Below are 115,343 nucleotides of genomic sequence, written 5' to 3' on the forward strand. Positions count from 1 at the left end.
ACCGGCTGGAACGACATTTGCCGGAAGGGACTTTCACCCTCTCAAGAACCGCGCCTTTCCACGGCGCACCTTATACGCAGTCTCCCTGGTGCGCCGGGCTTGTTGGCCACCATGGCGACAATGCGCTTGCGCGCATTGCGCTGGACACCAGCATCGGGGTGTCAGGACGCTGCGATTTCACGTCCGCGCCGTGCCGTTCGTCCGCGTGCAAGCACGCTGCGGCAAAACGCGGCCATCGCCTCCCCACCTCGCGTGTCGAGACGATCGCGCGCAACGCCCCTCTCGTTGAGGTGGGATGGCGGCAGTCAATCATAGTTTCCGGAAAAACGAAAGGTGAATATTTTTAGCGCAAGGACTGGACAGGGGTCTTCGCGTTGAAATGACTGCAGGACTTTGCGTTTTGCGTCCTGCTGGACATTCCATGTCAGGTTCCGGCTGCGGCCTCATCTCGGAATCCGCAGTATCCCAATGGAGACCCTGACCGCCGTCTTGTATAAGCCCCGCGATTATGCTCTCCGGAGACATCCACAGCAGCGAAATCATCGTACTATGCTACACTCACGCTACCACGAACGCCGTCGAGATCACGTTCTCATAGCGGCCGTCGATGCGGACGGCGTTGCGTTGCAGCCCTTCGGCTCGGAAGCCGACGTCCTTAAGGCGATCGCATTCATGTTCTACTCGCGCACGGTCAGCTCGATGCGCGTGAGGCCGAAGGCAAGCGCGGCGTCCATCGTCCGTCGAATGAGAGCACGACCAATTCCGCGGCCGCGATGAGCTGGCAGCAGACCTATGCCGAGGGTGCCGCAATGGGCGTAATCACTCGGCAAGCACGTGTCCTGCGCCAGACGAGGGGAGGCAATGGCGCTGTCGGCGCAACGCAGGTCGCGCAGCTCCCCCAAGGCAGCATATTGGAAGACGGCTGTTCTCGCGTGCCACCGCGAGCGCGCGATCCGCAAGTCCCGTCGACGTGTCCAAGCGAGCCTGGCGGCAGGGCGATGACCTAACCTCCGTCTCGAAGCTTCGGCTCAAGCCGCCTCTGCCACCGGTTCCGATCCATCGCCAGAGGCGCCGCGCGCCGCTGTGCTGCCGGATGACAGGCCACGTCCTTTCACCAGACCGAAGATGGCGGGGATCACGATCAGAGTGAGCAGAGTCGATGAGATCATGCCGCCGATCATGGGGACGGCGATGCGCTGCATGATCTCGGAGCCCGTACCATTGCTCCACATGATCGGAAGCAGACCCGCCATGATGGCGACCACGGTCATCATCTTCGGCCGGACGCGCTCGACGGCGCCCTCCATGATCGCGTCCTGGAGATCGCGCCGGGTCAAGGGCGCGCCCTCAGCGGCCCGCCTGGCTTTCATCTCGGCGAGCGCGTGGTCGAGATAGATCAGCATCACGACGCCGGTCTCAGCGGCCACGCCGGCGAGTGCAATGAAGCCGACCGCGACGGCGACCGATAGATTGAAGCCGAGCCACCACATCATCCAGATGCCGCCCACCAGCGCGAACGGCAGCGACAGCATCACGATCAGGGTCTCCGTCATGGCCCTGAAGTTCAGATAGAGCAGCAGGAAGATGATGGAGAGCGTCACGGGGACGACGATCTTGAGGCGGGCAGCGGCCCGCTGGAGATATTCGTACTGGCCGCTCCAGACCACGTAGGTGCCGGCTGGAAACTGGATGTTCTCGGTGACGGCGTGCTGCGCGTCGGCGACGTAGCTGCCGATGTCGCGATCGCGGATGTCGACATAGATGTAAGTTGCAAGCTGTCCGTTCTCGGTCCGGATCGAGGTGGGTCCCCGGACCGGCTCGATCCTGGCGACCTCGCCGAGCGGCACGGCGCCGCCGGCCGGCATCGGCACCAGGACATCGTCGGCGATGGCCTTCGGATTGTCGCGGAGATCGCGCGGATACCTCATGTTGACCGTGAAGCGCTGGCGGCCCTCCACCGTGGTGGTGACCGTCTGGCCGCCGAGCGCAGCCGCGATCGTATCCTGGACGTCCTGGACCAGCAGGCCGTAACGGGCGAGCGCCTCGCGGTCGGGTGTGATCTCGAGGTAGTAGCCGCCGATGCCGCGCTCGGCATAGGCCGAGGACGTTCCGGGGACGGTCTTGATGACCCGTTCGATCTGCTTTGCCAGACGATCGATCTCGGTCAAATCAGTGCCCATCACCTTCACGCCGATCGGCGTGCGGATGCCGGTCGAGAGCATGTCGATGCGGGCCTTGATCGGCATCGTCCAGGCGTTGGAAACGCCGGGGAATTGCAGCGCCTTGTCCATCTCGGCGATCAGGCTGTCGATCGTGACGCCAGGGCGCCATTGATCCCTCGGCGTGAGGTTGACGACCGTCTCGAACATCTCGATCGGCGCGGGATCGGTTGCGGTCGCCGCCCGCCCGGCCTTGCCGTAGACCGAAGCGACCTCCGGGAACGATTTGATGATGCGGTCCTGCATCTGCATCAGCTCCGCGGCCTTGGTCACGGAGATGCCGGGCAGGGTCGTGGGCATATAGAGCAGCGTGCCCTCGTTCAAGCTGGGCATGAACTCGGTGCCGAGCTGGCGCGCCGGCCAGATGGAGATCGCGAGCACCGCGACCGCGGCGAGGATCACGATCGTCTTGGCCCGCAGCACGCCCTTGATGACGGGCCGGTAGATCCAGATCAGCAAGCGGTTGATGACGTTGCGGCGCTCGGGAATGATTCTGCCGCGCACGAAGATCACCATCAGCGCCGGCACCAGCGTGACCGACAGCAGCGCGGCCGCCGCCATCGAGAACGTCTTGGTGAAGGCGAGCGGGCTGAACAGCCGGCCTTCCTGCGACTCCAGCGTGAAGATCGGCATGAACGACACGGTGATGATCAGGAGGCTGAAGAACAGGGCAGGGCCGACCTCCGCGGCCGCGTCGATCAGGATTTGAACACGCGATTGGTCGGGCTTGGCCCGCTCGAGGTGCTTGTGGGCGTTCTCGATCATGACGATCGCGGCATCGACCATGGCGCCGATCGCAATCGCGATGCCGCCCAGGCTCATGATGTTCGAGCCGAGCCCGAGCAGTTTCATCGCGCCGAACGCCATGAGCACGCCGACCGGGAGCATCAGGATCGCGACCAGGGCGCTGCGGACGTGCAGCAGGAAGACGACGCAAACGAGGGCGACGACGATGCTCTCCTCGAGCAGGGTGTGCTTGAGCGTGGCTATGGCGGCATAGATCAGGTTCGAGCGGTCGTAGACCGGAACGATCTCGACCGATTTTGGCAGACTGCTCGCGATCTCATGCAAGCGCTTCTTGACGTTCTCGATGACATCGAGCGCGTTGACGCCGAAGCGCTGCAGCACGATACCGCTGGCGACTTCGCCCTCGCCGTTGAGCTCGGCAATGCCGCGCCGCTCGTCCGGACCGAGCTCGACGGTTGCGACGTCGCGCAGCAGCACCGGCGTGCCGCCGGACGTCTTCAGCACGATGTTGCCGAGGTCGTTTATATTCTTGATGTAGCCCTTGCCGCGGATGACGTATTCGAACTCCGAGAGCTCGACGGTGCGGCCGCCGACATCGGCATTGCTGGCACGGATCGCGTCGCGAATCTTCTGCATGCTGACGCCGCGATCGCGCATCCGCTGCGGATCGAGAACGACGTTGTACTGCTTGACGAAGCCGCCGATGCTCGCGACCTCGGCGACACCTTCGGCCTTGGCCAATGCGAATTTGAGGGTCCAGTCCTGGATCGTGCGGGCGTCGGCGAGGTTCAGCTCCTTCGACATGACGGCGTATTGATAGACCCAGCCGACGCCGGTGGCGTCGGGGCCGATCGTGGGTGCAATTCCCGCCGGTAGCCGCGACGCTGCGCTGTTCAGGAATTCCATCACGCGCGAGCGTGCCCAATAGATGTCGGTGCCGTCCTCGAAGATGACGTAGACGAACGACACACCGAAGAACGAGAAGCCGCGCACGACCTTCGACTTCGGCACCGTGAGCATGGCCGTGGTCAGCGGATAGGTGACCTGATCCTCGATCACCTGCGGCGCCTGACCGGGATATTCGGTGTAGACGATGACCTGTGTGTCCGACAGATCGGGGATCGCGTCGAGCGGCAGATGAATGAGCGCGTAGAATCCGGCGGCTGCGGCGAAGCCGGTGCCGAACAGGACCAGCAGGAGATTGCGCGCGGACCAGGCGATGATGCGGGCGATCATTTGTGCGCTCCCATCCCGGCGTGATCGGCGTTGGCGGGCTGCTGTTCAGCTGCTTCGGCAAAGCTCTTCAACGCGGCCTTGAGGTTGCTCTCGGCATCGATCAGGAAGTTGGCTGACGTGACGACCGCCTCGCCTTCCGACAGACCGTCCCGCACCTCGACATAGCCAGCGCCGTGGCGACCGAGCTTGACGGCGCGCGGCTCGTAGCGGCCGTCGCCCTTGTCGATCAGGACCGCCTGGCGGCTGCCGGTGTCGAGCACGGCCTCCGCCGGCACAGCCAGCACCGGCGCCGGGGCTGCGGTCTCGATCTCGGCATCGACATACATGTCAGGCAGCAGCGCGAGGTCCGGATTCGCGAGCTCGATCCGCACCCGCGCCGTCCGCGTGTCCTTGTTCACCTGGGGATAGATCACCGCGATCGCGCCAGCGAAGGTCCGCCCCGGGAAGCTGCGCGCGCGGATCATCACGGGCTGACCCACCGCGATGCTGCCGAGGTCGCGTTCGGCGACGTCGACGAGGGCCCAGACCAGCGAGATATCGGCGATGCGGAACAGTACGTCGCCCGGATTGGCACGCATGCCTTCGATCGCATTGCGCTCGAGCACGATGCCGTCGCGCGGTGCCGACCATTGCACCGTCACGGGGGCGACGTGCGACTTCTCCATGGCCGCGATGACCGGCTCCGGCACGTCCAGATTGGTCAGCCGCTGGCGCGAGCCGCGGCCATAGGCGGCATTGCCGCCGACGATGTTGGAATTGATGGTGGAGAGATATTCGGCGGCGGCCGCCGCGATCGCCGAGCTATAGATCTCCATCAGCGGCTGGCCCGCTCTGACGCGCGTGCCGGTCGTCACGTCGGCGATCTTCTGCACGAAGCTTTCGGCGCGCATCGCGATCACGGAGATGCGCCGCTCGTCGAGCTGGATGGTGCCCGGCGCCTTCACCGCGACGTGGAGCGTGCGCCGCTCGACCGGCGTTGACTTCACGCCGCTGCGCTGGATCTTGCCGGGCGACAGCTTCACCACGCCGTCGTCGGCCTCGTCGCCGTCGTAGACGGGAACGTAGTCCATTCCCATCGGGTCCTTCTTCGGAGTGGGAGACGTGTCCGGCAGGCCCATCGGATTGCGGTAGTAGAGAATCTTGCGTGAGGGGTCCGCCTGCTGCTTCGGCTTGGCCGGCTCCGGCGCCGCTTGATCGTCGTCATAGACGGGCAGATAGTCGCGCCCGCGATCGTCCTTCCTGGGGGTCGCCGACCAAGCGGGGGCACCGCCTGGGTCGCGATAGTACAGCGGCATCCGATCCGCCGCGGCGGCGGCAAGAGGGGCGCGAAACGACGGAGGCGTGGTCTGGATGGATACGAGCCCACCCAAGCCGAGGCCAGCACCGACCGCAATGGTCGCGAGCAGACGCAACGTGTTCATGGCATCACCGTGAGGCGCGCTGGGCGCGCACTATCCGTTGGGAGACTGGGGCGCTCGTCGGGAGCGCCCCGCGAGCTCACTTCGTCGCCTTGACGATGACCTTGCCGGTGACCGTCTCAGGCTCGCCCTGCACCTTGGCGGACAGCGTGACCTGGTAGCGCCCGGCCATCGGCAGGTCGGTCTTGAAGGCGTAGACGCCCGGTTCCTTCGACGGCAGCGGCGCCACGTCCGACACCATGTCGGCCATCCCGTCGGGGGCCATGTCGACGCGCGTCTTGAAGATGACCGCGTCGGCGACCGGCTTGCCGGTCTGCTTGTTGGTCAGACGAATGGCGACCGTGACATCGTCGCCCTTCTTCATCTCCGGAGTGACCGGCTCGAACGTGTAGTCAGTCACGCCTGCCAAGGCGGCTGATGTGGCAAGCGAAAGGGTGGCGGCGAACGCCGCGATGCTAAGTCTGGAAAGCATGGTCCTGTCCTCATCAATGAATCTCGGCCGTGGCGCCGATGGCGCGCACGTCAGCGGTCGGCGCGCAGGCACGCGCGCGTCGGTAACGAGATCAGACTCGAGGAGGTCGGAAAGGAGGACTGCCGCTATCGAGGGAGGCCACCTGGTCGGCGGGAAGTGCCAGCGTGGTCGCCGCGATGGCGAGTGGAGCGACGACGATGGTCCTGATATCGCCGAGGGCAACCGTTCCGCCGGCGCAGCAGAAACCCATCCCGCATTTGTCGCCGTGTGACGGGGAAATCGTTCCCTTCATGTCGTCAGGACAGCACTCGTCCATCGACATGTCGGCGCCATCGCCCATGGCCATGCTTGCCTGCATGTCGTTCGACGACATTGCGACCGCCACCGTCGATGCGCCAATCGGCAGCATCGCCAGCGAGAGGGCGATCGCGAACGCCAGGATGGTCCGAACAAGCCGCATCAGGATCCGAGTTTGCCTTGGCCGCAGCATACCCTACTGCGCTTCTGGGGGCAGTCCTTGAGACGGGTCAAACTGCGCCATCGCGGACGCGATGGCTGCCAGGGTCGACGTCATCGACCACGATATACCCCCATGGGGTAGATTCCGCAAGCCGGGGTGAATGCCCGGGCGAGCCGGGCATGACGAGCGAAAGTCCGGTGAATTCCTGCCACGCTGGCGCGCGCCCGGTCTGAAGCGATGGTTCCGACAGGAGTCCCCCGGGGGCAAATGCCAACGTCAATCAAACCAGTTCTTGTAGATCGCCTGGTAGCTGCCGTTCTCCGTGGAGATATGCAGCCACTGATCCATGAACGCCTTCAGCGCGACATCGCGCTGCAGCCAGTAGGCCTTCTCGGAGAAGTCGAACGGCTTGTCGGGGTGGACGGCGCAGAGCACGCCGGGATGCAGCTTCTGCTGATAGCGCGTCTCGGAGGCATCGGTCATCATCAGGTCGGCGTCGCCCTTGGCGATCTCCTCGAAGATCGTGACGTTGTCGGTGTGGACGCGGATGTCGGCGGCCTTGACGTTGGCGCGGGCGAAGCGCTCGTTGGTGCCGCCGGGGTTGACGACGACGCGGGTGCCCGGTCTGTCGATGTCGGCCAGCGTCTGGTATTTCGACGTGTCCGAGCAGCGAGCGATCGGCGTCTTGCCCTCGCGCATGATCGCGGTCGAGAAGTAGCCCTTCTTCTGGCGGTCGAGCGTGATCGACACGCCGCCCATGGCGACGTCGAACTTGTCGGCCTCGAAATCCTTCATCAGTTGCGGCCAGCTGGTCGGCACGAACTCGACCTTGACGCCGAGCGCCTTGCCGAGCGACTCGGCCATGTCGACGTCGAAGCCGGAGAATTTGCCGGTCGCCTTGTCGAGATAGGTGAAGGGCTTGTAGTCGCCGGTCATGCCGACCCGCAAGCTACCGCGCTGCATGATCTCGTCGAGGCGCGAGGCCTGCTCGGCGGCCGCCGGGACGGCAAGGCTGCAGACGAGGACGAGCCCAGTCAGAACGGACAGCGGACGATCGAAGAACCCCATGATGCGACACCTCGGCTTGAGTGGGACGAGGTTCTTCTTATACGAAGCGGTGTCGCGGGACGAGGGGCAGAGGCGGCTGTCGTACCGTTCGGAGCGGCTCACGGCCGCCGCCGGCGGTCGATGCTGGTCCACCAGGCGATGCCGCGCATCGTTCAACGATGCGGGGCGACGGAGCGCTAGGTCCGGCCGGGTCCTACCGGAGCAAACGCACCCTTGCCGGTCATCTCGTTCTTCAGCGCCTCGAAGCGCTCTGCCGCCTCGTGCGCACGGGTGTCGACCATGTCGACGGCGGCTTCGGCCGTCATCGGGCCGCTGCTGACGGCGATCGAGGTCGGCCCGACGGTCTCGTCGACGTAGTAGCCGTCTTCGCCGCGCCGCGCGGTCCAGCGGAAGCGGATTGCAGAGATCGGGCCGGGCCCGATCTTGGTGTAGCCGTCGGCCTGATCGAACGACACCACCGTGCCTGCGGCTTTCTTGGCGGGAGAGTTGGGAGCAGGCGCGGCCGCCCGGTCGTCACGCTTCGCAGACTCCGGCTTGTCGAGGATGCTCGCTATCGTTGCGAGCGCGTGCTCCGTCGCAACACTCATGATCGCCTCTGTTCCTACTGACGCGCGCAAACGCCGACGCCAATAGTTATAGTTGTAGCGAAATCTGGGCGAGATGCAATAATGCGTTCAAATTTGGGCAACAAAGCGGTGGATGAGGATCTCGAGGAGTGCAGGAGGACGCTCGACTCAGCCGGCCCGTTCTCCAAAAATGGATGGCCGGGACGGAGCCCGGCCATGATTATTCGTGAGAATTGAGCATGGGTCAGTCCGAGGACGGTACCAGCTCGCGACTCAGAGCACGTCCTGATTGATCACGTTCTGCCGGATCGGATCGCCGTCGAGCACACTCAGGATGTTGCGCGCGGTCTGCTCGCTCATGCGGTCGACGGCCTCGCGGGTGACGCCGGCGACGTGCGGCGCCATGATCACGTTGGGCAGCGCATGCAGCGCGTGGCCGACCGGCGGCGGCTCCTGCTCGAACACGTCGAGGCCGGCGCCGGCGAGGCGGCCGGACACCAGCGCGTCGTACAGCGCGGCCTCGTCGATCAGGCCACCGCGCGCGGTGTTGATCAGATAGGCGGACGGCTTCATCAGCCGCAGACGCGCTGCATTGAACAGGCCGATGGTCTCCGGCGTCTTCGGGCAGTGGATGCTGACGAAATCGGCGCGCGGCAGCGCGGCGTCGAGGTCGGTCACCGGCTCGCAGCCGGCGGCGGTGATATCGGCGGCGGGCTTGTACGGGTCGTAGACCAGGACGTGCATCTCCATCGCCAGGCAGCGCTTGGCGGTGCGGGTGCCGATGCGGCCGAAGCCGATGATCAGCACGGTCTTGCCGTAGAGATCGAACGGCAGCACGCCGAGCCGCGCGCCCCAGGTGCCGTCCCTGACCATCGCATGCATCTCGTTGGCGCGCTTGGCCAGCGTCAGCATCATGAACAGCGCTTGCTCGGCGACCGACGGCGAATTCGCGGTGCCCGCGACCATCAAGGGCACCTTGTGGCGGCTCAGCGCCGGCACGTCGACCGCGTCGAAGCCGACGCCGATCCGGGTCACGACCTTCATGTCGCCGGCAGCGACGAGCTCCGGCTCGCCGAACCGGGTCGCACCGAGGGCGACGCCATGCACCGGGGCATGGGAGGTGAGCAGCGCAGAAAAGTCCGCCGCCGAGATCATGTTGGGGAACTCGATCATCTCGACGTCGTCGCGCGCCGCGAGCAGCGCGCGTCCCTTGGCCGAGAAGGATTCCGTGACGAGGATCTTGTTCTTGTTGGTTGCCGTCCTGGTGGTCATATCCTGCCCTTGAAGCTTCTTGTGCTCGTCAGATCACGAGCCCGGTCGCCTCGTTTAGCAGGTGCATGTTGTTGAGGTCCATTGCCATGCGCAGAGGGCTGCCATCCCGCGCGCCGGCGTTGGGGTTCACCCGCCCGCAGACCGGCGTCTCGTTGAGGGTGAAGTAGACCAGCGTCTCCATGCCCATCGGCTCGGTGACGTCGAGCAGCGCCTCGAACGGCTCAATCCCAGGCTCCGCATGCGGCTTGGTCTCGGTGATGTGCTCCGGCCTGATGCCGAGCAGCAGCGGCTCATTTCGTGACACGGACTGATAGCGCGCGGCGCGCGCCGGCGGCAGCGGAAAGGTGATGCGGTCGGTGAGGCGGATGTGGAGCCGGCCATTGGCCTCCTCGAGCCGGCACGGCACGAAGTTCATCGCGGGCGAGCCGATGAAGCCGGCGACGAAGCGTGTCGCTGGATTGTGGTACAGCTCGTTCGGCGTGCCGATCTGCTCGATGCGGCCCTTGTTCATGACCACGACACGGTCGGCCAGGGTCATCGCCTCGACCTGGTCGTGGGTGACGTAGACCGTCGTGGTGCGGACCTTCTGGTGCACCTTCTTGATCTCGATGCGCATCTGCACGCGCAGCTTGGCGTCGAGGTTTGACAGCGGCTCGTCGAACAGGAAGACCTTGGGATTGCGCACGATCGCACGGCCCATCGCCACGCGCTGGCGCTGGCCGCCGGAGAGCTGCTTGGGCTTGCGGTCGACGAGGTCGGCGATATCCAGCATGCGCGCGGCCTCCGCCACGCGGCTCTTGATCTCGGCCTTCGGATAGTGCTTCAGGCGCAGCCCGAACGACATGTTCTCGGCCACCGTCATGTGCGGGTAGAGCGCGTAGTTCTGGAACACCATCGCGATGTCGCGGTCCTTCGGGGGGACGTCGTTGACGACGTCGCCGCCGATGGTGATGTCTCCGTCGGAGATGTCCTCTAGCCCTGCGATCATCCGCAATGTCGTCGACTTGCCGCAGCCGGACGGGCCGACCAGCACGACGAACTCGTGGTCGGCGATATCGAGATCGATGCCCCTGACCGCCTCGACGTCGTCATAACGCTTCACGACCTTGCGCAAGCTCACTTCAGCCATGTGTGGTCAACCCCCGTCATCAGCCCTTGGTCGCGCCGGCCGTGAGTCCGGCAATGTAATAGTCCATCAGGAACGCGTAGATGATCAGCGGCGGCGCCGCGCCAAGCAGCGCGCCGGTCATGATCTGTCCCCAGTTGAAGACGTCGCCCTTGATCAGGCTCGTGACGATGCCGACCGGCAGCACCAGTTGGTCGGTCGAGGTCGTGAACACCAGCGGATACAGGAACTGCGCCCAGGAGACGGTGAAGGCAAAGATCGTCGCGGCGATCAGGCCGGGCAGGGCGACGGGAATGAAGATCCGCGTCAGCGTCTGCAGCCAGGAGGCGCCGTCGATGATGGCGGCTTCGTCGAGCTCCTTCGGGATCGACGCGAAATAGCCGATCATGATCCAGGTGCAGAACGGCACCGTCAGCGTCGGATAGATGAACAGCAGCACGTACCAGCGGTTGATCAATTGGATGCCCGTGACGTCGCCGATCAGTGCGAACATCTTGAACAGCGGGATGAACAGCAGGCTGTCCGGAATCAGGTAAGTCAGGAACACGCCGGTCGCGAGCGTGGCCGAGCCCCAGAATTTCATCCGCGACAGCGCGAACGCCGCGGGGATGCTGATCAGCATGGTGATGATCACGACGACGATCGAGACCATGGCCGAGTTGAAGAAGAAGCGCATGAACTGGTTCGAGGTCAGCAGCTCGAGATAGTTCTCCAGCGTCGGGTGGAATACCCACCACGGATTGGTCGCCGCGGAGATCTCCGCGCTGCCCTTCAGCGAGGTGATCAGCATGTAGAGCGGCGGCACCAGCGAGAAGATCGCGAACAGCGTCAGGAAGAAATACGACCAGCGCAGCGCCCAGGCGCGGTCGCGGCTCATCGAGCCATATTTGACGTTGCGGGTCGGGCCGGCCTTGTCGATCGTGACGGTGCTCATCAGGATTCGTTCCCCCGCTTGTTGACGTCGCGCAGGATGAAGATGGCGGCCACCGCCAGGATCGGCACCATGAACAGCGAGACGCTGGCGCCGAGCGGAATGTCGCTGCCCTCGATGCCGACGCGGAACGCCCAGGTCGCGAAGATGTGCGTCTTGTCGAGCGGGCCGCCGGCGGTGAGGATGCGGACGATGTCGAAATTGGCGAACGTCACGATCAGCGAGAACAGCGTCGTGATGGCGATGATGTTGCGCATCATCGGCAGCGTCACGTACCAGATGCGCTGCCACCAATTGGCGCCGTCGATCGCTGCGGCTTCGTAGAGCTGCTCCGGGACGGATTTCAGCGATGCCAGGTACATGATCATGAAGAACGGCGCGCCGTACCAGATGTTGACCAGGATCACCGAGAACCGCGCCCAGGCGGCGTCGCCGGTCCACGGGATCGGGCCGATGCCGAAGAAGGCGAGCGTGTAGTTGAAGGCGCTGTAGGACGGGTCGAACAGCCACAGCCACGCCAGCGTGCTCATCGCCGGCGGGATCACCCAGGGTACCAGCAGCATGCCGCGCCATTTGCGCTGCCCCTTGGCGGGGATGTTGTGCACGAAATGCGCGACGATGAAGCCGATCAGCGCCTTGAACACGACGGCGGTGATCGCGAAGATGCAGGACTGCTTGACGACCAGCCAGAACGTGTCGCGCTTGAACAGGAACTCGAAATTGCCGAAACCGACGAAGCGCTGCATCGACTTGTTCAGCGTCGCCAGATGCACCGAATACAGGGCGGGATAAACGACGAGGAGCACGATCAGCAGGATCAGCGGCAGCGTCATCAGGAAAGCGGCGGTCGATTTCCGCTTCAACGCCCTGTGCAGACCATTGCGGCGGGCCGCGCGAGGGCGGGCGACGGCGTTTTCACCGATGGCGGCATCAACCATGAAAAAAGGCTCCTCGTGATGTCCCCCGCGACGGCGGGGTCCTCACTGGATGGGGAACACTGACAAGGTGAAAGGAGGCGGCCCGCCTGCTGAAGCGGACCGCCGGCGTTGCTTCAACATGCCTCAGCTGCGCATGAAGCCTTCGCACTCGCCTTCGGCCCAGGCGAGGGTCGATTCCATCTTCTCGCCCTGGGCGTAGCGCAGGCACATCTTGGTCATCGTTGCCTGCGCATAGATCTGCTGCGCGATCTTGGGCGGAGCAGGGGAGGCTGCGATCGACAGCGTCTGGTGATTATAGGGGTTGGGATAGTGATAGAGCGTCCCCTTCGGCGGGCCCTCCTCCTGCCACACCTTGAGCGTCGTCAGCTTCTGATAGGCCGGCAGATCGTAGCCGCCGCTCGCCACCACCATCTTCTCGATCGATGACGGCTTCGACAAGTGCACGATCAGGCTCTTGGCCGCCTCCTTGTTCTTGGAGAACGACCAGATGCTCCAGAAGTAGGGCAGGAACGGCGCGAAGCGGCCCTTGGGGCCGACCGGGAAGCCGTGGGTCCAGCACTGCTCGGCAATCTGCGGCGCGTCGCGCTTGGCCACCGCCCAGGCGCTCGGCGGATTCATGATCATCGCGCCCTTGCCCGAGACCAGCCATTTGTTGTTCGATGCGTCGTCCCATGAGGCGACATCCGGCGGCAGTGCCGCGATCAGCCGCTTGTAGAACTCGAGCGCCTGGCGCACGGCATCCGTCTTCACCGTGACATCGCCCTTGGCATTCACCAGCTCGGCGCCATACGCCTGGAAGAACGCGCCGGCGGAGTCCACGCTATCGGTGGTTTCGCCGAGCCCGATGCCGAACGGCACGCCAGCCTTCTGGCAGGCCTCCGCCGCTTTCAGGAAGGTCTCTGTGGTCCAGCTGTCGGCCTTCGGTGGAGAGCCGGCCGGATACAGCTCCTGCACGTCGATGCCCGCATGCTTCTTCATGAGATCGATGCGGGTGCAGGGGCCCTTGATCTGACTGCCGACGCAGGCCGGCACGGCGAGCCATTTGCCGCCGGACTGTCCGAGATATTTGACGGTGCCGTTGACCTCGCCATTCTCCTGGATGATCGGCCCCATGATGTCGTTGACCGGCTCCAGCAGTTCGGCATGCGCATGCGGCCACCAGGTCGGCATAGCGATCAGATCGTGGCCGGACTTCGCGGCGCCCTCGGCGGCGATCGTCAGCTCGATCTTCTTGCCCTGGCTGGTGATGTAGTCGATCTGGACCTCGACCTTCTCCTTGGCGGCCCACTCGTTGACGAGATCGGTCGAGGCCTGGTTGGCGCCCGGAACCCAATGGTCCCAGAAGCCTATCGAGAGCTTGCCGGCGGCGTAGGCACCGCGCACATAGGGCGCGGCAATCATGACCGCCGAGGTGGCAGCGGTCGCAGCAACGAATTGTCGACGGTTCAGCTTCCTCCGTGACATGGCGTTCCCTCCCTGGTGAGCCAAGCATTCTGTCAATGCGAATCCGATTTGTTAGTTGTTGCGTCGCGTCATGCGCGCATGGATTTCGCTTGGGTGCAATCAGAGCAGAATTGCGAGCGGCTGTCGAGAAAGCAGGTGAGGCGAATCCTTGAACTAATGGCGGGCACAATTCGTCGCAGGTCCGTAACTGATTGCATCGCAGCGCTGAGCGCTGCAGTGCAAGGCGCGTCCCCGGCAGAGCAGGAAGCAGAGCAGGAATCAGTCTAGCCGAACGCGTTCGATGCATCGCACTGCATGCGGCCGATGGACTTGCGCGTTGCGGCAACGATAGAATTCGTTGGAATCATGGCCGTCACGACCAGCGACTGCGCGCGACGGTCGGACGTGTTGCACGGAGCCTGAACTGATGATGACGAGCCCCGCCGGCATTTGGCGCCGGTCTCTCCGGTGCATCGCAATAGGAGTGTCAATAGGCCTCATCGGCCTCGCGGGCCTGCCGCGTCAGCTTGGCGCGCAGGGCCTGTTCAAGGGCGTCGAGCAGGGCGCGCGCGAAGGCAACAAGGCGGCGGGGCCGGTCGGCGGTGTGCTCGGCGGCGCGATCGGCGGTGTCGTCGGCGTGGTCACCGGCGTGACCGGGGCGTTCACCGGCAACAGCGGCCAGCAGAGTACGCAGCCCGAGGCACCGCCGGCCGAGGGCAGGAAGGCGAAGCCTTCCAAGGCGACGAAGACGAGCAAGGTCGCCAAGGCGACGCCGATGTTGACGCAGCCGGGCGTCCCGCAACTCACGGCCGAACAGATCGTCGCCAACAGCGACAGCAATATCGAGCGCCTGAAGACCGGGCTGAGCCTGACGGAAGAGCAGGCGAAGAACTGGGGTCCGTTCGCCGACGCGATGCACGCGCTCGGCCGCAACGGCGCGGATCGACTCGAGCTGCGCATCGCGCGGTCGAAGCGCGATCCGCCGGATGACATCGTCGAGCAGATGCGCAACGAGGCTCAGTTCCTGGTCGATCGTGCCGCCGACCAGCGCGCGGTGGCCGACACGTCCGAACCGCTGTTCACCAGCCTCGACGACAAGCAGAAGCAGATCTTCATCGACGAGATGGTGCGCCTGAGTCGCGAGCGCGGACTGGACTAGCTCAACGGAGCTGGCGTCGTCGGGGCTGCGCCGTTGGCAGCAGCGGCGCCTGCGGCATGCCGTGACGCATAACCCATCGCGGTCGCGCTGCGTCACGGTACATTAATACCCTAAGAATGGCAATTGGTCGCGTTGACGGCATGGTCGGGAGAAAGCAGGCTCCGCGGCATGCACATTTATCGGGCACGAGCGGGCGCGGCTCGCGCAACGTGCCGGCCACCATCGCTGCCTCTGCAACCGAATTGCGATGCAGGTTTGATGTACATTGCAATTGTATTACATGGAGAGTCGGAGCCGGCAGGGCGGCCTTCGCAGGCGTGCTGAATCGCAGCAGCGATCGGGCGGCAGACGATCAGCAGGCCGTTCGGCTCGATGTCTTGGAGGATTATTGTTGTCGAGAGTGCGACTGCGCCGGTGGATCGAGAACCGATTGGGGATTGGCACCGCCAGCACCGAAAGCCGCCTCGATGCGGACGTGAAACGCTTCGTCGATGCGCTGCAAGCGGAGTTGGTCGCTGCGAAGGATGAGTCCGAGCGGTACAGGCGCATCACCGAAGAGAGGGGCGTGATCATGGGCCGCCTGCGCGACGAGCGCGACGGCTACAGGCTGGAGTGGGAGGCGGCGTCCGCGGAGCTTCGCCGGCTGGCGCGTAAGCGCCTGGCCGTGGTCTCGGACAATGGAGCGACGCGCCCCTCCGGCAATGGCCGCGACGCGGCCCTGAGGAATTCTCCACCTTCCACGCTGCGGGTGCTGTGCGTCGGCACCGGCCGGGACGGCACGACGTCGCTGACGCGGATGATGCAGGAGGTGTTCGACAACCAGGGCAACGGCGACAGGGCCGTGCACGAATGGGCGTCGAGCGAGCTCAATGAGCTGTTCTGCCAGCTCAAGGAAACCAACGATCCCAGCTTCGCGGATCAGATTCGTCAGACGATCCTCGATTGCCCCCATGCTTGCGTCGTCGGCAACGGCTACGCGGCCGTGCTGCCGATCATCGCCGAGCTCCTCGGCGATCAGGTCACGCTGGTGCATCTGCGCCGGCGCGACCGGGCGGCGTGCATCGCAAGCCTGGTGGAGAATGCCGAGCTGTCGCCGCAGAACCACCTCTACTACGCCGATTCGCCGGCCGCGCGTCGCAAGCGTCCGACCGCTTTCCACTTCGGAGAGATGTCGAGGCAGCAATGGATGGATCTGTCGCTGGCCGACAAGTTCGGCTGGTACTACGACAGGACCCACGCCTTGATCGAACGCTACAAGAGCCTGTTCCCGAACACGCTCTCCGTCGATACCGAGGATCTCAACGCGGACAACGTGCGCCTCGCGCTGGCCCAAGCGGCCGGCAGTGCCGAGGCGCCGCGAGCCTTCCACGTCAACCGGTTCGTCGATCTGCGCCATGTGCCGCCCGATCGGCGCAGCTTCGTGCAGCGGTTGCTCGGCCAGCTCGATGTCCAGAAGCTCGCCCATGACGACCTGTACGGGCTGCGGCAGGTCCTCAACGAGATGGTCTATCATCTCTCGCATTTTCCCGACGCGGCGCCGGGCGCGCTGGATGAGCTGCGTTGGACGCTCAGCGAGATGCACGGCCTTCTCGACAACCGCATCCGCGACGTTCGCGAACTGATGGAGCGGGTCGGCGTGCCCTCCGAGACCGCCGGCGCCGTGAACGGCCACCGCGCGCCGCAGGCAAGCCATGGCGCGCACCCTGGTCGTTGACCGGACGCGCAGCTCTGAGCAGGGGGGCTGCGGGCGCGCTCGCCAGCGTTGTGCGCGGCCAGCCGATCCATCGGATCGGGGATCAGCGGCAAGTTCGGGGACGTGGAAGGAGACTTGGCGGAAGGGGTGGGATTCGAACCCACGGTACCCTTGCGGGCACGCCGGTTTTCAAGACCGGTGCCTTAAACCACTCGGCCACCCTTCCATCCGGCATCGTCTCCGGAACGGCGATACCCGCGCCCTGACGGCGCGGTAGCGACGCGATCCTTGTTTAGGGTGCTGGCTTGCGGCTCGTCAACGGCGCATTCACGCCTGCCCGAACGGCATCAGCTCAAAGCCCGCGGCTTAGCGGAGTGCGAAAACCATCAGACCCGAGCACAACACTGCCGTGCTCAGCGCTGCCAGGGCGAGAAAGCTACTCGAAAGCAAGTCCGGACGTCCAACGTCTTGACGTCGTAGGTATGGGTATCGCATGGGCCACCTTCTACAGCTGGGCTGCCGGTCCGACCTCACGTCGATCGGAAGAAGCGGAGGACCGGACGAAGAGCGGTCTGAAAGATCTGTTGGTCGAAACTGCCGGCTTCAGGGATGTTCCTGAAGTGTCGTTCTTGAAGCGGACGAAATCTTTGAAGCGGACGAGAGCCGACCATGACGTCGGCTGTCCGATCCGTCCGGAATCAGGCCCGCGAGCGGACCCCTTCAAACGCATGAGCAAGGAAGATCCCGGCGCCAACCAAGCCCATCACTGCCGTCATTGCTTCGATCATAGCGAACACACCCTGTTGCGCCCCACGTGAAGCAAACGACGTGCAGCCCTGCACAGTCAAAATGATTCAGGTCCCGGGAAATGAGAACACTCTCAAGTGAGGATTTCACGCAACATATGTGTCCAAAAAGGTGCACTCGCAACGAGGAGGCGGGGCGGAGCGCACGCTTAGGCGTCTATCGTCCTCCGGAAAGCTCCGGTTAACCACGGCGGGGCCTACCCCATTTCCGCCGTGTTCGGGTTGCGTTATCCTTGTGCGTTGAGTTGCGGGGGACGCGACTCGCGGGGACAAGCGCGCGGCGCGCGGGGCTGATGGGATGGCCCGGCTGCGACCGGCACATTGGTAATTGGGGTCGATGGGGATTGGTCAAACAGATCCGGTCGAGAGAGCGGTGCGCAGTGCCGTCGCCGTCCTCGCCTGCCTGATGGTCGCGAACTGCGCCTCGTCCAACAAGTTCGCCAGCAAGGTCGATCCGAAATACGGCGTGTCGTCGAGCCCGCGCGTCGTCGGATTCGGCGAGCCGGTGCCGAAGGGCGGCGGCGTCTACCGCATCGGCAAGCCCTACACCGTGGCCGGCAAGACCTACGTCCCGGAGGAGGACGCCAACTACCGCGCCGAGGGCATGGCGTCCTGGTATGGCGATGATTTTCACGGCCGCCTGACTGCCAATGGCGAGGTCTTCGACATGACGTCGCTGACGGCCGCCCATCCGACATTGCCGCTGCCGAGCTACGCCCGCGTCACCAATCTCGCCAACGGCAAATCGCTCATTGTCCGCATCAATGATCGCGGGCCATACCACGGCAACCGGCTGATCGACGTCTCCAACAAGGCGGCCGATCTGCTCGAGTTCAAGGGCAACGGTATCGCCAAGGTGCGGGTGGAGTATGTCGGCCGCGCCCCGCTGGAGGGCTCCGACGACGTCCAGTTGACGGCGACCTTGCGCACGGGCATCCCGGCGCCGGCACCGTCCCTGGTGCGCGTCGCCTCGGCCAGGCCGTTCGTGCCCGAGATGGGCACAGGCCGTCCGATTCGCGGCGAGATCCCGCTTCCCGAAGGGCGCCCCTATACGCTCGGCAACGGCTCGGCTGATCTCGCCTCGATCGGCGCGACCTCGGAAATGTCGGCGTCCAGCAGGACGCGGGGCCGCAACCTCGAGAACCCGCGCGCTGTGTCCTACGACCAGGACGGCCGCTACGTCTCGCAGGGCAGGGCAGAGCCGAACGACGGCGCCAACGAGGCGCGCGACATCATGAGCGGCCGCGGGCTGTACTGAACTCCGCCAAGCACGGCTTGTTCACGTGAACCGCCCCATGCCGGGGCGGTTTTGATTCCGGCGATCAGCAAAGCTTTATTGGGCCGAGAACGGCACGCGCGCTCTCGCCGAGTAGGTCCAGACGCGGGTGGTGCTGCCGATGCCGCCCAACTCGGCGCCGAGCCCGACGCTGGCGCCGCCCTGAGTCCTGATGCCGAGACCGCCCGTGGCGCGCGCCGACCAGCCCTGCAGCAGCGGGGTCGAGGCCAGACCGGTGCCGCCGTTGGCGAGCGTGTTGGCATCCTCCTTGTTGAAGTAATAGTCGCCATACATACCGACGAACGGCGTCAGCACGATGCCGCTGTCGAACCAGGCCACCGGGTAGGCGGCTCTCAGGCCACCGGAGGCGCGGCCGCTGGCGAAGTCATTGGTGACCTGCCGGGTGCCGAGCGAATCGGTATAGGCATTCTGGTGCTCCCACAGCGCGTAGACCTTGGCCGAGGGCTCGAGCAGGAAGCCATAGGCCTTGTACATGCCCGTCAGTCCCGTCGACGCCATCCAGCGCTCGCCGTTGAAATTGCCCTGCGCCGTCCCGGCCGTGCCGTTATAGCCAATGCCGGAATAGGCGACCGTCGCATCGTAGCGGAGTGTCGGCAAGATCTTCCAGCCGAGATAGGCGCCAACCGTCCAGCCGTCTCCCTTGAGCTTCCCGTTGATATCCTGCTCGGTATAGCTGAAGGTCTCATACCCGCCGAGCACGCCGATCAGGACATTCGGCGTCGCCTTGTAGGTCAACCCCATCAGCGCGTTGATCTGCTGGCCGTAGAGCGAGGTTTGGCTTGCCTGAGTGACACCGAACGCGCTGGTCGTGCTCCAACGGTCGATGTTGGTGCCACGCACATCGGCCCAGAGCAGCCACTGCTTGTCCTCGTGCCATTTTGGCAACGCCTTCTCCGGCGTCTGCTGGTCGATCGCTGCGAAGGCATTGTCGATGCGCGACCGGCCACGGGCGGATCTGCCGCCCGGGCCGGGGTTTCCGCCACGGTCTGTAAAGGCGCTGCTGCCCGAATTGGCCGAGCTCGGGACCGCCGCGGCGTCGTCCTGGTCCCGCGGGTCAGCCGAGAAATTGAAGCGCATGCGGCCGTTGCTGGGCGTCACGAACGCGCCGCCATCGTTGAAGCCATCAGCGATGGCATCGTCGATCGCCCCGGAAATGGCCTGGCCTGAGTTCTGCGCCACCATCTTGGTGACGTTGAGCTGCAACGCGCGAAGCCTGACGCTGTCGAGCGGAACGTTCACGGTCTGCGCAAGGCCGGGTGAGGTGCTCGCCGCAAAGGTTGGGCTGCCGGTATAGCTTGCGATGATGGTGTGGCTGCCGACCGCCAGCGCGGATGTGGTGAAGGCCGCAACGCCGCCGCTCAGCGTCGCTGTTCCGATCGGTGTGCCGTTGTCGCTGAACGTCACCGTGCCCGTCGGCGTTCCACCCGACCCTGTGACCGTTGCCGTGAACGTCACGGGTTGACCGCCCTGGCTCGGGTTCTGCGACGAGCTCAGGGTTGTCTGCGTCGTCGCCGACAAATAGGTGAACCGGTCCGCGACTGAGGTCGCGGACGTCTGCCCGTTGTTGGTCACGGTCACATCGACCGCCCCGGTGCCGGGGGGCGAGGTGGCCGTAATCGAGGTCGCGGAATTGACGGTGTAGCTCGCCGCATTGACGGCGCCGAACTTCACGCCTCCCGCACCGGTGGTGCCGGCGAAGCCGGTGCCGGTGATGGTCACCGTGGTGCCGCCGGCCGCGGGGCCTGACGTCGGCGAGATCGATGTCACGGTGGGCGCGCCGATATAGGTGAACTGGTCAGCCGCCGAGGTCGGCGAGGTGCCGCCGGCGGTGGTGACCCTGACGTCGACCGTACCGGTCCCCGCTGGCGATGTCGCGGTGATCGAGGTGGCCGAGTTGACCGTGAAGCCGGTCGCGGCGGTGGCGCCGAAATTCACCGCGGTCGCCCCCGTGAAGCCGGTGCCGGTGATGGTGACCGAGGTGCCGCCGATCCCAGGTCCGGAGGTCGGGGAGATCGAGGTGACTGTCGGAGCTGTCGTATAGGTGAATTGATCCGACGCAGAGGTGGCCGAAGTGCCGCCAGCGGTGGTCACCCTGACGTCGACGGTGCCGGTGCCGGCCGGCGCGGTCGCGGTGATCGAGGTGGCGGAGTTGACCGTAAAGCCGGTTGCCGGCGTCGCACCGAAATTCACCGCCGTGGCGCCGGTGAAGCCGGTGCCGGTGATGGTCACGGACGTGCCCCCCGCCAACGGCCCGGCGGTCGGCGCGATCGACGTCACGGTCGGTACCGGCGAGTAGGTAAACTGGTCGGCGGCCGACGTCGCCGAGGTGCCGCTCGGGGTGGTCACGCGGACGTCGACGGTGCCGGTCCCCGCCGGTGAGGTCGCCGTGATCGAGGTGGCCGAATTGACCGTGAAGCCGGTCGCCGGTGTGGCGCCGAAATTGACCGCGGTCGCCCCTGTGAAACTGGTGCCGGTGATGGTCACCGAGGTGCCGCCGGCGACAGGCCCGGATGTCGGCGAAAGCGAGGTCACGGTCGGCGGGCCGATATAGGTGAACTGGTCGGCCGCCGAAGTCGCCGAGGTCCCGCCTGCAGTGGTGACCCTGATGTCGGCGGTGCCGGTGCCGGCCGGCGAGGTCGCGGTGATCGAGGTGGCCGAGTTGACCGTGAAGCCGGTTGCAGGCGCGGCGCCGAAATTGACAGCGGTGGCGCCGCTGAAGTTCGTGCCTGTGATGGTCACCGTGGTGCCGCCGGCCGCCGGGCCTGACGTCGGCGAGATCGAGGTGACGGTCGGTGCGGGGATGTAGGTGAACTGGTCGGCCGCCGAGGTCGCCGAGGTGCCGCCGGCAGTGGTGACGCGCACGTCGACGGTGCCGGTGCCGGCCGGCGAGGTCGCGGTGATCGAGGTCGCCGAGTTGACTGTGAAGCCGGTCGCCGGCGTGGCGCCGAAATTCACTGCCGTTGCGCCGCTGAGGCCAGTGCCGGTGATCGTCACCGAGGTGCCGCCTGCACCAGGGCCCGATGTCGGCGAGATCGAGGTCACGGTCGGTGCGGCAACGTAGGTGAATTGATCAGCGGCACTGGTGGCCGACGTTCCGCCAGCGGTCGTGACGGTCACGTCGACAGTGCCGGTGCCGCCCGGCGATGTTGCGCTCATCGAGGTGGCGGAATTGACCGTGAAGCCGGTGGCAGGCGTCGCTCCGAAATTGACTGCAGTCACGCCGGTGAAGCCGGTGCCGGTGATCGTCACCGTGGTGGCGCCGGCCGTCGGGCCTGCCGTCGGCGAGATCGAGGTCACGGTCGGCACGGCAACATAGGTGAATTGATCCGACGCCGAAGTGGCCGAGGTGCCGCCTATCGGAATGGTCACTATGACGTCCACCGTGCCGGTGCCGGCCGGCGATGTCGCGGTGATCGAGGTTGCCGAATTGACCGTGAAGCCGGTGGCAGCCGTGGCACCGAAATTGACCGCGGTGGCCCCGGTGAAGTTCGTGCCTGTGACGGTCACCGTCGTACCGCCGGCGACTGGACCCGCTGTCGGCGAGATCGAGGTGACGGTCGGCGCGGCGACATAGGTGAATTGATCCGAAGCCGAAGTGGCCGAGGCGCCGCCGGCGGTCGTGACGCGAACGTCGACGGTACCGCTCCCCGCTGGCGAGGTCGCGGTGATCGAGGTGGCGGAGTTGACCGTGAAGCCGGTGGCAGGCGTCGCGCCGAAATTGACCGCGGTCACCCCGCTGAAGCCGGTGCCGGTGATCGTCACCGAGGTGCCGCCAGCACCAGGACCCGAGGTCGGCGAGATCGAGGTCACGGTCGGTGCGGGAATGTAGGTGAACTGATCGGCGGCAGACGTGGCCGATGTTCCGCCCACAGTGGTGACGGTCACATCGACGGTGCCGGTGCCGGCCGGCGACGTCGCGGTGATCTGGGTGGCCGAGTTGACCGTGAATCCGGTCGCAGACGTGGCGCCGAAATTGACCGCGGTCGCGCCGGTGAAGCCGGTGCCGGTGATGACGACAGATGTACCGCCGGAGCCGGGGCCCGATGTCGGCGCGATCGACGATACCGTGGGCGCGGCCACATAGGTGTATTGATTCGCCGCCGCCGCCTGGGATGGCGCGCCATTGGTGACCGTCACATTGACGGTGCCCGCCGACCCGGCCGGCGCGACCGCCGTGATCTGGGTGTTGGAGTTGACCACGTAGCTCGTCGCATTGTTCGAACCGAACTTCACGCCGCCGGCGCCGGTGGTCCCCGTGAATCCAGTGCCGGTGATGACGACCGAGTTGCCGCCCGCGGTCGGGCCGGAACTCGGTGACAATGCGGTGACGGAGAGGCTGGGCGTGACGTTCGAGAGCGAGATGGTCAGGCCACTATCGGTGGTGCCGAACGTGCCAGTGCCAACATCAGTCGTCGACGAATAGTTCAGAATGATCGTGTCGGAGGTCGTCGGCGGCGCCGTCGTCATCGTCAGATTATAAGTTACGTAGTAGGCATTGCCGTTATTGGGATCAATCGTCTCTATCGGCGTGATCGTGTAGACGCCCCCATTCGAACCAGCGATCGATGCGGACGTGTCGGATCCGGCCCCTGTAATCGGGAAACCAGTATTTGTGTCAGTTCCGCACGCATTGTACAGGCCGCTGTTGGCGATTCGATTGTATTGTGTGCCCGTTTTCGGCACGAGCGTCGCGCCGGGACCGGTGGCGCCATTGACGCTGAATGTGATCTGCGAGTTCAGCTGAATGCTCGTCGACACCGTCAATGCGGACACTGCCGTGCAATTGGCAGCCCAGGCGTCACTTGCAGCAAAGGATACGAGGCCCACGACTGCCGAGACCACTGCCGAGACGACGGCGTAGCGCCGCGCGCCGGCTTTGCCGGGCCGGGAGGCAGAGGCTGTCGCATGGGGGAGGACGGGCGTGCCGGCGGTCTGTCGAGCGAGAAGCCGAAAGCGTGGGCGAATGCGTACCCCATGGCACGGACCACCATCCAGATCCCGGCAGTGAGATTCACAACGCCCCCTCGCGGCCCGTCCTCGAGCTGGACGATGCCGCTGCAAATTCTTTGATAAAAAATTCGACTGTTATCGTGTGTATTAGGTCGTTTGCGTGCATTAGGCCGTGACGGTGCGCGGCGAGCAAGCAGGCAGACGATTGTTCCCGGCAAAACCCAGCCATCGCGAGCACTTTGCGACCGTCAGTTGCAGCTCAGCAACAGGGCAGTGTGTGGTGGAACCGCCTGGGCCCGCCGCGCCCTCCCGCAGCAGCGCCGGTTGCGTGGCAGCCAACTCAGCGGCGCTCGCTGCGCGAGCGACACCGCCAGAAGTTGTTGCTCGTGATGATTGCGCGTGCGGGCTTGACTGTGCCGGTTCCGCCCACTAACAATCTTTGCGAGCATATGCGTCGTGACGCACTGCGTTTTTGACCCATCGCGCGTCGATATTCCGCGCTTCAATGAAATGGCGATCCATCGCCTGATGGAAGAGGGGGGAGCATGCCGTTACAGCCCATCCTGGGTCAGATCATGCCCTTTGCCGGCACGACGGTGCCGAGAGGGTGGGCGCTGTGCAACGGCGCGCTCCTGGCAATCCAGACCAATCAGGCGCTGTTTTCATTGCTCGGGACCTACTACGGTGGTGATGGCGTCAGGACGTTCGCGCTGCCCGACTTGCGCGGCCGTGCGATTCTCGGATCCACCGGCGGCAGCGGCAACTTTCCTGCCGGCATGACCAGCGGCACGGTTTCGGTGACCCTGAACGCACAGCAGCTTCCAAGCCACAACCACATCGTTTTGGCATCGACAGCGCAGGGAGCCGGACGAGGCGCTTCGGCGACCAACAATCTGTTCGGCACCAACACCATTCCGCCAGCCGGCCCAAAGTCTATTTTCGTGACCGCAGGCAGCGGCGAGGTGCCGCTGGCGCCGGGCACGAATGTCCTCAGCGAAGGCGGCAATCAAGCTCATAACAACATGCAGCCGTACCTGGTCATCAACTACATGATTGCGCTCAACGGCGTCTTTCCGTCTCGCGACTGAGACTTCGACCGCGAAGCGTTCAGCTCCAGCAAACCGCTTCCATGATTGAGCTTTCCCGAACTGCGCTTCGTGAGAGGCGACACGTTCCCGACATTGATTTGCAATCGATACTTGAAAGGGACTTCGGCGATGTCAGACCCCTTTATCGGCGAAATCCGGCTGTTCGGGTTTCCACGGGTGCCGGATGGCTGGCTGGCCTGCAATGGACAAAGCCTGGCGATCGCACAATACGATACGCTCTATGCCATCATCGGCACCACCTATGGCGGCGATGGCGTGCAGACCTTCAATGCGCCCGATCTGCGCGGCCGGGTGCCGATTGGCCAGGGGCAGGGACCGGCTCTGCCGCTCTATGTGCTCGGCGAGGTCGCCGGAGAGGACGGACACGTCCTGATCGAGAACGAGATGCCCGCGCATAGCCACGCGCTGATGTCGTCGACCGTCACGGCGGAAACGCAGACGCCGGGTGCGACCGTTCACCTGGCGACGGCGTCGGCCGGAAATCTGTACGCGCCGGCAGCAGACGCCGCGCCGTATGAGACGATGGCGGCCGGCGTCGCGCTTGCAGGCAACAGTTTGCCGCACAACAACATCATGCCGACGGTCGTGGGCAACTACTGCATCTGCTTCGCCGGCATCTTTCCGTCATCGGGCTGATCGCGCCTCGTCCTACGCGCGTCGGCAGATTTCACGCTTCACTGGATTTGAGGAGAGACCACGTGTCGGACCCGTATATCGGCGAAATCCAGGCCTTCCCGTTTACCTTTGCCGCTCAGGGCTTCAACCAGGCTTGGCTGCCATGCTTCGGCCAGTTGGTGCCGATCCAGCGATTCACACCCCTGTTCGCGTTGATCGGCACCGCCTTCGGCGGCAATGGGACCAGCAATTTTCAACTGCCCAACCTCAGCGGCTGCATCACCAACAGTCAAGGCGACGGTCCGGGCCTTCAGCCACGCGTGATCGGCGAATCGATCGGGAGCAGCACGGTCGGCCTGATCACCAGTGAGATGGCGGCGCACACCCACGGTCTGCAGTTGGGGAGCAAGACGGCCGCAAATGCGGCGCCTGGTCCGGGAACGGCCGGGACCATGGCCGCCGTCGATCCCATCTTCAATGGTTTCGTGCCGCTGCCGAGCACCACCACGCTCGCACCGAACGCCATGACGTTGACCGGGCAGGGCATTCCCCATGACAACACGCAGCCGACCCAGGCGCTGATCTGGTGCATCGCCTATGCCGGCATCTACCCGTCGTTCAACAACTCCTGACCGGTGAGCTCGGTCGGCGTGACGACGATCGAATCCGAGATAGTCTCACGCGACGCCCGATTGCGGCTGCGGCTTGCCGAGGCCGCCGACGAGCCGTTCCTGCACAATCTGTTCAAATCCGTCAAAGGCGCGCAACTTGCCGCAGCCGGCTTGCCGCCTGCGATGCTCGACCTCGTGCTGGCGCAGCAATATCGCGCACAGGTCGAGGGCCATGCGGCGCAGTGTCCCGCGGCGCAATCGCTGATTATCCTCCGTGACGGCGCGACGGTCGGGCGGCTGCTGCTCGACCGCGCGGCGCAGAGATGGCACGTGGTCGATCTCGCGCTGCTGCCGGGCGCGCGCAACGCGGGTGTCGGACGCGAGATCATGCAGGCGGTCGCCACGGCGGCACGGGAGCAGGGTGCCGAGGTGCTCTCGCTCGCGGTCGCGACGACGAATGAGGACGCGATAAGGTTCTACGTCCGGCTTGGCTTCCGCGACGTCGCGGACGAGGCGACGGCGTCGCATCGCACGATGGAGCGGTCGCTCGCGTGCTAGCGAGCAGGAGCCACCTCGCGCAGGAACGCAATCAGCGCCGCATTCACCTCGGCAGCGCATTCCTGCTGGATCCAGTGCCCGGCGCCGTCGATGATCAGCTTGCGCCGGAGATCCGGCAGCACGCGCGTCATCTCCTGAACGCGCTTGGCACCGATGATCCCGGTCACGACCGCGTCCTCGCTGCCGGCGATGAACAGCGACGGCTGGCGGATCTGCGCGTCCTGCCACGGCGCGGTGAGCTCCCAGTTGCGATCGATGTTGCGGTACCAGTTCAGGCCGCCGCGAAAGCCGGAGGCGCGATAGGCCGCGATAAACTCCGCGAGATCGGCCTCGCTGAGCCACGCCGGCAGAGCGAGATCCGGCGTCACGTCGCCGAGAAAGCCTTTGTCCAGTGCGACGAACAGCGACTGCGGATCGGAGAAGCCGCGCGCCAGCATCGCGCGCATCGTCAGCGCCACGTCGCGCTCGAGCTCGGCCTCGGCCGCGCCGGGCGTTTGAAAATGCTGCCAGTAGAAATTCTCGATGCCGCCGGCGCGGAGCGTCTCGAGCGGCCGGCTGCGGCCGCGGAACGGCGGCGGCACGCTCAGTCCGGCAACGGCCCTGAACAGGTCCGGTCGGAACAGCGCCGCATGCCAGGCGACCGGCGCGCCCCAGTCGTGGCCGATGATGACGGCCTGGCGCTCGCCGAGCGCCCCGACCAGTCCGACCACGTCTCCGACCGCGTCGAAGATGGTGTAGGCGCCGATGTGGTCAGGCGCCTGCGAGCGGCCGAACCCGCGCATGTCGGGCGCCACGACCCGATAGCCCGCAGCGGCAAGGGCAGGGATCTGGTGCCGCCACGAATATGACAGTTCGGGCCAGCCGTGGCACAGCACGACAAGCGGGCCTTCGCCCTGTTCGCGTACGAACAGCTCGATTCCGTTGGCCTTGATGATCCGCGTCGATGACACCGTTTCCCCCTTGATTGCTCGACTTTGATTGCCGGCCCAGGACGTATCGCACCGCGCGAAAGGCCGTGCAAATCCACGGGAGAGCGGTCTGATCCGCGGGATTGCCGAGTTGTTTGCGCCCCCCGCAGCTGCTAGATTCCCAGTGCGCTCCAGAGCTTAGCCGATGGATTTCATGACCTTACCGCTGCGTCGCGCCGGTTTCACGTCCGGACGGACGACGCGTGCGCTCATCGCCTTGGCCGTGGCGGTTGCCGTCGGCTGGAGCGGTGCGCTTTTCGCTGCCAACCAGAGCGTCCAGGGCGCGCGCAAGGAGGATGGCGGCTTCGACGGCGATGCGCCGACCGCGATCCTGATCGAGGCCAACAGCGGCAGTGTTCTGTTCGAGAAGAACGCGGACGAGCTGCGCGCACCCTCCAGCATGATGAAGCTGATGACCGCCGAGGTGGTGTTCAACGCCGTCAAGGAGGGCACGATCAAGCTCAATGACGAATACCGCATCAGCGAGAATGCCTGGCGCCGGGGCGGAGCGCCCTCCGGCACCTCGACGATGTTCGCCGCGCTCAACAGCAAGGTGTCGGTGAGCGACCTCCTGCACGGCGCCATCATCCAGAGCGGCAACGACGCCTGCATCGCGCTCGCCGAGGGCATGGCCGGCAACGAGAAGATCTTCGCCGCCGACTACATGACCAAGCGGGCGCGCGAGCTAGGCCTCACCAAATCGACCTTCGCCAATTCCAACGGGCTGCCGGACCCCGGCAACAAGATGACGGTTCGTGAGCTTGCCATGCTCGCCCGGCACATCATCCTGGATTTCCCGGAGTTCTATAAGATCTTCGGCGAGAAGGAGTTCACCTGGAACAAGATCCGGCAGCAGAACCGCAACCCGCTGCTGAACGCGATGGAGGGCGCCGACGGCCTCAAGACCGGCTACACCAAGGAAGGCGGCTATGGCATGGTCGGCTCGGCCGTGCAGAACAGCACGCGGCTGATCGTGGTCGTCAATGGCCTGGAGGATTCCGAGGACCGCGCCACCGAGGCCAAGAAGATGCTGGAATGGGGCTTCCGCAATTTCGAGACCCGCACCCTGTTCGCCGCGGAGCAGCCGATCGGCTACGCCAAGGTGTTCGGCGGCGAGAGCCGCTCGGTCAAGCTGTCGAGCCCGGTGCCGGTCAAGGTCATGGTGCAGAGGAACGGCGGCGACAAGCTGATCGCCCGCATCGTCTACAGTGGCCCGGTCAGGGCTCCCGTCGAGCCCCGGCAGAAGGTCGGGGTTGTCAGGGTTTGGCGCGGCCCCAATATCGCCATGGAGGCCCCTGTCTATGCTGCGGAAGCGGTGGGCAAGGGGTCCACGATGCGGCGTGCGATCGATGGGGTCAGCGAGCTCGTGATCGGGATGTTCCGCGCCGGGGCCGAGAAGCTCTAGAGACATGGCGGAAGCAGCTTTGAAACGTGGTCCTGGCCGCGGCCGATTCGTCACCTTCGAGGGCGGCGAGGGCGCCGGAAAATCGACGCAGATCAAGATGCTGGCGGACCATCTGCAGAAAGAGGGTGTGCGCCTGGTCCTGACCCGCGAGCCCGGGGGCTCACCGGGCGCGGAGATCATGCGCCACCTCGTGCTGTCGGGCATGGGCAGGCTGCTGGGCCCGGAGGCCGAGACGCTGCTGTTTGCCGCCGCTCGCGACGACCATGTGCGCAACGTGATTCTGCCGGCCCTGAACCAGGGCAGCTGGGTGCTGTGCGATCGCTTCTTCGATTCGACCCGGGCCTACCAGGGCAGCCAAGGCAAGGTTGCGCCGGACGTGCTCAATGCGATGCAGCGGGTCACGATCGGCGACCTCAAGCCGGATCTGACCCTCATCCTCGATGTTCCCGTCGAGATCGGTCTCAAGCGTGCCGGGGCGCGGCGCGGCGCCGGAACCCCGGACCGGTTCGAAGGCGAGGACATCAAGTTCCACAAGGGGCTGCGCGACGCCTTTCACAAGATCGCCGCCGAGGATCCCCGGCGCTGCGTGCTGATCGACGCGACGGCGAGCGCGGAAACGGTCTCGCAGCTCGTTTGGGACGCCGTGCGCGAGCGCCTGTTCACGGAAGTGGCGGCGGCGTCATGAGCGCACGCAAGGTCGAGCCGGAGATCGCGGTCCGCCATCCACGCGAAACCACCGCCTTGTTCGGGCATCGCGACGCCGAGGCGGCGCTGCTTTCCGCCTACCGCAGCGGACGGATGGCGCATGCCTGGCTGATCGGCGGCCCACAAGGCATCGGCAAGGCCACCTTGGCCTACCGCATGGCGCGCTTCGTGCTGGCCCACCGCGATCCCACCACCGCCGAGGTGCGTGCTGCCGATTCGTTGTACGTCGATGCGGAGGACCACGTCGCGCGCCTGATCGCCTCCGAGGCTCATGGCGGGCTGCTCACCTTGGAGCGCTCGGCCAACGACAAGGGCGTGCTGCGCACCGTCATCACCGTGGACGAGACCCGCGAGACGATCTCGTTCTTCGGCTCGACGGCGGCGGTCGAGGGCTGGCGGGTGTGCATCGTCGACACCGTCGACGAGCTCAATCCCAACGCCGCCAACGCGCTGCTCAAGATCCTCGAGGAGCCGCCGCAGCAGTCGCTGTTCCTGCTGGTCAGCCACGCGCCGGCACGGGTGCTCGCCACCATCAAATCGCGCTGCCGCCGGCTGGCGCTGCGGGCGTTGTCGACCGACGACGTCGTCAGCGCCGCGGCCGAGGCCAGCGGAATGGACGGAGCCGATCCGGCGCTGCGCGAGGCCGCCAGGGCTTCCGAGGGCAGCGTCGCGCGGACCCTGATGCTGTTGGGCGGCGACGGGCTGCAGCTGCAGACCCGGACCGCCGCGCTGCTCGCGAGCCTGCCCCGGATCGACCCGGGCGAGCTGCATGCCCTGGGCGATGCGCTCGGCACCAGCGACCGCGTCGCGCTGGCGAGCTTCCTCGACAGCATCGAGCGCTGGGTGGCGGAGCGGCTGCGTGCCGCAGATCCCAACGCGGAACTGCCGCGCCTTGCACGGCTGGCGGAGGTATGGGAAAAGATCGTCCGCGCCGCGCGCGACACCGAATCCTATAATCTGGAGCGAAAACCGCTGGTTTTCTCGGTGTTCGGGATGCTCGCCGAAGCCACGCGGTAACCGCGCCGACCATCATCCCGGGATCATCAGGATCAATCCGTCGACCGACGTCGTCAAAGAGGAATTTGCCGTGGCGAAGGCCAACAAGACCACCGTGAAGAAGGGCAAGCCCGCGGGCAAGAGCGCCGCGAAGAAGGCTGCCGCCAAGGCGCCCGCGAAGGGCAAGGCCAGCGCGGCCAAGGCGAAGGCGGCGAAAGCGAAGAAGGACAAGGACGCCAAGAAAAAGACCGCCACGTCCAAGACGGCGCCTGCGAAAGCCAAGAGCAAGGCGCCGAAAGCGAAAGCAACCAAGAGCGCCGCCAAGAAGGCCGTGAAGGTGCCGGCGAAGAAGGCTGCGGCCAGGCCTGCACCACCGCCGGTCAAGAAGACGGCCGCCAAGCCCGCGGCAGCAACGAACAAGCCTTCGGCAGCGAAGAAGCCCGCCGCTCCGAAACAGCCGGCTGCACCGAAGAAGGTCGCGCCGGCCATCGTTGAAGCGCCGAAGCCGCCACGCGCCGCGAAGCCGAAGGCACCGCGCAAGCCGAAGGTCGAGGCCGTGGTCGTCGAGATCGACGAGGTCGTAGCGCAGATCGCCGCAGCTCCCGTCGACAAGAACACCTTCTACGTCACGACAGCGATCGCCTATCCCAACGGCAACCCGCATATCGGCCACGCCTATGAGGCGATCGCGACCGACGCCATCGCGCGCTTTGCGCGGCTCGACGGCAAGGACGTGTACTTCCTGACCGGCACCGACGAGCACGGGCTGAAGATGGTGCAGACCGCGCAGAACGAGGGGCTGACGCCATCGGAGCTGGCGACCCGCAACGCCTGCCGCTTCCGCGACATGGACGAGCGACTGAACGTCTCGTTCGACCGCTTCATCCGCACCACCGAGCCCGCGCATCATCGCTCCGTCCAGGCGATCTGGAACCGCATGCGCGAGAATGGCGACATCTATGCCGACAGCTATGCCGGTTGGTACTCGGTACGCGACGAGGCCTATTACGCCGAGGACGAGACCGTCGTCGGCGAGGACAACGTCCGCCGCGGACCGCAGGGGACGCCGGTCGAATGGGTCGAGGAGAAGAGCTATTTCTTCCGCCTGTCGGCCTATCAGGAGAAGCTGCTGGCGCTGTATGAGAGCCAGCCCGATTTCATCGGGCCGGACGCGCGGCGCAACGAGATCATCAGCTTCGTCAAGGGCGGGCTGAAGGACCTGTCGATCTCGCGCACGACGTTCGATTGGGGCGTCCGGGTGCCGCATGACGACGAGCACGTGATGTATGTGTGGGTCGACGCGCTGACCAACTACATCACCGGCGTCGGCTTTCCCGACGAGAGCGATGCGAACTGGAAATACTGGCCGGCCGACGTGCACGTCATCGGCAAGGACATCATCCGCTTCCATGCGGTGTACTGGCCGGCGTTCCTGATGTCGGCCGGCGTGCCGGTGCCGAAGCGGGTCTATGCGCACGGCTTCCTGTTCAACAGGGGCGAGAAGATGTCGAAATCGGTCGGCAACGTCGTCGACCCGTTCAACCTCGCCGACCAGTATGGCGTCGACCAGCTCCGCTACTTCTTCCTGCGCGAGGTGCCGTTCGGCCAGGACGGCAACTACAATCACGAGGCGATCGTCGCGCGCATCAACGCCGATCTCGCCAACGACCTCGGCAACCTCGCGCAGCGCTCGCTGTCGATGATCGCAAAGCAGCTCGGAGGCCAGCTGCCGGAGCCCGGCGAGTTCTCGGCCAACGACAAGGCGATCCTGGCGGAGGCCGACGCGATGATCGGCGCCGCACGGAAAGCCATGGCGACGCAGCAGATCCACCAATGGCTCAATGCGGTCTGGTCGGTCGTGGCCGAGGCCAACCGCTATTTCGCGGGTGAGGCGCCCTGGGCACTGGCGAAGACCGATCCGCCGCGCCAGCACACGGTGCTCTATGTCACCGCCGAGGTGATCCGTCAGGTCGCGATCCTGACCCAGCCGGTGATGCCGGCAGCGTCGGCAAAGCTGCTCGACAGCCTCGGCATCCCTGAGGACGAACGGAATTTCGCGCAGCTCGGCGGCGAGGTCAGGATTGCGGCCGGGACGCAGCTGCCGGCGCCCCAGGCGGTGTTCCCGCGCTACATCGAGCCGACGGCGGCGTGATGCTGGTCGACAGCCATTGCCATCTGGACTTTCCGGATTTCGCCGAGGATCTGGATGGCATCGTCACGCGTGCCGCCGCCGCCGGCGTTGGCCGCATGGTGACGATCTCGACGCGGGTGCGGCGGCTTCCTGAGCTGCTCGCCATCGCCGAGCGGTTCGACAACGTCTTCTGCTCGGTTGGCACCCATCCGCACAACGCGGACGAGGAGGACGGCATTCCGGCCGAGGAGCTGATCGCGCTGACGCGCCATCCCAAGGTGGTCGCGCTCGGCGAGGCCGGACTCGACAATTTCTACGACCACGGCTCTAAGGACGCCCAGGAGCGTGGTTTTCGCGCGCACATCGCGGCGGCGCGCGCCACCGGCCTGCCGCTGGTGATCCACACCCGGGAGGCCGACGAGCAGTGCGGCCGCATCCTCGACGAGGAAATGGCGCGCGGACCTTTCAAGGCCGTGCTGCATTGCTACACCGGCGGGCGTGAGCTGGCGATGAAGGCGATCGATCTCGGACTGCACATCTCGTTCACGGGCATCGTGACGTTCAAGAAGTCCGAGGCATTGCGCGCGCTCGCCGCCGAGGTGCCCGCCGACCGCATCATGGTCGAGACCGATGCGCCATATCTGGCGCCCGGCAAGTTTCGCGGCAAGCGCAACGAGCCCGCCTACGTCGTCGAGACCGCGAAGGTGCTGGCAGAAGCGCGCGGCGTCTCGCTTGAGGAGTTCTCGCGCCAGACCACCGAGACCTTCTTCAAGCTGTTCTCCAAGGTGCCGCGGCCAAAGGAGGCTGCATGACTCTGACGCTCACCATCCTCGGCTGCGGCTCCTCCGCGGGCGTGCCGCGCCCGGCGCTCGGGTGGGGCGCCTGCGATCCGAACAATCCCAGGAACCGCAGGCGGCGCTGCTCGCTACTGGCCGAGCGCCGCGGCGCGCATGGCGTCACCCGCGTCGTGATCGACACCTCGCCCGATCTGCGCGAGCAGCTGATCGACACCGAGGTCGATCACATCGACGCGGTGTTCCTGACGCATGAGCATGCCGACCAGACCCATGGCATCGACGATCTGCGCTCGGTGGTGATGCATCAGCGGCGGCGCATTCCGGTCTATCTGAACCAGTCGACCGCCAAGGACATCATGCACCGGTTCTCCTATTGCTTCATCTCGCCACCGGGCAGCGACTATCCGCCGATCCTGACGCAGCATGCGATCGAAGCCGGCGAGACCCAGGCGGTGGAAGGCAAGGGCGGCGAGCTGAAGCTGACGGCGTTCCTGGTCCAGCACGGCAACATCCCCGCGCTCGGCTATCGCATCGGCGATGCCGCCTACACGCCGGACCTCAACGACATCCCCGAGGAGAGCTGGGGCGCGCTGGAGGATCTCGACCTCTGGATCGTCGACGGCCTGCGCCCTGCCTCGCATCCGAGCCATTTCTCGGTCAACGACGCGCTCGCCTGGATCGAGCGCTTCAAGCCGAAGCGCGCCGTCATCACCAACATGACCGCCGATCTCGACTACGAGGTGCTGCGCCAGAGCCTGCCGGCGGGCGTGGTGCCGGCGTATGACGGGATGCGGCTGGAGCTGGATTCGTAGGGTGGGCAAAGGCGCGGCCGCGCTCTCTCCCCATGCGGGATTGCGATGGCGCCGTGCCCACCATCTTGCTTCTTGAGTCCGCCGCCCGACGGTGGGCACGCGGCGCCTGACGGCGCCGCTTTGCCCACCCTACGCAGCGACTATCATGTTCGCGAACTAACAAGGAGCAGCCTTGCCATGCTGTCGCTGTTCTTCGAGGTCGAGGTCAAGCCAGGTCGGCTCGACCAATATCTGCAACTCGCCGCGGCGCTGCGGCCCGAGCTCGATGCGCTCGGCGGCTGCCTGTTCCTTGACCGCTTCAGGAGCCTGTCGCGTGACAATCTTATCCTCTCCTATCAGATCTGGCAGGACGAGGGCGCCATGACCGCCTGGCGCGTCCACGCCCATCATCACGACATCCAGACCCTCGGCCGCGACAAGGTGTTCTCGGACTATCGCCTGCGTATCGCCGAGTTGGTCCACGAGGTGAAGCCAGGGCAGGCGGCCTGGCAGCCGGAGCGGCGAGGCACCTACAATGATCCGAAGCGGCGTGCGCCGACGTATGTGCTGGCCGTCGAGACGGCGAGGCCGCAGTTGGGCAGCGTGACCGACCTGCCGGTCGCGAGCTTCTCGAGCGTCTATCGCGAGGGCCGCTTCGCGCATCTCGTCGAGCTGCCGGACGAGGCCACCGGCCTTGCGCTGAGCAAACAATTACTCACCGAGCCGGGTGCCGACAACATCCGTATCGTCGAGGTCACCCGCGACTACGGCATGTACGACCGCCGCGAGGCGCCGCAATATTACGCGGAGAAGACACGAGACGCGTAGCGAGCTCAGGTGGGGCAGCGCGGAATGCCATCGACCACGGCCTGATCAGGAGCAATCGAGCGCAGATCGACGTCACGTGCCAGCGTAACATAGTCGATGGTCTCCGATGTCCTCAGATAGGTCGTGAAGTTGATGGGGCCAGCCGGCAGCGCTACGGTGGTGCAGGCCTTCGGGGCGACCGAGATCGTGATCGATCCGCCACCGGCAGAGTTCTTTTCCGCCATCAGCTCGGCGCGAAAAGACTGTAGACGCGCCGTGTCGGCCTCCTCGAGGCGGTAGGCGTAGATGCGCGTGCCGGCTCCGGCCTCCTGCGCCAGAGCCGGGGGATCCGGAATTTCCCGCAGCACGAAGTCCCGCTGCTGTTCCGCGCCGCGCCCGCGTTTCACGGCAATCCTCAGCACCACGCCACCTGGCAGCGGCCGCAGACTCGTGGGCAGTCTCACGGCCGCGCGCAGCTGTGCGGGGTCGCTGGTCTGGAAATCGACCCGGGCCAGCTTGACCATTGAGGTCACCGGCATATGGCCACAACCAACAGCGCTCAACGTTAGTCCGATGGCCAGAACGAGCCGCTTGAAGGGATGCATGGGCATGAGGAGGAGCCTTCGTTTGACAGTCATTAATTATCGTAATACGATAAATTATTCACTGGTCAATAGGAGGCTCGTCATGGTGGACCGTGCGGATCAATCCCGTCGCCTGCGCCACTTCTCCCGGGTAATGGCCTGGATCACGGGGCTCGGCATCGTCTTGATCGCCGCCGCGACGTGTCTCGTCTTTATGATTCCGGAGTGGACGAGAGGTCTGCTCCTGGCGCGCCTCGGCACGGCTGGCGCGGAGCTGCAAACCACGCCGGATCGCGTGCTTTTGGGCGCGGCGGTGACTGCGATTCCGGTCGGCGTGATGCTGTACGGGTTGTGGCGGGTGAGAGCCCTGTTCCTGGATTTTGCGGAAGGGATGGTTTTCACGCTGGCGACAGCGCGCCGCTTGCGCGATTTCGCCGTCACGGTCCTGGCGCAGGCCTTGCTTGGTCCGCTGTCGTCGACGGCCCTGCTGATCGCCTTCACCATCAGCAATCCGCCTGGCAGCCGGCAACTCGGTATCGCGCTCTCGGTCAACGACTACATCGCGCTGATCGTTGGCAGCGTGCTGCTCGCCGTCGCCTGGGTCATGGCTGAGGCGACCCGGATCGCCGAAGAGAACGCCAGCATCGTGTGAGGCGTGATGCCGATCATCGTCAATCTCGACGTCATGCTGGCGCGCCGCAAGATGCGATCCAAGGAGCTCGCCGAACGCATCGGTATCACCGAGCAGAACGTCTCGCTCTTGAAATCGGGCCGGGTGAAGGGCGTGCGTTTCGACACCCTTGCGCGGATCTGTGAGGTGCTGCGCTGCCAGCCCGGTGACATTCTCGAGTATCGCAGAGGCAACGAAGACACCACCCTGCCGGAGACCGCATGAGCATGGCGCACGCGTGCGCCTCGCTCATGCGCATGTCCTTGGCTTACGCCGAGATCGCCTTGGCCGAGTCGATCTGATTGCGCAGCAGGAATTTCTGGATCTTGCCCGTCGATGTCTTCGGGATCGGGCCGAACACCACGACCTTGGGCGTCTTGAAGCCGGACATGTGGCTGCGGCAATAGGCGATGATCTCGGCTTCGGTCGCCTCGGCGCCATCCTTCAGCTCGACGAAGGCGCAGGGCACTTCGCCCCATTTTGGATCGGGCTTGGCGACGACGGCGGCGAACAGCACGGCGGGGTGCTTGTAGAGGATGTCCTCGACCTCGACGGAGGAGATGTTCTCGCCGCCGGAGATGATGATGTCCTTGGAGCGGTCCTTGATGATGACGTAGCCGTGCTCGTCGAGCACGCCGAGATCGCCGGTGTGAAACCAGCCGCCGGCGAAAGCTTCCTGCGTCGCCTTCTCGTTCTTGAGATAGCCCTTCATGACGATGTTGCCGCGGAACATGACCTCGCCGATGGTCTCGCCATCGCGCGGCACCTCCTGCATCGTCTCCGGATTGAGCACGGTGACGGCTTCCTGCAAGGGATAGGGCACGCCCTGGCGCCGCTTCAGCCGCGCGCGCTCGGACGCGGGCAGGTCGTCCCAGCCGGGCTGCTCGGCGCAGACGGAGGCGGGGCCGTAGACCTCGGTCAGGCCGTAGACATGCGTCAGCTTGATGCCGATGCTCTCGGCGCCTTCGAGCACCGCGACCGGCGGCGCGGCACCGGCGATCAGGCCGACGACGGGCTTCTCCCGCTTGCCCTTGGGCGCGTCGGGCGCATTGATCAGCACGTTGTAGACGATCGGCGCGCCGCACATGTGAGTGACGCCGTGGGTTTTGATCAGCTCGAAGATCCTGGTCGGCTCGACCTTGCGCAGGCAGACATTGACGCCGGCCGCGGCGGCCATGGTCCAGGGGAAGCACCAGCCGTTGCAGTGGAACATCGGCAGGGTCCAGAGATAGACCGGATGCTGGCCGAGCCCGCCCGCGAGAATGTTGCTGACAGCGTTCAGATAGGCACCGCGGTGATGGGTGACGACGCCCTTGGGATTGCCTGTGGTGCCCGAGGTGTAGCTCATCGCGATCGCGTCCCATTCGTCCGCCGGACGGCGCGGCTCGAACAGCGGATCGCCCGAGGCGACGGCGGCTTCGTACTCGATCTCGCCGATGCGGCTGCCGCCGGCATAGGAGGCGTCGTCGACGTCGATCACGAACGGCTTTGCGCCGCTCATCAGCTTCAGCGCTTCGCTGATCACACCTGAGAATTCCGGATCGACCAGGATGATCTTCGCCTGCCCGTGATCGAGCTGGAACGCGATCGCCGCCGCATCGAGGCGGATGTTGAGCGTGTTGAGCACGGCGCCGGCCATCGGCACGGCGAAATGGACGTCGTTCATCGCCGGGATGTTCGGCAGCATCGCCGCCACCGTGTCGCCAACGCCGATGCCGCGGCCCGCGAGGTACGACGCGAAGCGCCGGCAGCGGTCATAGGTCTGGCGCCAGGTGAAGCTGCGGCCTTCATAGACCGTGCTGACGTGGTCGGGATAGACGGCCGCGCTGCGGGCCAGGAAGCTGAGCGGGGTCAGCGGCACGTAGTTGGCCGGCGTCTTGTCCAGACCGAGCTGATACTGGTTCGTGCTCATCACCACCCTCCCTCGTCATCTGAAGAGTTTACAGGAACCCGATCGAAATCCACGGAAAAATCGCAACGATGATGAGGCCGATGAGAAGCGCCAGCAGGTAGCCCCAGATCGGACGGATGCCCTCGGCGGGATCGACCCGGCCGATCGCGCAGGCGGCGTAATATCCGACTCCGAACGGCGGTGCGAACAGGCCAATTCCCATCGCCAGGATGATCACCATGGCATAATGCACCTCGTGCACGCCGACGGCACGCGCGATCGGAAACAGCAGCGGGCCGAACAGCACGATCGCCGGAATGCCCTCGAGCACGCTGCCCAGGATCGTGAAGGCGACGATCGAGACCGCGATGAACGTCGCCGGGCCGCCCGGTAGCCCGGTCATGGCGGAGGCCAGCGCGCGCGAGAAGCCGGACTGCGTCAGGCCCCAGGCCACGCCGGTCGCAGTCCCGATGATCAGCAGGATGGCGCCGGAGAGAGCGGCCGTCTCAATCAGCATCGGCATCAGGCGGCGCCAGTCGAAGCGGCGATAGACCAGCAGGCCCGCCAGCACGCCATAGACGATGCCGATGGTAGAGACCTCCGTCGCCGTCGCGACGCCCTCGACGACGGCAGCGCGGATCACGAAGGGCAGGGCCAGGGCAGGGAGCGAGACGATGAAGGCCTTGCTGATCTCGGCTCCCGTCGCGCGGCGGACGCCGCTCATGTCCTCGTTGCGGTAGCGCCACCACACCAGCGCGCACAGCGTGATTGCGAGCACGACGCCCGGCAGCAGGCCGCCGGTGAACAGCGCCGCGATCGACACGCCGGTGACGGAGCCGATCGTGATCAGAACCAGGCTCGGCGGAATGGTCTCGGTCTGCGCGCCGGTGGCGGCGAGCAGGGCGACGAGATCGCCGGGACGGGCGCCGCGCGCCTTCATCTCCGGAAACAGCACGGGCGCGACCGCGGCCATGTCGGCCGCCTTGGCGCCGGAAATGCCCGAGACGAGATACATCGCGCCGACCAGCACGTAATGCAGCCCGCCGCGGACGTGACCCAAGAGGCTCGCCAGGAACGCGACCATGGCGCGGGCCATGCCGGTCATCTCGATCAGCAATCCGAGAAAGACGAACAGCGGCACCGACAGCAGGATCAAGTGGCTCATGCCCTCGTCCATGCGCCCGACCAGCACCATCAGCGGCGTGCGCGTCGTCAGCGCCAAATAGCCGAAGATGGCGAGCCCGAACGCGAAAGCAATCGGCACGCCGGCGAACACGCACAGGCCGACCACGCCGACGAAGAAGATCACGAGGTTGATGTTGCCGAGCGGCTTCAGCGCCGGCTGCGCCACCCAGAACAGCGCGATGATGGCTGCGATAGAGACGACAGCCAGCAGCATCATCTTGAGGCTGGCCGCGCGGGCGAGACGGATGAGGGCGAACAGCGCCATCAGTCCGATGCCGACCGGCAGCGCGGCGGCGCGCCAGATGTTTTCGATCTGCAGCGCCGGCGTCGTGATGAAGCTTTCCTCGTAGGCGTACTCCCAGGACGGCCAGGCGATCATGACCAGGAACGCCAGCGCCGCGGCAGTGGCGACCAGATCGAGATAGGCGCGCAAGCTGGGGCTGGCGCGCGCCACCATTGCCGTCATCCGCATGTGCTCGCCGCGGCGGAACGCCACCGCGGCGCCGAGCATCGCGAGCCACAGGAACAGGATCGAAGCCAGCTCGTCCGACCAGATCAGCGGCCGGTGCAGGCCGTAGCGCGCCACGACGCCCGCGAACAGGATGACGATCTCGGCCACGACCAGCAGCGCGGCTGGGATCTCGACCAGGAGACCCAGCAAGGCATCCAAGCCATCGAGCCAGGACCGGCGGCGAGGGGTCTCGATGACCACCTCGCTGATCGCGATTTCCGTGAACTCGGCATGCGCCATGACGTCACCCGAACGCGCCTTCGGCCATCAACCCGTCAGGACAGCTTGCCGACGGCCTTTTCCAAGAGCGCCCAGGCTTCATCGCCGTATTTGCCCTTCCACTCGGCATAGAAGCCGGCGGAGCGCAGCTTGTCGCGGAACGGCGCGACGTTGGGCTGATTGAAGGTCAGGCCCTTCGAGGCGAGCTCCGCTTGCAGGCCGGCATTGAGCTTGGCGACGTCCTCACGCTCCTTCACGGCGGCCGCATTGATGTGCTTGGCGACGATGGCGCGCATGTCGGCCGGCACGGCCTCCCAGGCGCGGCGGTTCGCCAGGAACCAGAAGCCGTCCCACATGTGGTTGGTCAGCGAGCAGTATTTCTGCACCTCGTAGAGCTTGGCGGTCGAGATGATCGCCAGCGGGTTTTCCTGACCCTCGACCACCTTGGTCTGCAGCGCCGAATAGACCTCGCTGAAATTGATCGAGGCGGGCGCCGCCTCGAATGCCTTGAACATCGAGGTCCACAGCGGCGATACCGGCACGCGGATCTTGAAGCCCTTGAGGTCGTCGGGCCCATTGATCGGCTTGGTCGACGAGGTCGTCTGGCGGAAGCCGTTGTCCCAGATCTTGTCCATCACCACCAGGCCGGCCTTGTTGATCTGGCCGCGCACGTAAGCGCCGAGATCGCCGTCCATGGCCTTCCAGACCGTGTCGTAGTCCGGGAACGCGAAGCCGATGCCGTTGATCGAGGCCGCCGGCACCAGGGTCGCCAGGATCAGCCCGGACAGCGTGAAGAACTCGACGCCGCCGGAGCGGATCTGGCTCAGCATGTCCGTGTCGGATCCGAGCTGGTTGTTCGGGAAGATCTGCAGGTCGAACTTGCCGTTGGTCTCGGCCTTGATCGCCGCCGCCATCTCCTTGGCACGAACGTTGAGCGGATGGGTGTCGGGCAGGTTGTTGGCGTACTTGTAGGTGAATTCGGCGCTCTGGGCGCGCGCCACATGCGGCGCCGCGATCCCACCCAGTACGGCTGACGCTGCGGAGGCCTTCAGCAGCGCGCGTCGTGACAGGCTCATGCTCGTTTCTCCCTGAGAAGCTTCTTCTTGTTGCATCCAGTCGCCGCATGATGGCGCGGTCCGAATCCCGCGACGTCAGCAGCGTCATCAGCGCTTATTGCAGCGATGAGCCGCAGCAGCAATATGCGGCGTTCGCTGCGGGCGCCTTGGCGCGGGTTTCAGGCGCCAATGGCGAGCGGCGATGGTCGTGCTCGCGACGCGGGCTGCAGGCTCGGTGCTACGGCAGAGTTTGAGGTGTTGGCCGCAAGTCTCTGAATTCCCTAATCATATAAATATTCCATAATATACCTTATGCGAATTGGCTATGGGCGGCTCCTGACGTGAGAAGCCGCACAACGGCCCGCCCAGCGCACGTCGGCGCCTGTGCGAAATCGCCCCCGCCTTGTCACCCCGCAGTCTTCGTTTGGTCAAAGCCCAGAGGTCAAAAGCGCATCCTTCAGGATTGGGCACGGGCGTATCGCGAATGGGACCCGAAGACATGCCAGTTCAGTCGACGCCGAAGGAAGTTGATCCGGGTGATGTCGCGCTGCCGCCCGACGACGATATCTGCGAGGAGATCTATCAGCGGGTGCTGGCCGAGGTGCGCGCACGTATCGACCAGCGGATCGCCGCCATCGAGGCCCAGGCCGCCGCTGATGCAGTCGAGGCTGCTGACCCCGCTGCAGGCAGCGAGCCCGTTGAAACGCCTCCTCCGGCCCGGCGCCGGCCCGTATTGCGGGCGATGATCACGCTGATAGCGTCAGCCGGGCTCGTCGGCGCTGCCGTCACCCTGGCGCGGGACCATACTGAGACCATCACCTCCGTCACCGACCGGATCGAGGCGGCGGTTCAATCCATCCGGCGTGAGAACGCTCAGACGGCGAATCCGGCCGGGTCACCGGAGACGGCGGCGAGCGGATCGAGCGCGGCCGAGACGGCAGAGACGGCCCCTTCCTCGCCATCACCATCCGTTTCGCCGACACCCGAGACATCATCAGCATCAGTATCAACATCAGTATCAACGCGCTCCAGCGATCCATCCTCCGCGATGGCGGAGGCAACGCCGGAGCATGACATGCCGCCCGCTCCCGACCGGGACGTCGCGCCGCTGATCGAGAAGATCGCGCATGATGTCGCCGAACTGCAGAGCGGGTTTCAGGAGCTCAAGGCCAGCCAGGAGCAGGCCAACCGCGATCACGCCAGGGCGATCGAACAGCTGCAGGCGAGCCAGGACCAGCTCGCGCGTGCGTTCCGCGCTGCGAAGACCGAACCGACGACCGTCGGCGCAGCGGCGCGCCTCGCGCCCCGGCCGCCCCAGGCGCGCCCGCCCCGTTTCCCGTAGCTCCGAACGAATGAGATCCGGGCAGGGAGCTGGGACCCCTGCTCCTGTCCCTCAGAGATAGTCCGCCGCAGCCTCCGCCTCGAAGCGTTCAGGCGGGCCTTCCCAGACGATCTTGGCATGATCCAGCACGATGCCGGATCGCGCGATCTGCACCGCCGGGCCGCCGGCAAGGCTGCGACCAGCGCGCCGCCGAGATAGACGCGGCGCACGGTCTCGTCCTGCATCACCCTCGGTCGCCCTGCCCTCGGCGATCCTCTTGCCGAGATACATCGCGAGCACGCGATCGACCAGCGCCGACACGCTCTTGACGTTGTGATCGACCAGCAGCACGTCGCGGATGAGGTCGGAGAAGTCGGCGACCTCGGACGCTGAGGAAGGCCCATGTCCTCACGACGAGGCGGCGCCTTGACCTACATGAAGCTTCTCAACTGAAGCGGCGACCTCAACAGCACTCAGCCAAGCTGACGCAAGTGCCCAAGCATCTCGTGCACGTCGTAGGTCATGACGGCGAGGAGCGCCGCCAGCGCGAGATAAGTCCCGGCATATTCGAGCTTGGTCTGCAGCGTCGTACCGTAATAGGCGACGTTCTCGGGCGCGCCGGGATCGTAGCGCCAGGCCTTCATCAGTTGCGGGGCTGCGAGGATGGCGATGATGATCAGCATCGGGCTCGGCCGATAGAGCATCAAGGTCAGCAGCATGGGAACGCCAAGCAGCCAGATGCGCGGACTCAGCACGCTGGTGACGCGGCCGCCGTCCAGCGGCGAGATCGGCAGCAGGTTGAACAGGTTGAGGAACAGACCGGAATAGGCGATCGCAAGCAGCAGATTGCTGTCGTCCGATCGCGCCCACAGATAGACCGCAAGCGCGGCGGCGGTCCCGACCAGCGGACCGGCGAGTGCCACATAGGCTTCCGTCTCGACGTCGACCGGCTGCTCCTTGAGCGCGATCCAGGCGCCAACGAACGGGATGAAGGCGGGAGCCCCGACGTCGAGGCCGCGCTGGCGTGCGGCGATGTAGTGTCCCATCTCATGGGCAAACAGGAGCGCAATGAAGCCGGCCGCATAGCGCCAGCCCCAGATGCCGGCATAGACGACCAGCGACAGCAGCATCGTGCCGCCGCTCATGGCGAGCTTCCCCCATTTCAGGCCGGAGAACAGGATCAGCAGGAGAGCCTTCACGCCGGCCCGCCCGCGTTGTCGCCGCGCCGCTTGCGGCGCAAGAAGTTCATGACCGCAGCCGCGGCGCCGACGACGGCGAAGATGATGATCTTGGCGAACTTCAGGACGAACGCACCGGCCAGCGCCAGCAGCCCGAGCTTCTTCGCGGCAACGCCGCCGACCAGCGCAAGCAATCCATATTCGGCGATCCGATCCGTGCTCGCGCTGAAATCCTCATAGCGCTTGCCGGCATTGTAGGAGAGATCGGACAGCAGTTCGTGCGCCACCGCCTTGTCCCCCGCGATCCGCTCCGAGCCGGACAGGAGGTTCAGGCTGAAATAGCCGTCACGCCCGAGCGCGTAGGTGTTGTAGTTGACGTTCTTCGGCGCATCGTCGGGCTGGCCCTTCTCCTTCGCGAGCAGCGACCAGACGAGACGATGCGTCGTGGCATCGTAGGCCGGCGGCTCGACCCAGCCGACGACGGCCATTTCCGGAAATCCGCGCGCCGCACGGTCCTTGTTCGCCTCCTCGGCGCCGGCGCGAAGGTTGCTCAGGAGATCGTCCGCGTTCCAGTTCTTGGCGTCGTCGTCTTTGATGTAGCCGTCCTTGATGTGCTTGATGACCACCATCCAATCGTCGTTCTGGCGTCTGCCGACGACCAGCCCGACGAAGGTCGCGTCGTTGACGACGTTGCCGAGCGCGCGTAGGACCCGCAGGCCTTCGCTCTTCGGCACGTAGAAGTAGTCGGCCGGCAGCTTCAGCGTGCCCTGATCGATCAGCACGATGTCGCTTGGTCCGTCGCTGCCCGCCTGGCTCGCCGCCTGCCAGGCCGCCATCAATTCAGCCTTGCGCGTGGCCTCATCCGCTGGCGCGGCCTGCACGTGAGCGGCAAGGACTACGAACGCTGCGCACACCACTGCGCGCGCAATGACAATCAAGCTTTGCACCGGCCCCAATCCCCAAAAACATCGGTCGGATAGTACCTCGAAGGCTCGGCGGTGCGCAACCAAAGGCGGATTCAGGCCTCTCGAAGCGATCTGCTGGCGCTGCAGCGAGGGAGAGATGGTCCGAAAAGGCCCCCTCCTCGTCACGACGCTGTCTTGCTTTCGGCCAAAGCGGCGGGTCGAGTCACGTTTGAAAATTCAAAGAGAACAGCGGCGTCGGCGGCGGGCTAAGGGGTTTGGGGATCAGCAATGCAGTCCACACAGAACGTGCAACAGATTGATCAGAGCGAGATCGGCCTCGCCCCGGAGAAGCCCGAGAAGGCAAGCTACGATCAACTGTACCGACGGGTGCTGCGCGAGGTGCTGACCCGGATCGATACGCGGCTCGCGGCGATCGAGAAGCCGGGTGTGGCGGCGGATGCTGCTGCGGCGGCGAGCACGAGCGAGGCGACGGGCAGCGGGGCCGGCCGCTGGGCGCGGATGAAGGCGCCGCTCGGCAAGCTGCGCGGGCGCAACGCCGTTGGTCTCGCTCTGTTGGTCGTGCTGGTCGGTGGCTCCGTCGCCTGGTCGCAGCGCGACGCCGGCACCTCGCTGATGGACCGCTGGATGCCGGGCGCCAGCGAAGCGTCGCAGGATGAGGCGTCGGTCCAGCAGGGCAGCGAGGATGCCATGATGTCGAATGCCTCACTGAGGGGAGCGGAAGACACCACCGGCGCCCGTGAGCCGGGAACGTTGATGCAGAGGATGGCGCGCGACATCGCCGAGCTGCAGCAGGGCATCGAGCAGATCAAGTCGACGCAGGATCAGGCCAGCCGCGATCACACCCGCGCCATCGAGCAACTGCAGGCCGGCCAGGATCAGCTGATGCGACTGGTGTCGCGGATGACGAACCAGGCGGTGCAGGCACGCGGCACTGCGGTCCCCCCGGGCCCGCCCCAGCAGATCATCGTGACGCCGCAGCAGCGGACCACGACGGGAATGGCCCGTCCGCAGCCGGCGCAGCCGCAGGGCTCGACGTTCGGGACACTCTTTACCCGCAACACCTCGGGCATTCAGCCGCCGATGCCGCGTTGATGGTGTGATCGGCAGCGGCGATCGGTGGCGGTCTTGGCCGCCGCCGATGAGCGCACTCGCCGATCGGTCCTTACGAGCAGGTGTGAACGCGCCCGTCGTAGCCCCGATAGGTGCCCTTCTCCGCGTCATAGGTGCGGAAGCTCCTGCAGTTCACACCCCGCCTCTTCGCCTCCCGCTTCATGTCGCTCTTCGGTTCGCTCTTGGGCTTGCGGGCGCGGTGCTCGCGCTTGGCGTCGTCCTCGGCATGTTGATGCGCTTGGCCGTGCCGTTCGGGCTTGGCTGACGTGGTTGCGGTGTTCTGCTTCGCAGCCGCCTTCTCCGGCGTGGCCGCGGGCTTGCTCTCGGCGGCCTTCTCCTCGACCTTCTCCGATGCGGGCGCGTCCTTGGCGACGGCAGCGGGCTGAACGGCCGGAGTGGGCTCTGCCGGTTTCGACTCGGTCACGGCCGGCTTCTGGCCGACGTCGGTGCCGGAGTTCGGTTCGACCTTGGTCTCGGATTTGGCCTCGGCCGGCTTGCTCTCGGCCGCAGCATCCGTCGCGGCTTTTTCAGTCGATGCCTTGTCCGCCGGCGGCTGGCTCGCGCTGTCTGTGGCCTGAACGGGCTTGGCGTCCGCAGCGGCTGGCTCGCCGGGCTTCTCGGCCGTCTTCTCAGGCTCGGCCGCAGGCTTGCCGGCGGCATCCGAGGGCTGCTCGGCGGGCCTGGTTTCAGCGACCGCGGGTTTCGGCTCGGACTCTGCGGGCTTGTCGGCCGTCGGCGCGGCAGACTGCTCCGTGGCGGGCTTGGCCGCATCGTTCGCGGCTCCCTGAGCCCAGGCGCTGGAGCCAGCGATCACTCCGAGGACGCAGAACAGAACGCCGGCGCGGACGGCTGGCGGACAAACAACGGAAACTTGCATGCTGGAAAACTCGCTTGAGGGGCCGGCAGATTGCCGGTTTACGTCATCTGCAGCCAGCTTTCGCCACGAAAACGGCATGCGCGCAAAAGAGTCGCACAAGGTGTGCTTTCCGCATCATGAATTTGCAATCGCGGCGTGAAGGCCGGCGTGCCGACACTCAATGCGCCGGATGCCGACGGCACATTGGCCGCCTGAATGGCGCGGACTGCGTCCGGCTGGACCCCGGGTGGCGTCGCGGCGCTTCACGCGCTCACGGCGTTGCGGCTGATCACGTGATGGTAGTACGACGCGCTGAGCTTGGGCGTGCGCACCTGCGTGTCGAAGTCGACGTGATAGATGCCGAAGCGCTGCTTGTAGCCGAACACCCACTCGAAATTGTCCAGCAGGCTCCACAGGAAGTAGCCTTTCACGGGCACGCCCTCGGACGTTGCGCGCTGCAGCTGGGCGAGATAGTTGCGCAGATACATCACGCGGTCGAGGTCGTGGACCTTGCCATCGGCGGTCAGCTTGTCGTCCGAGGAGGTGCCGTTCTCGGTGATGTAGATGGTCTGGAGATTCCAGATCTTGGCGGCGAGCTTCGGCACCCAATAGGCCGTCTCCGGACCGACCAGCAGCCAGGGTGAGCTCATGTGCGGGAACGAGGACGGCATCGGCAGCACGTCGAATCCGGCCGCGCGGTCCGACGCGACGACATAGGCTTGCGGCGCGTAGATATTGAGGCCGACGAAATCGACCGGCGCCGAAATGATCTTCAGTTCGTCGGCGGTGAACTTCGGCGCGTCCTTGCCGGACCACGCCAGGAACCCTTCGGTATAGCGCCCCTCGAGGATGACGTTGAGAAAGCCGGCATTCAATTCGCGCGTCGCGATCTCGGCGGCGCGGATGTTCTCCGGCGTGTCGATCGCCGGCAGGCAGGCCGTGATGTTCTCGGCCATGCCGACGCGCATGCCGGCGCGTCCGCCGGCCCGGATGGCCTGGACGGCGAGACCGTGCGCCAGCGCCACGTGATGGCGCGCCTGGTTGACCTGCTGCTGCGGCAGCTTCAGCCCGGGCGCGTCGACGCCGAGGCCATAGCCGAACGGGACGAAGCGGCCGCATTCGTTGATGGTGAAGATGGTCTTGACACGGTCGCCGAGATGCTGCGCGACGTAGCCCGCATAATGCGCAAAGGCCTTGGCCGTGTCGGCCGAGAGCCAGCCGCCGACACGGTCCTGCAGCGCCTGCGGCAGATCCCAATGATACAGCGTTGCGTACGGCGTGATGCCGTTCGCCAGGAGCTCGTCGACGAGCCGGTTGTAGAAGTCGAGGCCCTTCGGATTGGGCGTCAGCCCGCCGTCGGGAAACAGCCGGGGCCAGGCGATCGAGAACCGATAGGCCCGGCAGCCGAGCTCCTTGATCAGCCGCACGTCGTCCTTGTAGCGGTTGTAGTGATCACAGGCGACGTCGCCAGTGCTGCCGTCCTCGATGTTGCCCTGCAAATGCGTGAACACGTCCCAGATCGACGGCCCGCGGCCATCGGCCGTAGCCCCGCCCTCGATCTGGTACGACGACGTCGCCGTCCCCCACACGAAATCTGCGGGAAACCGCCGCCCGATGTCCTCCTTCACCGCGCCCTCCTCCGCTTGCGCCGGGCCATTGGCCGCCCCGAGGGCGGCCAGCCCGGCCAGCTTCGCAAGATCACGGCGGGAAACGTCGTTCGGCATTGATGAACCTCAAACCTCTGTTGCTATCGTGCCCGATCGGAACGGCGAAAGCACTACGAACCATATCTGGGCTCCGATTTGAACCGCCCGAGGTGGCGGCAATGGAGCGGCCCCGATCACATCTGCGTCCGGAATCGGCGCGTCAATGACCGAGGACGCCGCGCTCGGCATTGTGACCGCCGCACGGCTGCGGCGGCAGTGAAACGCGACTGCTCGCACCGTGGGTTCGTAGTGGCCCCGGCTCGACAGCGGTGCCCGATTACGCCTATGGTTGAGTCATGACGGATCACGATCACCATCACGACCATCAGCACGATCACTCGGACCTGTCCGAGACCGATCTGCGCGTCCGCGCGCTCGAAAGCATCCTGACCGAGAAGGGGTATATCGATCCCGCCGCGCTCGACGTGCTCATCGAGACCTATGAGAGCAAGGTCGGTCCCCGCAACGGCGCGCAGGTCGTGGCGCGGGCCTGGACCGATCCGGCCTATCGAGCGCGCCTTCTTGCCGACGCCACGCCTGCGATCGGCGAGCTCGGCTATGCCGGCCGCCAGGGCGAGCACATCGTGGCGGTCGAGAACACGCCGGATCTGCACAACATGGTCGTGTGCACGCTGTGCTCCTGCTATCCGTGGCCCGTGCTCGGCCTGCCGCCGGTCTGGTACAAATCGGCGCCCTATCGCGCCAAGGCGGTGAAGGATCCGCGCGGCGTCCTGAAGGATTTCGGCTTCGAGCTGCCGCCGACGACGAAGATCCGGGTGTGGGATTCGACGGCCGAGGTCCGCTACTTCGTGCTGCCGATCCGTCCCGCCGGGACCGATGGCTGGAGCGAGGATCAGCTCGCCGCGCTCGTCACGCGCGACAGCATGATCGGCACCGGCCTGCCGAAGCAACCGCACGAGGTTGGCCGCTGATGGATGGTGCGCATGACATGGGCGGCGTGGCCGGCTTTGGTCCGGTCCGCCCCGAGCCGAACGAGCCGGTGTTCCACGCCGAATGGGAGCGTCGCGCCTTTGCCATGACGCTGGCGATGGCGACGCCCGGCGGCTGGAACATCGACATGTCGCGCTTCGCGCGCGAGAACCGTCCGCCGGACGACTACCTCGGCATGAGCTACTACCAGATCTGGCTCGCGGGCATCGAACGGCTGATGCAGGAGCGGCATCTGGTCGACGCCGATGAGATCGTCGCCGGCAAGGTGCTGCATCCGGCCAAGCCCGTCGCCAAGATCCTCACCGCCGATGCCGTCGCGCCGACCTTGCGTCGCGGCGGCCCGACCGAGCGCGCGGCGACGAAGCCGGCGCTGTTCGCGGTCGGCGACCGCGTCCGCGCCAAGGACATCCATCCGACGACGCATACGCGGCTGCCGCGCTACGTGCGCGGCCATCTCGGCCGCGTCGAGGCGGTCAGAGGCGTGCACGTGTTTCCGGACAGCAACGCCCACGGCGGCGGCGAAGACCCGCAATGGCTCTACACGGTGTCGTTCAGCGGCGCCGAGCTGTGGGCCGATGCGCCCGATCCGCTGCTGGAGGTCACGGTCGACGCCTTCGAGCCCTATCTGGAGCCGGCCCGATGACACCCGACCGCGAGGCGGCGGCCGCGGCGACGCGCGCCCTGCCCGGCATTCCCGTCGACGACAGCGGGCCCGTGTTTCGCGAGCCGTGGGAAGCCCACGCCTTCGCGATGGCCGTCACGCTGCACGCCCGCGGCCTCTTTACCTGGCCCGAATGGGCGGCTGCGCTCGCCGACGAGATTTCGCGCGCGCAAGCGTCTGGCGATCCCGATTGCGGCGATACCTATTACCGGCACTGGCTCGCGACGCTCGAGCGGCTCGTCGCCGAGAAGGGCGTCACCTCCGCCGACGCACTGACGCGTTACCGCAATGCCTGGGATCACGCTGCCGATCGCACCCCGCATGGCAAGCCGATCGAGCTAAGGCCCGAGGATTTTGTCGGCTGAGCCCTTCGCGCGCGCGTCTGGCGGATGCTTAATGCCCGGTGTGCGGACGATCCTGCTTTTGATGGTCCGGTCTTAACGGCCGGCTATTCATGCCGCGAATAGCGGTATTCGTTCGAAATTGAACGTTCATCAGTGCGTCCGTAGCGTCCCGCGCATCTTCTTTGCTGAAGTTGAGGGGACGTCGAAATGCCCGCGCCAGAGTTCGCCACCATCGTCGACACGCTCGCCGGCGTGCGTCAGGACTATCACGAGAAGCTCAAATCGATTCCGCAATACGAGGCCTTCCTGCTGATCGAGAGCTCGACCGAGAAGGCAGCCGGAGCCCTGCACGGCACCGAGGCGTCGGGCTCCTCCATCGCCACCGACGTGATCGATTCGCTGCAATATGCGCGCAACCGGTTCGAGCAGCACATGGCCTCGATCCCGGAGTATCGCGTGCTGGTGGCGATCGACAGGCTGATCAAGGAAATCTCGCAGCATCTCGGCCTCGCGCCGCATGATGATGCGCCGGCCAAGGAGGGCCTTGCCGCGGCCGCCGAACAGCCCGCCGAAGCCGCCGAGGCTGTGGTCCGCGCTGAGAGCGCCGACACCGATGCCCCCGCCGAGGAGGCCGCGCACCCCGAGCCGGAGCAGGCAGAAATGGCCGAGGACGAACCGGCCGCAGCCGCAGCGGAGCCGGTCGAAGCCGAGGCCCCCACCCTGCGTATCGTCGACACCCCAGTGAAGTCGCCGTCGATCGTGCCCGCCGATCACGACGGTGCCGCCCACGACGACGACATCGTCGTGCTCAACGCGCCTGCCTGGGAGAAGAGCGGCAAGGACGCCAAGGACGACATCACCGCGCGCCTCGTCGCACAGGCGGCATCCGCGGCAGCCAATGAGGCCGATGACGGCCACCACCTCGCCGATGCGGATCTCGTCATCGTCAGCCAGCGTGAGCCGTCCGACAACGAAGCCGCCTGAGCGCTCGTCTGTCGCGCAGCTCTCCGCGGGGCCCGAGGGCCCCGCTTCCGATTCAGGATGGCCCGCCCGCCGCGACGTACGCGCGCCATCCTTTGGCGCGCAGCTCGCAGGCGGGACAGTGACCGCAGCCGTGACCCCAGTCATGCCGCGCGCCGCGCTCGCCGAGATAGCAGGTGTGCGACTGGTCGCGGATCAGGTCGACGAGACCGGCGCCGCCGAGGTCATGCGCCAGCTGCCAGGTCGCGGCCTTCGACAGCCACATCAGCGGCGTGTGCAACTCGAACGCGCGCGCCATGCCCAGGCTCAGCGCATTCTGCAGCGCCTTGATGGTCTCGTCGCGGCAGTCCGGATAGCCCGAATAGTCCGTCTCGCACATGCCGCCGACGATGTGGCGGATGCCGCGGCGATAGGCGAGCGCCGCCGCAAAGGTCAGGAACACCAGGTTGCGGCCCGGCACGAAGGTGTTGGGCAGGCCGTCGGCGCCCATCTCGATCGCGACGTCGCGCGTCAGCGCGGTCTCGGAGATCGCAGCCAGCGTTGGAATGTCCAGCGTGTGGCTGTCACCGAGCTTGGCTGCCCAGTCGGGGCGCAGGCGCGCGATGCCCTCGACCAGCCGGTCGCGGCAGGCGAGCTCGATCGCATGGCGCTGCCCGTAGGCGAAACCGATCGTCTCGACGCGCGCGAAGCGGTCGAGCGCCCAGGCCAGGCACGTCGTGGAATCCTGCCCGCCCGAGAACAGCACCAGGGCCGTCGTGTCCTGCTCACTCATGGCCCCCGCTTAGCATCATCGACGGGTCGGGCCAACCCGCCGGGCGCATCCCGAGCAGTCGCCCTTTTCGCTGGGAGCCGCGCGCGGCTTGGGGCATACAGGACCCGATCGAACGATGCTGTCAGGACCTGCCCATGATCCCCTCCCGCGACATCTCACGCCTGATCGAGATCATGGCGGCGCTGCGCATGCCGGTCACCGGCTGCCCGTGGGATATCGAGCAGACGTTCCGGACCATCGCGCCCTACACCATCGAGGAAGCCTATGAGGTGGCGGACGCGATCACGCGCGACGATCTCGACGATCTGCGCGAGGAGCTCGGCGATCTCCTGCTGCAGGTGGCCTATCACGCCCGCATTGCAGAAGAACAAGGCGCGTTTGCATTCGGCGACGTCGTCGAGGGCATCACGAAGAAGATGATCCGCCGCCATCCGCATGTGTTCCCGGACAAGGACGGCAACGTCACCCAGCCCACCAAAGGCACCTGGGACCGCATCAAGGCCGAGGAGAAGGCCGAGCGCGCCGCGCGGCGGCCGCCCGAGGCGCAGACGAGCAAGTCCTCGCTGCTATCAGGCATCAAGGCCGGACAGCCGGCGCTGGTCCGCGCCATGGAGCTGCAGCGCAAGGCCGCGACCGTCGGCTTCGATTGGAACGATCCGCGCGCGGTGTTGCAGAAGATCCGCGAGGAGGCCGACGAGATCGAGGCCGCGCTCGACAACAAGGATGCGACCGAGCTGACCGAAGAGACCGGCGATCTCCTGTTCGCGCTGGTCAATCTTGCCCGCCACGCCGAGGTTGATCCGGAGACCGCATTGCGCGGCACCAACGCCAAGTTCGAGCGCCGTTTCGCGCACATCGAACAGGCGTTGACGGCGAAGGGCCGCACACTCGAAGAAGCGTCGCTCGACGAGATGGACGAATTGTGGAACGAGGCGAAGCGACTGGAGAAGTAGCGTTCCCGGCTCCGAGGTCGTGATCAGCCGCCCTTGCGCGACAGCGCGGCCCTTGCGATCTCGACGAAGCGCTGGGCGGCTGGCGACAATCCAAAGTCGGCGCGGCTCAGCAGCGAGACGTGCCGATGAATCGTCGGCTGCGACAGCGGGATCGCGGCCAAGGTCGGAAATTGTGCCTTGGGCAGCATGTGCGCGGGCAGGATGCTGATGCCGGCGCCCTCCGCCGTGAGCGCCAGCGCGGTCGTGATCAGCGACACTTCCCAGGCAGGCTTCAGCGACCGCCCGGTCTCCGCCAGCGCCTCGTCGATCTGGCGGCGGATGCGCGTGCCGTGACGCATCGTGATCAGGTCGGAGCTCATGATGCCGTCCCACGTCAGACGGCGGTGCTTCTCGAACCGGCCGTCCTTGATGCCGATCGCCGAGAGCGGGCTTTGCATCAGCGTCTCAATCCTGACCTCCGGTACGCCCTCGTCCTCCACGCTGCCGAGGCCGAACTCCGCATGCCCGGCCATCACGATCGCGAGCAGCTCGTCGGGCGCGACATCACGCAGATCGATGCGCACCTCGGGATGGCGCGATCGAAACGTCGCAAACACGCGTGGAAGCAGCGCCGACGCGACGCCCGCTGAGACCGCGATGGAAATTCGGCCGGCCTTGATCTCGGCCAGGTCGCGCATCCGCTGCGACAGCCCCTGCGTCCCCGCCAGGATGCGTTCCGCCGCGGTGATCGCCTCGCGGCAGGCCGCCGTCGGGTGCAGCGCCCGCGTCGTGCGATCGAACAGCTTGAGCTGAAAGTTCTCCTCGATCTGCCGGATCAGCAGGCTGATCGCCGACTGCGTGACGCGCAGTTCGGCGGCCGCCTTGGTGATGCTGCCGAGCCGATACACCAGGACCAGGGCCTCCAATTGCCGCAAGGTCGGGGGCATTAGCTTTCCTCATGAATGAATGAGAATTTTGTGGCTAATCGAAAGAGTTTGATCATGCAACATATTTGCAAACAGCCGGCGGCTGCGGTGAAGCGGCCAGGCAACAACAAGCACATGGGGAGGGACATTTGACGCAAGCGATCAATCTCACGCGCTACGTCGACGAGCGGCCGCTGTCGGGATTCCAGATCAGGGTGATCTGCCTGTGCGCGCTGGTCGTCGGGCTCGACGGCTTCGATGCCCAGGCGCTCGGCTTCGTCGCCCCTGCCCTCAGCAAGGACCTGCATCTGGCGCCGGGCGCCCTGGGACCGGTGTTTGGCGCGTCCCTGTTCGGCGTGATGATCGGCTCGCTGGTGTTCGGCGCGCTGGCCGACTATCTCGGGCGCAAATGGCTCGTCGTCGCCGGGGTTCTCGTGTTCGCGCTTGGATCGCTGGCGACCACCCAGGCCACGAGCGTATCCGACCTCGTCATCATTCGGTTCCTCACCGGCCTCGGGCTCGGCGGCGTCCTGCCCAACACGATCGCTCTGACCGGCGAATATTCGCCGCAGCGTCGCAGGACCCTGTTGATCATGCTGATGTTCATGACGGTGTCGCTGGGATCGGCGATCGGCGGAGCGGTCGCGGCCAAGCTCATCACCGCCTATGGCTGGCAGATCATCTTTCTCATCGGCGGCATTCTGCCGCTCATCCTCTGTCCGGTCCTCATTATCTGGCTGCCGGAATCGCTCTCGCTGCTGGCCCTCGACGACAGCAAGAATGATCGCGTGCGCGCGCTGCTGACGCGGATCGATCCGTCGGACCGCCTCCCCGCCGACGCGCGCTTTACGATCATCGAGGAGAGCGGCAAGGGCTTTCTGCTGCCACAGCTGTTCACCAAGCGGCGTCTGCTGCCGACCTTGCTGCTGTGGGTCATGTTCTTCATGAACATGATGGACATCTATTTCCTCAACAGCTGGCTGCCGACGCTCACACATGGTGTCGGGCTCGACGTCCAGGCGGCGATCGCCGTCGGCATCGCCTTCCAGCTCGGCGGCATGCTCGGCACCGTCGGGCTCGGCCTGCTGATCGAAAAGTTCGGCTTCGATCGCGTCCTGTTCGCGACCTACGTTGCCGGCTTCCTCTCGATCATCACCATCGGTATCGCGGGAGCCTCGTTGCCGATTCTCGTGCCGGCCGTCTTCATTGCCGGCGTCGCGGTGATCGGCGGACAGATCGGCTGCAACGCCTATGCGGCGCGCATCTATCCGACCTACATCCGCGGCACCGGCATCGGCTGGGCACTGGGCATCGGCCGCTTCGGCTCGATCCTCGGCGTCACGATCGGCGGGTTGATGCTCGCGGCGAAATGGGACGTCTCCTCGCTGTTTCAGGCCAGCGCGGTACCGCAACTGTTCTCGGCGCTGGTGATCCTCGGCCTCGCTGTCCTCGGCATGCGCGGCAGTCTTCCGAGCGCCGACGATGCGCAACGCAGTGCGCTCTCCACGCCCGAGCGCGCGTAGATCAAAGCAAGAGAACCGACATGAAGACGATACGAACCCAGGTGCTCATCGTGGGCGCCGGCCCGGTCGGACTGACCGCCGCCATGGATCTCGCCTCGCGCGGCATCGACGTCGTGGTCGCGGAGATCAGGCGCGCCGGAGAGCCGCCCAACGTGAAATGCAACCACGTCTCCGCGCGCTCGATGGAGGTGTTCCGCCGCCTCGGCATCGTCCGCGAGGTGCGCGAAGGCGGCCTGCCGGCTGATTTTCCAAACGACTGCGCCTATCGCACCGCCGTCGTCGGCCGCGAGCTGACGCGCATCCCGATCCCATGCCGCCAGGACCGCTACACGGCAACCGGTGGGCCGGACACCGATTGGCCGACGCCCGAGCCGCCCCATCGCATCAATCAGATCTATCTCGAGCCGATCCTGTTCGCTTGCGCAGAGGCGCAACGCGGCATCACGATTCTCAACCGCGTCCAGGTCGATCGGTTCGACCAGGATGAAAACGGCGTGATCGCGCGGGCGCGCGATCTCGACGCCGGCCGGGACATCACCATCTCAGCCGACTATCTGATTGGCTGCGACGGCGGCCGCTCCACGGTGCGCAAGCTCATCGGCTCACGGCTCAGCGGCACCGATGTCGTGCAGCGGGTGCAGTCGACCTACATCCACGCTCCCGCGCTGAAGGAGCTGATCACCCAGAAGCCGGCCTGGATGACGATGTCGCTCAACCCGCGGCGCTGCGGCACCACCGTCTCCATCGACGGCTGCGACAACTGGCTGATCCACAACCACCTCGCGGCCGAGGAGCTCGAGTTCGACAGTGTCGATCGCGATTGGGCACTGCGCACCATTCTCGGTGTCGACGACCGTTTCCATTATGAGATCATCAGCAAGGAGGACTGGATCGGACGTCGCCTGGTGGCGGATCGCTTCCGCGATCGCCGCGCCTTCATCTGCGGTGATGCGGCGCATCTGTGGATCCCCTATGCCGGCTACGGCATGAATGCAGGGATCGCCGATGCGGTCGACCTGTGCTGGATGCTTGGCGGCGTCCTCCACGGCTGGGCCACCCCTGCCCTGCTCGACGCCTACGAAGCGGAGCGGCAGCCGATCACCGAGCAGGTGTCGCACTTCGCGATGAACCACGCGCTCGCGGTGATGAGCCAGAGACGCGCCGTGCCTGCGGAGGTGGAGATCGATGGCCCCGTCGGCGACGCGGCGCGCAGCAAGGTCGGCAAGGCCGCCTATGATCTCAACGTGCAGCAATATTGCTGCGCCGGCTTGAATTTCGGCTATTACTACGACCGGTCTCCGGCGATCTCATACGATGGCGAGACGCCGCCGCCCTACGGCATGGGCCATTTCAGCGCGTCCACAGTGCCCGGCGCACGCGCGCCGCACGTCTGGCTGGCCGATGGCCGATCGCTGCTGGATGCGCTTGGCCCGGCCTACACGCTGGTGCGGTTCGATCCGGCCGTCGATGTCATGCCACTGGTCGACGCCGCGGCCCGCCAGGGCGTTCCCTTGACGCTCGTCGACGTCGAGCGCGCAAAGGCCGGCTATGGCTTCCCGGACAGCCTGCTCGTGCTGCGGCCGGACTCGCACATTGCCTGGCGCGGCTTGGCCGCACCGCTCGAGCCCAACGACCTGTTCGATAGCCTGCGTGGACAGGCAAGTCAGAGCATGCGCCGTGACGATGCCGTCGTCGCCCTGACTCGTGTCATCGCGCCATGACCCGCCACACCACCGCGCATTACTTCCTCGAGGCGCTCGTCGAGATCGGCATCGATTACATCTTCGCCAATCTCGGCACCGATCATGTCTCGCTGATCGAGGAGATTGCACGCTGGGACAGCGAAGGTCGACGGCACCCCGAGGTGATCCTGTGTCCCCACGAGGTGGTCGCGGTGCACATGGCAATGGGCTATGCGAGCGCGACCGGCCGCGGCCAGGCCGTGTTCGTCCATGTCGATGCCGGCACGGCGAATGCGTGCATGGCGATTCAGAACGCCTTTCGCTACCGGCTGCCGGTGCTGCTGTTTGCAGGGCGGGCTCCGTTCGCGATGCATGGCGAGCTGACGGGAGGACGTGACACCTACGTCCACTTCGTGCAGGAGAGTTTCGATCAGGGCAGCATCGTGCGTCCTTATGTCAAATGGGAATACACGCTGCCGTCGGGTGTCGTCGTCAAGGAGGCGGTCGCCCGCGCTGCCGCGTTCATGCACAGCGATCCGCCCGGCCCGGTCTACATGATGCTGCCGCGCGAGACCCTCGCCGAGACCTGGGACGAGGCGGCGATGCCGGCCTGCCCGCCCGCGCGCCATGGCAGCGTCAAGGCGGGAGGGATCGAGCCGGAGCGCGCGCGTGCCATCGCGGACGCGCTGATGAAGGCGGAGAATCCGATCGCGCTGACCGCTTATCTCGGACGCAGCGCCGAGGCCGTCTCTGTGCTGGAGCGGCTGGCGCTGGTCTGCGGAATCCGTGTCGCGGAGTTCAACCCCGTCACGATGAACATCTGCCAGGACTCCCCTTGCTTTGCCGGCTCCGACCCGGCCGCGCTGGTCGCCGGCGCCGATCTCGGGCTGCTCATCGACATCGACGTGCCATTCATTCCGCAGAAGCTGAAGGCCGCCGATCGGCTGCACTGGATCCAGATCGATATCGACGCCCTGAAGGCGGACATCCCGATGTGGGGATTTGCCACCGACCTCCGTATTCAGGGCGATTCGGCCGTCATTCTTCGTCAGGTGCTGGAGATCATCGTTGCCCGTGGCGACGACGCCTATCTCACGAGAGTGCGCGACCGGATCGCGAGCTGGCAGCCGGCACGCGAGGCCGCGCAGGCGAAACGGATATCCGCGGCTGCACAGAAGGGCCGGATCGGAGCGATCAACCCGGCCTATTTGTTTGCGCGGTTGCAGGCGCTGCTGTCGGAGGACGACATCGTCCTCAACGAGGCGGTCCGCAACGCGCCAATCCTGCAACAGCAGCTTCGCCGCACCAAGCCGATGACCTATGTGGGCCTGGCCGGCGGCGGCCTCGGCTTCAGCGGCGGCATGGCGCTCGGACTCAAGCTCGCCAATCCCTCAGCGCGCGTGGTGCAGATCGTCGGCGACGGCGCCTATCATTTCGCCGCGCCGGATTCCGTCTACGCCTTATCGCAGCAGTGCCAGCTCCCGATCCTGACCGTGATCCTCGACAACAACGGATGGCAGGCGGTGAAGGCATCGGTGCAGCGCGTCTATCCGGACGGCGCCGCACGGCGCACGGATTCCTTCCTCTCTAGGCTCAGCACCGGGCGCCAGGGCGAGCAGCGTCGTCTCGCCGACATCGCCTGCGCATTCGGCGCCCATGGCGAGCGGGTCGACGATCCCGACAAGCTCGATGCAGCGATCGAGCGCTGCCTCGCCGCCCTCGACGGCGGGCGCGCCGCGGTGCTGCACGTCGACATCACGCCCTTGTAGCCCGATGGATAGGCGCAGCGATGCATGTCATCCTGCACGAGAGGCAAACGACGTCGCGCGCGGCTCACGCCACGCGGGGCACGCCGTGATAGCGCTCGACCACGATGTCGCGCTTGGTGGCATCGACGCGCACGGTCATGTCGTAGTGGCCCTCGTGCAGCTCCTTGGCCAGCACTTCGGCGTTGCGATGCAGCCAGGAGATGCCGGCGCCGTCGGCCGCATCGATGGTGAGATCGAGCGTCGTCCGCGCCGCCGCGAGCCGGTCCTCGATCGTCTGCAGGAGCGCGTCGACGCCCTCCCCGGTCTGGGCCGAGACCAGCAGGCATGGCCGCTCCGGTGGCCGCCGTGCGGCGATGTTGGCGAGGTTCTCGCGCGCCGCCTCGTCGAGGCGATCGATCTTGTTCCAGACCTCGATGATGGTGTCGGTGGCCTCGGGATCGATGCCGAGCTGGCTGAGCACCAGTTCGACATCGTGCTGCTGCGCCTCGGCATCCTCGTGCGACATGTCGCGGACGTGCAGGATCACGTCGGCCTCCAGCACCTCCTCGAGCGTGGCGCGGAAGGCGGCGACGAGCTGCGTCGGCAGGTTGGAGATGAAGCCCACGGTGTCCGACAGCATCGCCTTGCCGCCATGCGGCAGCGTGATCGCGCGCAAGGTCGGATCGAGCGTCGCGAACAGCATGTCGGCGGCCTGGACGTCGGCGCGCGTCAGGCGATTGAACAGCGTCGACTTGCCGGCATTGGTGTAGCCGACCAGCGCCACGACGCGATACGGCACGCGTTGGCGGCCGGCGCGATGCAGCCGCCGCGTCGCCTGGACCTTCTTCAGCTCGTTCTCGAGCCGCGTGATGCGGTCGCCGATCAGCCGGCGGTCGGCCTCGATCTGGGTCTCGCCGGGACCGCCCATGAAGCCGAAACCGCCGCGCTGGCGCTCGAGATGGGTCCAGGACCGCACCAGACGGCTGCGCTGATAGTTGAGATGCGCGAGCTCGACCTGCAGCGCACCCTCCTTCGTCTTGGCGCGGCGGCCGAAGATCTCCAGGATCAAGCCGGTGCGGTCGAGCACCTTGGTGTTCCAGGCCTTCTCGAGGTTTCGCTGCTGGATCGGCGAGAGCGCGCAATCCATCACCACCAGCTCGACGCCATGGCCGGCGATCACGCCGGCAATCTCTTCGACCTTGCCCTTGCCGAGATAGGTTGCGGGGCGGATCTGCCCGATCGGCGTGAGAATGGCCTCGGCCACGGTCAGGTCGATGGCCCGCGCGAGGCCCGCCGCCTCGTCGATCCGCGCCTCGAAATCACGCATGTCGGATTGGCCTGCTTGCGCGCCATCGTCGCCGCGGCGCGCTCGCAAGTAGGGGCCGACCACGATGACGAGCCCGGTCCCCTTATTGTCATCCGGCCTCGACAGGCCGATGGTCCCTTCGCGATCGCGGGGTTCCAATCAGGTCACTCTCACGTCAGGTCACACTCACGCAGACGCGTCCTCGCCGCCTTCGAACAACTGGATCGGTGCGCCTGGCATGATGGTGGAGATCGCATGCTTGTAGACGAGCTGCGAGTGACCGTCGCGCCGGAGCAGCAGGCAGAAATTGTCGAACCATGTGACAATCCCCTGCAGCTTCACGCCATTGACCAGGAAGATCGTGAGCGGCGTCTTGGTTTTGCGGACATGGTTTAGAAAGGTGTCTTGTAGGTTTTGTGCGCGGTCTGCCGCCATTGTTATTGTCTCGCAGTCTTGTGCTTTTTCTTATTGAACCTTCGATGTCCCGATCGCAGGCCCCGGATTCATCGAGGTGGCCCATGGTCCATTGAGATCCCCCTCGAGGGACCACGGGATGCCGGATTAGAAGACAGGCGAGCATATTAGGCAAGCCGCTTGCAAGGAAGCCGGTTCCAAAAGAGCCGGATTCATCCGTAAAATTCCGGAAATGGACGAATTTTCCAATGTAAATTCGTCCAGTCGGCAGGTTTGGCCGAGCTGGAGCCTCAGCCGACGCCGAGCGCCTTCAGCTTGCGATGCAGGGCCGACCGCTCCATGCCCACGAACTCGGCTGTGCGCGAGATGTTGCCCGAGAAGCGGCTGATCTGGGCGATCAGATAGTCGCGCTCGAACACCTCGCGTGCCTCGCGCAGCGGCAGGCCCATGATGTGCTCGCCATTGTTGCTGGTCGGCATCGCCGGCACCATCGATCCCACATCCGGCGGCAGCATGTCGGCGGTGATGATCACCTCCGGTCCACCGGCCGCCAGAATCATGACACGCTCGACGTTGTTGCGAAGCTGACGGACGTTGCCGGGCCACACATGCGACTGCAGCACGGCCATGGCGTCCTGGCCGATCTGGCGCTTTGGCAGGCCGGTCGTGGCCGAAATCTGCTCCATGAAATAGTCGATCAGCTCGGGAATGTCCTCGCGGCGCTCCGACAGCGGCGGAACCCGGATCGGCACCACCGACAGCCGGTGATAGAGGTCCTCGCGGAAACGCCCGGTGGCTATCTCCTCCTCGAGATTCCGTGCGGTCGAGGAGATGATGCGCACGTCGACGTGCACCTTGGTGGTCCCGCCCGCGCGCTGGAACGTCTGATCGACCAGCACGCGCAAGATCTTGTTCTGCGTCTCGCGCGGCATGTCGGCGATCTCGTCGACGAACAGCGTGCCGCCGTGGGCCTCTTCGAGCGCGCCGGTCTTGCGCGACTGCTCGCCATTCGACTGCTCGATGCCGAACAGTTCCTCCTCCATCCGCTCCGGCGTGATCGCGGCGGCGTTGATGACGACGAACGGGCCCTCGGAGCGCGGCGACTGAGCGTGCAGCGAACGCGCCGCAAGCTCCTTGCCCGAGCCGGGAGGGCCGACGATCAGGATGCGGCTGTTGGCCTTGGCGGCGCGCTCGATGGTCTGGCGCAACTGGTTCATCGATGGCGAGCGGCCGGTCATGCTGCTCGCGGTCGGCGCCAGCTGCTTGAGCTCACGAACCTCGCGCTTCAGCCGGGAATTCTCCAGCGCACGCGTGGCAACCAGAATCAGGCGGTCGGACTTGAACGGCTTCTCGATGAAGTCATAGGCGCCGCGCTTGATCGCGGCGACCGCCGTTTCGATGTTGCCGTGGCCGGAGATCATCACGACCGGAAGGTCGGGATGGTCCTTCTTGATCTGCTCGAGGAGCTGCAGACCGTCGAGCTTGGAGCCCTGCAGCCAGATGTCCAGGAACACCAGGTTGGGACGGCGGCTCGTGATCTCCGCGAGCGCCGAATCGCTGTCGCGCGCGGTTCGCGTCGTGAAGCCTTCGTCATCCAGGATGCCGGCGACCAGCTCCCGGATATCGGCTTCATCGTCGACAATCAGAATATCACTCGCCATGGGTCACGCCTGTCTCGTCAGCTGCCGGTTGCGGCTTGGATTTTTGGTTCATCATTGGTCGTTTTAACCGTGTCAGCGGTTTCGCCGCCGGCCTCGGTCTTCTGCGCATTGTCAGACGCCCCCGCCTGCTCCTTCGCGCCCGTCTTCGCGGCCTGGCCGGAGACGGCAAAGCGCAGCCGCATCCAGGCGCCGCGCTGGCCGGGACGGAAATCGGACGCGTCCTTCAGCTCGAGCTTGCCGCCATGGTCTTCCAGCACGCGGCCGACGATGGCGAGCCCGAGGCCGGTGCCCTTGGCGCGCGTCGTGACATAGGGCTCGAGCAGCCGCTGCCGCGCCACCTTCGGCAGACCGATGCCGTTGTCGATGACGTCGATCAGCACGTCCTCACCCTCGCGCGAGGCGACGACATCGATTCGGCCTTTGCCGAGCTCCGCCTCGGGCACCACCTCGATCGCCTCGGTGGCGTTCTTGATGATGTTGGTCAGCGCCTGCGAGATCAGGCGGCGGTCGAACTGCGCGCGCAACGGGTCCTGCTTGATCTCGGTCTCGATGTCGATCTCGGGATGCGCGACCTTCATCAGGAACACGGCCTGCCGCACGGTGTCGGCGACGTCCTCGCCTTCCATCACCGGCTTCGGCATCCGCGCGAATCGCGAGAACTCGTCGACCATTCGCCTGATGTCGTCGACCTGCCGCACGATCGTCTCGGTACATTGCTCAAATACCGCCTTGTCCTCGGTGATGACCTTGCCGAATTTGCGGCGGATGCGCTCAGCCGAGAGTTGAATCGGCGTCAGCGGATTCTTGATCTCGTGCGCGATGCGGCGCGCGACGTCGCCCCAGGCGGACGTGCGCTGCGCCGAGACCAGCTCGGTGATGTCGTCCAGCGTGATGATGTAGCTGTCGCGCGCCTGGTTGGTCTGCTCGGCGGTGACGCGCACCGACAGATTGCGCTCGTGGCCGTCGCGCTGGATCGTGATCTGCCCCTGCACCAGCCGCTGCTTGCCCTCGCGCGCCGTCTTCATCATGTCGTCGAGCTCGGGCAGCACGTCGGAGAGCGGATGATCCAGCACCTCCTGCTCGGCATGTCCAATCAGCTTCTCGGCCGAGCGGTTGAGGATGCCGACGCTGCCCGAGGCATCGACGCCGATGATGCCGGCGGAGGCCGACGACAGCACCGCCTCGATGAAGCGGCGCCGGCTGTCGATCAATTCGCTGGCGCTGACCAGCTCGTCGCGCTGCGTGCGCAGCTCCTGCGTCATCTTGTTGAAGGTCTGGCCGAGCTGGGCGAGATCGCCCTCCGAGCGATGCACCGGGACCTGGACGTTGAGATCGCCGGTCGACACGGTGTTGGCGGCATTCATCAATTGCCGGATCGGCGCCACCAGCCAGTTGGCGAAGTTCAGCCCGATCAGCACCGAGGCCATCAGGATGGTCAGCGCGATCACCGCGAACATCAGCGCGAAGGCGATCTGGATGCCGAAGCGCCGCGCCTCGACCTGGGCGTATTCGGCGACCGACAGCTCGGTCTGCTTGAGCTGCTCGACGACCTGCGGATCGAGCGGACGCGCGACGTAGAGGAAGGTGTCGTTGAACGCGCGCAGCCGGATCACCGCGGCGACGTAGTTCGATTCCGGCAGGACCGCGATCTCGGGCTCCTCCTCCCGGACATTGTTGAGGAACTCGGGCGCCGGCGGCGAATAGGCCAGTTGCACCCCGCCGGTCTCGGCCCAGACGATCGGATTGGTGTTCTTGTCGATGATCATCGCGCCCGGCAGGTTGCGCGAGGCGGCGCTGGTGGTGAGCAGCTCGCGGAAGCTGGCGCGGTCCTGGTCGAACAGCGGCCGCGCGCGTGCGATGTCGGTCGCCATGCCGATGATGTCACCGCGGATGAATTGCGCGTGCTCCTGCATGTAGGCGCGCGCGATGGTCAGCGAGTTCTGGATCGCGACCTTGGCCGGTCCGGAGAACAGCCGGTCGAGGCCGCGATCGATGGTGACGTTGGCCGCCACGGCGACCAGCACCGCCGGCAATACCGCGATCACCGAGAACAGGCTGACGATCTGCACGTGCAGCCGCGCCGCCGCCCGGCCGCGCCGGCGGGCCTGCACCACCTGCCAGACCTCGCGGATGATGATCCCGACCAGGACCAGGATCGTTCCGGCGTCGATCAGGTAGAAGGTCTTGACGACGTCCGTCGTCGGCTCGACCGGGGTCAGCCCGACCAGCACGATGAAGGTGAGGAAGGCCGACAGCAGCGCGAGCGCCACCGCCACCGGCGCCAGCCAGGTGCGCCAGGTCCAGCGCCGGCCGTCGGTGGACGACGAATCGAAGGGGGTGGCCGAGGTCTCTGCGCTGGTCATTCCGGCAAGGTGGGTGATGCTGAACGCGGCATGTCCGGGAATCGGACTGATGCATTCCTACCACGCTGTTGCCAAATTGCGACAAATCCGCGGCGCCGGAGCGCGTCGCGGATTTGTCTACATTAATTCTCACCTGAGGCGGGCCTGAGCCCGCCGGAAAGGTATCAAATCACCATCAAGCGCCGCTGCGGTACACCTGAATGTCGAGGTCGCGAATCTTCTTCCGCAGCGTGTTGCGGTTGAGGCCGAGCAGATCGGCCGCGCGGATCTGGTTGCCGCGGGTTGCCGCCAGCGCCGCCGTCAGCAGCGGAATCTCGATCTCCTTGAGGATGCGGTGGTACAGCCCCGGCGGCGGCACGCCGTTCGGAAAGCCTTGGAAGTGCGAGGACAGATAGGCCTCCACGGCGCCACCGAGATTGTCGATCGAGGTCGGCGTGTTCGAGCCGGTCGTCACTGCCGGCGGCGCCAGTTCGCCATCGATCACCGAGGCAGTGATCACGTCCTGCGGATACAGCGCGGCCAAACGCCGGGCGAGATTCTCCAGCTCGCGGACGTTGCCCGGCCAGCGGTGCTGCTTGAGCCGCTCCAGCGCCGCGGCATCGAGCTTCTTCGGCGGCAGCCCGTCCTTCTCGGCCAGCGCGAAGAAATGCCGGACGAGGTCTGGCAGGTCCTCGATGCGCTCGCGCAAGGGAGGCAGCCGCAGCGGCACGACGTTGAGGCGGAAGAACAGATCCTCGCGGAACAGCCCCTGCTGGATCAGGATGCGCAGGTCCTTGTTGGAGGCGGCGACGATGCGCACGTCGGTCTTGATCGGGGTGCGGCCGCCGACGGTGGTGTACTCGCCCTGCTGCAACACGCGTAAGAGCCGCGTCTGCGCCTCCATCGGCATGTCGCCGATCTCGTCCAGGAACAGCGTGCCGCCCTCGGCCTGCTCGAAACGGCCGGACGCTCGGGTGTTGGCGCCAGTGAAGGCGCCGCGCTCGTGCCCGAACAGTTCCGACTCGATCAGGTCGCGTGGGATCGCCGCCATGTTGACGGCGACGAACGGGCCGTTGCGGCGCTTGCCGTAATCGTGCAGCGCGCGCGCGACCAGCTCCTTGCCGGTGCCGCTCTCGCCGGAGATCATCACCGTGAGGTCGGTCTGCATCAGTCGCGCCAGCACGCGGTAGATGTCCTGCATCGCCGGCGAGCGGCCGACCAGAGGGATCGATTCGAATTCGCCGTCGTCGGGCTGGCTCGCCGCACGCTCCTTCGGCTCGGCCAAGGCACGGCCGACGATCGCGATCAGCTCCTTCAGGTCGAACGGCTTCGGCAGATACTCATAGGCGCCGCGCTCCGACGCCTTGATGGCGGTCATGAAGGTGTTCTGCGCGCTCATCACGATGACCGGCAGGTTGGGCCGCATCTTCTTGATCCGCGGCAGCAGGTCGAACGCGTTCTCGTCCGGCATCACCACGTCGGTGATGACGAGATCGCCCTCGCCCTGGCTCACCCAGCGCCACAGCGTGGCGGCGTTGCCGGTCAGCCGCACCTCATAGCCGGCGCGTGACAGCGCCTGGTTCAGGACCGTGCGGATGGCCGTATCGTCGTCGGCAACGAGAATGCTACCTGCAGGCATAGGTGGTCCTCAATTTGATCCCTGTGAGGCATGCAACGGCGTCCCCGAAACGTCATCGCGATGGCCGTGGTCTGGTTGTCTGGTTGCGCTGTACATCGGCATCAGCACCCGGAAGGTCGTCTTGCGCGGCTGCGACTCGCACTCGATGATCCCGCCATGGTCGCCGACGATCTTCGCGACCAATGCAAGTCCGAGGCCGCTTCCGGTCGGCTTGGTGGTCACGAACGGATCGAACAGGTTGGGCATCAGGTCTTCCGGCACGCCCGGGCCGTTGTCCCTGACGCAGAACTCCAGCGGCAGCGACACCCGCGATTTCTTGCCGGGCACCGACAGGCGCACGCCCGGGCGGAAGGCCGTGGTGAGCTGGATCTCGGCATCCGAGCCGAGATCGACGACCGCTTCCGCGGCATTCTTGACCAGGTTCAGGAACACCTGGATCAGTTGATCCTGGTTGGCGAGCACCGGCGGCAGCGACGGATCGTAATCCTCGACGAAGCGGATGTTGCGGGCAAAGCCCGACTGCGCCAGCCGCTTCACGTGATCGAGCACGGAATGGATGTTCACGGGCCCGCGCGCCACCGGGCGGTCGTCGCCGAACACCTCCATGCGGTCGACCAAAGTGACGATGCGGTCGGCCTCGTCGCAGATCAGCCGGGTCAGCATGCGGTCCTCGGAGGAGGCCTGCTGCTCCAAAAGCTGCGCGGCGCCGCGGATGCCCGACAGCGGGTTCTTGATCTCGTGCGCGAGCATCGCGGCCAGCGCGATCACCGAGCGCGCAGCGCTGCGATGCGTGAGCTGGCGGTCCATCTTGTCGGCGATGGTGCGCTCCTGCAGCATCACCACGATATGGCCGGGGCGCTCCGGCAGCGGCGCGACGTGCAGGTCGACGAGCCGATCGGCGCCGGTGCGCGGCGTGCCCAGATCGACCTTGTACTCGTTGACCGGCGCGCTGGTGGTACGGACCTGGTCGATCAGCGCCAGCAAGGGGCTGCCGAACGGCACCAGCTTCTTCAGCGACTGCCGCTGCAAAAACTGCGTCGAGGAATCGAAGAACGATTCCGCCGCCATGTTGGCGTCCATGATCATGCCATCCGGGCCGATGACGAGGACCGGATTCGGCAAAGCGTTGAGGATGGCGTCGCCATCCGACGGAAGTCGCTTGCGCTGTTCTGCGGCTGAGCTCATGCGGCTGCACTCCAGGCAAAATCGTCGAAAGCCTCACGCAGCGCCCGATGCACCTGGGATGGCTGCTCGGACGTCAGGATACGGTCGCGCCACGCCTTCAGTTTTTCGGCCGGCGCCTGGGCGTGCCGGGCGGCGACGTCGAGCCCCCAGCTGAGATGCTTGCGGGCGTGGCGCAGGCCGACACGCGCGCCGTAGTGACGGCAGATCTCGTCATAGAGCGCGGTGAGAAGACTGAGCTGCTGCGCCAGCTCCGGCGCGCCCTCTTCCGCACCGCCGTCGAGTCGGCGGCCGATCTGGCCGGGCAGCCAGGGCTGGCCTTGCGCGCCGCGCCCGATCATCACGGCATCGGCGCCGGACGTATCGAGCGCCTCGCGCGCGTCTTCGTAGGTGGTGATGTCGCCGTTGACGACGACCGGCAGATCGACGGCATCCTTCACCGCGCGCACCGCACTCCAGTCGGCCTCGCCCTTGTAGAACTGCTGCCGCGTGCGGCCGTGCACGGTGATCAGCTGCACGCCCGCGGCTTCGGCGCGGCGCGCCAGCTCCGGTGCATTGAGGCTGCCCTGGTCCCAGCCGAGCCGCATCTTCAGCGTCACGGGCACATCGACGGCCTCGACCGTCGCCTCGATCAGGGTCAGCGCATGATCGAGATCACGCATCAGGGCCGAGCCGGACTGGCCGCCGGTCACGTGCCGCGCCGGGCAGCCCATGTTGATGTCGATGATATCAGCGCCGCCCTCCTCGGCGACCCTCGCGCCCTCGGCCATCCAATGCGCCTCGCAGCCGGCGAGCTGCACCACATGCGGCCCGACGCCGCTCGCCTCGCAGCGCAACCGGGATATCCACCGCCCGCGCACGAGATCGTCGCTCGCGGTCATCTCGGACACCACCAGCCCGGCGCCGAGCTCGGCCGCGAGTCGGCGGAACGGCGCGTCGGTGATGCCCGACATCGGCGCGAGAATGGCCCGGTTGGCGAGTGAAACGTCGCCTATCTTCAAGGCTTTGGCGTGTGTATTGGCCGGACCGGTCACGAACGACTCTTAAAGCTCTTCGGACGCATCATCGCGTCTGCGCTGTACTCTCAAGCACAAATCTTGGGCAGTCAAGCGTCATGCCTACACTTTAGCCAAGACAATCAGCATTTCAAGTGCAGTGCAGCAAAATATGCTTGTTCGGCAGTCATGGTAAACCCGTGAGCCGCCGGATTTTTGCATGGCTCAGCGAGGATGCCCACAGGCGGCAGGGCGATCGGTCCGCTCGAGGCCACGGCGCCTCCCGGCACATGCATCGCGATCGCAGTTGCCGCTCAGGCAACGTGTGATCCTGCTCGCTTAACATGTTCTGCAGATGTAAGAAGCCGCGAACCCATCATCTCCCTTTGCATCGATACCCTGTTCCCATGACGACTTCTCAGCGGACTGCAGCCATTCTCGTCGCGGCCGGACGTGGCCTGCGCGCCGGCGCCGGCGGTCCGAAGCAATACCGCATGATCGGCGGCCGCACGGTCATCCATCGCGCGCTCGCCGCCTTCGCCGATCACCCTGAGGTGGCGGTGGTCCAGCCGGTGCTGAACCCCGACGACATCGACATCTTCAACGCAGCCGTCTTCGGCCTGCGCCACGAGGTCCCAGCGCATGGCGGTGCGACGCGCCAGGCCTCGGTGCTCGCAGGCCTGGAAGCGCTGGCGCCGCACAAGCCCGACATCGTGCTGATCCACGATGCCGCGCGTCCGTTCGTCACGCCCGCCGTGATCTCGCGCGCGATTCGAGCGGCCGGCAAGACCGGTGCGGCGATTCCCGTGGTGCCGGTCACCGACACCATCAAGGAAGTCGGCACGGGCGGCGACATCACCGCGACACCGGAGCGCGCGAAGCTGCGCATCGCGCAGACGCCGCAGACCTTCAAGTTCGACACGATCCTGGAGGCACACCGCCGCGCCGCGCGCGACGGCCTTACCGAGTTCACGGATGATGCGGCGATTGCCGAATGGGCGGGATTGACCGTCGCAACGTTTGAAGGCGATGTTGCCAACATGAAGCTCACCACACCGGAAGATTTCGTGCGCGAGGAGGCGCGGCTCGCAGCCCAGCTCGGCGATATCAGGACCGGCACCGGCTACGACGTCCACGCATTCGGCGAAGGCGACCATGTCTGGCTGTGCGGCCTGCGTGTGCCGCATAGCAAGGGGTTCCTTGCCCACTCCGACGGTGACGTCGGTCTGCACGCTCTGGTTGATGCAATTTTGGGCGCCCTGGCCGATGGCGACATCGGCTCGCACTTCCCGCCCTCCGACATGAAGTGGAAAGGCGCCTCCTCCGACCAGTTCCTGAAATACGCCATCGAGCGCGTGACCGCGCGTGGCGGCCGCGTCGCCAATCTCGAGGTCACGATGATCTGCGAACGCCCGAAGATCGGCCCCCTGCGCGACCAGATGCGCGCCCGCATCGCCGAGATCACCGGCGTCGACATCTCGCGCATCGCGGTGAAGGCCACCACCAGCGAGCGGCTCGGCTTCACCGGCCGCGAGGAAGGCATCGCAGCGACGGCGAGCGCGACGATCCGTCTGCCGTGGAGCGCCTAGAGGCGCACCACCCTGTCACCGCTCGTGGAGCTTTCGATCTGACGGTCGGATGAGGACAACGCAGCCATGGCCAGCGAACGTCAAATCGGCTCTACCAGCGCGCTGGCCCGCTCGCTGCTCGACCTGTGCCGATCGCGCAAGCTGATGATCGCGACCGCCGAGTCCTGTACCGGCGGCCTGGTCGCCGCAGCGCTGACCGACATCCCCGGCTCGTCCGACGTCATCGACCGCGGCTTCGTTACCTACTCCAACGAGGCCAAGCGCGCGATGCTCGGCGTCGAGGCCTCCACCTTGCAGACCTTCGGCGCCGTCTCCAAGGAGACCGCGATTCAGATGGCGGTCGGCGCCCTGGAGCGCGCCGACGTCGACCTCGCGGTGGCCATTACCGGCATTGCCGGCCCCGGCGGCGCCACCCCCGGCAAGCCGGTCGGCCTCGTCCATTTCGCCGTCGCCGCTCGCGACGGCCGCATCACCCACCGCGAGCACCGCTTCGGCGCCATCGGCCGCAGCGCCGTGCGCACGCGCTCGGTGCTGGAAGCCCTGCGCCTGCTGATGGAGCTGGCCCGGCCACAGGTTGCTGCCAAGCCCAAGCGCGCCGCCGCCACCCGCCTCCGTCCGCGCGTCGCCCGCGCGCCACGGCTGCATCCGGTGAAACGGCCACGCCGGCCGCGAACTTAGTTGCTCGTCATGAGCGCAGCTCTCGCCCCATCGTCATCCCGAGCGCAGCGACGCGATCCAAGGCTTTCGCGCTTCAAGACATTGGATTGCTCCGGCGCGACAGCGCCTCGCAATGACCAGATGTTCAATCTTCATTCCGCCCCTAACCGAACTCATCCGGATTGCGCGCCGTGTGACGCACACTGTGAATGACCACCTCGTCGGCAGTAACTTCGTAGTAGATGAGGTAAGGATAAGGATTGATAGTCAATCTGCGCAGGCGCGGATGGGTCGATTGAGCACCTGCCTTAGGATAATAAACCAACACGTCAAAGACGGACTTGATCCGCATATGAACGCGCCTTGCGCCGCCTGGCGAATGCGACGCCGGGAAGTGTTCACGCAATAGGCTGCGGACACCTAGGCAAAGAGCCGCCCGTAAGGCGCCCGGACTGCCGCCATGTCAGCCGCGCATTCGGAATGGTGGGCACGGCGCGCCCGCACTGGCCGGGACTGAAGCTAACGTTTGGGAGTTACCGCAGAACCTCGACGGCTTGATCAAATCATCTTGTCATCGGAGGCACGAGCTGGTGGTGAACGCAAAGATGGTCGGCACGACAGACCCTATGGCACCCGAGGCGATCTGCCGATGGATTGTCCACTCCGGTTCGACGGCCGGTCATTGGGCGGAACGGGCGGTCCAGTTGGTACAACTTTCGCGGGTACACGCTATTTCGTAGTTCAACGTGAGGAGTCCGTCTTGCTTCATCGGACCTTCGCCACTCTCGCGCTGCCGCTCCTCCTCCTGACCTCCTCCGCCCACGCCGCTGGCTTGCAGCTCTTAGAGGTCGATCATGGATTTCACGGCATCATCTGGACGCCCTGCGCCGCAGACGCCGGTAGCGTGCCGGTTGGAAGCCTCGCGATCCCAGGGCTGGAGACACTGCCCGGGGTAAAGAATTGTCCAATCAAGGGCACGAAGCTGCCATTGGTCGTGATGTCCCACGGGCGCGGCGGCTGGATCGGTGGAAACCACGATGTTGCGGAAGCGCTGGCGGACGCGGGATTCATCGTCGCGGCGATCAACCATCCCGGCGACAGTGTCGGTGACCTGGCGCAGCGCGACAGCCTGTCGGTCTGGCTCTCACGGCCGCAGGACATCATGCATCTGATCGATTTCATGTTGAACGATTGGACAAGCAGAGCCGCGATTGATCCGGACCGGATCGGCTTCTTCGGCTTTTCGCGCGGTGGCTACACCGGAACCGTTCTCGCCGGCGTCGACCCGGACTTTCAAAGGGTGGCGCACTACTGCACGCAACAGAACCCGTTCTGCGAGCAGGTCCGCAATGGCGAGTTTCCCAGAAGCTGGCCGCACGACGAGAGGATCAAGGCGGCCGTGCTGGCCGACGCCGCCCACACGGTCGGATTCACGCGAGCAAATCTCGCGAGCATCAAGATTCCCCTCCAGGTCTGGCGCTCGGAGCTCGGCGGCAACGGGGTCGATCCGGAAGGGACCGCCCGCGTAACCGCGAGCCTTCCCGGCACGCCCGAGGTCCACACCGTGCCCGCCGCGCATTTTGCTTTCCTCGCGCCGTGCTCCGCGGAGCTCGCGGCCGCCGTCCCGCGCATCTGTGCTGATACGCCTGCGGATTTCGACCGCGCGGCGTTTCACCGAGAGTTTGACGCCCAGGTCGTCAGGTTCTTCTCCGAGAAGCTGGGCAAGTAGGATCCGTGGCAGAACCTGCGTTCCGCCGCGTCGCTCTCATGCGCGCCAGAACGGGCGCCGGCACAGCCGCCGCGCCTCGTCGCGTGTCAGGCCGTAGTCCTGCAGCACCTCGTCGGCGATCCACGGCAACTCCCGGGCGAAGCGACCGCGCTCGCGCCAGCGCTTCCACCAGAGCCGCAGCAATGACACTGGCTGCAGCTCGGCGCAGCTTTGATCAGGCGCCGGTCGCGCCAAGTAGTAGATCTCGGCGCCGGGCTTGGGCGAGATGGGATGGCTCGCCGAGGGACCACGGCGCCGCTCGTCGAGTTCCTGGAAACGCAGCACATGATGGAGCGGAGTTCGCTCCTCGATGGCGCTGACCCTCGGATCGTCGGTCGTGCTCGGCATGGCGGGCTCCCCCTTCAAATGAAGAACCTGCCGGCAACAAAAAAACCGCCAGGTTCTGGCGGCTGTTCGGATCAAATGCTGCAATTCGTCAGATTGAGCGCGATCCTCCCGCCGCCAGCGAGCTACGGTGCGTGATGCGACCAAAACGATGGGAGGCGACGGTGATCATGGCCGGCTCTATAGCGGATCGCCCTGAGGTTGTCATCATCGAATCCGGTGCGAGGCGGGCAAGCGCATTGCCCGATCTGGTCAGGACGGAAAAGCACCAACGGTCCGCGCAAGTTGCCGCGCCAACAGTCCAGGCAGAGCCTCATCGAAAATCCGGCTCAGCGTGCGGTAATACCAGATCGTCCCATCCCTTCCACCGGTGAAGCGTTGCCACACGACGTCGCCCACCTCATCAAGGTCGCTCGCGATCGCTTCCGCGTTGTCAACCTTGTCAGCGAGCGAGACCAGCAGCGATGACGCCGGCTTGAGCGGCAGCCGGGCGAGATAGGCTTCCTTCCGCGGGCGCCAGGCCGGCCTCGGATCGACCCAGGAATCCGTGCAGTCCGCAACGATCACGGCGACGCTATCGCCAAAACGCCGGCGGATCTCATCCAGCGTGGCCTGCCCGCCCTGGTCCTCGGCGGCGTCATGCAACAGTCCCGCGATAGCCTGCACCTCGCTGCCGCCCGCCGACAGCACGCGGCTGGAGACGCTCAGCAGATGCGCGATGTAGGGCACGTTGCTGCCCTTTCTCAATTGGGTCCGGTGCAGCCTTGTCGCATAGACGAGCGCTTCGTCGTAGAGATGGGAGAGTGACATTGCTTGCTTTCTTCTCTGGCTGACGCAGGGTCAGGCCGATGGTTCGTCATTGGGGATTATCGGCATTGTTCCAATCATTGGGCACCACGTCGAGCATCATCCTAGCCGACCCGTCGGGCGAATCAGCTGGCGTGCGGAATAGCGGAGAGCCCGCCTCCGGTGCCTTGCTGCGATCGAAGCGCATCGCGAGGGCGTGCGCCAAGACACTGATTTCCTCAATCCGTTCAATGTCCGACTCACTGTCCAGTCCTGCCGACGAAAATATTCTCGTTTCTATTTTCCAGAATTCATGCTTCCCTCCCGTCATCCCGCCTCGACACGAGGGGCGTATCGCGATCGTCACGACACGCGAGGTGGGGAGGCGATGGCCGCCGATGGGCCGCAGCACGTCTGATGACGTGCGGACGAACGGCTCTTGGCGGACGTGAAGTCGCAGCGTCCTGGCACCCCGATGCTGGTGTCACGCCGGTGGAGATGATGATCCGCCGGTCACGGGGGCAAGACAGCCCGGTCCCCGGGGAGACTGCGTATAAACGTGAAGACCATCGCGCAGGGAATGCCGGATGTCGGCTGGACCTGTGGTGACTGCCGCCTGCTTTTTGTTGCAGGCGGGCCATGGGTTGCGGCCAGCACCCGGCATTCCCTGCGCCCTCGTGATTTCAGAGGGTCGATCGAGATGCACAGCCCGGGCGTGATTGCGCCGCGGAGGATGCGGCTGCGTGCCCGCTGGATGCCGTCCCTCACCGTCCGGACCGCGATCGCCGACCATTATCGCTCGCCCCTCCACGGCCTAAAGGTTTTGGTTAATTTTGTCCTGCTACGTCTCGCGCATTCTTCTCTGACAGTGGATTCGGGACCCCATGGCTTTCTTCTCCGGCAAGTCGGCTGATCGCACGCATAACCTCCTGATGACGGAGCTGTTCGAACGCCATCGCGACGCCATCCTGGTGATGTCCGACGGCAAGATCATCGCCTGCAACGAGACCGCGGTTCGCTTCGGCGGCTTCCGCAGCAAGCAGGACTTGCTGTCGCGTTCGCCGGCGACCATGGCGCCGGAGTTTCAGCCCAGTGGCAAGCGCTCCGCCGACGTGGTGAAGGAGATGGATGCCAAGGCCAGGCGCGAGGGCCACGCGACGTTCGAGTGGACCACCAAGCGCGCCGACGGCAGCCCGGCCCTGGTGCAGATCACGCTGGTGCCGACCCAGGTCGAGGGCCAGACCTACGTCATGAGCTTCCGCCGCGATCTTTCCGACCTCGTCGCCGCACGCGAGGAGAAGAAGCGCGCGCTGGACCAGATCGCCAAGGATTTCGAGACCAGCGTCGGCGCCATCGCCAATGCGATCTCTGGCGCCTCGCGCGAAGTCGAGACGACGGCCGCGTCGCTGACGACCACGGCGGACCAGGCCGCGCAGCGCGTGGCGCTGGTCGCCTCCGCCTCGAACTCCGCATCGTCCAACGTGCAGTCGGTGGCCGGCGCCACCGAGGAGCTCTCGACCTCGGTCAGCGAGATCAACCGCCAGGTCGCGACCTCCTCAACCATCGCAGCCGAAGCGGTCGAGGCGTCCTCGCGCACCAACGATCTCGTCAACAGCCTCGCGGACGCCGCAGCCAAGATCGGCGCGGTCACCGACATGATCAATGCGATCGCGAGCCAGACCAACCTGCTGGCGCTGAACGCGACCATCGAGGCGGCGCGCGCCGGCGATGCCGGCCGCGGCTTCGCCGTGGTCGCCTCGGAGGTGAAGAGCCTGTCGAGCCAGACCGCCAAGGCGACCGACGAGATCAGCGCGCACATCAGCGCGATGCAGCGCGCCACCAGCGATACCGTCGCCGCAATCCAGGGCATCGGCGGCACCATCGGCCAGATCAGCGAGATCGCCAAGACCATTGCGACCGCGGTCGACCAGCAGGGCCACGCGACGCAGGAGATCGCCCGCTCGGTCAGCCAGGCCGCCAGCGGCACCCGCGAGGTCGCCACCAACATCGGCTCGGTCAGCCAGACGGTGGAATCAGCCGGCGGCGCCGCGCGGCAGATGCTGGGCGCGGCCGGCCAGCTCGCCAAGCACGCGGACGAGCTGCGCGGCAAGGTGAAGGACTTTTTGAGCGCCGTGCAGGCGGCGTAGTTTCGATCGCCGGCGCGACGTGTCCGCGATCAGAACGACTCCGCGACGATGTCGCGGAGCAGCTGTTTGAAGACGTGGATAGGAAGGAAAGCGCTCGGGCTTCGCACTCGGAACGCGCGGGGTGAGATGACGAGGAGCGTCCTCACCCTTCGCTGTCGTCCCGGGCAAGCCAGAGCGGCGCGCAGCGTCGCGGAGGCGCCGACCCGGGACCCATACTCCGCGGCGGCATGGTGAGACGAGATCGGAACTACGCGGGTGCCGCCACACCGCATCCTGTGGCTATGGATCCCCGCGTTCGCGGGGATGACCGCTGAGGTTGGGGCGCCGGCCGTGGTCTACCATCGGCAGGGATTGGCAAGGACTTACGTCGACGACACCGCCGGCTTGCGGCCGTAGATCGCATCGGCGCGCTTTTCGAACGCCGCCGACATGCGCGCGAAGATCGTGTCGAACATCGAGCCCATCAGCATCGCCAGCATGCGGCTCTTGAACTCGTAGGCGATGAAGAACGTCACCTCGCAGGCGCCCTGCTCGCGCGGCTCAAAGCTCCAGCGGTTCTCCAGGCTGGAGAAAGGCCCGCTGACATATTCGACCAGGATGTTGCGCTTGGCCCGATCCAGCGTAACCCGGCTGGTGAAGGTCTCCTTCACGAGCTTGAACGACACCGTCATGTCGGCGACGACGACCTCGGTGCCATCGGGCTTCTGGCTACGCTGGCGCACCACCAGCTTCTCGCACAGCGGCACGAATTCGGGATAGCGCTCGACATCGGCGACGAGGTCGAACATCTGCTCGGCCGTATGCGCGACGCGGCGCTTGTTGGAAAATCTCGGCATCTGGTCTCGATCAGCGCGCGATGGCGGCGCGCGCGGCCTTCAGCTTGGCGAAGTCCTCGCCGGCATGGTGCGAGGAGCGCGTGAGCGGGCTCGCCGACACCATCAGGAAGCCCTTGGTATAGGCGACGGTCTCGTAGCCGGAGAATTCCTCCGGCGTGACGAAGCGCATCACGGCGTGGTGCTTCCTGGTCGGCTGCAGATACTGGCCGATGGTGAGGAAATCGACCTCCGCCGAGCGCAGGTCGTCCATCACCTGCAGCACCTCGTGGCGCTCCTCGCCCAGGCCGACCATGATGCCGGACTTGGTGAAGATGGTCGGATCGATCTCCTTGACCCGCTGCAGCAGCCGGATCGAGTGAAAGTAGCGCGCGCCGGGACGGACCGAGAGGTAGCGCGACGGCACGGTCTCGAGATTGTGGTTGAAGACGTCGGGCTTGGCGGCGACGACCTGCTCAAGCGCGCCGTCCTTGCGCAGGAAGTCGGGCGTCAGCACCTCGATCGTGGTGGTCGGACATTTCGCGCGGATGGCACGGATGGTCGCGGCGATATGGCCGGCTCCGCCGTCGGCGAGATCGTCGCGGTCGACCGAGGTGACGACGACGTGGGCCAGGCCGAGCTTGAAGGTCGCCTCCGCCACATGCTCGGGCTCGCCGGCGTCGAGCGCCTGAGGCAGACCGGTCTTGACGTTGCAGAAGGCGCAGGCCCGCGTGCAGGTGTCGCCCATGATCATGAAGGTGGCGTGCTTCTTGTCCCAGCACTCGCCGATGTTCGGGCAGCCCGCCTCCTCGCAGACGGTGACGAGGCCGTTCTCGCGCACGATGTTGCGGGTGTCGGCATAGCCGCGGGTGGTCGGCGCCTTAACGCGGATCCAGGCAGGCTTGGCCGGCGAGATCGAGTCCGGCCGGTTCGCTTTTTCGGGGTGGCGCGGGCGCAGCGGCGTGTTCGAGAGCGTGTCGACGATGGTGACCATGGGATTCGCACAAACCTCTGTTGCGCCCTAGCTATTCCGTGCCGCGGCGCGCCGCAACCGGCTGGCCGACGATACCAGGGCATGGCAGATATGGGCAGCGCGGAACAGCGCTCATCACGGCGGATTTCCTCAAGAATGGCGCAAAAACCGGCAAAAGCCCCCGGGGTTTCACGGCCCCGGCGGCATGGCGCGGCCAAACGGCTGACGCGGGCGTTCTTCGCCCGCGAGGTGCTCGCGGTGGCGCCGGAGCTGATCGGGGCGACCTTTCTGGTCGACGGCGTCGGCGGAACCATCGTCGAGGTCGAGGCCTATCATCACACCGACCCGGCGGCGCATTCGTTCCGCGGCCCGACGCCGCGCAACCAGGTGATGTTTGGTCCGCCCGGCTTCGCCTATGTCTACCGCTCCTACGGCATTCACTGGTGCGTGAACTTCGTCTGCGAGGTGGAGGGCTCGGCGAGCGCGGTCCTGATCCGGGCGATCGAGCCGACGTTCGGGATCGACGAGATGCGGCAGCGGCGCGGGCTGGAGGATGTCAGGACACTGTGCTCGGGGCCGGGCAAGCTGACCGAGGCGATGGGGATCACGATCGCGCATAATGGCCTGGCGCTGGATGCTCTACCGATCGAGCTGTTCGCCCGGCCTGAGGATGTAGAGGTCGTCACCGGCGTCCGCATCGGCATCACCAAGGCCGTCGAGCTGCCCTGGCGGTTCGGACTGAAGGGCTCGCGGTTTTTGAGCAAGCCGTTCGCGCGCTAAGCCCATGGCAGTCATTCCGGGATGGCCCAAGGGACCAGACCCGGAATCTCGAGATTCCGGGTTCGATGCTTCGCATCGCCCCGGAATGACGAAGGAGAGAGGACTACGTCACGCGCCCTGAAGCCGCGACAACGCGTCTTGGAGCTTGGCCTTGCGGGCCAGTGCCGCCTCGCGCTTCTCCTTCTCCTCCTCGACGAGTTCCTCGGGCGCATTGGCGACGAACTTCTCGTTGCCGAGCTTCTTGTCGACGCGCTCGATGTCGGCCTCGGCCTTGGCGATCTCCTTGCCCAGGCGGGTGCGCTCGGCGGCGAGATCGACCACGCCCTTGAGCGGCAGCGCCGCGACCTCGCCGCGCACGACGAGCTGGGCGGAGCCTTCGGGCGCCGTATCGGCGAAGGAGATGTCGGAGAGACGCGCAAGGCGCTTGATCACCTCGCTCCAGCGCGGCGCGCGCTCCCTCGTCTCGGCGGAGGCACCGACGAGCGCGAGCGTCATCAGAGTCGCCGGCGGGATGTTCATCTCGGCGCGGACCGAGCGGATGGACGTGACGAGATCGACCACCCAGCCGATCTCGGCCTCGGCCGCCTCGTCCTTGAAGCTGGCGGCGTCGAACGAGACCAGCAGCGGCGGCACCAGGGGATCGCCGAAGCTGGCGGCCGACAGCGCGGCGATCTCGGCGACCGTCGGCCTGTCGGTGCGGTGTGGCCAGGGCGACAGGGTCAGCAGACTGTCGCGCTTGGCGGTCGACTCCCACAGCGCCTCGGTGATGAAGGGCATGAAGGGATGCAGGAGCTTGAGGATCTCGTCGCGCGCCCAGGCGACCATGGCACGGGTCTCGGCTTTGGCCGGGCCGTCCTCGCCGAGCAACGTCGGCTTGGAGAGCTCGACATACCAGTCGCAATAGACATCCCAGACGAAGCGGTAGATCGCATTGGCCGCGTCGTTGAAGCGATACGCCTCCAGCGCCTCGGTGACCTCGCGCGTCGCGGCGGCGGCCTCGTGGGCGATCCAGCGGTTCAGCGTCTCCTTCGCAGCGGCCGGATCGAAGCCGTCCGGCACGGTGCAGCCGTTCATCTCGGCGAAGCGGCTGGCGTTCCAGAGCTTGTTGGCGAACTTGCGGTAGCCGTCGACGCGCTGGGTCGACAGCTTGATGTCGCGGCCCTGCGCCGCCATCGCGGCCAGCGTGAAGCGCAGCGCGTCGGCGCCGTGCTCGTCGATCAGCGCGAGCGGATCGATGACGTTGCCTTTCGACTTCGACATCTTGGCGCCCTTCTCGTCGCGGACGAGCGCATGGATGTAGACGGTCGAGAACGGCACCTCCTTCATGAAGTGGATGCCCATCATCATCATGCGGGCGACCCAGAAGAAGATGATGTCGAAGCCGGTGACCAGCACGTTGGTCGGGTAGTAGCGCTTCACCTCCGGCGTGGCGTCGGGCCAGCCGAGCGTCGAGAACGGCCACAGCGCCGAGGAGAACCAGGTGTCGAGCACGTCCTCGTCACGTGTGATGAAGCCGTCGCGCTTGTTGCGGTCGAGCGCCATCTCGCGGCCCTGCTCCGCCGTGATGACCTCCTGCTCGACGTAGTAGCCGAGTGCGTTGGACACCGCCTCTTCCTCGGTCTCGGCGACGAACACCTTGCCGTCGGGCCCGTACCAGGCCGGGATCTGGTGGCCCCACCACAGCTGGCGCGAGATGCACCACGGCTGGATGTTCTCCATCCAGTCGAAATAGGTCTTCTCCCAGTTGCGCGGCACGAACGTCGTCGCGCCCGACCTGACGGCTGCGATCGCCGGCTGCGCCAGGGTCTTTGCGTCGACGTACCACTGGTCCGTGAGGTACGGCTCGATGACGACACCGGAGCGGTCGCCATGCGGCACCATGTGCGTGTTCGGCTCGACGCGCTCGAGGAAGCCGAAGGATTCCAGCCGCTCCAGGATCTTCTTGCGCGCAGCAAAACGCTCGATGCCGTGGAACTCCCTGGCAAACTCCTCGGAGCCCTCAGGCAAGCCGCGCAGATAGTCCTCGTTGTCGACCAGGGCGATGCAGCCTTCGCGATCGAGAATGCTGATCTGCGGCAGGCCGTGGCGGCGGCCGACCTCGAAATCGTTGAAGTCGTGCGCCGGCGTGATCTTGACTGCGCCGGTGCCCTTCTCAGGATCGGAATAGGTATCGGCGACGATCGGGATCTCACGGCCGACCAGCGGCAGGATCACGCGCTTGCCGACGAGATGCTGATAGCGTTCGTCGTCCGGATGCACCGCGACCGCGCTGTCGCCGAGCATGGTCTCGGGACGCGTGGTGGCGACCACGATGAAGCTCGTGGGATCCTCGGGGCTGAACGTCGTGCCCTCGATCGGATAGCGCAGGTACCAGAGATTGCCCTTGACCTCGATCTGCTGCACCTCGAGGTCGGAGATCGCGGTCAGGAGCTTCGGGTCCCAGTTGACCAGCCGTTTGTCCTTGTAGATCAGGCCGGCGCGGTGCAGCTCGACGAACACCTTCACGACGGCCTTGGACAGGCCCTCGTCCATGGTGAAGCGCTCGCGGCCCCAGTCGCAGGAGGCGCCGAGGCGCTTGAGCTGGTTGATGATGGTGCCGCCGCTCTCGTCCTTCCACTGCCAGACGCGCGCGAGAAACTTTTCGCGGCCCATCTCGCGGCGGCCGGGCTGCTGGCGCTCCATCAGCTGACGCTCGACCACCATCTGGGTCGCGATGCCCGCATGGTCGGTGCCCGGCTGCCACAGCACGTCGCGGCCGCGCATGCGCTCGAAACGGCACAGGATGTCCTGCAGCGTGTTGTTGAGCGCGTGCCCCATGTGCAGCGAGCCGGTCACGTTCGGCGGCGGGATCACGATGGTGAAGGGATCCGCATTGCGCCGATCGGGGCGACCGGCGGAGAACGCGCGGGCATCCTCCCAGACCAGGGACATGCGACCTTCGAGATCGGTGGGCTGATAATTCTTATCGATCATGGCATTTCCAGCGGCGCGGGGCCGGCTGTCCAATTCGGGATGTCGCGGAACTCGTCCGGGCCTTTTGTGACACGACCTGAAAAAGCTCGCGCAAGCTGTTGGTGCTTGGGCTGTTTTCGGACTGATGTCCGACCGCGGACCGCGCTCCCGGAAGAGCCCTCTCGATCCGTCCGGCAGGGATCAGCTTGACAGGGCTAGAAAGCCGCCGCGGCGCGCCAAGTCAACAGCAGCGGCGAACATTGACGGATAGCGTCTACCGCCCGTCGCGGCTCACTCCAGAACGGAACGGGAGATCGTGCCGTCTTGGCGTCAGCGGCCGCGCGAGACGCGCTCGATCTCCGCCTTGACGATGCGCTCCACCAGGGCCGGAAGATTGTCATCCAGCCACGATTTCAGCATCGGACGCAGCATCTCCTTGACGAGGTCCTCGAGCGTCCGGGCGTTGTTGCTCAGCACTGTATTGGCCAGCGCGTTGAACGCCGATTCGACGGCGTTCACCGTCGATGGGGCCAGGATCGGCTGCTTCGGCGTGACTTGCTCGAACGCGGACTCGAAGCTGGCAGCCTTCTGATTGAGCCGCCCGGCCTCGATGAACTCGATATCGTCCCGCGGATCCACCTTTCGGAAGGATGCCGCGGCGGGGGCTGGCGCTGGAGCGGGAGTCGGTGGGGCCACTGCCATGTCGTCCGTCAACTCGAGTACTTCAGGTTCGGGATCGGGCTCGGGTGCTACCGGCCGAACCTCTGCGACTGGAGTCGTTTCATCCAAACCCGCCAGCAATGCGTCAATGTCGTCCTGGTTGTTGCTCGCGGCGGCCGCAGGCGCTGGCGGCGGTGCGGGAGGTGGAGGTGCGGGCTTGGCGGGAGCCGCAGCGGCGATCTTCGAAGGTGGGATGTCGTTCATCGCCGACTTCGCTGCCGGGGCCGCCGGCTTCTCGGCCTTGACCGGCTCCGGCGCTGCGGCCTTGTCTGCCGCCGGCGGCTTACCCTCGTCGTCGGCAATGATACGCCGGATCGACGCCAGAATCTCCTCCATGGAGGGTTCTTGGACCTTCGCAGGCTGCGTCATTTCCGACTCCAAATCAGCAACGCTGCCGTACGAACCGGCTCAGCGCAAAAGTCCCGGGCGCCGGCCCCAAGTGGCTTGGACTTCTCAACGGACATGCCAACTTGTCTCCGGACAAGGCCTGATCGATGCAAAACAACAGAACGATACTGCCCATGTCGGAGTCTATTCTTGGAAGAACTTCCGACGCAGTCCGAATCGTTCGGCGGCCATTTTGAGGCTATGTCATGGCAACAAATGAATGCAAGCAACGCTGGCCGCGAACCCGGTGGAGCACGGAGGTCGCCCGTCAAGCGTCGCCCATTCGTCACAACCACAGCATGTGCCACAAAAAAATCCCCCGGCCAAGGACCGAGGGATCAGGGGCGATATTAAGAATGTACTAACGACCATCCGGCGTCCGTACACCTGCCCAGTTATCCCGGACCTGCTGGTAGTGCACGCTAGGATCGTAGGTGGTGGTCGGCAGGTTCAGCACCTGCGGTGACAGCCGCCCCACGGTCTGAAGCACCGTATAGGATGCCACCACGCGGTCATGCTGGGCGTTCACCAGCGAATTCCGCGCGTTGACCAGCGCCTGCTGAGCGTTGAGCACGTCGAGGGTGGTGCGCTGCCCGGCCTTGGCCTCTTCGCGGACACCATTGAGGGCGATCTCGGAGGCCGAGACCTGGGCCTGTGCCGACTGCACCTGTGCCTTGCCCGCAAGCAGCTTGCCCCAGGCAGATACCACGTCGGAGCGAGCCTGATCGCGCGTCTGCTCAAGGGTAAGACGCCGTTGAGCCAGCGTCTCCTTCGACTGCCGGATCAAGGCATATTCGCCGCCACCCTGAAAGATCGGCACGTTGAGTGTTGCCGTCGCACCGGCATTGAACGCCTTGTAGGATTGAACCGACGTTTCGTACGATTCGGTCGCCGAGGCCTGGAGCGTGACGGTCGGCAGCAAAGCACCTTCGTTGATTTTCAGCTGCAGGAACTGAACGTCGATGCCGTACATCGCGGACGTCACGCTCGGGCTTTGGGTCAGGGCCGTCTCGATCGCTTGCTGAAGCGTAGGCGGCAAGTACCGATCAACAGGCGAGCCCGGCATGAGATTCACCGGCTCGCTGCCGATGATGCGTCGGAAATTCGACCGCGTCGCAGTCAGATTCGATTCGGCCGTGAGCTGCTGCGTACGGCCTGCCGCGAGCTGCGCCTCGGACTGCGCCACGTCCGTGCGTGTGACTTCGCCGACATTGAAGCGGTCGCGCGTCTGTTTGAGCGTCTGCTCCAGCACCCGTGTATTGCTGCGCTGAACCTCGACGATCGCCGCATCGCGCAGGTAGTCCATGTAGATGGTGGCCGCCGACAACAGCACGTTCTGCTCCAGAACGCGCAGACCTTCCCGCTCACCAGAGACACTTGCTTCAGCCTTCCGGACACCATTGGCCGTCTGCTGACCGTTGTAGAGAGTCTGGTTCACCGTCAAACCGACACTGCGCGGCCGCTGCAGGCCGTTGGCAGCGGGGGCACCGGGAGCAGCCTGCAGATCCGTGTACGACACCCCGCCCGTCGCCGACAGATTTACTTTCGGCCGATACCCCGAGAGCGCCTGGGGGACACCTTCGTCGGTCGCGCGAACAAAGGCGCGCTGGGCATTGAGCTGAGGATTGTTCTGATAGGCGCGCACCAGCGCAGCCTCGATCGTGTCGGCCAGCGCTGGCGCCGGGCCCGCACAAGCCATCACGAGGACCGCAGCCGCCGCTGCAGTGACGAGCTTCACCCCAAACATCCCTGTTCCATTCATTTGTTACCGGCTCGAACGCCAGAGCCGGGCCGTAACCTGTTGAAGAGACTCCCGCGCACCTCGCACCTTATTCCCCATGCATGCGCAACGGAACTACCCAAGCCTGGAACCTGTGCCGAAAACTGTCAACGTGCAGCATCCGGGCCACACTTCTGATTTAAAACAGAATTTCGCCCGCCAGAGGGCGCGAAAACGACGCAGCAAACCCTGCTCGCCACGGGATGGCCCGCCAGTTCAGAGAAGCCGCGAAGAACTTCGTTGGGCGATTTAAAACACGAATTCCGGGAGCTGTTCGAGACCGGGAATGACCGGTGCCGCGGCATCGAACAGGACCCTGCTGCCGATATCACCATGCGATCGCGTAAAGATCATGGCGCGGGCGGGACGTACGGTGGCGAAGACACCGACCAGGCGGCCGCCCTCCTTCAATTGACGGCAAAGACCGTCGACAGGGACCTCGGTGGCCCCATTGAGGAGAATCACGTCGAAGCGGCCGTCCGCCGGATCACCCTGCGCGGCCGGCGCGACCCGAATCGTGACCGGGCAGCCATCGACGGCGGCAAGCAGCTGCTTGGCGCGCCCTTCGACCGCAGAATCGACCTCGGTCGCCGTCACGCTGCCCGCGAGTCGGGCGGTCAGCGCGGCGAGATAGCCCGTCGCACATCCAACCACCAGCACGTTGTCGGTCGGCTTGATCTCGGCAGCCTGCAGCAGTTTTCCGGTCAGCATCGGCTTGATCAGATACCGCTTGGCGGAAGCGGATTCGGAGACGTCGAGATCCAAGTCGAGATAGGCCAGCGCCTGCCGATCTGCGGGAACGTAGGCTTCCCGCGGCACGGTCAACAACGCATCCAGCACGCGGTGATCGGTGACGTCGCTGGTCCGAACCTGACCATCGACCATTTTCTGGCGCGCCGTCGCGAATGAAGACATGAGCAGACCTGCAAGCAAAGTGGATGGACCGCAGACGATCTGCGCAATCTTTTGGTACAAGGTCCCCGAAAAGGCAACATGCGGGTTTGAACGGATCCGCTGGGAAGCCGCGTCTGCGAGGGCGGTCGCCGGCTACTCGATCACCACGGCGAGTCGTCCGAGCAACTGCACGATCTCGTCAATATGTTCGGAATCACCGCGCGTCACCATGTCGGCCAGCCGCGTGAGGCATTCGTCGTCGCTGAGACGCTCGACCTGGTCTGGAATCAACGAGGGCGCGGAGACTGCTTCAGCGAATGGGATGACGGTGTTTGGCATCTACGACACTCCATGACCGCGGGCACTGGCCGGTTCCAGCAAACTATCGGGGCCGGTTTGCTCCCCTCCAAGTGAATTTCCTGTCATCGAACTGTGGGCGACCGCTGCCCAGCAAGCGTTCAAAATGAATCTAACCATCTGAAACTTCGGTATTTTATTCCTGAACCCGCAATCGTCGCAAAGATGCGATTTCGTTCTATGCAAGGCGAAACGGCTTTGTTATACGCAGCCGCATTCGCGAACATTGCTTCGCCTGTTCCTCGGTAGCTCAGCGGTAGAGCATTCGACTGTTAATCGAATGGTCGCTGGTTCGAATCCAGCCCGGGGAGCCATTCTGGCCAAGCCGAATGGTTCTTTATCCTCACATTCCCTCTTTCTTGTGACGCTGGGCACCCGCCGATTCGCGGCGAACGCGCGCCTCCTGACCGTCATCTGGCTGGGCGGCGTGGCTGTCCGCCTTGACGGCGCATGGGGCGTCGGGCAAGCGGGACGGATCTCTTGCAAGTGGCGACCAGCGATGCCGATTTCCGATCATCTGAGAGCCGTCCGCAGCAAGATCGGCCATGATCTGTTGGCGACCACGGCAGTTTCCATCTCCGTGTTCGACGACCAAGGACGCATTCTACTCGGACGCGACGCGGAGACGGGCCTCTGGACGTTGCCTGGCGGCGCCATCGATCCGAATGAGCACCCAGCCGACGCGGCCACCCGCGAATGCTTCGAGGAGACCGGACTGGTGGTCCGGCCAAAACGTCTGCTCGGGGTGTTCGGCGGCCCGGAGTTCCTCATCCGCTATCCCAACGGTGATCTGACCTACTATACGGTCATCGCGTTCGAGGCCGTCATCGAAGGCGGCGCGCTTGCGCCCGACGGCGAGGAGATGGCGAGCCTGCGATTTGTCGATCGCGCGGAATGGGAACAGCTTGCGGTGTCGCCATCGAGCCGAATCATCTCGCGGCAGGCGCTCCAGCACGACCCCGTCCCCTACTTCGCTGCCGCGAGCTGGCGGCCCGAGAGCTGATCCGGACCCAAGACGTTGGATCCTGTCGCCGCAAGTCTCATGCTGATGGCCGGTCTGCTTCACGCGACTTGGCATGCCATCGTCAAGACCGGCAGCAGCCTCTCTCTCCTGGCTGGCATGGGGCTGGTGAGCAGCGTCCTGATCCTGCCCTTCATGTTTCTCGTTCCCGTTCCGGCCCCCTCGACCTGGCCGCTCATCGTCGCTTCGCTCGTCTTGCACGCAGGCTACAAGGCGAGCCTCGCAACGGCCTACCGCTCGGCCGAGCTTGGACGCTCCTACCCGATCGCGCGCGGCGCCGTTCCGCTGTTCGCAACGCTGTTTGCCTCGCTGGGTCTACAGCAACCGCCACGGAGCGGGCAGTTGATCGGGATTGCCGTCATCGTCCTCGGCATCACCGGCCTGGCGCGCGACCGCATCCACGGTCCCGTCGATCGCCGTGCGTTCTGGGCTGCGATCTGCGCCGCCGCACTGGTCGCGGGCTATTCGGTCGTCGATGGGGCAGGCACCCGGCAGATCGAAGGCTGGGCTTCGTTCACGGTCTGGATGATCGTGCTCGACAGTGTCGCGTTCTTCCTCGTCGCGATGATGCTGCGAGGGCCTGCGCTGGTGTGGGAGATCCGCGACGCCTGGATTCCGGTGCTGATCGCAGGAACCCTGGGGCTGGCGTCATTCGTGGTATTCCTTTGGGCCTTGAGCCGCAATCCGATCGCCAATGTGGTGGCCTTCCGCGAATGCAGCGTCTTGTTTGCGACGCTGATCGGCGTGCTGTTCTTGAAGGAGCATGCGACGCCGCGGCGGCTCTGCTGCGCCGCACTGATCGCAGCCGGGCTGGTCGCCATCGCCTTGCTCAAGCCGGGCTGAGCTTCTCCAAACTGCCGAAGCGATTGGTCCGGAAAGCATGGTTCCATCTTCGTCGCTTAGTGCATAACATGCGCCGGCCCGCGGCCGGGAAGTTCCGTAAAACTCCTCGTTGCAGAATCGTAACAACTAATTCAGTGTTAACCACTTTGTCATTTTCGAGCTTCAACCCATTGTCCTTGTAGCGTGAGAGTCCTTCAGTCCCGCTGATACTGAGGTGGCCCATGCCTACTGTCCTCATTATTGACGATGACTATCCTACGCGCGCTGCGCTGGAAGCATCATTGAAGAAGAAGCGATTCTGCGTGTTTCTCGCGCCGGACGGTCCGACCGGCATTCGATTGATCGGCAGCGTGTCCTTCGATGCCGTCGTGATCGACATGTTCATGCCGGGTATGGATGGGATCGCAACCATTCGTGAGCTCATCAAGATCGATCCTACGGTGCCGTTCATCGCGATCTCCGGCTACGCATTCACCGACAAGAAACAGGGCGCTCCGGACTTCCTCGGTATGGCAATCAAGCTCGGAGCGACGGCTGCGTTGCAGAAGCCGTTCGACATCCGCGATCTGCTCGAAGCGGTCGATCGTTCGATCGAGGTGCGTCAACGACTTCTGACCGAGGCGCGGCACGTGGCTCCTCGCTCACATCTGTCAGGAAGGCCTCATGATGAACATCCTGGTCGTTGATGACGAAGTCGGCGTTTGCTGTGTCATCCAGCACCTTCTGGTTCGCGAGGGCTACGCGGTCACTGCCGTCACCGACGGTCGGCTGGCGATGGATGCGGTGACCCGCGGTGACTTCGCCGCGGCTCTGATCGATCTCAACTTGGCCGACATGGACGGCAACGACGTGATCCGGGCTGCACGCGCGGCTCGGCCCACGATGCCCATCGTGATGATGTCGGGCATGGTGCTGGAATCAGGACGTGGGACGGCTGATTTGCTCGGCCCCTCGGCCAAAGTGGTCGGCCTTCATCGTTTGGCGAAGCCGTTCAAGCCGAAAGACCTGTCGCAGCTGATGCGTGACATTCTGGCGCAGGACACCGAACCTCTCGCCGTCGCGGTCTGACCGCCAGCGATTCGGTCGCACGCGTCGAGCCGAACGTTTGGAGCGGATCGCCTCTTCGACCTTTGCCGGAGAAGCAGCCTGCGACTCGCGGCGGCCATGTCGATCTCTTGCTCACGGTCGGCTGCAGGCCGGCTCGTCGTCGCTGTACGGCATCACCTGCCGCACAGGGAGACGGGTCAAGGGAAGACGAGAAGTCTCGAGGGGTGTGAGCCTGTTCACATCGGAACAGCGCGGACCGCCGTACCTTTTGGAACGACGGGCACCGGTAACGATTAGGTCCTTTGCGCCCGATCGTTAGAATTTGAGCGATCCGCTCAATTTGAACAAAGTGGAATTCTGCCATCGTGGCTCGCAGTTTGCGCGAGGGCAAGATGAGCGAAGCCGAATACGAGTTGTTGATGGACGTTGTGAGAACGGCTATTGCGCCCGAGACCGAGACCGATTCCATGGCCCGCTTGTTTTCGATCCTGCATTTCCCCACGGCAGCCAACGACAACCAGGGCGCCTGGCCGCTGATCCCGTTTCCAGACGGCTGGTTCGCGGCCTGCTGACGCGCGATCTTCTGTCGCCATGCAGGCCAGGCGATCGGCACGTCTTGGCCGGAACACTGCTGCGATCTTCGTTTCCCGGAATGGCGACGGCCGAGGCCGCCGCCATTCAGATCACCGGCGCTACTTCCTGACTGCGAACACCCAGACGACGCCGCCTTGCGGAACGTTGTCTTCGAGACCGATGTTGCCTTTCGAGAGCGCATCCTGGATGCGCTGCGCGTCGACGCCCCAGCCGGACTGCACGGCGATGTACTGGGTACCATCGACCTCATAGGCGACCGGCATGCCCATGATGCCCGAATTCGTCTTCTGCTCCCACAGCAGCTCGCCGGTCTTGGCATGGAAAGCCCGGAACATCCGGTCATTGGTGCCGCCGACCAGGACGAGATCGCCCGCCGTCGCGGTCACCGACCCGAACAGCTGGGATTTGGGGAAATTGTGCGACCAGACCTTCTTGCCTGTCGCTGGATCCCAGGCCTGCAGCTCCCCGAAATGGTCGGCACCGGGCCGCACCGTGAGCCCGATGTCCTCGGCCTTGGTGCCGAGCCAGAGCTGGCCGGGAACGAGCGACAGCTTTTCCCCGGTGAAGCCGCCGCAGAAATTCTCGTTCGCCGGCACGTAGACGAAGCGCGTCTTCTGGCTGTAGGCCGCGGACGGCCAGTCCTTGCCGCCCCACAACGAGGGACAGAAGTCCACCCGCTTGCCGAGCATCGGCTTGTGCGCGGGATCGACGATCGGCCGTCCCGTCTCGGGCTCGATCCCCTTCCAGACATCGGTGTGGACGAAGTTCCAGCCGTTGACGTAGTTGATGCGCTCCGGCGTGCGCTCGAGCACCCAGAAGATGGCGTCGCGTCCGGGATGGATCAGGCTCTTGAAGCTGCGGCCGTCGCGCTGCAGGTCGACCAGCATCGGTGCGTCGACCTCATCCCAGTCCCACGAGTCGTTCTGGTGATACTGGAAATGCGTCTTGACCTTTCCGGTCGCAGGATCCAGCGCGATCACCGAGCTGGTGTAGAGATTGTCGCCGGGGTGCAAGCCCCCCGGCCAGGGCGCGGCGTTGCCGACGCCCCAATACACCGTCTGGGTGTCCTTGTCGTAGGTGCCTGTCATCCAGGCGGACCCGCCGCCGTTCTTCCAGTCGTCGCCGCTCCAGGTGTCATGCCCGGCCTCGCCTTCGGCCGGAATCGTGAAGGTGCGCCAGAGCTCCTTGCCGTCCTCGGCGTCATAAGCGGCAACATAACCGCGGACGCCGAACTCGCCGCCGGAGCCACCGACCATCACCTTGCCGTCGACGATCAGCGGCATCAGCGTGAGATATTGTCCCTTCTTGTAGTCCTGGACCTTCTTGTCCCAAAGCACCTTGCCGGTCTTGGCGTCGATCGCGACCAGATGATCGTCCGTCGTGGCGAGGTAGAGCTTGTCCTGCCAGAGGCCGACGCCGCGATTGGTCGGATGCAGCTGGAACAGATCCTCGGGGAGCTCGCGCTTGTAGCGCCAGTACTGGTCGCCGGTCTTGGCATTCAGCGCGATCACCTGCCCCTTCGGCGTCGTGATGAACATGACGCCGTTGTTGACCAGAGGCGGCGCCTCGTGCCCTTCGACGACGCCGGTGGCAAAGGTCCAGACCGGCACCATCTCCTTGACGTTCGTGGTGTTGATCTGGTCGAGCGGACTATAGCCTTGGCCATCATAGGTCCGACGATAGAGCATCCAGTTGCCTGGCTCGGGATTTTCGAGCCGTGCGGGCGTGACGGGACTGTAGTTGTCGATGGGGCCGGCCACGGCTGCAGGTGCGGCGAGACAGGTGAACGCCACGGTGCTCGATAGCAGCCATTGCTTGATCGCGGTGGACGTGATGGACATGGACAAACCTCCCCTGCTTCGTTTTTCGATTCACTTGTTGTCGTGACGGGTGTCGAGACGATGCGAGTTCCGATCGGCACACGGGATCTCATCAGCCCTGTTGGCCACCTACCTTTCCAATGAAGGGCGCAGCGATCATGAGCGCGCCGTCCTTGATCACGAGGGGAAGCGCGGCAAGCCGCCGCGGCGCGGGGCCGAACACGACCTGCGCCTCGGGTCGTACTCGGAATTGTGGCACATGCATTTGAAGACATCGTCGTTGCCCTCGGTCGCCTTGATCCAGGCCGTGACCGGGCATCCCGCATGCGAGCAGATAGCCGAGTAGGCGACGATGCCCTCGGCCGCGCGCTGACGCGTGTCTTCGTCGAGTTCGGTTGGATCGAGCCTGACGAGCAGCACCTCGTTCAATCGCGATCCGTCACGCACGATCGCATTCGCTGGATCCTTCGGCCACCCATGAACCGGTGGCTCGCCGATCTTCAAGTCGTCAGGCGTGATCGTCTGCCCTTCGCGCTCCCCTTCCGAGAACACGATCAGGTCGCCTTTTTGCGGCCGCTTCTCCTTGCGCGGATCGTCGTCATCGGCCGCTGCGCTGGTGACTGTTGCGCATGCGGCAAGCGTGCCGAAAACCACCGAGCGGCGCGTCGGGTGATCATCCATGACAGATCTTTGCGTGTGAAGTCGTGTGTGAGTCGTGGGAGTGCTGCTCTACAGCCCGGCGTCCCGCAACACAGCCCAACATAGAACAATTAGAACAACACAACCTGAAAAAATCAAGGCGCGCTGCGCGAATTCGCCACGATGTTTTCGACTATCGTCGCTGCTGCGCGTCATTGCCGGTGCTGCAGTTCGGCGAAAGGTCCTCGCGATCGGGACCGACGGTGTCGCCAGCGCCGTCTGGAATTGCGACCACGCGAGATGTGGAGCGGGGTCGCGATGAGCGCGGCGCGACAACACCCCTATGCGCTGCCGTGGCCCGATGCCGACCAGCTCGAAACGCGGCTCGGGGCATCGAACTTCCACTTGGCTAAGGGTCCGGATCGATGGAGTCGGCCTCGCGACGAGAGTGGTTGCCTAAGCGCGAGATTGCCTATATTGCTCCGCCCACAGGGGCCACGTGGCGGAGTGGTTACGCAGCGGTCTGCAAAACCGTTTACACCAGTTCAATTCTGGTCGTGGCCTCCACTCAATCAAAATCAAGCGGTTGGACTACCCATTGGGGCCGCGAACCGGCCCTAGATGGGCAGATCGTCGATGCCGCCGGGATAGCTGACCTGCGCGCGCGGCCAGGTCAGAATTGCCACTCGTTCACCGGCCGAGACGCCCGTCCGATCCGAGCCGGACCTGCCGGCCAGCCGGGGCGCGTAATCCCGGAACTGCACCACATTGGACTTTTCTGCTTCCTGCATGGCTCTCATCCTCGTTCCATGCTGCAATGCAAGAAGCGTACCCTTGGTTCCTAAACCCGCCGTTTGCGGCTGCGCCAATCCGGCTTGCGGGCCTTTGGGCGGGGCGTGAGCTCCGGATGCTCTTTCTCCACCTCCCGATACCGCGCAAGCATGCGCTCGAAGCTCGCGTCGAGGGCCGTCGCGATCTCAGGCCGCCGTTCCAGCGCGGCCATCAGCATCCCGGCCGCCTCGATGGTCGACAGCCCGTCGCGGCGCGGTTCGCGGCGCAGCCGACCGTAGCGCGACGGCTGCCGCGGCCCGAGGATCACGCGCTGGCACTTCAGCATCCACGGATTGCGCCACCACAGCGCCTTGGCCTGGCTCCAGGTGCCGTCGAGCAGGATCACGCCCTCGATCGACTTGAGGATGGCGTGCTGGTTGTCGGCCACCTCACCCTTGCGGGTCACCGCCACCACCTCGCTCTCGGGATCGAGCTCGGCCGCCTTCGCCGAGCCGAGATAGAGAATGGCCCAGCGCGCGGGATCGGCGACCGGCCGTCCCAGTGCCTTGGCGAGGCTCGGCCAGGATAACCCGACCTTGACCACCGCGTTCTTGAAGTGCAGCGCGGCGAGCCGCGCGGTGCCGAGGGCGCGATCCTGCTCCTGCGGGTGCTGCAGGATCAGGAGCCCCAGCCGGCTTTCCAGCGGTGTGACGCTGTCGCAGATGCACAGCGGCAGCGGCTTCTGGCAACGCGGGCAATCGGGCGGCGCCTCGGTGGCGAGCGGCGGATGGTCGTGTGGTTCTGGCATGCGGCGGCTATACGCGCCCGCGGACAGCGCCACAACGGCTCATTCGGCGGGCGCGGCAAGCGGCTCCGGCGCAGGCCGGCGGCGTAGCCGGTCGATCAGCAGGTAGATCACCGGCGTGGTGTAGAGGGTGAGGATCTGCGACACCAGGAGGCCGCCAATGATGGTGATGCCGAGGGGGCGGCGCAGCTCGGTGCCGGGACCGGTCGCGATCACCAGCGGCAGGCCGGCGAACAGCGCCGCGAGGGTCGTCATCAGGATCGGGCGAAAGCGCACCCGGCAGGCCTCGAAGATCGCGTCGGCCGAGGACATGCCGCGCTGGCGCTCGGCCTCGAGCGCGAAATCGACCAGCATGATGCCGTTCTTCTTGACGATGCCGATCAGCAGGATGATGCCGACGAAGGCGATCACGGTCAGCGGCGTATTGGTGATCTGCAGCGCGAGCAGCGCGCCGAGCCCGGCCGACGGTAGCGTCGAGATGATGGTCAGCGGATGCGCCAGGCTCTCATAGAGCACGCCCAGCACGATATACATCGCGGCCAGGGCGAACAGGATCAAGAGCGGCTGGCGGCCGCTGCTCTTGTTGAAGTCTCCGGCATTGCCGTCGAAGCTGCCGCGGATGCCCTCCGGCATGTGCAGCTCGTCGACGGCGCGCTGAATGTTGGCCGTCGCGGTCTGCAAGGGCACGTCCGGCAGCAGGTTGAACGACACGGTGGTCGAAGGGAACGATTGTGAGTGATACACCGCCAGCGGTGACAGGCCGCGCTCGGCCTTGACCAGCGCCGACAGCGGCACCTGCGCGTCCCCTGCCCCGGCCACATAGATGCGGTCGAGATTCGAGGGATCGGTCTGGAATTTCGGGTCGATCTCCAGCACGACCATGTACTGGTTGCGCTGGCTGTAGACGATCGAGATCTGGCGTTGCGCGAAGGCGTTGTTGAGCGCGTTGTCGATGTCCTGGACGCGGACGCCGAGGCTCGCCGCCTTCTGTCGGTCGATCCGCAGCGCGAGCTGCAGCCCGCCGGGATCGCGGTCGCTGGAAATGTCGGTGATGCCGTCGACCGTCTCCAGGCGCTTGGCGACGATCGGCGCCCATTTCTGCAGAAGGTCGAGATCGGGGCTGCTCAACGTGTACTGGTAGTCGGAATCGCTCTGACGACCGCCGGTGCGCACGTCCTGCGCGGCGAACATGAAGAGCCGAATGCCGGGGACCATCGCGAGGCTCCGCCTGAGGCGGTTGATCACGAGCTCAGTCGAGACGCCCTCGCGCTCCGCCGGGGGCTTGAGGTTGATGAACATGGTGCCGCGGTTGGACGTCGCGCCGCCCGGCCCGCCGCCGCCCCCGATCGTCGAGCCGATACCGGCCACGGCGGGATCGGCCATCACGATGTCGGCGAGCCGCTGCTGCAGGCCCAGCATGGACTGGAACGAAATGTCGGCCGAGGCGCGCGTCGCACCGATGACGAAGCCGGAATCGTCGGTCGGGAAATAGCCCTTGGGCACCTTGATGTAGAGCGTCACCGTGAGCGCGATGGTGGCGAAGAACACGATCAAGGTGAGGAACGGATAAACCAGCACGCCGCGCAGCGTCCAGGCATAGAAGCGGACCATGCCGGACAGCGCGCCTTCGACGATACGGTCGAACCAGGTGGCACGATCGGACAGCGTCTCCTTGATGTAATGCGCGCAGATCATCGGCGTCACCGTCAGCGACACCAATGTCGACACGACGATTGCGAAGGTCAGCGTCAGCGAGAACTCACGCAGGAGACGGCCGACGACGCCGTCCATGAAGATCAAGGGCACGAAGGCTGCAATCAAAGAAAGGCTGATCGACAACACGGTAAAGCCGATCTGGCGGGCGCCATCGAGCGCGGCGCGCATCGGCGACAGGCCATGCTCGAGATTGCGGTACATGTTCTCGATCATGACGATGGCGTCGTCGACGACGAAGCCGACGGAGATCGCGAGCGCCATCAGCGAGAGATTGTCGATCGAGAAGCCTGCGAGCCACATCGCCGCGCAGGTGCCGGCCAGCGCCAGCGGAACCGAGACGCCGGCCGCCACCGTCGGCACCAGGCGGCGCAGGAACAGGAACACGACGACCATCACCAGCACGGCGGTCGCGAGCAAGGTCCACTGCATGTCCTCGACCGAGGCGCGAATGGTCCCTGTGCGATCGACCAGAGTGGCGATCTCGATGCCAGCCGGCAGCCATTGCTTGAGCTCGGGGATCAGCGCCTTCACACGGTCGACGGTCTCGATCACGTTGGCGTCGCCCTGTTTCGCGATCTGGATCAGCACCGCCGGCTGCTTGTTGAACCAGGCGATCGAACGCACGTTGCGTACGGAATCCTCGACGTCGGCGACATCCGACAGCCGCACGAAGCTGCCATTGCTGCTCTTGATCAGGATGTCGCGGAATTCGGCCGCACTGCGCATCTGCCGGTTGATGGCAATGGTCTCGCTCTGCCGCGCGCCCTCGAAGATGCCGACCGGCCCGATCGGATTGGCATTGATGATCGCCGTCCGGACATCGTCGGTCGAAATCCCGGCATTGGCGAGCGAGACCGGATTGAGCGCGATGCGCACGGCGGGTTGATCGGCGCCGCTGACCGTGACGTTGCCGACGCCGGGCACCTGGAACAGACGCTGCGCCAGAACGGTGTCGGCGACGTCGTACATCGCGCTCGGCGTCATCGTCTTCGAGGTCAGGGCCAGAACGAATACGGGTGCCGCGGCCGTGTTCGCCTTGCGGAAGCGCGGCAGCGCCGGCAGGTCGCTCGGAAGGTCCGACAGCGAGGCGTTGATGGCCGCCTGGACGTCACGCGCGGCCTTGTCGATGTCGCGGCCGATCGAGAATTGGATCTGGATGTTGGTGGTGCCGAGCGAACTCGTCGATGTGATCTGGTCGACACCTGCGATCTCGCCGAGCCGCCGCTCCAACGGCGCCGCGACCGTCCCCGCCATGACGGACGGGTCCGCACCCGGACGCGACGCGCTGACGAAGATCGCGGGGAAATCGACGTTCGGCACCGGCGCGACGGGAAGGAAGATATAGGCGACGATCCCGACCAGGAACAGGCCGATCGAGAGCAGCGTGGTGCCGACCGGCCGGCGGATGAACGGCTCGGAGATCGAGGCCATCACTGGATGCCTTCGGTCGCACCTGCGATCGGCGGCGACGGCAGGTTCGGCGCCGGCGGCAGCGCGCGCTCGAAGCGACGATTGATGCGGTCGAGCGCGAGATAGATGACCGGCGTCGTGTACAGCGTCAGCAATTGGCTGAGCAGCAGGCCGCCAATGATGGAGATGCCGAGCGGAAAGCGCAGCTCCGAGCCGGTGCCGCTCTCGATCGCCAGCGGCAGCGCGCCGAACAGCGCGGCCAGGGTCGTCATCATGATCGGGCGGAAGCGCAGGAGACACGCCTGCACGATCGCGTCGTAGGGTGTGCGGTTTTCGTGACGCTCCGCTTCGAGCGCGAAGTCGATCATCATGATCGCGTTCTTCTTGACGATGCCCATCAGCAGAATGATGCCGATCAAGCCGATGACCGAGAGATCCTGGCCGAACAGCATCAAGGCCAGGATGGCGCCGACGCCCGCCGACGGCAAGGTCGACAGGATCGTGATCGGATGGATGTAGCTCTCATAGAGCACGCCGAGCACGATGTAGATCGTGACCACGGCCGCCAGCAGCAACCAGGGCTGGCCGGCCAGCGACTTGGCGAACTCGGCGGCATCGCCCGAATAGACACCGATGATGCTGCCGGGCATGCCGATGCGGTTCTCGGTCGCATGGAGCGCCTCGACCGCCTCGCTCAGCGCAGCGCCGGACGCGAGATTGAAGCTCAGCGACACCGCCGGAAACTGCGCCTGGTGCGAGATGGCGAGCGGCGCGGTGGTGCGCTTCAGGCTCGCCACCGCCGAGAGCGGCACTTGGCCGCCGGCGCCAGGCAGATAGAGCTTCGATAGGATCGAGGGATCGCGCTGATACATCGGCAGCGCCTCCAGCACGACGCGGTACTGATTGGCCTGACCATAGATCGTCGAGATCTGCCGCTGCGCGAAGGCGTCGTTGAGCGTGTCGGTGACGCCCTGCAGACTGACGCCGAGCTGGCCGGCGCGCTGGCGGTCAATGGTCAGCTCCGCGCGCAGGCCGCCCTCCTGGGCTTCGGAGGAGGCGTCGCGGAATAGAGGGTCGCGGCGCATTTCTCCGACAAGCTGCCTCGCCCATTTCGACACCTCGGTGGCATCGGCGCCGGTCAGCGTGTACTGATATTGCGAGCGGCTCGCCTGGGTCGAGATCTGCACGTCCTGGACCGGCTGGAAGTACACGGTCATGCCGGGCACGCCCGAGGTCTTCTGCTTCAGCCGATCGATCACCTCGGCGACGCCATCTTGCCGCTCGCCAAGCGGCTTCAAGGTCATGACGAGACGGCCGACATTGGTGGTCGGGTTGACCGATCCGGCGCCGATCACCGAGACGACGCCGACGACGTCGGCGTCAGCTTGGATCGCGGCGGCGACGTCCGCCTGGCGTTTCGTCATTTCGGCGAACGACACGTCGGGGCCGGCCTCGGTCACCGCAGTGATCGAGCCGGTATCCTGCAGCGGCAGAAAGCCCTTGGGCGCGACGACGTAGAGCGCCAAGGTCGCCGCCAAGGTCGCGAAGGTCACGACCAGCGTCTCGGTCTGGCGATCCAGCACCCACAGCAGGCTGCGATGATAGACGGCCACGGTGCGGTCGATGAAGCGGCTGACGGCGTTCAGCCCCGGCAGCACCCACTCCTCGCTGGCGTGCTTCAACAGCCGCGAGCACATCATCGGCGTCAAGGTCAACGACACCACCGCCGATGTCACCACTGCAATCGTCAGCGTCAGCGCAAATTCCCGAAACATGCGGCCGACCAGACCGGACATGAACAAGAGCGGAATGAACACTGCGATCAGCGAGACCGTCAGCGAGATGACGGTGAAGCCGATCTCGCGCGCGCCTCGCAGCGAGGCGTTCATCGCGCTCTCGCCATTCTCCATGTGGCGCACGATGTTCTCGATCATCACGATGGCGTCGTCGACGACGAAGCCGGTGCCGATCGTGAGTGCCATCAGCGAGAGATTGTCGAGACTGAAACCGGCGAAGTACATCACGCCGAAGCTCGTGATCAGCGACAGCGGCAGCGCGACGCCGGCGATGATCGTGGCCCGCAACGAGCGCAGGAACAGCAGCACGACCAGCGTCACCAGCACCACGCTGAGCAGCAGCGTGAACTGCACGTCGTGCACCGAGGCGCGGATGGTCACGGTACGATCGCTGACGATAGCGAGCTTCACCCCGGCCGGAATCATGCGCTGCAGCTTCGGGATCTCGGCACGGATCTGCTTGACGACCTCGATGACGTTGGCACCCGGCTGGCGCTGGATGTCGAGGATGACCGCAGGGACACCCTGGTACCAGCCGCCGGTCCGATCGTTCTCCAGACCATCGAGAATCGTTGCGACATCGCCGATCGTGACCGGCGAGCCGTTGCGGTAGGCGATGATGATCGGCTTGTAAGCGTCTGCGGCCCCGATCTGGTCGTTGGCCGTGATCAGATAGGCCTGCTGCGCCCCGTCCAGCGATCCCTTGGGTCCGGAGACGTTGGCGCCTGCGATGGCGGCGCGCAGGTCCTCTATCGAGATGCCATAGGCCGCGAGCCGCGCCAGGTCGGCCTGCACGCGCACCGCGGGCTTCAGTCCACCGAGCACCGAGACGCGGCCGACGCCGGAGACCTGGCTCAGCCGCTGCGCCAGGATCGTGTCGGCCATGTCGCTCATCGCGCGCAAAGAGATCGTGTCCGAGGTCAGCGCGAGCGTCATGACCGGCGCGTCGGCCGGATTGACCTTGGCGTAGGTCGGCGGATAGGGCAGCGACTTTGGCAAGACGCCGGCGGCGGCATTGATTGCCGCCTGGACGTCTTGGGTTGCGCCGTCGATGTCGCGGCCGAGATCGAACTGCAGCGAGATCTGGCTGACGCCGAACGAGCTTGTCGAGTTCATCGCGGACAAGGACGGGATCTGGCCGAGCTGGCGTTCCAGCGGGGCCGTGATCAGCGAGGCGATCACATCAGGGCTGGCGCCCGGCAGTTGCGTCGTCACCTGGACAGTCGGGAAGTCGACCTGCGGCAGCGCCGAGACCGGCAGCGCGAGATAGCCGAGCAGGCCGCCGATCAGCAGGGCGACGCCGAGCAGCGAGGTCGCGATGGGACGGCGGATGAAGGGTTCGGAGACGCTCATCGCGACTGCTCGTCACTCTTGCGGTTGCGTCATGGCTGTGCCTTCGCGCCGCGACCTGCCTCACTCCCTCCCTGGGGCGCTGCACCGCCGGGGTCGGTCTGACCCCCAGCCTCAGGCCTGCGGCGCCGCTCGCCGTCCTTCGGCGCACCTTCGGGTGGCGCTCCGCCCTCCTTCGCCTGCTCTTTTCCTTGCGGATTGCGGCTGCGCTTGCGCGGCGCCAGATCGGCCTGCGGCGTCTGCTCGGCGCGTCCGACCACGACTTTGACGCCGTCGGCCAGATTGGCAAAGCCGGTCGTCACCACGCGGTCCGACGGGCTCAAGCCGCTGGCGATCACGGCCTCGCTCTCGTTCTGCTGCACGACCGTCACCGGATGAGCCGAGGCGATGTCGCCCTCGCCGATCACGTAGCTGAACGTGCCTGCCGGCCCGCGCTGCACCGCCGAGGTCGGCACCGTGATCGCCTGCGACAAGGTCTCGACCTTGAGGCGGACATTGACGAACTGTCCGGGCCAGAGCTGGAATTTGCCGTTGGGGAATTCTGCCTTCAGCTTCAGCGTGCCCGTCGTCTGATCGACCTGGTTGTCGATACCCCGCAACGTGCCGGTGTCGATGACGGTGACGCCGTCATTGCCGAACACGTCGACAGCGAGCGGCCCCTTGGCAGCAGCCGCATTGACGCGCATGATCTGCTGCTGCGGCAGGCTGAACTGCACCGCAATCGGCTGAAGCTGCGTGATGACGACGAGACCGGTCGCGTCGGACGCATGGACGATGTTGCCCTGGTCGACCTGGCGCAGGCCGGCGCGGCCGGAGAGCGGCGCCACGATCTTGGTGTAGCTCAAGGTCGTCGCCGCATTATCGATCGCGGCCTGATCCGCCTTGATCAGCGCCTGCTGCTGCGCCACCACCGCGCGCTGCGTGTCGGCCTGCTGCTTGGAGCCGGCATTGCTGGCGGCCAGCTGCTCGTAACGGGCGAGGTCGAGCTTCTGGTTGGCGAGCTGCGCCTCGTCCTGTGCCTTCTTGGCGACGGCCTGGTCGTACTGCGCCTGGTAGATCGCCGGATCGATCTCGGCGAGCACGTCGCCCTTCTTGACGTCCTGCCCCTCGACGAAATTGACCGCGATCAGCTTGCCGTCGACCTGGGAGCGCACCGTGACGGTGTTGAGCGCGCGGACGGAGCCGACGCCGTCGAGATACACCGGCACGTCCTTGGTGACAGGCGAGGCGGCCAGGACCGGAACCGGAAGGTCGGGCCGCGCGAAGCGGTTATTGGCCTGCTGCTTCTGCTGCATCGCCGACCAGCCGATATAGCCGAGGCCGCCCAGGATCAGCAGCGTGATCGTGATCGACACCAGCCGCCGTGCCACGCTGGACCGCGCGCGCTTCACTGCCGCTGCTCCCTTCTCGTCCGGTTTAAAGAGCATCGGCCGCCTTCTCCATGCGCGGCTCCCAGCCGCCGCCGAGCGCCTGATAGAGGCTCACGAACGCCTGCAGGCGCGCCAGTTGCGCCTGCCATAGCGCGTCCTCGGCCTGGAACAGCGTCAATTGCGTATTCAAGACTGTCACGATGTCGGCAGTTCCCGCGCGCAGTTGCTGCTCGGAGAGCTGGAAGGCGCGGCGGGAGGCGGCAACGACTTCTCGCTGCAATTGCAACTTGATCGTGGTCTGCTTGATCGAGAACAGCGCATTGTTGACGTCGGTGAAAGACTGGATGACCGTCTTGCGGTAGGTTTGCAGCAGCTCGTCCTGTCGCGCCTTGGCGTTCTCGAAATTGCCCAGGATTCTGCCACCATCGAAGATCGGCTGGGTCAGGCTGCCGGCGAGGCTGAAGAACGCCGCATGCGGCTGAAACAGCGACACCAGTGCTGCGCTCTGGTAGCCGCCATTGCCGGTCAGCTGGATGCTGGGAAAGAACTGCGCTCGCGCGCTGCCGACATTGGCGGTGGCCGACGCCAGCTGCGCTTCCTGCCGGCGGATGTCCGGCCGTTGCGTCAAGAGTTCGGACGGCAGCCCGGGCGTGACCCGCGGCGTCCTGATCCGGTCGAGCGAGCCGCCGGCAATGCGAATGCCCTCGGGCGATCGCGCGACCAGCACGGCCAGCGCGTTGACGTTCTGATCGAGCGTCTGGCGCAGCGGCGGCACCGCCGCCTTCTGGTTGGCGAGCACGCTCTCCTGCTGCGCGACGTCGAGATCATTGCCGGTGCCCGCCTTCTGCCGCTCGCGGATGGCATCGAGCACACGCGTGGCGCTGGCGATGTTGCGCTCGGCGGTCCGAATCCGATCCTGAGCGGCCAGCACCTGGAAATAGGCATTGGCGACGGTGGCGAGCGTCGTCAACTGCGTGACGTCGCGGTCGAAGCGGTTGGCCACCGCGGTTTCCTCGGCCGCCTGCAGCGCGTCGCGATTCTGGCCGAAGAAGTCGAGCTGGTAGCTCGCAGAGAGCGAGGCTTGGTAATTGACGACCTCGCGGCCGCCATTGGTGAGCCCGCTGGAGCTCGACCCGGACGTGCGCGAATAGGTCTCCTGCCCCGTGCTCGACAGGCTTGGCAGCAGCGCCGCGCCGGCCTGCCGCGCCAGCGCATCGGCCTGCCGGAACCTTGCCACAGCAGCGGCAATATCAAGGTTGACGCTCTGCGCCTCCTCCATCAGCTGGGTCAGCTCGCGTGATCCGAAGCCGCGCCACCAATCCAGCGGCGGCGGCGCCGCCATATCGGAACCGGACGCCGCCTTGTAGCGCTGGGGCAAGTCGAGGGCCGGATCGGGAATATCCTGGGTCAGCAGGCAGCCGGCCGAGTTCGCCGCCAATCCGATCGCCGCCAGCCAGTGGACAAATCGCCGCAGGGCAGCCGGCACACGGCGCTCCCGCATCCCGGCGACGATCCGCGGGTCAGCGGACGCGCGGCAAGGCTCGTCGACGGCGATCGGCACGATGGACACTGGCGTGATGCTTCCCTGTAGTCTTGGGAATCATTCTAGCCGCAGCCCACGGCGCCGGACAGCCCTGCAGCCCCCCGTCCCCCCAGCAGCGATGGTGCCGATAAAGTCCACCGAATCGACGAATCTCCCGTAAATCAGCGGAGTTTCGTGCAGGCACGGCCACGGGCCACGGGCTGCCGCCTTACCAAGATTTCATCTGTCGAATGCCGTTTTGGACGGGGTGTGACGCGGGGAGCGCGCCCGTGAAACCCTTTGGCGGCGACTCCGTAACTTGCACGTGAACTTCAGGGGGGCATTCATGCGAGTTGCGGTGGTCGGAACGGGTATTGCGGGTAACGCCGCGGCCTGGTCCCTGGCGAAGCGTTATCCGATCACCGTCTACGAGCGCGATCTCCGTCCGGGCGGCCACAGCCACACCGTGACGATCGACTATGACGGCGCTCCGGTCTCTGTCGACATCGGCTTCATCGTCTACAACGAGCTGAACTATCCTGAGCTCACCGCCTTGTTCGACCATCTGGGGGTCGAGACGGTCGACAGCAGCATGAGCTTTGCCGTCACCGCGGATGCCGGCCGCTTCGAATGGAAGGGGGGCGGCAACACCTGGCTCGACACCGCCAAGGGGCTGTTCGCGCAGCCGAGCAATCTGCTGTCGACATCCTATCTCTGGATGCTCAGGGACATCCTGACCTTCAACGAGCAGAGTACAGCCGACTTCAAGGCCGGGCGCCTGCATGGCCTTACGCTCCGGGATTATTTCCGGCGCAACCATTTCGCCCCGCGACTGCTCACCGACTATCTGGCGCCGATGGGTGCCGCGATCTGGTCAGCCCCGGCGTCCGAGATGCTGGACTTTCCGGCCGAGAACTTCGTCGCGTTCTTCAGCAATCACAGATTGCTGCAATATGACCGTCCGGTCTGGCGCACCGTCAAGGGCGGCAGCCGCCGCTATGTGGAGAAGCTGACGTCGAGCTTCCGCAAGCACATCCGGCTCGGCAGCGCCGTGACCAGCATCGAACGCACTGCCCACGGCGTCGTCGTTCAGGACAGCAGCGGCCGTCGCGACACCTACGATCATGTCGTGATCGCCGCACACAGCGACCAGGCGTTGTCGATGCTCACCGATGCGGACGAGCGGGAGCGCAGCATCCTCGGGGCGATCAAATATTCGCCCAACACGATCTATCTGCACCGTGACAGCAGGCTGATGCCGAAGCGTCGCCGCGCCTGGGCTTCGTGGAATTTCCTGCGCTGGCAGCGTGAGGGCGTTCCCATGAACGACGTCGCCGTCACCTATTGGATGAACAACCTCCAGGACATCGACAACGCCAAGCCGCTGTTCGTCAGCCTCAACCCACCCTTCGCTCCGGCTCCGGAGCTAACCTTTGGCAAGTATATCTGTGAGCACCCGCAATACACGGCTGCCGCCTTTGCGGCGCAGAAGCGTCTGGCAGCGATTCAGGAGCAGCGCCATACCTGGTTCTGTGGCGCCTGGACCGGCTATGGCTTTCATGAGGACGGGCTGCGCTCGGGTCTCGCCGTGGCAGAGGCGCTCGGCGCGAGCGTGCCGTGGCGCGGGCTTCCCATCGCGCTCGCCGAGGCTGCGGAATAGGCGCGATATGGACATGGATCACTCGGGACCGGATGACAGAACGGAAGCGGCCGCGCTCTATGTCGGACAGGTCATGCATGCCCGCATGCGCCCGACCACGCATCGCTTCCGCTATCGCGTGATGAGCCTGCTGATCGATCTCGGGAGGCTCGACCAGGCGGACCGGCAGGCTTCGCTGTTCGGGGTCAATCGGCGCGCGCTCTACAGCTTCCACGAGGCCGACCACGGTCCGGGCGACGGCTCGTCGCTACTGGCCTATGCGCAGACCTGCGCGGCGGATCAGGGGATCGATCTCAGCGGTGGGCGCGTGCTGCTGCTGTGCTATCCGCGGCTGCTCGGCTACGTGTTCAATCCGCTGTCGGTCTATTTCTGCTATCGCAGCGACGGCACCCTGGCGCTGATGATCTACGAGGTCCGCAACACCTTCGGCGAGATCAAGCCCTATGTGCTGCCGGTCAGGCCGGATGAGCTGTCGGCAGCAGGGCTGCGCCAGGCGCAGGACAAGACCTTCTACGTCTCGCCCTTCATCGACATGGCGATGCGTTACCATTTCCGGGTCATGCCGCCGGGCGACAATGTCAAGCTGCGGATTCTCGAAACTGGGGCCGACGGCCCCCTGCTTGCCGCAACCTTCTCCGGCCGCCGTCGCACGCTGACCTCTGGCTCCCTGCTCGCCGCCTTCGTCTCGCTCCCGCTGGTGACTGTCAAAATCTTTGCCGCGATCCATTGGGAGGCGCTGCGGCTGTGGGCCAAAGGCGTCCGCCTCGTCCCGCGCGGCGAAATCAGCGCAAGCCCTGGAACCAATACCGGCTTGGCGGGGAACGGCAGCCACGCTTATATTTCACGACGCTGACCGGAAACGGCCGGCGCGCTCTGCGTCCGTGATTCCCTGCCCGCACAGGTGCCACACCGGCCAGCCGACGGGGGACGTGGGCTCGAGCCGTTTGCGTGAATGGACCTGCCATGCAGAACGTCATCCCAGTCACCCCTGACACCATCGACAAGGTGCTTGCCGATCTTCCCCGCCTGCCCCGCCTTGCCCTCGGCTTCGGCTCGCGCTTGCGGAAAGGCACGCTCGACGTGACCCTGCCGGACGGACGGGTGATCCGGCTCGGCGGCGTTGAGCCCGGGCCGGCCGCCGCAATGATCCTGGCCAATTACGGCTTCGCATCGCGCCTTCTCAATGGTGGCGACATCGGCATCGCCGAGGCCTATCTGAACGGCGACTGGGACACGCCGGACCTGACGCAGTTTCTCTATCTGTTCTGCGTCAACCAGCACCTGCTGCAGTCGATGCTGGAAGACAAGCCGCTGATCCGGTTTGCCCAGCTGGTCCGGCACTGGTTCAACCGCAACACCAAGCGTCAGGCAAAGCGCAACATCTACGCCCATTATGACATCGGGAATTCGTTCTACTCGGCGTGGCTCGATCCGAGCATGACCTACTCCTCGGCCCTGTTCGAGGAGGACACCACCGACCTCACCGCCGCACAGACCAACAAGTACAAGCGGCTGGCCGAGGCGATCGATCTCAAGCCCGGGCAGAAGCTGCTCGAGATCGGCTGCGGCTGGGGCGGCTTTGCCGAATATGCCGCCAAGACGTTCGGCGCCCAGGTCGTTGGGCTGACGATCAGCCAACAGCAGCGCGACTTCGCGCAGCGCCGCATCCACGAGGCCGGGCTCGCCGAGAAAGTCGAAATCCGCCTGCAGGATTACCGCGACGAGCGTGACCGCTACGATCGCATCGCCTCGATCGAGATGATCGAGGCGGTCGGCGAACAGTTCTGGCCGAAATATTTCTCGCAACTGCGAGACCGTCTGCTGCCGGGCGGACTGGCCGGTGTCCAGGCAATTACCATCCAGGACAGCCTGTTCCAGCACTACCGCCGCGAGGTCGACTTCATCCAACGCTACGTCTTCCCGGGAGGCATGTTGCCGACGCCGCAGATCCTGAAGTCGCTCGGCGACCGCTTTGGCATACCCGTCATCCGCGAGCGCATCTTCGGGGAAGATTATGCCAGGACGCTCGCGATCTGGCGAAAGAACTTCCGGGAGGCCTGGCCGGACCTCACGCCCGCAGGATTCGATGAGCGCTTCAGGCGGCTTTGGGAATATTATCTGTCCTACTGCGAAGCAGGTTTCCTCTCTGGGAACATCGATGTTCGCCAGGTCGTCTTTGCGAAATCAGGGGGCTGATCCGGCCGGCTTACGCTGCCCTGGATATCAGGCTAGGGTCCTCTTAAGTGTGCTCGAGGAAACTCCTACGGTATCTGCAAAATGACCATTCACAACGACGTCGTCGCGGCGATCGGCAACACGCCCCTGATCAAGCTCAATCGCGCCTCGGAGGCGACGGGCTGCACCATTCTCGGCAAGGCCGAGTTCATGAACCCGGGCCAGTCGGTCAAGGACCGTGCCGGCAAGTGGATGATCCTGGAGGCCGAGAGGCGCGGCGATCTCAAGCCCGGCGGCCTCGTGGTGGAGGCCACAGCCGGCAACACCGGCATCGGTCTGGCCGTGGTCGCCAGCGCGCGCGGCTATCGCACGCTGATCGTGATCCCGGAGACGCAGAGCCAGGAAAAGAAGGACATGCTGCGGCTGTGCGGTGCGGAGCTGGTCGAGGTGCCGGCGTTGCCGTTCAGCAATCCCAACAACTATCAGCATGTCGGGCGCAGGCTCGCCGACGAATTGCGCAAGACCGAGCCGAACGGCGTGCTGTTCGCCGACCAGTGGAACAACCTCGACAACGCCAAGGCGCATTATGAGTCCACGGGACCCGAGATCTGGGAGCAGACCGGCGGCAAGGTCGACGGCTTCATCTGCGCGGTCGGCACCGGCGGCACGATCGCCGGCACGAGCCGCTATTTGAAGGACAGAAACAAGAATATCGTCACCGCCTGCGCCGATCCGCACGGCTTCGCGATGTACGAATGGTTCAAGAACGGCGTCGTCAAATCGACGCCCGGCGATTCCATCACCGAAGGCATCGGCATCGGTCGTGTGACGCCCGTGATCGAGACCGCCAAGGTCGACGATGCGTTCCTGGTGTCCGACGAGGACGCCGTCAACACGATCTACGACCTCGTACAGCATGAAGGCCTATGCCTGGGCGGCTCGACCGGCGTCAACGTCGCCGGCGCGGTGCAACTCGCCAGGAAACTCGGCCCCGGCCACACCATCGTGACCATCCTGTGCGACTCGGGCACGCGCTATCAGTCGAAGCTGTACAATCCCGAATTCATGCGTTCGAAGAACCTGCCGGTGCCGGCTTGGCTGGAGCGGCGCAGCGGCATCAAGCCGCCTTTCGTTTGAGGGCGAGTAGCGAGTAGCGAGTAGCGAGTAGAACTTTTCGCCCTATTCGCTATTCGCAAGTCCCTATTCGCTTCCTCATCAATGCCGCAAAATCTGGCTCAGGAACAGCTTGCTGCGCGCATGCTGCGGGTTGGCGAAGAATTCCTGCGGCGTGTTCGATTCGATGATCTGGCCGGCGTCCATGAACACGACGCGGTTGGCGACCTCGCGCGCGAAGCCCATCTCGTGGGTCACGACCAGCATGGTCATGCCCTCCTTGGCGAGATCGACCATGGTGTCGAGCACCTCCTTCACCATCTCCGGATCGAGCGCCGATGTCGGCTCGTCGAACAGCATGACCTTCGGGTTCATCGCCAGCGCGCGCGCGATGGCGACGCGCTGCTGCTGACCGCCCGACATCTGGCCCGGGTATTTCTGCGCCTGATGCGGGATCTTGACCCGCTCCAGGAACTTCATCGCAGTCGCCTCGGCTTCCTTCTGGGGGATGTTGCGCACCCAGATCGGCGCCAGGGTACAGTTCTCCAGCACGGTCAGGTGCGGAAACAGGTTGAAGCTCTGGAACACCATGCCGACCTCGCGGCGGACCTCGTCGACGCGCTTGAGGTTGGGCCCGAGATCGATGCCGTCGACATTGATCTCGCCCTCCTGGAATTCCTCGAGCGCGTTGATGCAGCGGATCAGGGTCGACTTGCCCGAGCCCGAGGGCCCGCAGATCACGATGCGCTCACCCTTCCCGACGGAGAGGTTGATGTCGCGCAGGACGTGGAATTCGCCGTACCATTTGTTGAGGGCGGAAATGCTGACGATCGAATTTGCAGTCATGGGTCTCTCGATGATCTCTGGCTCAATGGCGCCGGTGCGCGTTGACGCGGCGCTCGACCAGCATGGAGTAGCGTGACATGCCGAAGCAGAAGGCGAAGTAGATCAGCCCGGTGAAGGCAAAGCCGGTGAAGGCCGTGGTCGGCGTCGCCCATACCGGATCGGCAAACGAGGCCTTGAGGCTGCCGAGCAGGTCGAACAGCGCCACGATCGATACCAGCGAGGTGTCCTTGAACAGCGAGATGAAGCTGTTGACGATGCCGGGGATGACGTGGCGCAATGCCTGCGGCAGCACGATGAAGCTGGTCGTCTTCCACCAGGACAGCCCGAGCGCGCTCGATGCCTCCGCCTGACCACGCGGTATAGCCTGGAGGCCGCCACGGATGACCTCGGCCATGTAGGCGCCCGAGAACAGCGCGACGCCGATCAGCGCCCGAACCAGGCCGTCGACCCTGACATTGCCGGGCAGGAACAGCGGCAGCATGTAGGTGGCGAAGAACAGCACCGTGATCAGCGGCACGCCGCGAACCAGTTCGATGAAGGCAATCGAAGAGATGCGGATCAATGGAATGGTCGAACGGCGGCCGAGCGCAAGCGCAATGCCGATCGGCATCGACGCGACGATGCCGATCACCGAGACGACCAGCGTCACCAGCATTCCACCCCACAGCCTTGTATCGACGATGGGAAGGCCGCCGCGATCGAGGCCCATGATCGCAATGACGATGGCGATGCCGGCGAAGGCCGCGGCCGTGGCGATCACGCTGCGCAGCGCCCTGCTCCCGCCACCGACGATGAAGACCAGCGCGGTGACAATGATCGCGGAGAGCACGAGATCATTCCACACGGGCTGGTGAGATTGCTGCAGCTCATTGCGGATCCAGACCAGCGGCCAGATCACGAGCGATGCAAGCGTACCGATCAGCACGACCAGCTTGCCGAGCAGCCACAGCAGCATGCCGACCACCGGCAAATTGTCGCCGGCGCGAACCAGCGCGTTACCGGCCGTATCGATGCTCTCGACGAACAGCTGGAGCGCGCCTGTGGTCCAGCTCACGCCGAAGCTCTCCAGCCCACCGCCATAGAGCAGGAAGAATGCGACCACCGGAAGCGCGAAGAAGAACAGGCCCGCGTTCAATCCTTTGGCCGGCAGGCGCGGGATCAGCAGCGGCGCCAGCAGCACCACCGCGAGCCCGTAGGTCAGATTGACCCGCCACCGGTCGGCCTCCGGATAGAAGCCGTACATGAACTGGCCGAACTTCGCCGAAATGTAGGGCCAACAGGCGCCGACCGGATGGCCCGCGTTCTGCGCCAGACAAGCTTCGCGGTCCTTGCCGACCCACACCGCGTCGACCAGCAGGAACTTGACCGCCGGGATCACGGTGAACCAGATCAACAGCGCGCTCACCAGGGTGAGCAGGATATTGGTCGGCGAGTTCAACAGCCTCGTGCGGACGAAGCCGACGAACCCCGTCGTCTTGATGGGCGCCGGACGTTCTCCGGCCATGTCCTGACGGATGAAGGTTGAGGCCGTGATGTCGGTCATGCGCCAAGTCTCTTCCCAAGCCGCCAGCTGTAGAAGCTCATCATCGCGCTGGTGATCAGCGACAGCGCCAGATAGACGCCCATCGTGATTCCGATGATCTCGATGGCCTGACCCGTCTGGCTCATTGTCGTGCCCGCGAACACCGAAACGAGATCGGGATAACCGATGGCGACCGCGAGCGAGGAGTTCTTGGTCAGGTTCAAATACTGGTTCGTCAGCGGCGGCAGGATGACGCGGAGCGCCTGCGGCACGACGATCAGGCGCAGCACGGTGCCGCGGCTCAGTCCGAGCGAGAGCCCCGCTTCCATCTGCCCCTTGTGGACGGAGAGGATGCCGGCACGCACCACCTCGGCGATGAACGACGCCGTGTACATGGTCAGCGCCAGGGTCAGCGCGACGAGCTCGGGAATGATGCGCGAACCGCCGGCGAAGTTGAATCCCTTGAGCGCCGGCACCTCGAACGAAATCGGCACGCCGAACACGAGCGTTGCAATCAGCGGCAGGCCGATCAGCAGCCCCAGCACGTAGGGCCAGATCCGCATCGCATGGCCGCGTACGAACAGCTCACGCCGCGCGTAATAGTGCAGACCGGCCGAGCCGACGATCGCGGCACCGAGCGCGACCAGGAACGGCATCAGGCCGGGCTCCTCGATCGGTCGCGGAACGATGAAGCCACGATTGTTGAGAAAGAACGTCGAGAAAAGAGAGATGCTCTGTCGCGGTCCGGGCAGAGCCGCCAACACCGCAAGATACCAGAACAGGATCTGGAACAGGAGCGGCAGGTTGCGGATCAGCTCGACATAGGCGCCGGAGACACGCGACAGCAGCACATTCGGTGATAGCCGGCCTAGAGCGACCAGGAAGCCCAGGATGGTCGCCAGCACGATGCCGATGACCGAGACCAGCAGGGTGTTCAGCACGCCGACGATCAGCACGCGGCTGTAGCTGTCGGAGCCGGAGTAGCTGATCAGGGTCTGGTTGACGTCGAAGCCGGCCGTGTTGTTGAGAAAGCCGAATCCCGACGTGATACGTTGGGCTGCGAGGTTGCTGCGTGCGTTGGCCACGATCTCGTAGCCAACCCACACTAGGACTGCGACGAACAGGATCTGCAGGATGATGCCGTTCCATCCTGCCTTTCCTCCGAGCATGCGCTTCAGCCGAAGCCCATATTGCGGAGGCGGTAGCCTCGCTTCGATGCTCATTCGCCGCAGCCCCGATCTCGTGCAGCGATCAGCGGATCGGCGGCGCGTACTGCAGACCGCCCTTGTTCCAGAGCTGGTTCAGACCGCGCGCAATCTGCAGCTTGGATCCTGCGCCGACGTTGCGGTCATACATCTCGCCATAATTCCCGACCGCTTTCACGATGCGCGAGAACCAGTCCTTGGTGAGGCCGAGCTGCTCGCCGAGATTGCCGTCGGTGCCGAAGGCGCGCTTGAACTCGGGCTTGTCCGACTTGGCCATCTCGTCGACGTTCGCCTGCGTCACGCCGAGCTCCTCGGCGGTGACCAGCCCGAACAGCGTCCACTTGACGATGTCGAACCACTGATCGTCACCGTGACGCACCATCGGGCCCAGCGGCTCCTTCGAGATCACTTCCGGCAGCACGACGTGATCGGCCGGATTGGACAGCTTCAGCCTCTCGGCGTAGAGGCCCGAGACGTCGGTGGTAAACACGTCGCAGCGGCCGGATTCATAGGCCTTCACGGTCTCGTCGGCGCCGGCGAACGCGATCACCTCGTACTTCATCTTGTTGGCCTTGAAGTAGTCGGCGAGATTCTGCTCGGTGGTCGTGCCGGTCTGCACGCAGACCGAAGCGCTGTTGAGCTCGAGCGCAGAATTCACCTTGAGGGCCTTCTTCACCATGAAGCCCTGGCCGTCATAATAGGTCACGCCGGCGAAATTGGCGCCCAGCGAGGTGTCCCGCGACAGGGTCCAGGTGGTGTTGCGCGACAGCACGTCCACTTCGCCCGACTGCAGTGCGGTAAAGCGGTCCTTGGCGGACAGCGGAACGAACTTCACCTTGGTCGGATCGTTGAAGATCGCGGCGGCGATGGCGCGGCAGACGTCGACGTCGATCCCGGTCCAGTTGCCCTTGTCATCGGGCGACGAGAAACCAGGGAGGCCCTGGCTGACGCCGCAGGCGAGCATGCCACGATCCTTGACGGTCTTGAGCGTTTCGGCCTGGGCGCCGACGCTCGCCAGCACCGGGGCGAGAGCAAGAGTGAGAGCCAGAGTGACGCGTTTCATAAATACAGCCTTTCGCGGTCGTCCTTGGGGAGCGATGAAGTCTCAGCGCGCAGGGGGGCCCGACCTGAATCCGCGTTGCAAACGCCATACCAAGAATATGGCGTACACCATGCACGACGAAGCCGTGCAGGCGAGATGAAGCGGAAATCGCGGCAAGCCCCTCAACGTGCAGCGATCGAATTGCGCCGGCATCACAGAACGACTGGCGGTCCGGGTCAAGGGGTTGACGGGCCTGTTCTGCATTCTGTTATTAACGACCGCAGTGCTGCCCGATTTCGAGCTATCCCGGCAGGTTAAGAGAGAAAAGACACGCGAATGGCATCATCGAATGACCCCGCTGCGGCGGTGCGACAAAACGTCGAAACACGGCTGATCACGGCGGGGCGGGATACTAAGGCGCAGCACGGATTCGTGAATCCCCCCGTCGTTCATGGTTCGACGGTTCTGTATCCAACCGCCGAGGACCTGCACGCACACCGCGGCGAATTCCAGTATGGCCGCCACGGCACGCCGACGACGAAGGCCCTGCAGCAGGTCCTGATGACGCTGGAGGGACCGCAATGCGCCGGCGTCGGCATCGCACCATCCGGCCTTGGGGCAATCTCGACCACGCTGCTGTCGGTGCTCAAGGCCGGCGACCACGTGCTGGTGTGCGACAGCATCTATCGTCCGACCCGCAATTTCTGCAACGGCATGCTGGCGCGCTACGGCGTCGAGACGACCTATTTCGACCCATTGATCGGCCCAGGAATTGAGCAACTGCTCAAACCAAATACACGCGCGGTGGTTGTCGAGGCGCCCGGCTCGCAGTCGTTCGAAATGCCGGACATCCCCGCCATTGCCGCGGTCGCACATGCGCACGGCGCACTGGTCATCGACGACAACACCTGGGCGACGCCGCTCTACCACCGCTCCCTCGACCAGGGCGTCGACGTCAGCATGCAGGCGGCCACCAAATATATCGGCGGCCACTCCGACATCATGTTCGGCACGATTTCGGCCAATGCGAAGGCATGGCCGCTGATCGCCGAGGGCATTCGCCTGCTCGGCGTCTGCGCCGGCCCGGACGACGTGTTCCTCGCCCTGCGCGGGGTGCGGACGCTGGGCGTGCGCCTGGCGCAGCACCATCGCTCGGGGCTGGAAATGGCCCGCTGGCTCGCCGCGCGTCCCGAGGTGATCGAGGTGCTGCATCCCGCGCTGGAGAGCCATCCGGGGCATGCGATCTGGAAGCGGGACTTCACCGGCGCCTCCGGCCTGTTCAGCATCGTGCTGCAACCAAAGCCACAAGCCGCGGTTGATGCGATGCTCGACACGCTGACGCTGTTCGGAATGGGCTATTCCTGGGGCGGCTTCGAGAGCCTTGCGATTCCGTTCGACTGCGCGAGCTACCGCACGGCCACCACCTGGGCGCCGGGGGGGCCCACGCTGCGTCTGCATATCGGCCTGGAGAACGTGGAGGATCTCAAGGAGGATCTCGACCGAGGCTTTGCGGCCTTCAACGGGGCTTAAGCACGCTCGCAGCCAGCGGAGCGCCGCGCGATCGGGCAGCCGGGGCCGACAAATTGGCGTTGATGTCCCGCCGATTGGGGGTAGCCTGCGCGGCAAGGAAAGCTCGAACGAACGGAAATCATGGTTCTGCTCGATCTGATGGGCGGCGTGGCGTTGCTGCTGTGGGGCCTTCACATGGTCCACAGCGGCATTCTCCGCGCCTTCGGCCCGGATCTCCGGCTGCTACTGTCGCGGGCGCTGCGCAACCGCTTCAGCGCCCTCGCTGCCGGCCTCGGTCTGACCGCTCTGCTCCAGAGCAGCACGGCGACCGCGCTGATCACGACCTCCTTCGCAGCGGAAGGCCTGGTCGGCCTGATCCCGGCGCTCGCGATCATGCTCGGCGCCAATATCGGCACCACGCTGATCGTCCAGGTGCTCTCGTTCAACGTGGCGGCAGTCGCCCCCATCCTGTTCGTGCTCGGCCTGGTGGCGTTCCGCAGTGGGCCGCGATCGCGCATCAAGGATCTCGGCCGAGTAGCAATCGGCCTCGGCCTGATGCTGCTGTCGCTGCATATTCTGATCGATACGTTGGCACCCGCCGAAGAAGCGCCGGCGATGCGCGTGTTCATGCAGGCGATCACGGCCGATGTCACGCTGTGCATCATCTTCGGTGCGCTCGTCACCTGGGTCGTGCACTCCAGCGTCGCCAGCGTGCTGCTGGTGATGTCACTGGCCTATGCGCATTTCGTTACGGCCGATGCGGCGCTGGCGCTCGTGCTCGGGGCCAATCTCGGCAGCGCCGTCAACCCGGTGTTCGAGGGCGCGCACCGCGACAATCCCGCGAGCTATCGCCTGCCCGTCGGCAATCTCCTCAACCGCATCATCGGCGTCGCGCTGATCACACCCTTCCTGCATCCGCTCGCCAATTTGCTGCAATCGTGGCAACCGGATCTGTCGAAGCTGACAGCGCAGTTCCACATGGCGTTCAATCTCGGCACGGCCGTGGTCTTCATCGGCCTGCTGGGCGGCATGGAGAAGTTGCTCACGCGACTGTTTCCGGACCGCCCGGCCGAGGTCGATCCGGCGAAGCCGCGCTATCTCGACGAGACCGCGCTGGAAACCCCGTCGCTTGCGCTTGCGGACGCGGCGCGCGAGGCGCTGCGCATGGGCGATCTGGTCGAGACCATGTTGCGCAACGTCATGACCGCGATGATGACCAACGACCGTGGCCTCGTGGATCAGGTGTCACGCGCCGACAACGTCGTCGACCGGCTCGACGAGGCCATCAAGCTCTACATCACCAAGCTGACGCGCGGCAGCCTGGACGAGCGCGAGGGCAAGCGCGCGATGGAGATCATCTCCTTCGCGATCAACCTCGAGCATATCGGCGACATCATCGACAAGAACCTGAGCGAGCTCGCGACCAAGAAGATCAAACGCAGGTTCCAGTTCTCCGCTGAGGGCGCCGACGAGCTGCAGGCCTTTCATCGCCAGATCATGGAGGCGCTCCGCATCGCGTTCGGCATCTTCATGTCCGGCGATGCGCAGCAAGCCCACCAACTGCTCGATCAGAAAGCCGAGCTCCGCAACGCCGAACTCGGCGCGACCGAGCGGCACCTCGAACGTCTGCGCGAGGGCCGCTCGGAGACGCTGGAAACCACCTCGCTGCATCTCGACGTGCTGCGCGATCTCAGGCGTATCCACTCGCACATCTGCTCGGTCGCCTATCCCGTGCTCGACGCGGCCGGCGAGGTCGCGACCCGCCGCAGCGAAGCAGTCGAGAGCGCAGAGACCGCCGCCCTGCCCGCATCGTCGGCCCAGCCATTGCCGCGTTGAGTCTTGCGCGTCCTATCAACGAAACTACTCTTCCGGTTTCACGACCACCGTCATTCCTGGGCAAGCGTCAATGTGCAGCCGCGACGCGGCTGCGCGTGGCGACTGAACCCGGAATGTCGGCGGTGGCGAGACCCCTACGGCCCGATCAGTTGCTCAGCGTCTGCGATTCCCGCTGGCGGTTCTTGAAGATCAACATCACGTTGCGGACGTAGATGATGT

General features: G+C 65.3%; 99 protein-coding genes, 3 tRNA genes and 2 pseudogenes (1 of these 104 running past the window's edge). 47 read left to right on the plus strand and 57 right to left on the minus strand.

Features of this window, described 5'->3' with window-relative positions:
• A partial coding sequence (locus QX126_RS05970; RefSeq protein ID WP_315779883.1) for a hypothetical protein occupies window positions 1-347 on the plus strand: 347 nt, incomplete at its 5' end.
• Between the two features lie 330 nt (window positions 348-677).
• On the opposite strand, the gene QX126_RS05975 is transcribed toward QX126_RS05970, so the two are convergent.
• The 12 genes from QX126_RS05975 to QX126_RS06030 form a co-directional block, all read right to left on the minus strand.
• Complete coding sequence (locus QX126_RS05975; RefSeq protein ID WP_315779885.1) at window positions 678-959, minus strand: GNAT family N-acetyltransferase; 282 nt, start codon at window positions 957-959, stop codon at window positions 678-680.
• Between the two features lie 69 nt (window positions 960-1,028).
• Window positions 1,029-4,202, minus strand: coding sequence for an efflux RND transporter permease subunit (locus QX126_RS05980; protein ID WP_315779887.1), 3,174 nt, complete (start codon window positions 4,200-4,202; stop codon window positions 1,029-1,031).
• A complete protein-coding gene (locus QX126_RS05985; RefSeq protein WP_315779889.1) occupies window positions 4,199-5,623 on the minus strand; it encodes an efflux RND transporter periplasmic adaptor subunit in 1,425 nt (474 codons plus the stop codon). Before QX126_RS05985 ends, QX126_RS05980 begins: the two co-directional genes overlap by 4 nt.
• 76 nt (window positions 5,624-5,699) lie before the next feature.
• Entirely contained in the window at window positions 5,700-6,092 is a 393-nt protein-coding gene (locus tag QX126_RS05990) for a FixH family protein (protein ID WP_315779891.1), read from the minus strand.
• 91 nt (window positions 6,093-6,183) lie between these two features.
• Window positions 6,184-6,552 (minus strand): hypothetical protein, encoded by a 369-nt coding sequence (locus QX126_RS05995; RefSeq protein ID WP_315780302.1) that lies wholly within the window; start codon window positions 6,550-6,552, stop codon window positions 6,184-6,186.
• 276 nt (window positions 6,553-6,828) lie between these two features.
• A complete protein-coding gene (locus QX126_RS06000; protein ID WP_315779893.1) occupies window positions 6,829-7,620 on the minus strand; it encodes a transporter substrate-binding domain-containing protein in 792 nt (263 codons plus the stop codon).
• Window positions 7,621-7,796: 176 nt separating this feature from the next.
• The gene (locus tag QX126_RS06005) at window positions 7,797-8,207 is read right to left on the minus strand and encodes a hypothetical protein (protein WP_315779895.1); all 411 of its coding nucleotides are present in this window, start codon (window positions 8,205-8,207) and stop codon (window positions 7,797-7,799) included.
• A 252-nt stretch (window positions 8,208-8,459) separates the two neighbouring features.
• Window positions 8,460-9,458 carry a hydroxyacid dehydrogenase gene (locus QX126_RS06010; RefSeq protein ID WP_315779897.1) on the minus strand — a complete coding sequence of 333 codons (999 nt, stop codon included), beginning with the start codon at window positions 9,456-9,458 and terminating at the stop codon, window positions 8,460-8,462.
• 28 nt (window positions 9,459-9,486) lie between these two features.
• A complete protein-coding gene (locus QX126_RS06015; RefSeq protein ID WP_315779899.1) occupies window positions 9,487-10,587 on the minus strand; it encodes a sn-glycerol-3-phosphate ABC transporter ATP-binding protein UgpC in 1,101 nt (366 codons plus the stop codon).
• A 19-nt stretch (window positions 10,588-10,606) separates the two neighbouring features.
• A complete protein-coding gene (locus tag QX126_RS06020) occupies window positions 10,607-11,518 on the minus strand; it encodes a carbohydrate ABC transporter permease (protein WP_315737944.1) in 912 nt (303 codons plus the stop codon).
• A complete protein-coding gene (locus QX126_RS06025) occupies window positions 11,518-12,453 on the minus strand; it encodes a sugar ABC transporter permease (RefSeq protein WP_315737945.1) in 936 nt (311 codons plus the stop codon). The genes QX126_RS06020 and QX126_RS06025 overlap by 1 nt, the downstream gene beginning before the upstream one ends.
• Before the next feature lie 123 nt (window positions 12,454-12,576).
• Window positions 12,577-13,917 (minus strand): ABC transporter substrate-binding protein, encoded by a 1,341-nt coding sequence (locus QX126_RS06030; protein WP_315779901.1) that lies wholly within the window; start codon window positions 13,915-13,917, stop codon window positions 12,577-12,579.
• Window positions 13,918-14,326: 409 nt separating this feature from the next.
• Here QX126_RS06030 and QX126_RS06035 point away from each other — a divergent pair, with 409 nt between their 5' ends.
• Window positions 14,327-15,055 (plus strand): Spy/CpxP family protein refolding chaperone, encoded by a 729-nt coding sequence (locus QX126_RS06035; protein WP_315780305.1) that lies wholly within the window; start codon window positions 14,327-14,329, stop codon window positions 15,053-15,055.
• Window positions 15,056-15,335: 280 nt separating this feature from the next.
• Window positions 15,336-16,769 (plus strand): hypothetical protein, encoded by a 1,434-nt coding sequence (locus QX126_RS06040; protein WP_315780307.1) that lies wholly within the window; start codon window positions 15,336-15,338, stop codon window positions 16,767-16,769.
• Window positions 16,770-16,884: 115 nt separating this feature from the next.
• Here QX126_RS06040 and QX126_RS06045 read toward each other — a convergent pair.
• A tRNA-Ser gene (locus tag QX126_RS06045) sits at window positions 16,885-16,974 on the minus strand.
• 917 nt (window positions 16,975-17,891) lie between these two features.
• On the opposite strand from QX126_RS06045, the gene QX126_RS06050 reads away from it, so the two are divergent.
• Window positions 17,892-18,812 carry a septal ring lytic transglycosylase RlpA family protein gene (locus QX126_RS06050; RefSeq protein ID WP_315779903.1) on the plus strand — a complete coding sequence of 307 codons (921 nt, stop codon included), beginning with the start codon at window positions 17,892-17,894 and terminating at the stop codon, window positions 18,810-18,812.
• Between the two features lie 75 nt (window positions 18,813-18,887).
• Here the strand turns inward: QX126_RS06050 and QX126_RS06055 are convergent, their stop codons facing one another.
• Complete coding sequence (locus QX126_RS06055) at window positions 18,888-23,318, minus strand: IPT/TIG domain-containing protein (RefSeq protein ID WP_315779904.1); 4,431 nt, start codon at window positions 23,316-23,318, stop codon at window positions 18,888-18,890.
• 1,028 nt (window positions 23,319-24,346) lie between these two features.
• On the opposite strand from QX126_RS06055, the gene QX126_RS06060 reads away from it, so the two are divergent.
• The 4 genes from QX126_RS06060 (at window position 24,347) to QX126_RS06075 (ending at window position 26,694) form a co-directional block, all read left to right on the plus strand.
• A complete protein-coding gene (locus QX126_RS06060) occupies window positions 24,347-24,889 on the plus strand; it encodes a phage tail protein (protein ID WP_315779906.1) in 543 nt (180 codons plus the stop codon).
• 129 nt (window positions 24,890-25,018) lie between these two features.
• Window positions 25,019-25,546: a phage tail protein gene (locus QX126_RS06065; protein WP_315779908.1), complete on the plus strand. Its 528-nt coding sequence runs from the start codon at window positions 25,019-25,021 to the stop codon at window positions 25,544-25,546.
• Between the two features lie 62 nt (window positions 25,547-25,608).
• A complete protein-coding gene (locus tag QX126_RS06070) occupies window positions 25,609-26,157 on the plus strand; it encodes a phage tail protein (protein ID WP_315779909.1) in 549 nt (182 codons plus the stop codon).
• 18 nt (window positions 26,158-26,175) lie between these two features.
• A complete protein-coding gene (locus tag QX126_RS06075) occupies window positions 26,176-26,694 on the plus strand; it encodes a GNAT family N-acetyltransferase (RefSeq protein ID WP_315779911.1) in 519 nt (172 codons plus the stop codon).
• On the opposite strand, the gene QX126_RS06080 is transcribed toward QX126_RS06075, so the two are convergent.
• Entirely contained in the window at window positions 26,691-27,644 is a 954-nt protein-coding gene (locus QX126_RS06080) for an alpha/beta hydrolase (protein ID WP_315779913.1), read from the minus strand. The genes QX126_RS06075 and QX126_RS06080 overlap by 4 nt on opposite strands.
• 163 nt (window positions 27,645-27,807) lie before the next feature.
• Between QX126_RS06080 and QX126_RS06085 the strand changes: the two genes are divergently transcribed.
• The 7 genes from QX126_RS06085 (at window position 27,808) to QX126_RS06115 (ending at window position 35,315) form a co-directional block, all read left to right on the plus strand.
• A complete protein-coding gene (locus QX126_RS06085) occupies window positions 27,808-29,067 on the plus strand; it encodes a D-alanyl-D-alanine carboxypeptidase family protein (RefSeq protein WP_315779916.1) in 1,260 nt (419 codons plus the stop codon).
• A 4-nt stretch (window positions 29,068-29,071) separates the two neighbouring features.
• On the plus strand, window positions 29,072-29,752 hold the full coding sequence (gene tmk, locus QX126_RS06090) for a dTMP kinase (RefSeq protein WP_315779918.1): 681 nt from the start codon (window positions 29,072-29,074) through the stop codon (window positions 29,750-29,752).
• Window positions 29,749-30,789, plus strand: coding sequence for a DNA polymerase III subunit delta' (locus QX126_RS06095; RefSeq protein WP_315779921.1), 1,041 nt, complete (start codon window positions 29,749-29,751; stop codon window positions 30,787-30,789). Before tmk ends, QX126_RS06095 begins: the two co-directional genes overlap by 4 nt.
• A gap of 70 nt (window positions 30,790-30,859) precedes the next feature.
• A complete protein-coding gene (gene metG / locus QX126_RS06100) occupies window positions 30,860-32,920 on the plus strand; it encodes a methionine--tRNA ligase (RefSeq protein WP_315779922.1) in 2,061 nt (686 codons plus the stop codon).
• Window positions 32,920-33,711: a TatD family hydrolase gene (locus QX126_RS06105; RefSeq protein ID WP_315779924.1), complete on the plus strand. Its 792-nt coding sequence runs from the start codon at window positions 32,920-32,922 to the stop codon at window positions 33,709-33,711. Before metG ends, QX126_RS06105 begins: the two co-directional genes overlap by 1 nt.
• Entirely contained in the window at window positions 33,708-34,508 is an 801-nt protein-coding gene (locus QX126_RS06110) for an MBL fold metallo-hydrolase (protein ID WP_315779926.1), read from the plus strand. Before QX126_RS06105 ends, QX126_RS06110 begins: the two co-directional genes overlap by 4 nt.
• 177 nt (window positions 34,509-34,685) lie before the next feature.
• A complete protein-coding gene (locus QX126_RS06115) occupies window positions 34,686-35,315 on the plus strand; it encodes an antibiotic biosynthesis monooxygenase family protein (protein ID WP_315779928.1) in 630 nt (209 codons plus the stop codon).
• A gap of 5 nt (window positions 35,316-35,320) precedes the next feature.
• Here the strand turns inward: QX126_RS06115 and QX126_RS06120 are convergent, their stop codons facing one another.
• Window positions 35,321-35,905, minus strand: coding sequence for a hypothetical protein (locus QX126_RS06120; RefSeq protein WP_315737985.1), 585 nt, complete (start codon window positions 35,903-35,905; stop codon window positions 35,321-35,323).
• 76 nt (window positions 35,906-35,981) lie between these two features.
• On the opposite strand from QX126_RS06120, the gene QX126_RS06125 reads away from it, so the two are divergent.
• Entirely contained in the window at window positions 35,982-36,530 is a 549-nt protein-coding gene (locus tag QX126_RS06125; protein ID WP_315779930.1) for a DUF2975 domain-containing protein, read from the plus strand.
• A 6-nt stretch (window positions 36,531-36,536) separates the two neighbouring features.
• Window positions 36,537-36,773: a helix-turn-helix transcriptional regulator gene (locus QX126_RS06130; RefSeq protein ID WP_315779932.1), complete on the plus strand. Its 237-nt coding sequence runs from the start codon at window positions 36,537-36,539 to the stop codon at window positions 36,771-36,773.
• Window positions 36,774-36,816: 43 nt separating this feature from the next.
• On the opposite strand, the gene QX126_RS06135 is transcribed toward QX126_RS06130, so the two are convergent.
• From QX126_RS06135 to QX126_RS06145, 3 genes are read right to left on the minus strand one after another with little or no spacing between them, the layout of a single operon-like run.
• Window positions 36,817-38,460: an acyl-CoA synthetase gene (locus QX126_RS06135; RefSeq protein ID WP_315779934.1), complete on the minus strand. Its 1,644-nt coding sequence runs from the start codon at window positions 38,458-38,460 to the stop codon at window positions 36,817-36,819.
• A 28-nt stretch (window positions 38,461-38,488) separates the two neighbouring features.
• Window positions 38,489-40,375: a TRAP transporter large permease subunit gene (locus tag QX126_RS06140; protein ID WP_315779936.1), complete on the minus strand. Its 1,887-nt coding sequence runs from the start codon at window positions 40,373-40,375 to the stop codon at window positions 38,489-38,491.
• 35 nt (window positions 40,376-40,410) lie between these two features.
• Window positions 40,411-41,430, minus strand: coding sequence for a TRAP transporter substrate-binding protein (locus tag QX126_RS06145; protein WP_315779938.1), 1,020 nt, complete (start codon window positions 41,428-41,430; stop codon window positions 40,411-40,413).
• Window positions 41,431-41,812: 382 nt separating this feature from the next.
• Here QX126_RS06145 and QX126_RS06150 point away from each other — a divergent pair, with 382 nt between their 5' ends.
• Complete coding sequence (locus QX126_RS06150) at window positions 41,813-42,751, plus strand: hypothetical protein (RefSeq protein ID WP_315779941.1); 939 nt, start codon at window positions 41,813-41,815, stop codon at window positions 42,749-42,751.
• A 173-nt stretch (window positions 42,752-42,924) separates the two neighbouring features.
• Here QX126_RS06150 and QX126_RS06155 read toward each other — a convergent pair.
• From QX126_RS06155 to QX126_RS06165, 3 genes and pseudogenes are all read right to left on the minus strand, one after another.
• Window positions 42,925-43,123 (minus strand): annotated as a pseudogene (locus QX126_RS06155) (ABC transporter ATP-binding protein); the annotation flags it as partial.
• Window positions 43,124-43,203: 80 nt separating this feature from the next.
• Window positions 43,204-43,929 (minus strand): site-2 protease family protein, encoded by a 726-nt coding sequence (locus QX126_RS06160; RefSeq protein WP_315770706.1) that lies wholly within the window; start codon window positions 43,927-43,929, stop codon window positions 43,204-43,206.
• A complete protein-coding gene (locus QX126_RS06165) occupies window positions 43,926-44,855 on the minus strand; it encodes a DUF2167 domain-containing protein (protein ID WP_315779943.1) in 930 nt (309 codons plus the stop codon). The genes QX126_RS06160 and QX126_RS06165 overlap by 4 nt, the downstream gene beginning before the upstream one ends.
• A gap of 246 nt (window positions 44,856-45,101) precedes the next feature.
• On the opposite strand from QX126_RS06165, the gene QX126_RS06170 reads away from it, so the two are divergent.
• A complete protein-coding gene (locus QX126_RS06170; RefSeq protein ID WP_315779945.1) occupies window positions 45,102-45,926 on the plus strand; it encodes a hypothetical protein in 825 nt (274 codons plus the stop codon).
• Between the two features lie 70 nt (window positions 45,927-45,996).
• Here the strand turns inward: QX126_RS06170 and QX126_RS06175 are convergent, their stop codons facing one another.
• A complete protein-coding gene (locus QX126_RS06175) occupies window positions 45,997-46,821 on the minus strand; it encodes a hypothetical protein (protein ID WP_315779947.1) in 825 nt (274 codons plus the stop codon).
• Between QX126_RS06175 and QX126_RS06180 the strand changes: the two genes are divergently transcribed.
• Window positions 46,820-46,960: a hypothetical protein gene (locus QX126_RS06180; protein WP_315737998.1), complete on the plus strand. Its 141-nt coding sequence runs from the start codon at window positions 46,820-46,822 to the stop codon at window positions 46,958-46,960. The genes QX126_RS06175 and QX126_RS06180 overlap by 2 nt on opposite strands.
• A 103-nt stretch (window positions 46,961-47,063) precedes the next feature.
• Here QX126_RS06180 and QX126_RS06185 read toward each other — a convergent pair whose 3' ends face one another.
• Window positions 47,064-48,524 carry a GH1 family beta-glucosidase gene (locus QX126_RS06185; protein WP_315779948.1) on the minus strand — a complete coding sequence of 487 codons (1,461 nt, stop codon included), beginning with the start codon at window positions 48,522-48,524 and terminating at the stop codon, window positions 47,064-47,066.
• A 278-nt stretch (window positions 48,525-48,802) separates the two neighbouring features.
• Here QX126_RS06185 and nthA point away from each other — a divergent pair, with 278 nt between their 5' ends.
• From nthA to QX126_RS06205, 4 genes are all read left to right on the plus strand, one after another.
• Window positions 48,803-49,438: a nitrile hydratase subunit alpha gene (gene nthA, locus QX126_RS06190; RefSeq protein WP_315779950.1), complete on the plus strand. Its 636-nt coding sequence runs from the start codon at window positions 48,803-48,805 to the stop codon at window positions 49,436-49,438.
• Window positions 49,438-50,100: a nitrile hydratase subunit beta gene (gene nthB / locus QX126_RS06195; RefSeq protein WP_315779952.1), complete on the plus strand. Its 663-nt coding sequence runs from the start codon at window positions 49,438-49,440 to the stop codon at window positions 50,098-50,100. Before nthA ends, nthB begins: the two co-directional genes overlap by 1 nt.
• Window positions 50,097-50,483, plus strand: coding sequence for a nitrile hydratase accessory protein (locus QX126_RS06200; RefSeq protein ID WP_315779954.1), 387 nt, complete (start codon window positions 50,097-50,099; stop codon window positions 50,481-50,483). The genes nthB and QX126_RS06200 overlap by 4 nt, the downstream gene beginning before the upstream one ends.
• Before the next feature lie 186 nt (window positions 50,484-50,669).
• On the plus strand, window positions 50,670-51,446 hold the full coding sequence (locus QX126_RS06205; RefSeq protein ID WP_315779956.1) for a hypothetical protein: 777 nt from the start codon (window positions 50,670-50,672) through the stop codon (window positions 51,444-51,446).
• A 52-nt stretch (window positions 51,447-51,498) separates the two neighbouring features.
• Here QX126_RS06205 and queC read toward each other — a convergent pair whose 3' ends face one another.
• A complete protein-coding gene (queC, locus tag QX126_RS06210; protein WP_315779958.1) occupies window positions 51,499-52,215 on the minus strand; it encodes a 7-cyano-7-deazaguanine synthase QueC in 717 nt (238 codons plus the stop codon).
• 134 nt (window positions 52,216-52,349) lie between these two features.
• Between queC and mazG the strand changes: the two genes are divergently transcribed.
• Window positions 52,350-53,168: a nucleoside triphosphate pyrophosphohydrolase gene (mazG, locus tag QX126_RS06215; RefSeq protein ID WP_315779960.1), complete on the plus strand. Its 819-nt coding sequence runs from the start codon at window positions 52,350-52,352 to the stop codon at window positions 53,166-53,168.
• 23 nt (window positions 53,169-53,191) lie between these two features.
• Here the strand turns inward: mazG and QX126_RS06220 are convergent, their stop codons facing one another.
• Window positions 53,192-54,094: a LysR family transcriptional regulator gene (locus tag QX126_RS06220; RefSeq protein ID WP_315779962.1), complete on the minus strand. Its 903-nt coding sequence runs from the start codon at window positions 54,092-54,094 to the stop codon at window positions 53,192-53,194.
• Window positions 54,095-54,222: 128 nt separating this feature from the next.
• On the opposite strand from QX126_RS06220, the gene QX126_RS06225 reads away from it, so the two are divergent.
• Genes QX126_RS06225 through QX126_RS06235 form a run of 3 tightly spaced genes read left to right on the plus strand, consistent with a single transcriptional unit; the run spans window position 54,223 to window position 59,047 of the window.
• Window positions 54,223-55,596 (plus strand): MFS transporter, encoded by a 1,374-nt coding sequence (locus QX126_RS06225; RefSeq protein ID WP_315779964.1) that lies wholly within the window; start codon window positions 54,223-54,225, stop codon window positions 55,594-55,596.
• Between the two features lie 20 nt (window positions 55,597-55,616).
• The gene (locus QX126_RS06230; protein ID WP_315779966.1) at window positions 55,617-57,317 is read left to right on the plus strand and encodes an FAD-dependent oxidoreductase; all 1,701 of its coding nucleotides are present in this window, start codon (window positions 55,617-55,619) and stop codon (window positions 57,315-57,317) included.
• Window positions 57,314-59,047 (plus strand): thiamine pyrophosphate-requiring protein, encoded by a 1,734-nt coding sequence (locus QX126_RS06235; RefSeq protein ID WP_315779968.1) that lies wholly within the window; start codon window positions 57,314-57,316, stop codon window positions 59,045-59,047. Before QX126_RS06230 ends, QX126_RS06235 begins: the two co-directional genes overlap by 4 nt.
• A 64-nt stretch (window positions 59,048-59,111) precedes the next feature.
• Here the strand turns inward: QX126_RS06235 and hflX are convergent, their stop codons facing one another.
• The 7 genes from hflX to dusB form a co-directional block, all read right to left on the minus strand.
• Window positions 59,112-60,491: a GTPase HflX gene (hflX, locus tag QX126_RS06240; RefSeq protein ID WP_315738010.1), complete on the minus strand. Its 1,380-nt coding sequence runs from the start codon at window positions 60,489-60,491 to the stop codon at window positions 59,112-59,114.
• A gap of 27 nt (window positions 60,492-60,518) precedes the next feature.
• Window positions 60,519-60,767 (minus strand): RNA chaperone Hfq, encoded by a 249-nt coding sequence (hfq, locus tag QX126_RS06245; RefSeq protein WP_006613906.1) that lies wholly within the window; start codon window positions 60,765-60,767, stop codon window positions 60,519-60,521.
• A gap of 269 nt (window positions 60,768-61,036) precedes the next feature.
• A complete protein-coding gene (locus QX126_RS06250; RefSeq protein WP_315779970.1) occupies window positions 61,037-62,407 on the minus strand; it encodes a sigma-54 dependent transcriptional regulator in 1,371 nt (456 codons plus the stop codon).
• A 17-nt stretch (window positions 62,408-62,424) separates the two neighbouring features.
• Entirely contained in the window at window positions 62,425-64,770 is a 2,346-nt protein-coding gene (locus QX126_RS06255; RefSeq protein ID WP_315779972.1) for a PAS domain-containing sensor histidine kinase, read from the minus strand.
• Window positions 64,771-64,945: 175 nt separating this feature from the next.
• On the minus strand, window positions 64,946-66,388 hold the full coding sequence (gene ntrC, locus QX126_RS06260; protein ID WP_315711890.1) for a nitrogen regulation protein NR(I): 1,443 nt from the start codon (window positions 66,386-66,388) through the stop codon (window positions 64,946-64,948).
• A 9-nt stretch (window positions 66,389-66,397) separates the two neighbouring features.
• Entirely contained in the window at window positions 66,398-67,573 is a 1,176-nt protein-coding gene (locus tag QX126_RS06265; RefSeq protein WP_315779974.1) for a nitrogen regulation protein NR(II), read from the minus strand.
• Complete coding sequence (dusB, locus tag QX126_RS06270; RefSeq protein ID WP_315780309.1) at window positions 67,570-68,523, minus strand: tRNA dihydrouridine synthase DusB; 954 nt, start codon at window positions 68,521-68,523, stop codon at window positions 67,570-67,572. Before dusB ends, QX126_RS06265 begins: the two co-directional genes overlap by 4 nt.
• 449 nt (window positions 68,524-68,972) lie before the next feature.
• On the opposite strand from dusB, the gene QX126_RS06275 reads away from it, so the two are divergent.
• Both QX126_RS06275 and QX126_RS06280 read left to right on the plus strand, forming a co-directional pair.
• A complete protein-coding gene (locus QX126_RS06275; RefSeq protein ID WP_315779976.1) occupies window positions 68,973-70,154 on the plus strand; it encodes a bifunctional 2-C-methyl-D-erythritol 4-phosphate cytidylyltransferase/2-C-methyl-D-erythritol 2,4-cyclodiphosphate synthase in 1,182 nt (393 codons plus the stop codon).
• 66 nt (window positions 70,155-70,220) lie between these two features.
• Window positions 70,221-70,832 (plus strand): CinA family protein, encoded by a 612-nt coding sequence (locus QX126_RS06280; protein ID WP_315779978.1) that lies wholly within the window; start codon window positions 70,221-70,223, stop codon window positions 70,830-70,832.
• 142 nt (window positions 70,833-70,974) lie between these two features.
• Here the strand turns inward: QX126_RS06280 and QX126_RS06285 are convergent, their stop codons facing one another.
• Window positions 70,975-71,217 carry a type II toxin-antitoxin system RelE/ParE family toxin gene (locus QX126_RS06285; RefSeq protein WP_315779980.1) on the minus strand — a complete coding sequence of 81 codons (243 nt, stop codon included), beginning with the start codon at window positions 71,215-71,217 and terminating at the stop codon, window positions 70,975-70,977.
• Between the two features lie 354 nt (window positions 71,218-71,571).
• Here QX126_RS06285 and QX126_RS06290 point away from each other — a divergent pair, with 354 nt between their 5' ends.
• Window positions 71,572-72,540, plus strand: coding sequence for an alpha/beta hydrolase family protein (locus tag QX126_RS06290; RefSeq protein WP_315774798.1), 969 nt, complete (start codon window positions 71,572-71,574; stop codon window positions 72,538-72,540).
• Window positions 72,541-72,576: 36 nt separating this feature from the next.
• Here the strand turns inward: QX126_RS06290 and QX126_RS06295 are convergent, their stop codons facing one another.
• From QX126_RS06295 to QX126_RS06305, 3 genes are all read right to left on the minus strand, one after another.
• On the minus strand, window positions 72,577-72,927 hold the full coding sequence (locus QX126_RS06295; protein WP_315779981.1) for a DUF1127 domain-containing protein: 351 nt from the start codon (window positions 72,925-72,927) through the stop codon (window positions 72,577-72,579).
• A 249-nt stretch (window positions 72,928-73,176) separates the two neighbouring features.
• The gene (locus QX126_RS06300) at window positions 73,177-73,734 is read right to left on the minus strand and encodes an HD domain-containing protein (protein WP_315779983.1); all 558 of its coding nucleotides are present in this window, start codon (window positions 73,732-73,734) and stop codon (window positions 73,177-73,179) included.
• A gap of 46 nt (window positions 73,735-73,780) precedes the next feature.
• Complete coding sequence (locus QX126_RS06305; RefSeq protein ID WP_315779985.1) at window positions 73,781-74,041, minus strand: hypothetical protein; 261 nt, start codon at window positions 74,039-74,041, stop codon at window positions 73,781-73,783.
• A 228-nt stretch (window positions 74,042-74,269) separates the two neighbouring features.
• Here QX126_RS06305 and QX126_RS06310 point away from each other — a divergent pair, with 228 nt between their 5' ends.
• Both QX126_RS06310 and QX126_RS06315 read left to right on the plus strand, forming a co-directional pair.
• Entirely contained in the window at window positions 74,270-74,623 is a 354-nt protein-coding gene (locus QX126_RS06310; RefSeq protein ID WP_315738022.1) for a hypothetical protein, read from the plus strand.
• Window positions 74,595-75,857 carry a methyl-accepting chemotaxis protein gene (locus tag QX126_RS06315; protein ID WP_315738023.1) on the plus strand — a complete coding sequence of 421 codons (1,263 nt, stop codon included), beginning with the start codon at window positions 74,595-74,597 and terminating at the stop codon, window positions 75,855-75,857. Before QX126_RS06310 ends, QX126_RS06315 begins: the two co-directional genes overlap by 29 nt.
• A gap of 362 nt (window positions 75,858-76,219) precedes the next feature.
• On the opposite strand, the gene QX126_RS06320 is transcribed toward QX126_RS06315, so the two are convergent.
• Together QX126_RS06320 and lipA are read right to left on the minus strand one after the other, a co-directional pair.
• On the minus strand, window positions 76,220-76,693 hold the full coding sequence (locus QX126_RS06320; protein ID WP_315738024.1) for a type II toxin-antitoxin system RatA family toxin: 474 nt from the start codon (window positions 76,691-76,693) through the stop codon (window positions 76,220-76,222).
• A 10-nt stretch (window positions 76,694-76,703) separates the two neighbouring features.
• Window positions 76,704-77,663, minus strand: coding sequence for a lipoyl synthase (gene lipA / locus QX126_RS06325; protein WP_315770755.1), 960 nt, complete (start codon window positions 77,661-77,663; stop codon window positions 76,704-76,706).
• Window positions 77,664-77,798: 135 nt separating this feature from the next.
• Between lipA and QX126_RS06330 the strand changes: the two genes are divergently transcribed.
• The gene (locus tag QX126_RS06330; RefSeq protein WP_315779987.1) at window positions 77,799-78,422 is read left to right on the plus strand and encodes a DNA-3-methyladenine glycosylase; all 624 of its coding nucleotides are present in this window, start codon (window positions 77,799-77,801) and stop codon (window positions 78,420-78,422) included.
• 108 nt (window positions 78,423-78,530) lie between these two features.
• Here the strand turns inward: QX126_RS06330 and QX126_RS06335 are convergent, their stop codons facing one another.
• From QX126_RS06335 to QX126_RS06355, 5 genes are all read right to left on the minus strand, one after another.
• A complete protein-coding gene (locus QX126_RS06335) occupies window positions 78,531-81,395 on the minus strand; it encodes a valine--tRNA ligase (RefSeq protein WP_315779989.1) in 2,865 nt (954 codons plus the stop codon).
• A 309-nt stretch (window positions 81,396-81,704) separates the two neighbouring features.
• Window positions 81,705-82,463: a DUF2497 domain-containing protein gene (locus QX126_RS06340; protein ID WP_315757518.1), complete on the minus strand. Its 759-nt coding sequence runs from the start codon at window positions 82,461-82,463 to the stop codon at window positions 81,705-81,707.
• Window positions 82,464-82,842: 379 nt separating this feature from the next.
• Window positions 82,843-84,228 carry a TolC family outer membrane protein gene (locus QX126_RS06345; RefSeq protein ID WP_315779991.1) on the minus strand — a complete coding sequence of 462 codons (1,386 nt, stop codon included), beginning with the start codon at window positions 84,226-84,228 and terminating at the stop codon, window positions 82,843-82,845.
• A gap of 282 nt (window positions 84,229-84,510) precedes the next feature.
• Window positions 84,511-85,176, minus strand: coding sequence for a protein-L-isoaspartate O-methyltransferase (locus QX126_RS06350; protein ID WP_315738030.1), 666 nt, complete (start codon window positions 85,174-85,176; stop codon window positions 84,511-84,513).
• A 132-nt stretch (window positions 85,177-85,308) separates the two neighbouring features.
• Window positions 85,309-85,494, minus strand: coding sequence for a hypothetical protein (locus QX126_RS06355; protein WP_315774806.1), 186 nt, complete (start codon window positions 85,492-85,494; stop codon window positions 85,309-85,311).
• Window positions 85,495-85,751: 257 nt separating this feature from the next.
• Between QX126_RS06355 and QX126_RS06360 the strand changes: the two genes are divergently transcribed.
• The 6 genes from QX126_RS06360 (at window position 85,752) to QX126_RS06385 (ending at window position 88,995) form a co-directional block, all read left to right on the plus strand.
• Window positions 85,752-85,826, plus strand: a tRNA-Asn gene (locus QX126_RS06360).
• Window positions 85,793-86,515 (plus strand): NUDIX domain-containing protein, encoded by a 723-nt coding sequence (locus QX126_RS06365; protein ID WP_315738032.1) that lies wholly within the window; start codon window positions 85,793-85,795, stop codon window positions 86,513-86,515. The genes QX126_RS06360 and QX126_RS06365 overlap by 34 nt, the downstream gene beginning before the upstream one ends.
• 15 nt (window positions 86,516-86,530) lie before the next feature.
• Complete coding sequence (locus QX126_RS06370) at window positions 86,531-87,376, plus strand: EamA family transporter (protein WP_315779993.1); 846 nt, start codon at window positions 86,531-86,533, stop codon at window positions 87,374-87,376.
• A 221-nt stretch (window positions 87,377-87,597) separates the two neighbouring features.
• Window positions 87,598-88,062 (plus strand): response regulator, encoded by a 465-nt coding sequence (locus QX126_RS06375; protein ID WP_315779995.1) that lies wholly within the window; start codon window positions 87,598-87,600, stop codon window positions 88,060-88,062.
• On the plus strand, window positions 88,040-88,444 hold the full coding sequence (locus QX126_RS06380; RefSeq protein WP_315738035.1) for a response regulator: 405 nt from the start codon (window positions 88,040-88,042) through the stop codon (window positions 88,442-88,444). The genes QX126_RS06375 and QX126_RS06380 overlap by 23 nt, the downstream gene beginning before the upstream one ends.
• Window positions 88,445-88,815: 371 nt before the next feature.
• Window positions 88,816-88,995 carry a hypothetical protein gene (locus QX126_RS06385; protein WP_315711867.1) on the plus strand — a complete coding sequence of 60 codons (180 nt, stop codon included), beginning with the start codon at window positions 88,816-88,818 and terminating at the stop codon, window positions 88,993-88,995.
• A gap of 120 nt (window positions 88,996-89,115) precedes the next feature.
• Here QX126_RS06385 and QX126_RS06390 read toward each other — a convergent pair whose 3' ends face one another.
• Window positions 89,116-90,858: a methanol/ethanol family PQQ-dependent dehydrogenase gene (locus tag QX126_RS06390; protein WP_315779997.1), complete on the minus strand. Its 1,743-nt coding sequence runs from the start codon at window positions 90,856-90,858 to the stop codon at window positions 89,116-89,118.
• A gap of 91 nt (window positions 90,859-90,949) precedes the next feature.
• Window positions 90,950-91,518 (minus strand): annotated as a pseudogene (locus tag QX126_RS06395) (ubiquinol-cytochrome c reductase iron-sulfur subunit).
• Between the two features lie 451 nt (window positions 91,519-91,969).
• Here QX126_RS06395 and QX126_RS06400 point away from each other — a divergent pair.
• A tRNA-Cys gene (locus QX126_RS06400) sits at window positions 91,970-92,043 on the plus strand.
• Between the two features lie 50 nt (window positions 92,044-92,093).
• On the opposite strand, the gene QX126_RS06405 is transcribed toward QX126_RS06400, so the two are convergent.
• The 6 genes from QX126_RS06405 to QX126_RS06430 are packed head-to-tail and all read right to left on the minus strand — an operon-like array spanning window position 92,094 to window position 102,195.
• Window positions 92,094-92,267: a hypothetical protein gene (locus QX126_RS06405; RefSeq protein WP_315779999.1), complete on the minus strand. Its 174-nt coding sequence runs from the start codon at window positions 92,265-92,267 to the stop codon at window positions 92,094-92,096.
• Between the two features lie 50 nt (window positions 92,268-92,317).
• Window positions 92,318-93,055 (minus strand): tRNA-uridine aminocarboxypropyltransferase, encoded by a 738-nt coding sequence (locus QX126_RS06410; protein WP_315780001.1) that lies wholly within the window; start codon window positions 93,053-93,055, stop codon window positions 92,318-92,320.
• 39 nt (window positions 93,056-93,094) lie between these two features.
• Complete coding sequence (locus tag QX126_RS06415) at window positions 93,095-96,199, minus strand: efflux RND transporter permease subunit (protein WP_315780003.1); 3,105 nt, start codon at window positions 96,197-96,199, stop codon at window positions 93,095-93,097.
• Complete coding sequence (locus QX126_RS06420; protein ID WP_315780005.1) at window positions 96,199-99,327, minus strand: efflux RND transporter permease subunit; 3,129 nt, start codon at window positions 99,325-99,327, stop codon at window positions 96,199-96,201. The genes QX126_RS06415 and QX126_RS06420 overlap by 1 nt, the downstream gene beginning before the upstream one ends.
• 29 nt (window positions 99,328-99,356) lie before the next feature.
• On the minus strand, window positions 99,357-100,751 hold the full coding sequence (locus tag QX126_RS06425) for an efflux RND transporter periplasmic adaptor subunit (protein ID WP_315780007.1): 1,395 nt from the start codon (window positions 100,749-100,751) through the stop codon (window positions 99,357-99,359).
• The gene (locus tag QX126_RS06430; protein ID WP_315780009.1) at window positions 100,741-102,195 is read right to left on the minus strand and encodes an efflux transporter outer membrane subunit; all 1,455 of its coding nucleotides are present in this window, start codon (window positions 102,193-102,195) and stop codon (window positions 100,741-100,743) included. The genes QX126_RS06425 and QX126_RS06430 overlap by 11 nt, the downstream gene beginning before the upstream one ends.
• A 367-nt stretch (window positions 102,196-102,562) precedes the next feature.
• Here QX126_RS06430 and QX126_RS06435 point away from each other — a divergent pair, with 367 nt between their 5' ends.
• From QX126_RS06435 to QX126_RS06450, 4 genes are all read left to right on the plus strand, one after another.
• Window positions 102,563-103,876: an NAD(P)/FAD-dependent oxidoreductase gene (locus QX126_RS06435; protein ID WP_315780011.1), complete on the plus strand. Its 1,314-nt coding sequence runs from the start codon at window positions 102,563-102,565 to the stop codon at window positions 103,874-103,876.
• 7 nt (window positions 103,877-103,883) lie between these two features.
• Window positions 103,884-104,729, plus strand: a complete 846-nt coding sequence (locus QX126_RS06440; RefSeq protein ID WP_315757533.1) for a DUF1365 domain-containing protein — start codon at window positions 103,884-103,886, stop codon at window positions 104,727-104,729.
• Between the two features lie 110 nt (window positions 104,730-104,839).
• A complete protein-coding gene (locus QX126_RS06445; RefSeq protein WP_315738046.1) occupies window positions 104,840-106,072 on the plus strand; it encodes a cyclopropane-fatty-acyl-phospholipid synthase family protein in 1,233 nt (410 codons plus the stop codon).
• 81 nt (window positions 106,073-106,153) lie between these two features.
• Window positions 106,154-107,188, plus strand: coding sequence for a cysteine synthase A (locus QX126_RS06450; protein WP_315738047.1), 1,035 nt, complete (start codon window positions 106,154-106,156; stop codon window positions 107,186-107,188).
• A 78-nt stretch (window positions 107,189-107,266) separates the two neighbouring features.
• On the opposite strand, the gene QX126_RS06455 is transcribed toward QX126_RS06450, so the two are convergent.
• From QX126_RS06455 to QX126_RS06470, 4 genes are read right to left on the minus strand one after another with little or no spacing between them, the layout of a single operon-like run.
• Window positions 107,267-108,010: an amino acid ABC transporter ATP-binding protein gene (locus QX126_RS06455; RefSeq protein ID WP_315711850.1), complete on the minus strand. Its 744-nt coding sequence runs from the start codon at window positions 108,008-108,010 to the stop codon at window positions 107,267-107,269.
• 22 nt (window positions 108,011-108,032) lie between these two features.
• Window positions 108,033-109,553 carry an amino acid ABC transporter permease gene (locus QX126_RS06460; protein ID WP_315780012.1) on the minus strand — a complete coding sequence of 507 codons (1,521 nt, stop codon included), beginning with the start codon at window positions 109,551-109,553 and terminating at the stop codon, window positions 108,033-108,035.
• A complete protein-coding gene (locus QX126_RS06465) occupies window positions 109,550-110,755 on the minus strand; it encodes an amino acid ABC transporter permease (protein ID WP_315738049.1) in 1,206 nt (401 codons plus the stop codon). Before QX126_RS06465 ends, QX126_RS06460 begins: the two co-directional genes overlap by 4 nt.
• A 28-nt stretch (window positions 110,756-110,783) precedes the next feature.
• Window positions 110,784-111,800, minus strand: coding sequence for an amino acid ABC transporter substrate-binding protein (locus QX126_RS06470; protein ID WP_315738050.1), 1,017 nt, complete (start codon window positions 111,798-111,800; stop codon window positions 110,784-110,786).
• A gap of 315 nt (window positions 111,801-112,115) precedes the next feature.
• Between QX126_RS06470 and metC the strand changes: the two genes are divergently transcribed.
• Together metC and QX126_RS06480 are read left to right on the plus strand one after the other, a co-directional pair.
• Window positions 112,116-113,309 (plus strand): cystathionine beta-lyase, encoded by a 1,194-nt coding sequence (metC, locus tag QX126_RS06475; protein ID WP_315780014.1) that lies wholly within the window; start codon window positions 112,116-112,118, stop codon window positions 113,307-113,309.
• Window positions 113,310-113,429: 120 nt separating this feature from the next.
• On the plus strand, window positions 113,430-115,124 hold the full coding sequence (locus QX126_RS06480) for a Na/Pi cotransporter family protein (RefSeq protein WP_315774832.1): 1,695 nt from the start codon (window positions 113,430-113,432) through the stop codon (window positions 115,122-115,124).
• A gap of 145 nt (window positions 115,125-115,269) precedes the next feature.
• On the opposite strand, the gene QX126_RS06485 is transcribed toward QX126_RS06480, so the two are convergent.
• Window positions 115,270-115,343, minus strand: the final stretch of a protein-coding gene (locus QX126_RS06485) for a lipid-A-disaccharide synthase N-terminal domain-containing protein (RefSeq protein ID WP_172109779.1). 265 nt of this gene lie beyond the right edge of the window; the window shows 74 of its 339 coding nt (coding positions 266-339); the start codon falls outside the window, past its right edge; its stop codon occupies window positions 115,270-115,272.

This window comes from Bradyrhizobium sp. SZCCHNPS1003 (genome assembly GCF_032381555.1).
GTDB lineage: Bacteria > Pseudomonadota > Alphaproteobacteria > Rhizobiales > Xanthobacteraceae > Bradyrhizobium.

Coding starts and splice junctions, on each gene's coding strand:
- QX126_RS05980 (WP_315779887.1), bottom strand. CDS start 4,202: ATGATCGCCCGCATCATCGCCTGGTCCGCGCGCAATCTCCTGCTGGTC.
- QX126_RS05985 (WP_315779889.1), bottom strand. CDS start 5,623: ATGAACACGTTGCGTCTGCTCGCGACCATTGCGGTCGGTGCTGGCCTC.
- QX126_RS05990 (WP_315779891.1), bottom strand. CDS start 6,092: ATGCTTTCCAGACTTAGCATCGCGGCGTTCGCCGCCACCCTTTCGCTT.
- QX126_RS05995 (WP_315780302.1), bottom strand. CDS start 6,552: ATGCGGCTTGTTCGGACCATCCTGGCGTTCGCGATCGCCCTCTCGCTG.
- QX126_RS06000 (WP_315779893.1), bottom strand. CDS start 7,620: ATGGGGTTCTTCGATCGTCCGCTGTCCGTTCTGACTGGGCTCGTCCTC.
- QX126_RS06005 (WP_315779895.1), bottom strand. CDS start 8,207: ATGAGTGTTGCGACGGAGCACGCGCTCGCAACGATAGCGAGCATCCTC.
- QX126_RS06010 (WP_315779897.1), bottom strand. CDS start 9,458: ATGACCACCAGGACGGCAACCAACAAGAACAAGATCCTCGTCACGGAA.
- QX126_RS06015 (WP_315779899.1), bottom strand. CDS start 10,587: ATGGCTGAAGTGAGCTTGCGCAAGGTCGTGAAGCGTTATGACGACGTC.
- QX126_RS06020 (WP_315737944.1), bottom strand. CDS start 11,518: ATGAGCACCGTCACGATCGACAAGGCCGGCCCGACCCGCAACGTCAAA.
- QX126_RS06025 (WP_315737945.1), bottom strand. CDS start 12,453: ATGGTTGATGCCGCCATCGGTGAAAACGCCGTCGCCCGCCCTCGCGCG.
- QX126_RS06030 (WP_315779901.1), bottom strand. CDS start 13,917: ATGTCACGGAGGAAGCTGAACCGTCGACAATTCGTTGCTGCGACCGCT.
- QX126_RS06035 (WP_315780305.1), top strand. CDS start 14,327: ATGACGAGCCCCGCCGGCATTTGGCGCCGGTCTCTCCGGTGCATCGCA.
- QX126_RS06040 (WP_315780307.1), top strand. CDS start 15,336: ATGGAGAGTCGGAGCCGGCAGGGCGGCCTTCGCAGGCGTGCTGAATCG.
- QX126_RS06050 (WP_315779903.1), top strand. CDS start 17,892: ATGGGGATTGGTCAAACAGATCCGGTCGAGAGAGCGGTGCGCAGTGCC.
- QX126_RS06055 (WP_315779904.1), bottom strand. CDS start 23,318: ATGACGACGGCGCCGCCGACGACCTCCGACACGATCATTCTGAACTAT.
- QX126_RS06060 (WP_315779906.1), top strand. CDS start 24,347: ATGCCGTTACAGCCCATCCTGGGTCAGATCATGCCCTTTGCCGGCACG.
- QX126_RS06065 (WP_315779908.1), top strand. CDS start 25,019: ATGTCAGACCCCTTTATCGGCGAAATCCGGCTGTTCGGGTTTCCACGG.
- QX126_RS06085 (WP_315779916.1), top strand. CDS start 27,808: ATGGATTTCATGACCTTACCGCTGCGTCGCGCCGGTTTCACGTCCGGA.
- tmk (WP_315779918.1), top strand. CDS start 29,072: ATGGCGGAAGCAGCTTTGAAACGTGGTCCTGGCCGCGGCCGATTCGTC.
- QX126_RS06095 (WP_315779921.1), top strand. CDS start 29,749: ATGAGCGCACGCAAGGTCGAGCCGGAGATCGCGGTCCGCCATCCACGC.
- QX126_RS06105 (WP_315779924.1), top strand. CDS start 32,920: ATGCTGGTCGACAGCCATTGCCATCTGGACTTTCCGGATTTCGCCGAG.
- QX126_RS06110 (WP_315779926.1), top strand. CDS start 33,708: ATGACTCTGACGCTCACCATCCTCGGCTGCGGCTCCTCCGCGGGCGTG.
- QX126_RS06115 (WP_315779928.1), top strand. CDS start 34,686: ATGCTGTCGCTGTTCTTCGAGGTCGAGGTCAAGCCAGGTCGGCTCGAC.
- QX126_RS06120 (WP_315737985.1), bottom strand. CDS start 35,905: ATGCCCATGCATCCCTTCAAGCGGCTCGTTCTGGCCATCGGACTAACG.
- QX126_RS06125 (WP_315779930.1), top strand. CDS start 35,982: ATGGTGGACCGTGCGGATCAATCCCGTCGCCTGCGCCACTTCTCCCGG.
- QX126_RS06130 (WP_315779932.1), top strand. CDS start 36,537: ATGCCGATCATCGTCAATCTCGACGTCATGCTGGCGCGCCGCAAGATG.
- QX126_RS06135 (WP_315779934.1), bottom strand. CDS start 38,460: ATGAGCACGAACCAGTATCAGCTCGGTCTGGACAAGACGCCGGCCAAC.
- QX126_RS06140 (WP_315779936.1), bottom strand. CDS start 40,375: ATGGCGCATGCCGAGTTCACGGAAATCGCGATCAGCGAGGTGGTCATC.
- QX126_RS06145 (WP_315779938.1), bottom strand. CDS start 41,430: ATGAGCCTGTCACGACGCGCGCTGCTGAAGGCCTCCGCAGCGTCAGCC.
- QX126_RS06170 (WP_315779945.1), top strand. CDS start 45,102: ATGCAGTCCACACAGAACGTGCAACAGATTGATCAGAGCGAGATCGGC.
- QX126_RS06180 (WP_315737998.1), top strand. CDS start 46,820: ATGCTGGAAAACTCGCTTGAGGGGCCGGCAGATTGCCGGTTTACGTCA.
- QX126_RS06175 (WP_315779947.1), bottom strand. CDS start 46,821: ATGCAAGTTTCCGTTGTTTGTCCGCCAGCCGTCCGCGCCGGCGTTCTG.
- QX126_RS06185 (WP_315779948.1), bottom strand. CDS start 48,524: ATGCCGAACGACGTTTCCCGCCGTGATCTTGCGAAGCTGGCCGGGCTG.
- nthA (WP_315779950.1), top strand. CDS start 48,803: ATGACGGATCACGATCACCATCACGACCATCAGCACGATCACTCGGAC.
- nthB (WP_315779952.1), top strand. CDS start 49,438: ATGGATGGTGCGCATGACATGGGCGGCGTGGCCGGCTTTGGTCCGGTC.
- QX126_RS06200 (WP_315779954.1), top strand. CDS start 50,097: ATGACACCCGACCGCGAGGCGGCGGCCGCGGCGACGCGCGCCCTGCCC.
- QX126_RS06205 (WP_315779956.1), top strand. CDS start 50,670: ATGCCCGCGCCAGAGTTCGCCACCATCGTCGACACGCTCGCCGGCGTG.
- queC (WP_315779958.1), bottom strand. CDS start 52,215: ATGAGTGAGCAGGACACGACGGCCCTGGTGCTGTTCTCGGGCGGGCAG.
- mazG (WP_315779960.1), top strand. CDS start 52,350: ATGATCCCCTCCCGCGACATCTCACGCCTGATCGAGATCATGGCGGCG.
- QX126_RS06220 (WP_315779962.1), bottom strand. CDS start 54,094: ATGCCCCCGACCTTGCGGCAATTGGAGGCCCTGGTCCTGGTGTATCGG.
- QX126_RS06230 (WP_315779966.1), top strand. CDS start 55,617: ATGAAGACGATACGAACCCAGGTGCTCATCGTGGGCGCCGGCCCGGTC.
- QX126_RS06235 (WP_315779968.1), top strand. CDS start 57,314: ATGACCCGCCACACCACCGCGCATTACTTCCTCGAGGCGCTCGTCGAG.
- hfq (WP_006613906.1), bottom strand. CDS start 60,767: ATGGCGGCAGACCGCGCACAAAACCTACAAGACACCTTTCTAAACCAT.
- QX126_RS06250 (WP_315779970.1), bottom strand. CDS start 62,407: ATGGCGAGTGATATTCTGATTGTCGACGATGAAGCCGATATCCGGGAG.
- QX126_RS06255 (WP_315779972.1), bottom strand. CDS start 64,770: ATGACCAGCGCAGAGACCTCGGCCACCCCCTTCGATTCGTCGTCCACC.
- ntrC (WP_315711890.1), bottom strand. CDS start 66,388: ATGCCTGCAGGTAGCATTCTCGTTGCCGACGACGATACGGCCATCCGC.
- QX126_RS06265 (WP_315779974.1), bottom strand. CDS start 67,573: ATGAGCTCAGCCGCAGAACAGCGCAAGCGACTTCCGTCGGATGGCGAC.
- dusB (WP_315780309.1), bottom strand. CDS start 68,523: ATGTCGGGCATCACCGACGCGCCGTTCCGCCGACTCGCGGCCGAGCTC.
- QX126_RS06275 (WP_315779976.1), top strand. CDS start 68,973: ATGACGACTTCTCAGCGGACTGCAGCCATTCTCGTCGCGGCCGGACGT.
- QX126_RS06280 (WP_315779978.1), top strand. CDS start 70,221: ATGGCCAGCGAACGTCAAATCGGCTCTACCAGCGCGCTGGCCCGCTCG.
- QX126_RS06295 (WP_315779981.1), bottom strand. CDS start 72,927: ATGCCGAGCACGACCGACGATCCGAGGGTCAGCGCCATCGAGGAGCGA.
- QX126_RS06300 (WP_315779983.1), bottom strand. CDS start 73,734: ATGTCACTCTCCCATCTCTACGACGAAGCGCTCGTCTATGCGACAAGG.
- QX126_RS06305 (WP_315779985.1), bottom strand. CDS start 74,041: ATGACGGGAGGGAAGCATGAATTCTGGAAAATAGAAACGAGAATATTT.
- QX126_RS06315 (WP_315738023.1), top strand. CDS start 74,595: ATGGCTTTCTTCTCCGGCAAGTCGGCTGATCGCACGCATAACCTCCTG.
- QX126_RS06320 (WP_315738024.1), bottom strand. CDS start 76,693: ATGCCGAGATTTTCCAACAAGCGCCGCGTCGCGCATACGGCCGAGCAG.
- lipA (WP_315770755.1), bottom strand. CDS start 77,663: ATGGTCACCATCGTCGACACGCTCTCGAACACGCCGCTGCGCCCGCGC.
- QX126_RS06330 (WP_315779987.1), top strand. CDS start 77,799: ATGGCGCAAAAACCGGCAAAAGCCCCCGGGGTTTCACGGCCCCGGCGG.
- QX126_RS06335 (WP_315779989.1), bottom strand. CDS start 81,395: ATGATCGATAAGAATTATCAGCCCACCGATCTCGAAGGTCGCATGTCC.
- QX126_RS06340 (WP_315757518.1), bottom strand. CDS start 82,463: ATGACGCAGCCTGCGAAGGTCCAAGAACCCTCCATGGAGGAGATTCTG.
- QX126_RS06345 (WP_315779991.1), bottom strand. CDS start 84,228: ATGTTTGGGGTGAAGCTCGTCACTGCAGCGGCGGCTGCGGTCCTCGTG.
- QX126_RS06350 (WP_315738030.1), bottom strand. CDS start 85,176: ATGTCTTCATTCGCGACGGCGCGCCAGAAAATGGTCGATGGTCAGGTT.
- QX126_RS06355 (WP_315774806.1), bottom strand. CDS start 85,494: ATGCCAAACACCGTCATCCCATTCGCTGAAGCAGTCTCCGCGCCCTCG.
- QX126_RS06365 (WP_315738032.1), top strand. CDS start 85,793: ATGGTCGCTGGTTCGAATCCAGCCCGGGGAGCCATTCTGGCCAAGCCG.
- QX126_RS06375 (WP_315779995.1), top strand. CDS start 87,598: ATGCCTACTGTCCTCATTATTGACGATGACTATCCTACGCGCGCTGCG.
- QX126_RS06380 (WP_315738035.1), top strand. CDS start 88,040: ATGATGAACATCCTGGTCGTTGATGACGAAGTCGGCGTTTGCTGTGTC.
- QX126_RS06385 (WP_315711867.1), top strand. CDS start 88,816: ATGAGCGAAGCCGAATACGAGTTGTTGATGGACGTTGTGAGAACGGCT.
- QX126_RS06390 (WP_315779997.1), bottom strand. CDS start 90,858: ATGTCCATCACGTCCACCGCGATCAAGCAATGGCTGCTATCGAGCACC.
- QX126_RS06405 (WP_315779999.1), bottom strand. CDS start 92,267: ATGCAGGAAGCAGAAAAGTCCAATGTGGTGCAGTTCCGGGATTACGCG.
- QX126_RS06410 (WP_315780001.1), bottom strand. CDS start 93,055: ATGCCAGAACCACACGACCATCCGCCGCTCGCCACCGAGGCGCCGCCC.
- QX126_RS06415 (WP_315780003.1), bottom strand. CDS start 96,199: ATGGCCTCGATCTCCGAGCCGTTCATCCGCCGGCCGGTCGGCACCACG.
- QX126_RS06420 (WP_315780005.1), bottom strand. CDS start 99,327: ATGAGCGTCTCCGAACCCTTCATCCGCCGTCCCATCGCGACCTCGCTG.
- QX126_RS06425 (WP_315780007.1), bottom strand. CDS start 100,751: ATGCTCTTTAAACCGGACGAGAAGGGAGCAGCGGCAGTGAAGCGCGCG.
- QX126_RS06430 (WP_315780009.1), bottom strand. CDS start 102,195: ATGCGGGAGCGCCGTGTGCCGGCTGCCCTGCGGCGATTTGTCCACTGG.
- QX126_RS06435 (WP_315780011.1), top strand. CDS start 102,563: ATGCGAGTTGCGGTGGTCGGAACGGGTATTGCGGGTAACGCCGCGGCC.
- QX126_RS06440 (WP_315757533.1), top strand. CDS start 103,884: ATGGACATGGATCACTCGGGACCGGATGACAGAACGGAAGCGGCCGCG.
- QX126_RS06445 (WP_315738046.1), top strand. CDS start 104,840: ATGCAGAACGTCATCCCAGTCACCCCTGACACCATCGACAAGGTGCTT.
- QX126_RS06450 (WP_315738047.1), top strand. CDS start 106,154: ATGACCATTCACAACGACGTCGTCGCGGCGATCGGCAACACGCCCCTG.
- QX126_RS06455 (WP_315711850.1), bottom strand. CDS start 108,010: ATGACTGCAAATTCGATCGTCAGCATTTCCGCCCTCAACAAATGGTAC.
- QX126_RS06460 (WP_315780012.1), bottom strand. CDS start 109,553: ATGACCGACATCACGGCCTCAACCTTCATCCGTCAGGACATGGCCGGA.
- QX126_RS06465 (WP_315738049.1), bottom strand. CDS start 110,755: ATGAGCATCGAAGCGAGGCTACCGCCTCCGCAATATGGGCTTCGGCTG.
- QX126_RS06470 (WP_315738050.1), bottom strand. CDS start 111,800: ATGAAACGCGTCACTCTGGCTCTCACTCTTGCTCTCGCCCCGGTGCTG.
- metC (WP_315780014.1), top strand. CDS start 112,116: ATGGCATCATCGAATGACCCCGCTGCGGCGGTGCGACAAAACGTCGAA.
- QX126_RS06480 (WP_315774832.1), top strand. CDS start 113,430: ATGGTTCTGCTCGATCTGATGGGCGGCGTGGCGTTGCTGCTGTGGGGC.